The organism is Qipengyuania soli, assembly GCF_015529805.1.
GTDB lineage: Bacteria > Pseudomonadota > Alphaproteobacteria > Sphingomonadales > Sphingomonadaceae > Qipengyuania > Qipengyuania soli.
This window is the reverse complement of the sequence record NZ_CP064654.1, coordinates 452,918-563,083: the sequence shown is the minus strand read 5'-3', so window position 1 is coordinate 563,083 and position 110,166 is coordinate 452,918. Positions and strand designations below refer to the sequence as shown.

Genomic DNA, 110,166 nt, shown 5'->3' with positions numbered 1-110,166 from the left:
AAAGGCAAAGGTCTTGATGAGCGCACTTCCGACAGGCAGGTCGAGCAGGTTCTCGCCATTCGCCCGCGCCATTGAACCTGTCGGCACGTAGACGAAGCGCAGCTTTTCAGCTCCGTCCGAAAACAGCGGCGTATTTAGACGATAGGGCGTGACGCCCTTGCCCGGCAACTGCGCCGGCGCGTCGGTAAAGAAACCGTACTCGGACAGCAGCCTCGGCATCGCAGCATCGGTTATCGCGACTTCGTTGACCGAGCGGGGCGGGGTCGCGCGCGCCACCATCGCGCCGGAAAATGCCAGCGCGGCGCAAGCGACCCAGGCGAAATGCTTCATCCACCCAGCCTTTCAAGCAGCGCGGGTGGAGCTCCAATGCCTTCGCGGTAGAATATTTCGACCGGTGCCGGAACATTGGTAAGCGGCGCAGGCTGAGCACCTGTCAGTCCCTTGCCCTGCTCTGTCAGACCGAGCGTCCATCCCTTGGTACCCGGCGCAACGTAGAGCGCAGAGGTCGGGTTTCCGAGCCCGTCCCACAGCAGCGGAGGCAATTCGCCACCGAAGGCTGCGAGCAGTTGCTCCGCACTTTCGAGCTGGGGATCGTAACCCCCGTTGGCGATCAAATTGGCGCCGACCGTCACATTGCGCGGAAACGGATCGTACCGCGGATCGGTGAACGCCTGCGTGTACGAAATTATCATGATGGGCGCGGTCGGGTTGCCCGAGAGGATATTGTCCTCGACCAGCACGCGGTCGTTGGCCATGACCATGATGCCTGTCCCGCGGCGCACTCCTGCGACGATGTTGCCCGGGGGTGCAAAGTTGGGGGTGTCGTTCGCGACAACAAGGTTGTTCGCGACGATGACGTTTCCGCCACCCATGACCGGCAGCCCGGGCAGGTCGAAGATCAGGATCCCACCCGTGTTGCGCGTGGCGACATTGTGCTCGACCAGAGCATTGCGGCTGTTCTCGATCTCGATGCCGGCAACATTGGCCTCGGCAATCGAGTTGCGCACGGTGATGTGGTTCGACTGCCCCACATAAATGCCCGCATCGGACGCGCCCGAAACCTTTGCCCCGTCGACAAGCACGCCGTCGCTTTCGACCGGGTAGATGCCATAGGCGCCGTTGGTGGGCGCAGGACCATTGGTCCAAGTTACCCGGATGCGATGGTAGATGATGTTGTCGGCACCCTTGGACTTGATCCCGTCACCCTTCGGATTCTCCAGTGCGAAATCACGCAGCGTGACGTTATCGCTGGTCACCAGCAGGCCTTCACCCGCTCCCTTCTGGGTGGTGAAATCGAGTACCGTGCCGTCCATGCCCGCCCCGCGGATGGTCACACCGTCGACGTCGAGACTTAGGCCGTCAGTAAGGGAGTAGCGTCCCGCAGCGAGGACGATTTCGTCTCCGGGCTTGGCCATGATGAGCGCTTCCTGCAGGCGCTCCTGCGCTCCGTCTCCGGGCGTCACCGAGTGGGTTTCGGCAAGCACCGGCGCGGCACTTGCCAGCATGGCTGCGGCAATCGTCAGACGGATCATGAGTCTCTCCCTTGCAACCCATACTGCCGCAAGGGAGCGCGATTGCAAGCGGAGGCGCTAGCCGCCGGAACCTTCCGCTACGGCAAGCCCGTCGAGCGAAGGCTTGCGGCCCGGCGAGAAGGCCAGCGCCATCCGGAATGCCGCCGCTGCCTCCTCCTTGCGCCCGAGTACCAGGAGTTGCTGGCCAAGCATTTCGTAACTGGGGATGGCGATTGCAGGCGGTCCGAATTCCTCGGGCAAGGCGTCTTCGGCTTCGGCTGCTGCGCGGAGCATGGCGAGGCCGTCTTCAGTCTTGCCCGAAGCCAGTGCCACCAGTGCCTCTCCTTGAGCAAGCTGGCGGGAAATCCACGGCATGGTGTAGGTGTTGAGCGGATCCTCGGTCGGCAATACGCTCGCGATCTCGCTGCCGAGGCTACGCATCTCCTCAAGCGTCGAGCGCATCTCCGCAACGTCGTCACGATGGGCGAGAAGGCGCGAAGTCGCGAGGTCGAAGCGCATCAGTAGATAGCCATCGCCCGCGCCCTCGACCGGATCCGGCCAGTTTCCGGTCAATACCCCGTTCCAGAGCGAAATCGCACCATAGCTCGACGGTGCCCCGAACCCGAGGCGCCCCTTCCGCTCTCCCGCAATCGCGGCGATAGCCTGGGCCCGGCAGCCGTCGACGATCGCGCTGGCATCCTTGCCCTGATGGATCAGCGCATAGACCAGCCACTCGTTGTAGTGCCCACAAAATGCGGGATCGCGACCTTGTGCAGCCCGCTGGCGATCCACCACCGAGTCCGCGTTGATGTTGGCCAGTTCGGACGCCTGCCAGTCGCCCAGCGCGTGGAAGATGTGGCTCACCATATGCTGGGCATGGCCCGCATCGGGCGCGACCTTGGCATAGCGCTCAGCTGCGCGTGCCCCGAGCGGCGCATGGACCGGATCGTCGTAGGAATGGATCAGGTAATGCAGGATACCCGGATGGTGATCGTTGGTGATGAAGCCCGGCTCCAGCAGACCGGCTGCGCGCATATAGATGGGGATCTGGCGCCCGCCATGTGACGAACCGAGGATCGCAAGCCCGGTAAAGGCGCGCGCATCGATGTCGGACGGGTCCGCATCGAAAAGACGCTGCATGGCGGCGAGGTAGGCCATGTCCCGTTCCTGCTTGGTGCCTTCGCCATACAGTGCCTCGACCGCGGCCAGCCAGCCGGCCTCGCGAGGATTGCGCGCCTTCGCCGCGCGGGCTGCGGGTGTCGGTCCCAGCTTCGCGAGAGCCGCGAGCGCCTTGTCGCGATCCTGCTCTTCCCAAAGCGAGTGGTTGTAGCTCATCGCCTCGCCCCAATAGGCCATGACGAAGCCCGGATCGGCGGCCTGGGCGCGCTGGAATTCCTCCGCGGCGTAGTTGTATTCGAAGTTGTGGAGCAGCGCGAGGCCGCGAAGGAAGGGTTCCCGTGCCTCAGGCTTCGCGCTGGTCTGCATGACCATGTATTCGGTGCCCACCCGCTCGAGCGTGGCATCGGCATGTTCGTGTCCGTCATGAGCCAGCGCAGTGGATGCCATCAGCAGTGCAGCGGCAGCAGCGAAATATCGCGTCATCGGCTTTCTCCCCTGCCCGGCATCATGCCGCAAGGGGGCGCGATTGCAAGCTGGTGTAGGTCAGATACCGCCGAAGGCGCAGATCGCGGCCGAGGTGGCGGTGACCTCGACGACTTCGGGATCGCCGACCCGACGGACCCGCTCGAGCACGCCCGCGACGGTCATCGGCACATCGGCCTCACCCGCCTCGGGCTTCAGCGCCTCGAGCTTGCGGAGCTGCGCAATCGACAATTGCTCGGACATGCGGGTCGCCATGCACTCGGCCATCGGTTGCGGAAGCCCCCGTGCGACCAGCTCGCTCTCGATCCGCTGGCGTGCAACACGCTCTGGCCCGCCGGTAAAGAACCAGACGGCACCGCCGGCAATAAGCAGCACGACTATGACGAGCAGGACGCGCTTCAAAACACGACCTCAGTCCAGCGCCTTGACGATATCCTCGACCATCTTCTTCGCATCGGCGAGCAGCATCATGGTCTGGTCCATGTAGAATACGTCGTTGTCGACGCCCGCGTAACCCACGCCGCCCATGCTGCGCTTGATGAAGAAGACCTGCTTGGCCTTGTCGACGTCGAACACCGGCATGCCATAGATGGGGCTGGTCTTGTCGGTCTTGGCCGCCGGATTGACCACGTCATTCGCGCCGATAATGAAGGCGACGTCGGCCTGGGCGAATTCGGAGTTGATGTCCTCCAGCTCATAGACGTTCTCGTAGGGAACACTGGCTTCGGCGAGGAGCACGTTCATGTGCCCGGGCATGCGGCCTGCAACAGGGTGGATGGCGTATTTCACCTCGACACCCTTCTCCTCGAGAATGTCGGCCATCTCGCGCAGAGCGTGCTGTGCCTGCGCCACCGCCATGCCGTAGCCGGGGATGATGATGACCTTTTCCGCCTGTTCGAGCATGAAGGCCGCATCGGCCGCGCTGCCCTGCTTGTAGGGACGCTGTTCCTTGGCTTCGCCACCACCTGCGCCCGCATCGGCACCGAAGCCGCCGGCAATGACGCTGATGAAGCTGCGGTTCATAGCGCGACACATGATGTAACTGAGGATCGCGCCCGAGCTGCCGACCAGTGCGCCGGTGATGATCATGGCCGTATTGCCAAGCGTGAAGCCCATCGCTGCCGCGGCCCAGCCAGAATAGCTGTTCAGCATCGAGACGACGACCGGCATGTCCGCCCCGCCGATGGGGATGATCAGCAGGAAACCGATCACGAAGCTCAGCACCGTTAATGCTACGATCAGCGGCATGGTCTCGGCAGGACCGGCCATGGCGAACATCGCGGTCAGCACGATAATGGCGGCCAGCGTGCCGAGGTTGATGACGTGGCGCGCAGGCAGGAGGATCGGCGCACCGCTCATCTTGCCCGAAAGCTTGAGGAAGGCGATGACCGAGCCCGAAAAGGTGATCGCACCGATGGCGATACCCAAACCCATCTCGATCTTGCTGACGGACTCGATCCCGCCGTCGGCGGCCAGCAGTCCGAAGGCACTGGGACTGAGATAGGCCGCCCAGCCGACCAGCACAGCGGCAAGGCCGACCAGCGAGTGGAACGCCGCGACCAGTTCGGGCATCTGCGTCATCGCGATGCGCCGCGCGACGGTGACGCCGATGATCCCGCCGAGGAAGATCGCAATCCCGATCTCGACGATGTTGACCACCGAGTGCGTCAGCAGCGTGGTCACCACGGCAATCAGCATACCGATCATGCCGAAGCGGTTGCCCGTGCGGCTCGTCGAAGGTGACGACAGGCCACGCAGGGCAAGGATGAAGAAGATTCCCGCCACGAGATAGGCGAGTGCGACCCACGGGTTCACAGGACCATGCGCGGCCGCGGTTTCGGAGGCACTCGCAGCGATCGCCTTCATGTAGCTGCAATCCATCGTCACCGGATCTGCACAGGCAGTCGTCTGGCCAAGAACGGAGAACATCACTTCTTCTCCTTCTTCTTGTACATCGCCAGCATGCGCTCGGTTACGGCAAATCCGCCGAAGATATTTACGCTCGCCAGGACCACGCCAAGCAAGCCGAGCCATTTCGCGACGTCATTCCCGGCCTCCGCGGCTGAGATCAGCGCGCCGACAATGATCACCGATGAAATCGCATTGGTCACCGCCATCAGCGGCGTGTGCAGCGCGGGCGTGACCGACCAGACCACGTAATAGCCGACGAAACACGCCAGCACGAAGATCGACAGGATCGAAATGAAGTCCACTGTGGCCCTCCCCGGGTCCGGATTACTGTGCTGCCAGCCTCTCGTTCACGACCTTGCCGCCCTGCGTCAGGCGCACGGCATTGCCGATTTCCTCGTCGAGGACAGGCTTGCCCGCTTCCTTGTCCCAGAAGGCCGAGAGGAAGTTGAACAGATTGCGCGCGAACAGGGCCGAGGCGTCGGCGGCGAGATGGCCTGCGGTGTTGGAATAGCCGACGATCTTCACGCCGTGCTTTTCGACTATCTGGTCGGCGACCGAGCCTTCGACATTGCCGCCCTGCGCGACTGGGAGGTCGAAGATCACGCTGCCGGGCTTCATACTGGCAATCTGCGCGTCGCTGATCAGCCGGGGAGCAGCGCGCCCTGGAATCAAAGCAGTCGTGATGACGATGTCCTGCTTGGCGATATGGCTGGACACCAGTTCGGCCTGCGCCTTCCGGTATTCCTCGCTCATTTCGGTGGCATAGCCGCCCGAACCCTCGCCCTCGATCCCGGCGACATTCTCGACGAAGATCGGCTTGGCACCGAGCGACTGGATCTGCTCCTTGGTCGCCGAACGGACGTCGGTCGCGGAGACCTGCGCGCCGAGGCGCTTGGCGGTCGCAATCGCCTGGAGCCCCGCAACGCCCACCCCCATGACGAAGCACTTCGCCGCCTGCACGGTACCGGCAGCGGTCATCATCATCGGGAAAGCGCGACCATATTCGTTCGCCGCGGCGAGAACGGCCTTGTAGCCCGCGAGGTTGGACTGGCTGGAGAGCACATCCATGCTCTGCGCACGCGTGATGCGCGGCATGAATTCCATACTCAGCGCTTCGAAGCCGGCCTTGGCATAGGCGTCGACCAGCGCCGCGTTGCGGAATGGATCGAAAGTCGCCGCCACCCACGCACCGGGCTTTGCTCCGGCCAGCGAAGCGATATCCGGGGCCTGCACGCCAAGCACGATGTCGGCGTCCTTTATCGTCGCGGCTGCAGAACCGAGTTCTGCACCCGCTTCTCGCAGGGCGTCGTCGGTGATTGCAGCGCCGAGACCTGCCCCTCCCTCGACCGCAACGCTGGCACCCAAGCCGATGAATTTCTTCACCGTTTCAGGCGTGATCGCAACACGGCTCTCGCCGGCCGCGCGCTCCTTCAGCACCGCGATCCGCATCGGAGGTGCGTTAGTTCGAAATCAGTATGACGACGAGCGCCGTAATCGCGGCAATCACCGGGATCGCCCACTTGAGCATGCCGATGAACGAGGAATAGGTCTTGCTGTGCGCCTTCATGTCGTTGGCGGAATTCATGCGATACCCCTGAGGTTGCGGATTGTCGTTGGCGGCGGTCTATCGCGCTAGGCGCGGTGGCTCAAGTCCCACCTTCGTCCCATTCCCCAAAGCCGGCAGCCTTAATCGGGTCTTTACTCCTTTCCCGTAAGTCATTCGCGAAGGCGACCTGCGTGGCCGCCAAATGGGAGCCCGGGACAACCATGGCGAGCGACGACACCCGCCTGCTTATGCTGATCGACGACGAACCGGCGCAGAGCCGATTCGTCAGCGCACTTGCATCGCGCGAGGGTTGGCGCACGCTCGTTGTCGGTTCTGGCGAAGAAGCGATCCAGAAGCTGGCCGCCGACGAAAGCGGTGAAATCCGCGCTGTCCTGCTCGACCAGTGGGTTCCGGGCGAAGACGCCTGCGAACTCATACGCCAGATCCGCCAACTCCGCCCCGATGTGCCGCTGCTTATGCTGACCGCGAGCACTTCGCCGTTGCTGGCGGTGGAAGCCATGCGCTCGGGAGCAACAGACTACCTCATAAAGCCGGTCGGTCCCGATCGCCTGCTCGCTGCACTGCGCAGCGCGACCCGCGACGAGGCTCCGCGCGACGAACTACAGCCGATGACAGAGAAGTTCGCAGCAGCGCTCGACTTCGATGCCATGGTCGGCTCCGCCCCACCGTTCCGCACTGCCCTGGCAAAGGCCGCGACCGCAGCGCGTGGCCACGGGCATGCGCTGGTCGAAGGCGAAAGTGGCACGGGCAAGGAAATGCTGATGCGGGCCATGCACGGCTCCTCGACCCGCGCCAAGAACGCGATGAAGCTGGTGAACTGCGGCTCCATGCCGTCGATGTCGCTGGAATCGCTCGTCTTCGGTCACGAGAAGGGCGCCTTCGCCGGTGCCTTCGATCGCCAGACCGGCCTGCTCGAATCCTGCGACGGCGGGACGCTGCTGTTTGACGACATCGACCGGATGGACCTTGTCCTCCAGGACCGTCTCGCCGACGTTCTCGAAAGCGGCATCGTGCGCCCCACCGGCGCATCGCATGGTTTCAAGATCGACGTGCGAATCTTTGCAGCGAGCGATTTCGACATCGACGAGCTGGTCGCCGCAGGCGACTTCTCGAAGAAGCTGTTCGACATCCTCTCGGCTACCCGCGTCCGCCTGCCGGCGCTGCGCGAGCGCATGGGCGATATCCCTGCCCTTACCCGCTACTTCCTTTCGCAGATCGGCGAGCAACCGGGCCTGCAGCATCACTCCATCGCCGACAGCGCGCTGACCCTGCTCGAGGCATACGATTGGCCGGGCAACGTCCGCCAGCTCCAGGCCGTTCTTTTCCGGGCCGCCGTGTTCTGCGACGGCGAGGCACTGACCGCGTCGAGCTTCCCCCAGCTTTCGCAGCTGCTCGGCGACAGCCCGGACCGCGGCGAGAGCCGCCATCGCGGGCTCGGCGTCCTGCTCTACACCGAGGACGGCAATCTGCGCGCGCTCGAGGACATCGAGGCCGACGTCATCCGCCTTGCCATCGGCCACTACCGTGGGCGAATGACCGAAGTCGCCCGCCGTCTCGGCATCGGGCGCTCGACGCTTTACCGGAAGCTTTCCGAGCTCGGCATCGACAACGCAGCCTGACCGGCCTAGCCGGTCCCCATGCAAAGACTGAACGACATGCTGTGCGTCGTCACCGGCGGCGCGCGCGGTATCGGCAAGGCGATCTGCAAGGCCTTTGTCGACGAAGGTGCGCGCGTGGTGCTGACCGATATCGATCCCGAAACGGGTAGGAAAGCTGCATCGGAACTCGGCTGCGAGTGGCACCGGCTCGACGTGGCCAGCGAAGCCGAATGGGACCGGCTGGCCAAGGCGTTCCCCGAAGTCGACGTGCTGGTCAACAACGCCGGGATCACCGGCTTCGAGGATGGCCCCGCCGCCCATGACCCCGAGAACGCCACGCTCGCCGAATGGCACCGGGTTCACGCGGTCAACACCGACGGCTGCTTCCTCGGCTGCCGCTATGCCCTGCGCTCCATGCGAGCCAAGGCAACGGGGTCGATCATCAACATCTCCTCCCGCTCCGGCCTCGTCGGCATTCCCGGCGCGGCGGCCTATGCGGCGAGCAAGGCCGCGATCCGCAACCACACCAAGTCGGTCGCGCTCTACGCCGCGCAGCAGGGGCTGAGCATCCGCTGCAACTCGGTCCACCCTGCCGCCGTGCTCACCCCGATGTGGGAAGCGCTGATCGGCGACGGTCCCGACCGCGAGGAACGGATGGCGGCGATGGTCGCCGACACCCCACTCAAGCGCTTCGGCACGGTCGAGGAGGTCGCCGCGCTGTGCGTCTACCTCGCTTCGCCCGAGAGCGGCTACATGACCGGCGCCGAGCTTACCCTAGATGGCGGCCTGCTGGCGGGTAGCGCCGTCTCGCCCGGGAGCTAGCCCGGCAGGTCCGCGAAGTCGGTCAGCGCCGCATCGCGCAGGCCGCGCCAGACGTTGCGCGCCTGGACGGTTTCGGGGACGTCGTGGACTCGCAGCAACTGCACGCTAGCATCCATGCCCTTCATGGCGAGCGCAATGCTGCCGCCGAGCCGCGCATCGGCCTCCGCCTCGTTCGAGAGCGCGCCGATCATGCGCTTGCGGCTCGCGCCGAGCATCAGCGGATGGCCGAGCGCGTGGAACAGCGGCAGCGCGTTGATCAACGCAAGGTTCTCGGCAAGCGACTTGCCGAAGCCGATGCCCGGATCGAGGAGGATGTTCTTCGCCTCGATCCCCGCGCTGAGCGCCGCATCGCGCCTCGCACGCAGCGCATCGAAGACCTCGAACACCACGTTCTCGTATTCACCGCCCTCGTGGAGATCCTCGCCCGCCGCGCCCGGTGCGTGCATCAGCACCACCGGCACGCCGGCGCGCGCGACCACTTCGGCGCTGCGCGGATCGTGCGCGAGGCCGGAGACGTCGTTGACCATGTGCGCCCCCGCTTCGAGCGCGGCCTCCATCACCGCCGCCTTTCGCGTGTCGATACTGACCGCCGCGCCCATGGCGACGCAGGCTTCGATCGCAGGAACGACGCGGGCGATCTCGTCGCCTTCCCACAGGGGCTTGGCGCCGGGCCGCGTGCTCTCGCCGCCGACGTCGATGATGCCCGCCCCCGCCTCGACCATGGCCGCGGCGTGCTCGCGCGCGGCATCGGGGCTGTCATGCGCGCCGCCATCGCTGAAGCTGTCGGGCGTGACGTTGAGGATGCCCATGACCTGCGGCTGGTCGAGCCGGATGGTCCGCGCACCCAGCGCCAGCGGCGGATGTGCGAGCGTGAGGTTGCTCCACTGCGCCTCGGCCTCGGCCCCGCAACCATCGGGCAGGTTCCCGATCACCTCGGCAATCGTGTCGGGTGAGGCGAGCCAGCGTTCGACCACCTTGCCGTCACGCCGCAGAACCACTGCAAAGCGGCTCGCATAGATCATCCCGCCCGCCAACCGGACGGCATTGCCGTGCTCTGATTGCGGACCGGGGACGAGGCCGATGGGGCGGATGGTGGCGTGCTGGATCATAGGAGGACCTGCCTAGCGCAAACCCCACAGGATGGAACACATGGAACAGGGTTATGAGGGGAAATCGGCAGAGTGTGACCTTGCGGGCGGAAGTGTTGCCTTTGAGGGGTGTAATGTGACGTCGTGGAAGACGTGGACGCTTGAGCAACGAGACAACTTGGCATGTTTCGAACGCTAGCGATTGCGCATAGTGTAGGACAGACAGCAACTCATAGGATTCCCGCGTATTGGACAATCCTAGGCAACCCTCGCAAATACTCACTGGATGAATGCCCGCGGGAGGATGACGATCATGCTGGCATGAGATTGCTCCATTGCGCCTCGGCCTCCAGGATGACCAGGTCAGCCCTCGAACTTATCCAGAATGAAAATACGGCCCCCACCCTAATGAGGACAGGGGCCGCAAAGGCGGGGAAGCGATGCAACTTGCATCACTGCCCTTCGGTCGCCTTGGTTCCGCAGATTCCTGCGGCTAATTCACGTGCCTGAAAGCGAAATGACGCTCAGGTGAGCGCGAACTACTCTTCGTCCGCGCTCGCTCGCCATTACGAGATCGATGGGACGTCCGCCCAGCACTGCGTTTGCGCTGTTCATGAAAGCAAGGGCCTCATCGGCGCTCATAACCGACATGGCGAAAGCGATAGTGTCGTCACGGCGCTCTCTTGCGGCATTGCCTAAAAGTAGCGAGGCATGCGCTGCCTTCATGCAGCGCGTGAAATCGATGGAACCTTGGCCGCTCGCTCTCGCAAAACTTCCGCGCTGCCGAGCGCAGTCCAAGCCGCAGAAGCGGCCGCACCGAGCGAACGCTGGATCTTGCCGATCTTTATCGCCAGTTCCGCCGCATCTTCCCTGTGCGCCTCACGGCAGTCAGCAGAACCGGCCACCTCCGCTCGCGAGGTCGCAATCTGATGATCGAAATATAGCTTGTTCAGGTCCACGTGGGCTTCCTTTGCATAAGCGGGAGCACAGCGTGTCTCTCAGGCGCGGCTGCTTGGTTCAGGTGCCGCGATGTCCCCTCGTAACAGAAATAAAATTGCAGGTATATAAAAATATTCCGATATCGTTATGTGATGTTCGGTTATTCTGCTAACAGTGGCTCGCTGACGTCGAAATTTGCGACGGACTTCGGCATTTGATTGCCGCCCGTTTCTCGTATGAGGTATTGGCGTAAAGCAGACGACGACTTCCTTTCATCGGACGATTTTAAGCACGACTTGCCACAATTTTGGTGGTTATAGACTAGTTGTTCATGAAAGGAACAAGTAATGAGTAAGGCCGGAACAGTTAAATTCTTCAATTCCGATAAGGGTTATGGCTTCATTCAGCCTGACGATGGCTCGGCTGACAGCTTCGTGCATATCTCTGCTGTCCAGGCGGCGGGCATGGACACACTCGACAAGGACCAGCGGGTCAACTTCGAAGTCGAGCAGGGACGCAACGGCAAGGATAGCGCCATCAACCTCTCCGCGGCAGACTGATTGAATTGACGCGCCCCGGAAGCATTCCGGGGCGCATTTCCGCGCATTCGAAGGAAAAGAAGATATGAGCCAGACCTACGACTTCTATGCCGCCCGCGCGAGCGATGCCGCCAAGGAGGCCAAGGAGGCCTTGCTCGATAACGTGCGCGAACGCGCCCTGCGATCGGAAGCTACCTTCCGCGGATTGGCTGAACAGGCGCGCAAAGTTGCCGCTGATCGCGAAAAGCTTCAACGCGAACGGCGAGAGAAGGCCGAACGCGAGGAAATTTCGTCGCTTACCCTCTAGTTAGTCCTCGACCGCCAGCAGGTAAAGCTGCCGCGCGGCGTCGATAGGCTTGATCTCGCCGCCATTCTCGTAGTGCCAGAAGGTCCAGCCGTTGCAGCTGGGTGCGCCTTGGAGGTCCTTGCCGAGCGAGTGGATGCTGCCTGCCTGCTTGCCATGAGCGAGCGAGCCGTCCGCACGCACAGTGGCGACCCAGCGACGTTTCTTGTCGAACACTTCGGTACCGGGCTTGAGGAAGCCGCCCTCGACCAGTGCGCCGAAGGCCACCTTGGGTGCGGCGCGGCCGGCCTGCATGGTGGTGAGCGCGCTTTCATCGAGCGGGAGTTCCTTCTCGATCCGCTTCAGCGCCGCATCGCGATAGACGCTTTCGCGCTCGCAGCCGATCCATTCGCGGCCGAGCCGCTTGGCCACAGCGCCGGTAGTGCCGGTGCCGAAGAACGGGTCGAGCACGACGTCGCCCTTCTCGGTGGTCGAGAGGAGCACGCGATAGAGCAGGCTTTCGGGCTTCTGCGTCGGGTGGACCTTGGTGCCGCCCTCCTTCAGCCGCTCGCCGCCCGAACAGATCGGCAGGACCCAGTCGCTGCGCATCTGGAGCTCGTCGTTGAGCGTCTTCATCGCGCGATAGTTGAAGTGGTACTTGGCCTTCTCGCCCTGGCTCGCCCAGATCAGCGTCTCGTGCGCATTGGTGAAGCGAGTGCCCTTGAAATTGGGCATGGGGTTCGACTTGCGCCAGACGATGTCGTTGAGAATCCAGAAGCCCAGGTCCTGCAGGATGGCACCGACGCGGAAGATGTTGTGGTAGCTGCCGATGACCCACAGCGCGCCGTCGGGCTTGAGGATGCGCTTCGCCTCGGTCAGCCAGTCGCGGGTGAACTCGTCATAGGCGGCGAAGGTATCGAACTTATCCCAGTCGTCGGTGACGGCATCGACATGGCTGCCATCGGGGCGCGCAAGGTCTCCGCCGAGCTGGAGGTTGTAGGGCGGATCGGCGAACACGAGATCGACCGACGCGGTCGGGATGGACCGCATCGCTTCCACGCAATCGCCCGGGATAATCTGTCCCAGCGGGAGCAGCTCCTTCGGCGTCGCAGCAGCTTTTACAACCGCTTGGGCGCGGTTCTTCGTGGTCTCTATGACCCCCATCATATTCCCCTGTCCGTAGTTATCCACAGGGTGAGTCCAAGCGGACTCCGCGTCAAGAGCCTTGCGATAGCCGGTTATGGTTAACGGGCCGTTATCCAAGAGAGAACGAAAGGAGTCCGGCACAAGATATTGAGTCCATACAGATTCGCCGGACTCAAGATGATGCGGGTGTGGCGCGAAGGACTCAATCCGCAACAGGTTTAATCGTTAGGTCGAATGCCCCCGTCGTGCTACTGAGCCACCGCTGACGTCGAAATTTGCGACGGACTTCGGCCTTTGACGACCGCCACCTGCCCGCATGCACTGCATCGGGACCACGGCGAAAACCAGACGACGACTTCCTTTCATCGGACGATTTGACGCACGACCCCGGGGGCAAGTTGCGCCTCGGGCAACCACGTTCTGGAAAGGAACACATCATGTCGAAGACCGGCACCGTAAAATTCTTCAACACCGACAAGGGCTACGGCTTCATCCAGCCCGACGATGGTTCGGGCGACAGCTTCGTTCACATCAGTGCCGTGCAGGCCGCAGGCATGCACACGCTCGATAAGGAACAGCGCCTGAACTACGAGATCGAGACCGGCCGCAACGGCAAGGCAAGCGCCGTCAATCTGTCGGCTGCCGACTGACCGATCACGGGAGCGCGCTGCCTGGCCTCGTTGCTGGCAGCGCGCTTCCACTCACGACCCGACAAGGGGAGGCTGCATGAGCCAGACTTACGAATTCTATTCCGCCCGCGCCAGGGAAGCTGCTGCAGACGCCAAAGCGGCCATGCTCGACAACGTCCGCGAAAGGGCGCTCCGTTCCGAAGCGACATGGACTGCGCTCGCCACACAGGCTCGCGCCGTGGCCAAGCAGCGCGAAAAGATCGAGACCGAGAAGGCTGCCGAACGGGAAGCTGCCTCAACAAATTGATCCGGGTTGGCGATTACCGGGCGGCTGCCTCGCGTGCTTCGGCGCGCAGTTCGGGAGTCAGGGCTGTGCTGCGCGCCGGGATCGGCGTACCCTCGCCCAATTCCCCATTCGCCTCGATATCGGCGATGAGCAGCTTCATCTCCTCGATTTCCTTGACCTGAGCCTTGATGATGTCGTCGGCGAGCTTGCGCACGCGCGGGTCCGAGATCTCGGCACGGGCACTGGTCAGCACGGCAATCGAATGGTGCGGGATCATCGCCTTCATCCAGGCGGTGTCGTCCACCGTCTCCTGGCTGCGCACGAGGGCGAGGAAGCCTGCGCCGAAGACAAATGCCCCGCCAAGAACCAGCAGCTTGGTGGTGCGCGATTTGTACATGCCCCACATGAATCCGAGCATGACCACGATCATCGCGCAGCCCATCATCAGCGCCATCCACATGCGCGTCTGGCTGAAAAACACGTGGTCGACCTGCCAGCTGTTGAAATAGGTCAGCACGAACATGGTCACGACCGACGTGGCGATCATGGCGAAGAAGGTCGTCCACTTGCCGTGACCCGATTGTCCGGAATGGGAATTATCCATCAAATCCTCCTGTTGCAGAGGAAAGCGAGTGGCGGGTGGTCAGGTTCCGAGGGCGAACAGATCGGCTTGCGCCACCGGAGCGAAGCTGCGCCGGTGAAGCGGTGTCGGACCGTGGATGCGCAATGCCTCCATGTGCTCGGCCGAGCCGTAACCCTTGTTGCGCTCCCACCCGTAATGGGGGTGCTCCTTCGCAGCCTCCAGCATCAGGCGGTCGCGGTACTCCTTGGCGATGATCGAGGCGGCGCCAATGCACTGCTCCTTGCCGTCGCCGCCGACGATCGGACGGGCATCGGCCCAGCGCCAGTCGGCATGGCGACCATGCGGGGTCAAATTGCCGTCGATCAGCACCGCGTCGGGCTCACACCCAAGCGCCTCGACCAGTCGCGACACCGCAAGCGTCATCGCCAACATGGTCGCGCCGAAGATGTTGAGCCGGTCGATCTCCTCCGGCTCCACCACGGCAAGCCCCCATGCGCAACGCGCAAGGATTTGCGGCTCCAGTTCGGAACGCCGCTTGGGCGAAAGCTTTTTGGAATCATCAAGACCGGTCGGTGAGGGGTTGCACAGCACCACTGCTGCTGCGACCACCGGCCCGGCCAGCGGTCCGCGCCCCGCTTCGTCCACTCCGACGACCAGCGGCGCGTCGCCTAGACCGCAAGAGGGAGAGGATGAGAAGATGAGCCGCGTTTCCATGATTGCCGCCACCCTAGCCCCGCTACTGATGGCGGCAAGCTGCAGCATCGGGTCATCCACCGACGGGCCCACATCGACACCCTCGCCATCCCCTACCGGATCAGAGGTAGGGTTCACCTTCGCAAAGACTGCGCATGGCAGCTTTTCCCAGCCTTGGGCCGAGGCGTTCCTGCCAGGCACGAAACTCCTCTTCATCACCGAGAAGGCCGGAACGATGAAGTTCGTCGATACGGCCAATGGCAGGCTGGGCACGGTCACGGGACTGCCGAACGTCGATTACGGAGGCCAGGGCGGCCTTGGCGACGTCGCATTCCTGCCGGGCGAGGAGGCCAAGGGGACCACCGCGCGGACAATCTACCTCAGCTGGGTCGAGGCGGGTCCGAGCGACACCCGCGGCGCCGTAGTCGGTCGGGGCACGCTGGACTGCCAGCAGGCCGACGAATGCGCAATTTCCAAACTGGCGGTCATCTGGCGCCAGACACCCAAGGTGAGCGGTCGCGGGCACTACTCCCACCGCATCGCCTTCAGTCCCGATGGGAAATACCTCTTCGTGACCAGCGGCGACCGCCAGAAGTTCGATCCAGCGCAAGACACGACGAACACGTTGGGCAGCGTCGTTCGCCTCAACCTCGACGGTACGGCGGCCGCCGGCAATCCGCTGGAGGCCCAGGGCAGTCCTTCGAACCAGATCTGGTCGTGGGGCCACCGCAACCTGCTTGGCGTGGACTTCGACGCGCAGGGACGCCTGTGGGAAGTCGAGCACGGCCCGGCGGGTGGCGATGAACTCAACCTCGTCAAGAAGGGCCAGAACTATGGCTGGCCGGTCCGCTCGAACGGCGACAACTACGACGGATCAGACATCCCTGACCACACTGCCGACGACGGCTTCGCCAAGCCGGCGGTCAGCTGGACCCCGGTCATCGCCCCGGGCAACATGACCTTCTATTCGGGCGACCTCTTCCCCGGTCTCAAGGGCGACTTGCTGATTGCGGGCCTGTCTTCCGAAGCCATCGTCCGGGTTCGCATCGACGGCGAGTCCGCAAGAGAGGTGACGCGCTATCCCATGGACAATCGCGTTCGTTCGGTGATCGAAGGACCCGATGGCGCGCTGTGGGTGCTGGAGGACGGCAGCGATGGACGCCTGCTCGAACTACGTCCGCAATAGCTTCACCGGGGCCTAGGCGAAATCTATCGACTTGGGCGTTCGCCGGTCCTAAGCGCCGCGCCCTTATGGCGACGCTTGTCCCCCTGTCCGCGATAGACCCGGCAATGGTCGAAGAATTGCTCGACGCCGCTTTCGGCGAGGGACGCCATGCACGCACTGCCTATCGCATCCGTGAAGGGACCGACTGGCTCGAAGGGCTGAGCTTCGCCGCGCTCGACGAGGACGACTATCTCGTCGGCACGATCCAGCTGTGGCCTGTGGCGCTGACCGATCCCGAAGGGCGCCCTCACCCCATGATCATGGTCGGCCCGGTTGCCGTCATGCCCGGGCGACAGGGCGAAGGCTTCGGCAAGGCCCTGATGGCAGCCAGCCTCGGCGCGATCGACGCCGGCTTCGAAGATGGTGCAGCACCTCTGCCGCAGGTGATGATCGGCGATCCGGACTATTACGACCGCTGGGATTTCACCGCCGCGCACACCGGAGGGTGGCATTGCCCGGGGCCCTTCGAGAAGCACCGCCTGCTCGCCCGCAGCGGCAATCCGGCCATCCTTCCACGCGAGGGAATGTTGGGGCCGTGGAAACCGGTCTTGGCCTGACGTGTTCCATCTGGCATCGCAAACCCGACCGATGCCCTACGATCCCCCACCCGAACTTGCAGGAATGTCGCTCGCCCAGATCGCCGAGGCGGTCGAGGCGCGCAAGCTGCCGCCGGTGGAGCGCTGGACGCCAGCCGAAAGCGGCGAGAGCCACATGCGCATCCTTGCCGACGGCACCTGGCTGCACGAGGGATCGCCGATCACCCGCACCGCGATGGTGCGCGCCTTCGCCGGACTGCTGCTGCGCGATGACGAGGGGCAGCACTGGCTGGTCACTCCGCACCAGAAACTCGCCATCGAGGTGGAAGACGCAGCCTTCATCGCCACCGACGTCAGCCTTGCCGAGGGCAATCTGGCATTCCGCCTCAACACCGACGAGCTGGTAATTGCCGACCGCGACCATCCCCTTCGCGCGGCAGGCGATGCCGAATCCCCGGCACTGTACCTCGGGGTGAGGCGTGGTTGCGAAGCGCGGCTCAATCGCTCGACCTACGAACAGCTGGCGCAGATCGCGCTCGAGAGCGGCGACGACTGGACCGTCGAGAGCGGCGGCGAAACCTTCTCGTTGTTGCCTGCATGAGCGATCTCTTCGACCGCCTTGCCGCAATGCTTGAGCACGGCCACGCGCAAGATGTCGGCGAACTCATGAACGACAGCAGGTTTGCGGACGTCGGCAGGACTGCCGATGCTGCCGTCCTGATAGCCGTTACCGAACAGGAACGACCGACCGTAATCCTGACCCAGCGACCGCGTACCATGCGCGACCATCCGGGACAGGTCGCCTTCCCCGGCGGCAAGCTCGACCATGGCGAGGACGCGGTGGAGGCCGCCCTGCGCGAAGCATGGGAGGAACTCCATATCGAGCCCGGGAAAGTGCGCGTTATCGGTACCACCGACCGCTACCAGACCGGCACCGGCTTCGACATCACCCCGGTCCTCGCCACCATACCTGCCAACCTGCCGATCCGCGCCGAGCCGCGCGAGGTTGAAAGCTGGTTCGAATGCCCGCTGGACCTTCTGATGGATGCGTCGCAATGGAGCCGCAACGAGGTCTTCTGGAAGGGCGCAATGCGCGGCTATCTCGAAATGGATTACGATGGCTACCGGATCTGGGGCGTCACGGCCGCAATCTGCTGGAACCTGTCGCGCCGTATCGCCTGGCACGGACGTAACGATGGCTGAGCGCATGCCCGACTGCCCGTGGACGAAGCGCGAGGATTACCTGCGCCTTGTCGAAGCTCTTGGGGCAGATGACGTGCGCTGGGTCGGTGGCTGCGTGCGTGATGCCGTTACCGGGCACGACAGCCACGATATCGATGCGGCGACGCGCCATTTGCCAGCGGCGGTCATCGACCGGTGTGGCGAAGCGGGTATCAGGACCATCCCGACCGGGATCGACCACGGTACGGTCACTGCGATCTTCGAGGACGGCAATGTCGAAATCACGACGCTACGCCACGACGTCGCGACCGATGGCAGGCGCGCAACCATCTCCTTCAGCGAGGAATGGAAGGACGACGCCGCGCGGCGCGACTTCACCATCAACGCACTCTACGCCCACCCGCTGACGCTGGAGATTTCGGACTATTTCGGCGGGCTCGACGACCTGGCGGCGAACCGCGTGCGCTTCATCGGCAACCCGGTCACGCGGATCCAGGAAGACCACCTGCGGATCCTCCGGTATTTCCGCTTCGCCACCCGTTTCGCCGATGGCTGGGATGATGAGGCGACGGCGGCGTGCAGCGAGCTGGCGCCGACGCTGAAGGGCCTCAGCCGCGAGCGCGTGGGCTGGGAGTTGCAGAACCTTCTCGCCCTGCCCGACCCGGTGGCGACCGTGGCCAAGATGCGTGAACTCGGCGTGCTCCAGGTGGTGCTCCCCGAATGCGGCAAGCACGAGGTGGGCAAGCTCGGCGAGCTGGTTGCCAGCGAGCGCGCTGCGGGGATCGAGCCGGACGCCATGCGCCGCATCGCGGCAATGCTTCCTGCCGTGCCGCCGGTCGCAGAAACGGTCTCGGCCCGCCTGCGCTTCTCGCGCAGCCAGCGCGACCGGCTGACCTGCATTGCAAGGCGCGACACCCGCGACGTGGAGAACCCGCAGGCACTCGCCTATGACGTCGGCGTCGAATGCGCAGTTGACCGGCTGCTCATCGCGGGCGAAAATCCCTCAAATTTGCTCGACTGGGAGGTCCCGAAATTGCCCCTCAAGGGCGGCGAGATCGTCGCCCGCGGGGTGGGCAAAGGGCCGGAGGTCGCGCGCATCTTGCAGGCGGTCGAGAAGCGCTGGGTCGAGGAAGGTTTCCCCCCGCGTGAGCGTGTCGAAACCCTGCTCGACGAGGCGCTCGCGGAGCGCTGATCTTCAGCGCAGCTTAAGCTCGCTATCCGTAAAACGGCCCCTGAGGTTGCCTTTTGGGCCTCAAGCTGAAATAGAGCGCCCGCTCCCTTGGGGATCACAGCGGGATTTGTCGGGCCTTGCTCTCGCCCCGCTCAAAGCCAGTCCTGTCGGCTTTTCTGCGCTTTCGCGTGTGGGAAAGCCGCGTCACGTTGAAACAGTCTTGGAGTAGAAGAATGAAGTTTGCGAAGCTGGCGGTTGCCGCCATTGCTCTTGCTGCCACCCCCGCCCTTGCCAACGACCAGGTCGTTGCCGGCGCCACGGTCACCGGCCCCGAAGGCCAGGCTGTCGGCACCATCGTTTCGGTCGAGAACGGCCAGGCCGTGCTCGACACCGGCAAGCACAAGGTTCCGCTGGGCGTCGAAATGTACGGCCAGGGTGAAGCCGGTCCGACCATCACCGTCACCAAGGCCCAGCTCGACGGCATGATCGACGCGCAGCTGGCCGAAGCCGCGGCGAAGCGCGACGCAGCGTTGGTCGTCGGCGCCGAAGCCATGGCTGCAGATCACGCCGCGCTCGGCACCGTCCTCGAAATCAACGGCAACAATGTCGTGATCGCGCGCGGCGGCGACGAGGCCAACAAGGTCACGCTGCTGCGCTCGCACTTCGACGCAACCGATCACGGCCTCATGGCTCGCCTGACCAACGCCCAGATCGACGCCGCCATGGCGGCGCAGGGCGGTCAGTAAGGAACATTAGCCCAGTCCTTCGGGTCGCATGGGTTTATTGGGGGCCGGGAGCGCATGTCGCTTCCGGCCCTTATTTCGATCAGCCGAAACGATTGTCGCGCGGGAAACCTTGCGGCGGCATCCGCCCTGCCCCGCCGCGCGCGACCTTCCACTGCCACATGTCGCCCTCGGTCCTTGTGCGGCCTTCCTTGCCGCCCATGGTCCAGCTGAGGCCCTCGTCGAGCTTGAAGGTCGTCGCGTCGCTGAGGCCACCATCGCGGTAGCGCTGCAGCGTCACGCCCTGCCCGCGCGCAAGGTCGGGCAGCTCCTCGAGATTGAAGACCACCAGCTTTCGGTTGTCGCCGACCACCGCGACGTGGTCGTGGGTCGCCTCGATCGGCCTCACGACGACCAGCTTCGCCTTGTCCTTGAGGTTAACCACCTGCCGCCCTTTTCGGGTTTCGGCGAGGAGTTCATCGGTAGTCGCGGCAAAACCCTTGCCAGTGGTCGCCGCCAGCAGCAGGCGCTGGCCGGGCCGGTGGACGATGACAGCGACGATGTTCGCCTCGGCCTCAATGTCGAGCGTGTTCCGCACCGGCTCGCCAAAACCGCGCGCGCCGGGCAGCTTGTCCGCGCCAAGTGTGTAGAACCGCCCGTTGTCGGCGGCGAGTAGCAGCTTGTCGGTGGTCTGCGCGTGAAGCACGAAGGCGGGACCATCGCCCTCCTTGAACTTCCATTCCTGGTCGAGCGGCAGGTGCCCCGTCGCCCCGCGCACCCAGCCGCGCTGGGACAGGATGACCGTGATCGGCGCCTTCTCGATCATCGCGTCCATGCTGAATTCGACCGCGGGCGCGGCCTCGGCAATAGTCGTGCGGCGCGCGCCCAGCGGCGTATCCTCGGCGTATTCCTTGCGAAGGGCGTTGAGGTCGCGCTTCAACCGGGTGCGCTGGCGGGCGGGCGAGGACAGCAGTTTTTCGAGCTCGTCCTGTTCCTTCAGCAGCTCGTCGCGCTCCTGCCGCAGCTGCATTTCCTCAAGCTTGCGCAAGGACCGCAGGCGCATGTTGAGGATCGCCTCGGCCTGGCGGTCGGTGAGCTTGAACTCCGCCATCATGACTGCCTTGGGATCGTCCTCGTAACGGATGATCTCGATCACCCGGTCGAGGTTGAGGAAGGCGGTGATGTAGCCTTCGACCAGTTCCAGCCGCCGCGCGATCTGGTCGAGCCGGTGCTGGCTGCGGCGCTGGAGGATGTCGATCTGGCTGACGATCCAGTTGTCGAGCAACTCCTTCAGGCCCATCACCATCGGCGTGCGCGTGTGGTCGAGCACGTTGAGGTTAAGACCGAAGCGCGTCTCCATGTCGGTGAGCTTGTAGATGCTCTCCTTGAGCAGCTCCGGATCGACATTGCGGCTGCGGGGCACGAGGACGATGCGGATCTTCTCGTCGCTCTCGTCGCGCACGTCCTCCAGGATCGGCAGCTTCTTGTCGGCGATCGCCTGGGCGATCTGCTCGATCAGCTTGCCCTTCTGCACCTGGTAGGGGATTTCGGAGATAACCAGCTGCCACTGCCCCCCGCCAAGGCGCTCGATACCCGCCTCGCGGTCCTCCGCCTTGTCCGCCTCAGCCGCGTGGAAGCGGCCGCGCACGCGGAAACTGCCGCGTCCGGTTTCGTAGGCCGCGGCGATGGTGTCTGCACTCTCGGCCACCACACCGCCGGTGGCGAAGTCCGGACCCTTGAACAGTTCCATCAGCCGCGCGTGTTCGACATGCGGGTTGTCGATCACTTCCAGCGTCGCATCGACGATCTCGGCGACGTTGTGGCTAGGGATGTTGGTTGCCATGCCGACCGCGATGCCGCTGGCCCCGTTTGCCAGCAGGTTGGGGAAGAGGCCGGGGAAGATCTCGGGCTCTTCCTCCTCGCCATTGTAGGTCGGGACGAAGTCGACTGTGCCTTCGTCGAGCCCTTCCATCAGGCGCAGCGCGGTCCTGGTCAGGCGCGCTTCGGTGTAGCGGTATGCGGCCGCGTTATCGCCGTCGATATTACCAAAGTTCCCCTGCCCCTCGACCAGCGGATAACGCAGTGCGAAATCCTGCGCGAGGCGGACCATCGCGTCATAGACCGAGGCATCGCCATGCGGATGGTACTTGCCGATGACGTCGCCCACCACGCGGGCAGACTTCTTGAAGGCGGAATTGGGATCGAGCTTCAGCTGCCGCATCGCCCACAAGAGGCGGCGGTGGACCGGCTTCAGACCATCCCGCAAATCGGGCAGCGAGCGGGCGGTAATCGTGCTCAGCGCATAGACGAGGTAGCGCTCGGACAGCGCGGAATCAAAGGGTGCATCGACGATGGCGTCGAAGGGATCGGCGCCGGAATCGTCCAGTTCGGTAGTCGACATGGGCTTCGCCCTACCAGAGCCACGGCTCGCCTGTCAGCACGGAACGCGCCGCTGTCCCCACACGTTGAATGGGTAACAGCAAATCAAGGAGATACACCCCATGAAACATGTCATGATCCTCGCCACCGATGGCTTCGAACAGTCGGAGCTGATGGAGCCCAAGGCCAACCTCGAGAAGGCCGGTTTCGAAACCACTGTCGTGAGCCTCGAAAGCGGCAAGATCCGCGGTTGGGACCAGAAGGACTGGGGCGATGCGGTCAAAGTCGACAAGACGGTGGACGAGATTGATAGCTGCAAGGGCTACGATGCCCTTCTTCTCCCGGGCGGCCAGATGAACCCCGATATCCTGCGCATGAACAAGAAAGCAGTCGAGATCGTGAAGATGTTCGACCACACCAAGAAGCCCATCGCAGCGATCTGCCATGCGCCGTGGATGCTGATCGAAGCAGGCCTGGTCGAGGGCAAGAGTGTCACCAGCTGGCCTTCGGTTCGTACCGACCTGAAGAACGCAGGCGCCAAGGTGGTCGACAAGGAAGTCGTGGTCGACGGAAACCTCATCACCAGTCGCAAGCCAGACGATATTCCGGCCTTCAGCAAGGCGCTGATCGAAATGCTCGGCGTGAAGGTGGACAAGCGCGAACTTGAGACGGCCTGACCTCTCCGAAGCGTCGTAAAATTAGAGGCCCCGCCACCAAGGTGTGGCGGGGCCTTTGCGCGTTTACGCCCTTGCCAAAATACCCCAACGCATCTTATGTTACGTTGTAACATGTACATTGTGGTTGAATTATGTCTTAAATAGGGCGAAAATGTGTCGACGGGAATCGAGGAGAGAGTGATGATCAACAAGCTGCCGCTCATCCTGCTGGCGACTTGCTCGCTTGCTGCATGTGGCCAACAGTCCGACGAGACGACCACCGAGCGCATGACGACGATGGATATCGCCGAAGCGCCACCAGCTAACTATGAATTGGCCGCGCCAGTACCCGACGCCGCTCCGGCACCGCCTCCTGCCCCACCTCCCATGACCGATGCTTCCGTCGAGCAGACCACATCGGTGCCCAGTGCCGACATTCCAGTCGGCGTCCCGCAAGTCGCCTACCGCTACGCCTACGGGTTCCGGCTTCCCTCCAACGCCATTCGTTCCCTGCAGGAACGCCATGCCGACATGTGCGAGGGGAAGGGTCCCGACGTGTGTCGGATTATCTCGATGAACCAGGCCGAGAATGAGGGTGACTACGCCTATGGCAGCCTGACCCTTGCGGTGCGCAGCCGCGATGCGCGGGACTTCGGCAAGGACCTCGCCAATGCCTCGGGCAAGGTCGATGGCGAACTGGTCTCGTCCTCGATCGAAGGCGAGGATCTGTCCAAGAACATCGTCGACACCGAAGCACGGCTGCGCGCCCGCACGGCCTTGCGCGACCGGCTGATGGAAGTGCTGCAGAACCGCAAGGGCACTGTCTCCGAACTCGTTGCCGCCGAGCGCGGCGTGGCGCAGGTCAACGAGGAGATCGACCAGGCGCGCAGCTGGCTGACCGAGATGCGCGGCCGGGTCGCCTATTCGACGATGACAGTCAGCTACGAAAGCGGAAAGCCGAGTGCCGGCGGGTTCGTCGATCCCATCCGCAGCGCCTTCAATTCGCTCGGCGCGCTCTTCGGCAACCTTATCGGCGTGCTGATCGTGCTGCTGGCGGTTCTTGTCCCGCTCGGCGCGATCGTGTGGATCGGAGTGCGCACGTGGCGCCGCCTGGGCTTATCGGCCGGGATCGGCAGCTCGGGCTGGTTGCCCGAGAAGTCCGCTGCGGAAGCGGCGGACTAGATCCGGCGCATGTCGTGACTGTCGGCGGGGATGCTGACGGAAAGCCCGTCAAGCTCCTCGCCGAGCACGATCTGGCAGGACAGGCGGCTGGTGCGGGCGACGCCTGCCGCAAGGTCGAGCATGTCCTCTTCCTCCTCGCAGGCAGCATCAAGCCGGTCGAACCATTCGGGTGCAACGATCACATGGCAGGTAGAACAGGCCATCTGTCCCTCGCATGTCCCCTCGAGCGGCAGGCCGGCCGCCTGCGCCACGCGAAGGAGGTTGTCGCCCGCCGCGGCTTCGGCGGTAACCTGTTCGCCCCGCGACGTGGTGAAATGCACCTTCAAAGTCCCTGCGCCTCCGCTGCTGCATTGATGAGGCGCGCCGCCTCTTCGATTTCCTGCAGAGTAGTATAGCGTCCGAAGCCGAGGCGTATGGAACTTTTGGCTTGGGCATCGGAAAGCCCGATTGCCTTGAGCACGTGGCTTGGCCGGCCCGAACCACTGGCACAGGCGCTGCCGGCGGAAAACATGACCGTGCGGCAGTCGCTCATCAGTCGGGCCACGTCGAGCCCGTCGCGGCGGATGTTGAGATTGCCGTGCCAGCGCGCAGCGGCGCTGCCGTTGAGGGTCCAGTCGGCAAAAAGCTCGCGCGCCCTGTTCCAGAGTGTCTCGACGTGTTCGGCGTCCCGATCGAGCGCTTCATTCGCAAGTTTTGCCGCCGCGCCCATGCCCGCGATCAGTGCCGGGGAAAGGGTGCCGGAACGCAGGCCGAACTCCTGCCCCCCACCGGTCTGCACTTCGGCCAGCTCGACCCCGTCGCGCACCCAGAGCGCACCGACACCCTTGGGCCCGTAGAACTTGTGCGCCGAAATCGCGATCATGTCGGCGGTCGTCACCGGTATCTTGCCGTAGGCCTGCACCGCATCGCAGAGGAACAAGGCATTGTTCTCCTTGGCCTTGCGATGGCAGTCGAGTGTCGGTTGGATCGTCCCGATCTCGTTGTTGACCTGCATCACGCAAACGAGCCGCGTGTCGGCAGGCAGGTCCTGTCGGGCACTGCAAATACCTTCGCTGTCGACCGCGAGGACATGGCTCTTTCCCATTGCCTGCGCAGTATCGCCCACCGCAGAATGTTCGATCGCGGAAAAGGCGACCGTGCCCCCAAGACCCGAGCCGCGGATGGCAAGGTTGAGCGCCTCGGTCGCGCCGGAGGTGAAGATGACGCGGCCCCCCGGCGGAAACAGCGCGGCGACCTGCTCGCGCGCTACCTCGATCGCGGCCTTCGCTTCACGGCCCATGCGGTGTGCGCTGTGGGGATTGCCGAAGCCGGTTCCTCCCGGCCCGTCGAGCCAGCGGATCATCGCATTGCGCGCCTCGGGTGCGAGCGGAGTGGTCGCCTGATAGTCGAGGTAGATCATGCTTTTGCCATCTCAAGCCAGACCTCGCAGAACCGTTCCACCTCCGCGCGGGTGGTGTTCCAGCCGACCGAGACGCGTATCGTGTTGGCCGCGACCTCCGGCTCGACCTGCATCGCTTCCAGCACGCGACTGGTCTTCATCGTGCCGCTGGAACAGGCCGAGCCCTGGCTGACCGCAATTCCCGCCATATCGAAACGCATGACCTGCGCGGTTGCGCTCATGTTCGGCATCGCGACAGCGCGGATATAGGGCGTCGGGTCGGAGAGACGATCGGAAAGCCAGCTCCCGCCAATCTTGCGGCATTTGTCGGCGAGCTCTTCCAGAGGCTCGAGAACCTCGGAGGCGACATACGGATCCGCACAAGCCTCTAGCGCAGCTGCCATGCCGAGCACGCCGGGCAGGTTCTCGGTCCCGCGCCGGTAACCGCGCTCCTGACCGCCGGAAGGGCGGAGCATGGCGAAGTCCTTGACCAGCAGTGCGCCGACACCGATTGGCCCCCCAAACTTGTGCGCCGAAACAATGGCCAGATCGCAACGCGGCAAGTGAAACTTGCCTGCGCTCTGGGCACAGTCCACGAGTAAGAGCCCTTGGCGTTCCCCACAGAGGCTGCGTGCTGACTCAATGTCCTGTCTATTCCCCGTCTCAGAGTTTACCTGCTGGAGGGCCAGGAGCGACCGGCGTGTATTGCCAGCACCCGACCCGGCGACAGGCATCTTCGCCTCGGTCAACCATTCAAATTCGACCGCTCCATCCCGCCCAACGGGCACGCTCTCGCATTCCATATAGTTGGCGCGATGTGAGATAGCGTCGTGCTCAACGGCAGAAGCGAACTGGAACAACACATCTGTGTAATCGAATGCTATGTCGGTCGCCTCGCTCGCTCCGCTCGTAAAGATCACCTCGCCGTCCCACTTGAGCGCCGTCTTCACCCGCTCGCGCGCGTCTTCGAGCATCGCCCGTGCCTTGCGCCCTTCCGCATGCGGCGAGGACGAATTTGCCCAATGGTCGAAGCCCACTTCCATCGCGCGCCGCGCTTCGGGGCGCAGCGGCGTCGTGGCGGCGTGATCGAGGTAGATGCGTTCCGGGATGATACGGGCTCGAAATGATTGCGATTTTGCTTGCGGACCCTATATAGCCCGCGACCTCCCGCGCGCCACCCGTGGCCTGCGACCAAGCACAATTCGACAGGTATCCCGCCCATGCCGACCGTCATCTTCCCCGGCCCCGAAGGCCGCCTCGAAGGCCGTTTCTCTCCCGCCCCGCGCCCGCGCGCGCCCGTGGCGATGATTCTCCACCCGCACCCGCAGGGCGGCGGCACCATGAACGAGCAGATCACGCAGCGTCTCTACAAGACCTTCGTGAACCGCGGTTTCGCGACCCTGCGCTTCAATTTCCGCGGCGTCGGCCGCAGCCAGGGCAGCTTCGACAATGGCGTTGGCGAACTTAGTGATGCGGCAAGTGCACTCGACTGGGTGCAGCAGATCCATCCCGAAGCGCAGACGACCTGGATCGCCGGGGTCAGCTTCGGCGCGCTCATCGGCATGCAGCTGCTCATGCGCCGCCCGGAGATTCGCGGCTGGATCTCCATCGGTGCTCCGGCGAGCATGTATGACTTCTCCTTCCTCGCCCCCTGCCCTGCCAGCGGCATCTTCATCCATGGCGCACAGGATACTGTGGTGCAGCCCAACTCGGTCACCAAGCTGGTCGAGAAACTGCGCACGCAGAAGCACATCACGGTGCATCACGAGGAAATCCCGCGCGCCAACCATTTCTTCGAGAACGAGCAGGAAGACCTGATGAAGTCGGTCGACAACTACCTCGACTTCCGCCTCGATCCGAGCTGCCCGATCAAGTGATCCGATAGACGAAGTACCGCTTCGCACTCCGAGCGTGCTTGACTCTGCAATGTTATGTTGTAACATTGCTAGAACGAGGAAGCGGTCAGCGCTTCCCGCTTTGGAAGAGGAGCACGCTCATGTCCTTTGTCGACCAATCCCGCAGGCCGTCACCCGCCAGCATGGCGGCGGTGGTGGGCATCCATGCGGCCATCGGTTTCGCGCTGGTCGCCGGTCTCACGATCAGCGGCGGACTACCGGAAATTATCAACAAGATGGACGTGCGGGACATTCCGGAAGCCCCTCCGCCGCCACCGCCTCCCCCAGTCGACGAGGTAGTACCGCAGGAAAGCGTGACCCCACCCGTCTTCGTCCCCCAGCCGAAGTTCGAACTCAAACCGATCAACCCGCCGGTCGAAACCACGGAACTCATCCCCCCGCCCGTCCCCCTGCCGCAGCCGGGCACCGGTCCGGTCATCGAAACGCCGCGGCCCTCACCCAAGCCGAGCTTCGACGCGGTTGCTGCAAAGCCGCGCAATGATCCCTCGCGGTGGCTGACCAATGCCGACTACAAGCCCAGCTGGGCGCGGCGCGAACTGACCGGGCTTGCCAAGTTCCGGCTCGAGATTTCAGCCAACGGCAAGGTCACCAATTGCAGCGTTACCGGTTCTACCGGACATAGCGAACTCGATGAAGCGACCTGCAGTCTCGTCACTCGCAGAGCGCGTTTCGAACCTGCACGTGGCGGCAGCGGCGAGCCGGTCGCTGGCAGCTACACCGGTTCCGTCATCTGGGAATTGCCCGAGTAGCTCCTATTCCCCCGCGCCCCGGTCGACCTTTTCGATCGGGGCGCTCCCGCTCGCATCGGGCAAGGTCCAGATGGCAACATTGACCAGCGCGACTGCGGCCAGAAGCACCATCAGCACGGCGTTCTTCAGGTTGCCGGTCCGGCGCCACATGAAGAAGGCACCGATAATCAGCAATATCGCGGCAAGGACAGTGAGCGAGAGTACGGCATCGAGCATGCGTAAGCCATAGCCTCACGAACGCGACCTTCAAGCCCTGCGACGGAACACCCGCGACACTGCCTCGTTACTCAATCAGGCGCAGCCCATCCGGGACGCTGGCACATGGAGGACGCAGCATGAGCATTTTCGGCAAGATCAAGGACGCAATCTTCGGCAAAAAGGCTCAGGCGCAAGAAGCTCCGACGCCGCAGCCCACCGGCAACGCATGGGCCGATGCCCCGGTTGTTGAGCAAAAGGCCGTCCCCGTAATAGATATTGAAAGCAATCTCGACGCCATGCCGGGCGCGGACAAGCTCAACTGGCGCACATCGATCGTCGACCTGATGAAGCTGATCGGCGTCGATTCCGACTACGCTCACCGCAAGGAACTGGCGACCGAATTTGGCCGTGAGGATTATTCGGGCAGCGCCGAGGACAACATCTGGCTCCATCGCCGAGTGATGAACGAACTTGCGGCCAATGGCGGCAAGGTCCCGGCCGAATTCCTCGATTGATTTGACAGTATCTGGCGGGCGGGTCACACCGCCCGCCATGACCCAGACCAGCTTCGACATCACCCGTCGCCAGGCCCTCGCAGGACTTGGCGCCACGACCGCGCTCACCCTCAGCGGCTGCGCCAGCCTCCCGCGCGACGAAATGGTTGGGAAGGCGGCCCAGATCGGCGCAGACCGGCTGCTCGAAGTGGTTGCCTACAACCTGCTGGAGCACGAACCGGGCCGTGCTACCTCGCTCGGCGTCGATACGGGTCGCTATGCGTATTTGCGCGGCAAGCTGGAGGACCAGACGCAGGCCGGGCAGCAGGCCTTTGCAGCGACTTTGCGTCAGGACCTTGCACGCGTTGCGGCCTATCCGCGTGACGGGCTCGACAGCGACACCGTCACCAACCTCGATGTCGTTCAAAGCGCCTACGAAGTCGCGCTGGATGGCTTCGCCCTCCCCTATGGCGACACACCCGTCGGCAATTGGCGAACCGCCCCCTACGTCGTTATCCAGAACGTCGGCGAGTACCTCGCCATGCCGCGCTTCATGCAGTCCGACCAGAAGGTCGAGAATGGCGACGATGCCGATGCCTACATCCAGCGCGTCGAGGCCTTCCCCGCCACACTCGATGGCGAACTTGAGCGGATCAAGGCGGCCCGCGCGATGGGCGTTGTGCCGCCCGCATTCCTGATCGACAAGACCATCCGCCAGATGGAACAGACCATCGAAAGCGCCAGCAAGGGCGAGCTCTTCGCCGACGATCTGCGTGCCAAGCTGAAATCAACCGGCATGCCGGAGAGCCATGCCAATCGTGCGCTTACGCTGGAAACCGGGCCGATCGCCGATGCGCTGTTGCGACAGCTGGCAGAGCTCAAGGCCGAACGTGCCGTAGCCACCGATGCTCCGGGCATTTCCGTCCGGCCGCATGGCGAGGAGTTCTATGCCTGGGCCCTGCGGTCGAGCACGACGACCACCATGAGTGCCGACGAGATACATCGCCAGGGCCTCGACGAACTCGAGGCGTTGCACGGCCGGATGGACCCGATCCTGCGCGAGATCGGCTACACCACGGGATCGGTCGGGGAACGGATGCAGGCGCTGGGCCAGGATGCGCGCTACAAGTTTTCGCCGGGCGATGCAGGGCGCGAAGAGATCATGGCGTTCATCTGGGAACGGGTGAACTGGGTGAAGTCGCAAATGCCGCGCGCTTTCAACACGCTGGTCAATCCGAACATGGAGGTGAAACGCATCCCGCCGGCGGAGGAAGTCGGCGCGCCGGGCGCCTATGGCGGCGCAGGGAGCAAGGACGGCACGATCCCGGGCCGCTTCTGGATCAACCTGCGCAGCACAGACCTGCATCGCAAATACGACCTCGCCGATCTGGCTTTCCACGAATCCATCCCCGGTCACATCTGGGAAGGCGAGTTCTCCAACCGCCTGTCGCTCATCCGCTCGATCCTTGCCTTCAACCCGTTCAGCGAAGGCTGGGCGCTCTATGCGGAGCAACTGGCGGACGAGCTTGGGGCTTACGACGACTTCGCGGTCGGCCGCCTGGGCTACCTGCAGAGCCTCGCCTTCCGCGCCTGCCGCATGGTCGTCGACACCGGTCTCCACTCGAAAGGCTGGAGCCGCGAGCAGGCCGTGCGTTTCTTCGTCGAGCGCAACGGCAGCAAGCGCGAGGAAGTCGAAAGCGAGGTCGATCGCTATTGCAGCTGGCCCGGTCAGGCTACCGGCTACAAGCTCGGTCACAGCCGCATCGTCGACCAGCGCAAGCGCGCTCAGGCCGAGCTCGGCGGCGCCTACGATCTCAAGGCTTTCAACGACGCCGTCATTCTCGGCGGAAATGTGCCGATGGACGTGCTGGAAAAGAACGTCGGCCGTTACATCGCGCGGGTGAAGGGCTGATACTTCGCTGAGCGGTTAGCGCCGCATCATGCCAGTCACCACCTGACCAAGAATGCCGCCGAGCGCACCGCCGAGCGGGCTTCCCCCGCTCGCGCCACTGCCGCCCTGGTTCTGGTTCATCATGTATCCCACCACTGCCATCGCCAGGATCGGGAGCATTTTCTTCAGTATCCCGGCATCGATGCCGGTCGATCCGGCAACTTCCTCTGCAACGCCCCGGCTCACGTCTTTGCTGCCGAATATCTGACCAAGGATGTCGTTGCCCGGTTGGGTGGGCGTAGGTTCCTTCTTGAGGACGGCATCCAGGAGAACGCCACCCAGTCCGCCGCCAAGCGCTCCGCCGATGCCACCGCCAGCGCCGCTGCCGCCCAAAGCCGCGCCCAGGATGTCGCCCAGACCGCCGGTCGGTGCTGCCGTTGCAGTGGTCTGCCTCCCCATGCCCGCCACAATTGCCGGCAGGAGAGCACCCGCACCGATGCGGGCCGTCTGTTCGTCGATACCCAGTTCGCTGGCCATGCTCTCGATAACCCCGCTTTGCTGCAGGGCTTGGGACAGGTTCATAGCTTTCTCCTCTGCGATGGAAGTGGGCGCAGACACACCCGGGTCGTTACTTCTTGCCGAGCAATCCGCTCGCCAGTCCGGCTATGTCGTCGAGCGGATTACCGTCGCCGTCCTGGTCGAGCATGCCGAGAATATTTTTCGCCTGCGGATTGGCGCCGACCATTCGAGCATACTCGGCGAGGGATCCTTCGCCGCCGATCTGTTCGACCAGCCTGGCGAGAGTACCTGTGTCGAGGCCGGTAAGGGCTGCCGCCGACTGCACCGTATCAACGGGCTCAGCATGGGCCTTGCCCAAAGCGGCAATGGCCTTTTCCGCGATGCCCGGGTCGATGCCGACCTTTGCCGCGACGTTGACGACATCGTCGGGGGCATTGGCCATGTTCTTCAGGATCGAATCGAAGACGCTCATCATCCTTCTCCCACTGCGGAAACAGCGAGAGTGTACCGCCGGGGCTGCAAAGAAACAGCCCCCGGTCCGCTTCCCCTCAGGGCAGCGGCCGGGGGCCTCCTCTCCAACTCGTGCGGCGTCAGGCGGCGGCGGGGGCCGCGTCGCGGACGCCCTGGTCGACATGCGCAGCGAAGGGCTGGAAGTTGTCGACGAAGAGCTGCACCAGCTTGTGCGCGGTGCGGTCGTATTCCTCCTTGTCCGCCCAGGTCGAACGCGGATCGAGAATGGTGCTGTCGACGCCTTCGACGATGACAGGCACTTCGAAACCGAAATTGGGGTCCTTGCGGAACGGAGCGTTGTTGAGGCTGCCGTCGAGCGCAGCGTTGAGCAGCGCACGGGTAGCCTTGATCGGCATGCGGTTGCCGGTGCCGTACTTGCCGCCGGTCCAGCCGGTGTTGACGAGCCAGCACTGCACTTCGCCCTTGGCGATACGCTCCTTGAGGAGGTTGCCGTAGACGCTCGGGTGGCGCGGCATGAAGGGTGCACCAAAGCAGGTGCTGAAGGTGGCTTCGGGTTCGGTCACGCCGATCTCCGTCCCGGCGACCTTGGCGGTATAACCCGAGAGGAAATAGTACATCGCCTGGTCCGGCGTGAGGCGTGCGATCGGGGGCAGGACGCCGAAGGCATCGGCGGTCAGCATGATCACGTTCGACGGCGGCGGGCCCATGTTCTCGGCCGAGGTGTTCGGGATCGAGGACAGCGGATAAGCACCGCGAGTATTCTCGGCGAGGGTGTTGTCGTCGAGGTCGATCTCTCCCGCATCGTTCATCACGACGTTCTCGAGCACGGTGCCTTCCATTTTGGTGGTGGCATAGATTTCCGGCTCGGCCTCGGGGTTGAGCCGGATCATCTTTGCGTAGCAGCCGCCTTCGAAATTGAAGACTGCCGTGTCCGACCAGCCATGCTCGTCGTCACCGATCAGCGTGCGGCTGGCGTCGGCCGAAAGCGTGGTCTTGCCGGTGCCCGAAAGGCCGAAGAAGACGGCGGTCTTGCCGTCGGGGCCGACGTTGGCCGAACAGTGCATGGGCATGACGCCCTTGGCGGGCAGCAGGTAGTTGAGGATGCCGAAGACGCTCTTCTTCATCTCGCCCGCGTACTTGGTACCGCCGATGAGGATCAGCTTCTCGCTGAGGTTCACTGCGATCACGGTTTCGCTGCGCGTGCCGTGGCGGTCAGGGTCAGCCTGGAAGCTCGGCAGGTCGATGATCGTGTATTCGGGCACGAAGCCTTCAAGTTCGGCCTCGGTCGGGCGCACCAGCAGAGTGCGGATGAACTGGTTGTGCCAGGCAAGCTCGTTGATAACGCGTACGTTCACCCGGTATTCGGGCTGCGAACCGCCGAACAGGTCTGCGACGAAGAGTTCCTTCTTGTCGGCGACTGCGGCCATGAAATCGGCCTTGAGCGCAGCGAAGTTCTCCGGCGTCATCGAGGCATTGTTGTCCCACCACACGGTGTTCTCGGTCTCGCTATCGCGGACGATGAACTTGTCCTTGGCGCTGCGGCCGGTGTGGCGGCCCGTCTCCACGACCAGCGGTCCGTCCTTGGCGCGGCGGCCCTCGCCACGTTCGAGCGCGGCGGCGGTAAGTTCACCGGAATCGAGGTTGGGGTGGATGGTGGCGGCAGTTTCGATGCCCTGATCGGACAGCGAGTGGGAAAGCGGGAAAGTCACCAGGAATATCTCCAGCGCGCGCATGCGTTACTGTGATGGAATCATCTGCGCATACGAATGCGCAGCACTCGATTTTTCGCATAGTAGCGCAGTGCCGCTGCGTCAAACCGGGCGCGACGAATTGTGCTTAATGCAGGTAAGGCTCGCGTTGTTTTGCACCGATAAAAGCGATAGGCACCCGATCATGAGCAGCGATGCGATCCTGGGGGCGAACCCCGACGACCCGGACCAGACGGTAATCGCGCTGGTCGACGACGACCGCAATATCCTCACAACGGTGTCCATCGCCCTGCAGGCTGAAGGTTTCGCCACGCGCGTCTATTCGGATGGCGAGGCGGCGCTCGGAGCGCTCCTGACCAACCCGCCTGACCTCGCCATCTTCGACATCAAGATGCCCAAGATGGACGGAATGGAACTGCTGCGCCGGCTACGCGAAAAATCGCCGCTTCCGGTGATCTTCCTCACCAGCAAGGATGACGAGGCGGACGAGGAAGCCGGCCTGCAGATGGGTGCCGACGACTATATCGCCAAACCCTTCAGCTTGCGCCTGCTGCTGGCGCGCATCCGCACGATCTTGCGCCGCAGCGATGCAAGACGACCGCTGACGATGACCGATGCGCTTGACGATCCGCCGGGCGAAATCATCGAGCGCGGCCGACTCCACATGGATCCGGCACGTCACCATGTCACCTGGGACGGCAAGCCGGTTTCGCTGACCGTGACCGAGTTCCTTCTGCTCGAAGCGCTGGCTTCGCGACCCGGAGTCATCAAGAGCCGCAACCAGCTGATGGATGCTGCCTACCCCGACGACGTCTTCGTCGACGACCGGACGGTCGACAGCCACATCAAGCGCATGCGGCGCAAGTTCCGCAGCATCGACAATACCTTCTCCGCCATCGAAACGCTCTACGGCGCTGGCTACAGCTTCAGCGACGGCTGAAGTGGGTCCGGGACAGGCCATGTCGGAGATCGGCAGCGTCCTGAAGGGCGATCCGCGCCTCGAGAAACTGCGCTGGTCGCGCAGGCTGTCGCTGACCAGCCGCATACTCTTCGTGAACATCTTGCCGCTGGTGCTGCTGGGTGGCGGTGTCATCTACGTCGATGCCTACCGCAAGCAGCTTCTCGACGAACGCTTCAAGCTGGCGCTGGTCGAAGCGCAGATCACTGCCGAGGCGCTCGCCGGCGCGACGCGCCAGAGGCAGGATGCCCTGCTCATCCAGATCGGCAAGGAACAGCGCCTGCGCCTCAGGGTGTACAATCCCAAGGGCGAACTCGAATCCGACAGCTTTGCCCTCGCTCCGCCGAGTTTCGACCTGCCCGAGCCTTCAGAAGTCGACCAGACCGACTTCGCACTGCGCATGGACCGCTGGTTCGACCGGGTTGTCGGCGCACCCGCCCTACCCGATTATCGCGAGCCTGAAAGCGACGACGTGGCCGATTGGCCGGAGCTTACGCGCGCCCGCGAGGAAAGCCTCACGCAGATCGTCCTGCGCGATGCACCCGATGGCACCCACGTCATCAATGCGGCCGCACCTGTCGGCCTCGATGGCGAGACGCTGCTGCTCACGCGCAATCCGGTCGACATTACCGAAAGCGTTCGCGAGGCGCGCTCGACCGTTGCGGTAGTCGTCCTGCTTGCTTTGCTGGTTTCGACCCTGCTCTCTTTCTTCCTCGCGCAAACCATTGTCCGACCCTTGCGTGAACTGGTGCAGGCGGCTGTCCGCGTGCGGCAGGGTCGCGACCGCGAAGTCGTCGTTCCACGCCTCCCGCAACGGCGTGACGAAATCGGCATGCTCGCTCGTGCATTGTCCGACATGACCGGTGCCCTGCGCCAGAGGATCGACGCGGTCGAGAGCTTTGCCGCCGATGTCGCCCATGAAATCAAGAACCCGCTGGCGAGCCTGCGCAGTGCCACGGAATCACTCGCCAAGGTGCAGGATCCAGCGCTCAAGGAGCAGCTGCTCGACATAGCCACCCACGACGTCCAGCGCATCGATCGCTTGGTCACGGAAATCTCCGACGCCAGCCGCATCGATGCCGAACTCTCTCGCGCCGAGTTCGAACCGGTCGATCTCGAAATGCTGTTGTCCAATATCGTCTCCGCCCGCGAGGAGCGTGAGGAGAATGAAGGGCGAAAGCTCGTCGTCGAGATCAACGGTGGTCCCATGTCCGTCCTCGGCGTCCCGATCCGGCTCGAGCGCGTGATCGACAACCTTCTCGACAATGCGGTGTCGTTCTCCCCGACTGGCGGTGAGATCCGCGCCAACCTGACCCGGAAGGACGGCTGGATTACCCTCGCGATTTCCGATGAAGGCCCGGGCATTCCCGTCGAAAAGCGCGAGAAGGTGTTCCAGCGCTTCCATTCCGACCGGCCGGATGGCGAAGACTTCGGCAAACATTCGGGCCTTGGCCTCGCCATCGCGCGTACCATTGCCGAAGCGCATGACGGAACGCTGGTCGCCACGTCCCGTGCCGACGGCAAGGAAGGCGCCTGCCTTGTCTTCGGAATTCCCGCCAAGCGATGACGTCCACGGTCTTGCCCAACGTAACCGCGGTTGCGATCGACGGACGCGCCCTGTTGATCGAAGGGCCATCGGGAAGCGGCAAGACCTCGCTGGCATTGGCGCTGATCGACAGGGGAGCAATGCTCATCGGTGACGATGCGGTAACGCTCGTGAATGACGGTGGCCAGCTTGTCGCCGCTCCACCACCGAACACTCGCGGAAAGATCGAGGTCCGTAATGTCGGCATCGTCGAAATGCCTGCGATGGAAGCGCCCGTCGCGATCATACTCACGCTCGACCATGATGCGGAACGATATCCGCTGGAACTCGGATTCCGCGAGCTTGAAGGCGTTGCAATCCCGCTCCTGCGTTTCGCACCGGGAGATGCGGTCCAGGCGATCAGGGCGGAATATGCTCTGCTGAAGCACGGGCTTGGCTTCCCTAGCCCCACGCAAACCGCATAATTGACCGCGATGCCCGGCGATTCGGAAACTTCCTCAATCCAGCGGATCCTGCTGGTGACCGGCCTCTCGGGCGCGGGAAAGACCACTGCGCTGCAAGTGCTCGAGGATCTGGGGTGGGAGGCGATCGACAATTTTCCAGTGCGCCTGCTGGCCGGCCTGGTGGGTGGTGACAAGAACCCCACCCCCCTCGCGATCGGCTTCGATTCGAGGACCCGCGGCTTTGCTCCGACCGAGATCATTGCCCTGTGCAAGCAGCTGGACGCGCGTGCCGACATCGAATTGACGACACTCTTCATCGATTGCGCCAGCGGCGAACTGGAGCGACGCTACAACGAAACACGTCGCCCGCATCCAATGGCTCGCGGCCGACCGGCGCTCGATGGCATCAAGGCCGAACGCGAACTGCTCGAACCCCTCCGCCGCTGGGCCGAGATCGTCGTCGACACGTCGGACTTCTCGTCCAACCAGTTGCAGCAGGTCATCCGTGAAAGTTTTTCCGACACGGCCGAGCGCAGCATGACGGTGACTGTATCCAGCTTCGGCTTCGCACGGGGAATGCCGCCATTGGCCGACCTGCTGTTCGACATGCGCTTTCTCGACAACCCCCACTGGGTTCCGGAACTGCGCGAGAAGACGGGATTGGACAACGCCGTGGGCTCACACATCGCCGCCGATCCCTCGTTCGAGCCGGCTTTCGAACGGATCGTCGCCCTTATCACCGAGCTGCTGCCGCGGTACGCGGCGCAGGGACGCAGCTACCTGAACATCGCTTTCGGCTGTACCGGCGGGAGACACCGCTCGGTTTACAGTGCGGAACGCGCGGCCGAGGTCTTGCGCAAGGCGGGGTTTTCGCCCACGGTCATTCATCGCAACCTGGGAAGCAGGCCGGCAGATCCACTCGAACGGCGTTGATTCCCGAGCCGCATGATGCTTGAGAGCGCGGCACGAGTCCTTCCAAGGGAACAGTTCGGAACAAGTCGCGCATGATTGGCATGATCCTCGTCACCCACGGCAAGCTTGCCGAGCACTTCATCGACGCGATGGAGCATGTGGTGGGCAAACAGGAAGGGGTTGCAACAATCTGCATCGGCCCCAACGACGACATGGAGCAGCGGCGCCAGGATATTTCCGACGCCATTGCCAAGGTCGACACGGGCGACGGCGCCATCATCCTCACCGACCTGTTCGGTGGCACGCCCTCCAATCTCGCGATTTCGCTGCTGGACACTGGCCGCATCGAGGTGATTGCAGGCATCAACCTGCCCATGCTCATCCGCCTCGCCGGTGCGCGCAAGTCGATGAATGTCGTCGACGCCGTCCATGCCGCGCAGACTGCCGGACGCAACTACATCACCGTCGCTTCCGAATTCCTCGGCCAGGATATCTCCAGCGCACGGAAGGCGTCTTGAGCGAACTGCGCCGCACCCTTACCGTGGTCAACCAGCGCGGCCTGCATGCTCGCGCCAGTGCGAAGTTCGTCAACGCGGTTTCGGAATTGCCCGACGGTTGCAGCGTCCGCGTGACCAAAGGCGACAACGAAGCGGCTGGCGGCTCCATCCTTGGCCTGATGATGCTCGGCGCGGCGAAGGGCGATGTCATCGAGATCATCGTCACCGGCAGTGGCAGCGAGGATGCCATGGCCGGGCTCGCCGCCATGGTCGAGGACGGTTTCGGAGAACCCTGACATGACCCTCGAACGCGCGGAATCGCGGCGGGTCATCACCGGCTTTTCCAACCCCACGGTAAAGGCACTTCGCGCACTTCGCGAGAAGAAGCACCGCAAGGCTTCGGGCAAGTTCCTGGCCGAAGGCCTTCGCCTTCTGACGGATGCACGCGAATGCGGCCACGTCCCCGAAGTCCTGGTTCTGTCGACGAGCCGCGATCCCCATCCGCTGCTGGCAGAACTGGAGAAGTCGGTCGAAGCTGCGGGCGGCGAAGTGATCGAAACCAGCCCGGACATCCTTTCCAAGATCACCGGCAAGGACAATGCTCAGGCGGTTGCGGGCGTTTTTGCCGAGTTCGACACGAGTCTGGATGCACTGGACCGCAATGTTGCCGACATCTGGCTGGTCGCACAGGCGCTGCGCGATCCGGGCAATTTGGGCACGATGCTTCGCACAGGCGATGCGATCGGGGCGGGTGGCCTCATCCTGATCGACGATTGCGCCGATCCGTTCAGTGTCGAGGCGGTCCGCGCGAGCATGGGGGCGGTGTTCACCCAGAAGATTGCGCAGGCGCGTTGGGAGGAGTTCGAGTCCTGGCTTCGCTCGGGTGACGGGCAGTTGGTCGCCGCGTCACTGCGCGACGCGCAACCCTATCGCGGGGCACCCTATGCAGCGCCATGCTTCGTGATGGTCGGCAACGAGAGCCGTGGCCTGCCCGAAGACTACGAAATGGCCTGCGACCTGCGCGTCACCATGCCGATGAAGGGACGCGCCGACAGCCTCAACGCCGCAGTCGCGGCGGCAGTGCTCGGGTATGAAGTGCTCGCCAGCCTCGAAGGCTGATCAGTCACCGGCAACGAAGCTGACGATCTGCCAGCCGTCTCCCGCCGGCGCAGCGGTGATGCGATAATCCAAGGGGGAGCGCAGCTTGTCGGTGGCGATGTAACCCTCCTTGCCCGAGCGGGTGGTAACTTTCGCGAAGGGTGCCTTGGGATCGAAGCCGTCAGCGAGTTGCACGGTGTCCCAGGGAATCGTTTCGACAACAGCGCCGGTGGATGCGGGCTTGTCGCGCATGACGACATCGGGTCCCATCGTGACCATCGTCGAAAACGGATCATCGACCCCGAGATCCTGTGAGAACAGCCACGGGAGGACCATGTTGCCGGCTTCATCACGCCCGCAGCCGAGCATCAGAATCTCGTCGAGTTCCTTCCACAGCTGGCCTTCCTCTGCCTCGAGGCGCTCGCGGAACGTGGTCAGGCCGCCACCGCCGCCGAAGTCGAGCTTCACGTCCTTGCTTGTCAGCTTCAACAGCGCATTTGCATCGCGGTCACGCACGGCCTTGCCCAGATCGACGAAGAAGAGTTTCGCATTCGGCAGCTCGACACAATCGTTCTGCGGAGCAAAACGGCCGACGGCGGCCGGCTCTGGCTGATCGGGAAACGCGTCGGCGCCCGATTCCCTAGCGACCGGTTCGTCCGCGCCACCACTGCAGGCTGCAAGCGCTAGCAGGGCCGTCGCCAGCATGAAATTGCGCATGTGATACTCCCGTAAGGTCTAATGATTCCGAGTAGAATCAACCCCCGGGAGCGAGCCGTGTTCCGACAGGTCGTCGTTATTGTAGCGCGGCGTGGCTTCGACCTTGGGCACTTCCTCGATCTCGCGCTTTCCGATTTCGATGCCCTTTTCGGCAAGACGCCGGCCGGAGGAGAGCACATTGCGCTCGAAGCTGCCGACAAACTTGTTGTAGTTGTTGACCGCCGTCTCCAGACCGCCGCCCACGCGCTTCATATGTTCGGCAGCAACAGCAAGTCGATCGTAGAGTTCCGCGCCCGCCTTGCCGATCTCCATCGCTTCCTTGGCGATCGTGTCCTGACGCCAGACCTGTGCCACGGTGCGCGCGATGGCGACGAGGTTGGTCGGGGTCGCCAGCAGCACCTTGTTGCGGAAGGCGAAGTCCCACAATTCGGGATCGGTTTCGAGCGCGGCAGCGACGAAATGTTCTCCGGGCACGAACATTACGACATAGTCGGGCGCCTCGTCGAACTGGCTCTGGTAGCTCTTTGCGCCGAGCGTCTGGACGTGGTTCTTCATCGCCCGCGCGTGAAGCTCAAGATGTCGGGCCTTCTCGCTATCGTCCTCGGCTTCGAATGCGGCCTGGTAGGCGTTGAGCGAGACCTTTGCGTCGATCACCAGTTTCTTCTGGCCGGGCACATGGACGATGGCATCGGGGCGCAGACGGCCCTCTTCGGTTTCCATCGAGTGCTCGAGTTCGAAATCGGTGTGCTCGGACAGGCCGCACTGTTCGAGGACATTCTGCAGCGCGCGTTCGCCCCAGCGCCCGCGCGCCTTGGGGGCGTTGGTGAGCGAGTTGCCCAGGCGCTGCGCCTCGCGCCGGACTTCTTCCTGCCCGGTCTTGATCGACTCGATCAGACCCGTGAGCTGCCCGAAGGCATCGACGCGCTTTGCCTCCAGCGCGCCAACCTGCTCCTCATAGGCCTTGAGCCGCGCACCGACGGGTTCGAGCAACGCCTTGATCTTCTCCTCGCTCGCCTTTTCTGAATGCCCCAGCCGCTCGGCGGCGGCGACCACCAACCGCTCCTGCGCAGCCGACAGCACCTTTGCGCCCGTGTTCTCGAATTCCTTGAGCAGGTTCGTCCGGCTTTCCTCGAGCAGTCGCTTCTGCTCCTCGAAACCGGCACGCTCGGCACGGAAGGCCGCATTCTCCTCGCGAGCCTTGTCGAGCGCCTCGGCAAGATTGTCGGCCCGCGCCGCCCGCTCGGACATGGTGGCAAGCTCGGGCGCCATGCGCGAAAGCTTCTCTTCCGCTGCCTTGGCCTCCGCCTCTGCCGCGCCATGACGAGCCTTCCAGTCGGCCACCGGGCGTGAACCAAAGAAATATCCGGCGAAACCGCCGGTCAGCAGTCCGCCAAACAGGGCGAGAAGATTGAAAAGCATCGGGTCCATCCCGCCACCTTATGCGGAACGGAGAGGGAACGCCAGTGGCGTTCGCGCTGTTTCAACCGAATTGGAGGCTTACGCGGCCTCGCGCATCTTCTTCAGCTTCTTCAGCGCCATGTTGCGCTTCAGCCGGCTCAGGTGGTCGATGAAGAGGATGCCCTCGAGGTGGTCCATCTCGTGCTGGATGCAGGTGGCCATGAGGCCTTCCATGTCCTCCTCGTGGGTCTCGCCCTCGAGATCCTGGTAGCGCACGCGGCAGGTGGCCGGACGGTCCACGTCGGCGAAAATCTCGGGGACCGAGAGGCAGCCTTCCTGGTAGGTCGCAAGCTCCTCCGCCGGGTCGAGGATAACCGGGTTCACGAAGACGCGCGGTTCCTTCTTGAGCGGATAGTGGTGGTGATAGTGGCCGTCGTGATTGCACTCTTCGGGCTCGGCATCGAGGTCCTCGGGCTGGAGGTCGATCACCAGCACGCGCTTGGGCACGCCGACCTGGATGGCGGCGAGACCGATGCCGGGCGCGGCATACATGGTTTCGAACATGTCCGAGACGAGCTCGTTCAGCTCGTCGTCGAATTCGGTGACGGGTTCGGACACGACCTTGAGCCGGGGATCCGGCACTTCGAGGATTTCACGGATAGCCATGCGGGCCAGATAGTCGCGGTTCGCGCTTTATTCAATCCGCGAACGGTCAGGCCTTGCGGGCGAACAGCTTCTTCGCGGTGGGCCCCCAGTTGAGCCAGAGTTCGGTGACGAAGATGGGCAGGAACAGGGTCAACCATTCCTTGGTCGTCTCCTGCAAATCCTCGGTCGGCATCCAGGAAAATACGTCGCCCTGCACCTTGTTGATGATCCGCACCCAAACGAATGCGCCACCCAGCGCAAAGGCGCGGATGGCGAACCTGCGGTGATTGACGAAGTCCCGCCGGCGTGCCGCCTGCCATGCGATGGCGGCGAAAAAGACCCAGGTGCTTGCCAGCAAGGTCAGCGGGATGCGAGAGCCAGGGAGGTAGAGCGTCGAGCCGAGGAAGATGCCGAGCAATCCGGCCACGATACAACCACCGAGAAAGACCCTGCCGAGCCACCTGTGCACCTCTGGTCGCGATTGGCGCAGGCCCGGCATGAACTGGAGCGGTGCGATCAGCAGGATCGGCGAGGCGATTACAGCGTGGCCGACATACCAGACGATGCGGTTCCAGGTCGTCGAACCGTCCTGCAGTTCGGGTGACATCACGTCGCCGACGGAATCGAGCAGGAAATAGATACTGGCGGAAAGAAATGCCGCCCAGAACACGAACCAAGCAGGATGAATTGCCCCCGCCCGCTGCGCCGAAGTCGCCAATCCCGTCACTCCCCCCACGAGGTGCGACCCTCGCAATATGCTTTTATCCTACGGGCCTCCGTGCGCGCAATGCCTGCGCGAGGGTACCTTCGTCGAGGTAGTCGAGTTCGCCGCCGACGGGCAGTCCGTGGGCGAGCTGGGTGATGCGGACCGGGAAAGCCTCCAGCCGCTCGGCGAGGTAGTGGGCGGTGGTTTGCCCCTCCAGCGTCGCGTTCATGGCGAGGACGACTTCGTCGACCCCGCCCTCTTCCACCCGCGCGAGGAGTTTGGCGATGTTGAGGTCCTCGGGCCGCACGCCGTCGAGTGCGGACAGGCGACCCCCGAGGACCTGGTACTTGCCGGTGAACAGCTTCGCCCGGTCGAGCGCCCAGAGGTCGGCCACATCCTCGACCACGCAGAGCGACTTCGCGTCGCGGCGCGGGTCGGCGCAGATGGCGCAGGGGTTGCGCGTGTCGACATTGCCGCAAACGTCGCACTCGACCAGCGCCTCACCCACCGTCGCCAACGCGTCGAGCAATGCGGGCAGCGCCGTCTCGCGCCGCTTGACCAGCCACAGCACTGCCCGCCGCGCGCTACGCGGGCCGAGGCCGGGAAGCTTTGCCAGCGCGGCGGCCAGCGTCTCGATCTCTTGCGATGCCATGCCCCGACAGATAGGGGCCACGGCGGAACAGAGAAAGACCACAAGGCCCTTCATGCGCATAATCTTCATGGGAACGCCGGAATTCGCGGTGCCGACGCTGCAGGCGCTGGTCGATACGGCGCATGAGGTGGTCTGCGTATACACCCAGCCGCCCCGTCCCGGTGGCAGGCGTGGTCGCGAATTGACGCCGACCCCGGTGCATCAGCGTGCCGCTGACCTCGGCATCGAGGTGCGGCATCCCAAGTCGCTCAAGTCGGCAGAAGAGCAAGAGGCATTTGCCGCGCTCGACGCCGATGTCGCAGTTGTGGCTGCCTATGGGCTGATCCTGCCACAGGCGGTGCTCGATGCGCCGAAGTTCGGTTGCCTCAACGTCCATGCCTCGATCCTGCCGCACTGGCGCGGTGCGGCCCCGATCCACCGCGCGGTGATGGCGGGCGATCCGGTGACCGGCGTCACGATCATGCAGATGGAAGCCGGGCTCGACACCGGACCGATGCTCGCCACCGCACGCACGCCAATCGAGGACAAGACGACCGGCGAACTGACCGAGGAACTGGCGGAGATCGGCGCCCAGCTGATGGTTGGAACGCTGATCGACCTTACGATGCTCCACCCGCTCAGGCAGGACGACGCGCAGGCGACCTATGCCGCGAAGATCGACAAGGCAGAGGCCCGGATCGACTGGTCGAAGCCCGCCGACGAAATCGAGCGGCAGGTGCGCGGCCTCGCCCCCTTCCCCGGCGCATGGTTCGAACTGGGCGGCGACCGCGTCAAGCTTTTGCGTGCCGAAATGGCCGAAGGCACTGGCAATGCGGGCGAGGTCATCGATGAACGCATGGCAATCGCCTGCGGCACCGGCGCCATCCGTCCCGTCCGCCTGCAACGCGCGGGCAGGCCGGCGATGGACCTCGACACCTTCCTGCGCGGCAATGCGGTGGCGAAGGGCACGATCCTGACGTGACCCGCTTCGCGCTGACCCTCGAATTCGACGGGACGCCCTTCTTCGGCCTCCAGCGACAGGCCGACGGACCGAGCGTCCAGCAGGCGGTGGAGGAAGCCGCCTTTCGCGTCACCGGCGAGGAGGTGCGGCTCCACAGCGCGGGGAGGACCGATACCGGCGTCCACGCACTCGCGATGCGCAGCCACCTCGACATCGGGAAGGACATCGACCCATTCCGGCTGATGGAGGCGCTGAATGCGCACCTGCGCCCCGATCCCATCGCTGTCACCGCATGCGAGGTGGTACCGGACGACTGGCATGCGCGCTTTTCCTGTATCGGCCGCGCCTATGTCTATCGCATCGCCAATCGCCGCGCGCCACTGACGCTCGACCGCGACCGGGCATGGCAATTGGGCACTCCGCTCGACCACGAAGCCATGCATCGCGCGGCACAGTCGCTGGTCGGACTTCATGACTTCACCACCTTCCGTTCGGCCCATTGCCAGGCGGATAGCCCGATCAAGACCCTCGATCGGCTCGACGTGGAGAGGGACGGAGAGGAAGTTCGCATCCATGCCGAAGCGCGCAGCTTCCTCCACCACCAGGTCCGCAGCATGGTCGGCTGCCTTGCGCTTGTCGGCATGGGCCGCTGGCGCGAGGAGCAGGTGGCCGAGGCGCTGGAAGCGCGCGATCGGCAGGCGCTGGGCCTCAATGCCCCGTCCTGTGGCCTCTATTTCGTGCGCGCGGTCTATCCGTCAAACAGTTGACCTAACGTCAGCCTAGCCAATCGTCCGGCGGAAGCGTAGCGAGGCCTCCATACCAGATTCGAATTGGGAGAATGGATATGCCGACTACCGGAAAGCAGCTTTTCACCACTCTTGAAAGCGACGGTACGCTAACGGTCGAAATCGCCAGCCGCGAGTTTCCCGATCCCACCGGCAACCAGGTCCTGGTCAAGATGGAAGCGGCGCCGATCAACCCTTCCGACCTCGCCATCCTGACCGGCGCAGCCGATTTCGAGAACGCCACCTATTCGCCGGGCAAGGTCGTCGCCAAGATGCCCGAGCCATTCAATTCCGGCCAGAAGGCCCGCCACGGCCAGCGCCTCCCCGCTGGCAACGAAGGTGCGGGCACTGTCGTCGCGACCGGCGACAGCGACATGGCCAAGGCGCTGATGGGCCAGCGCGTCGCCTGCGTGCCCGGCAATGCCTATTCCGAATACGCCATTGCCGATGCTGCGATGTGCCTGCCGCTGGGTGACCACAGCGCCGAGGACGGTGCGTCGAGCTTCGTCAACCCGATGACCGCTCTGGGCTTTGCCGAGAACGCCAAGATGGATGGCCAGAAAGCCATCCTCCACACTGTCGGAGCGTCGAACCTCGGCCAGATGCTGGTCAAGATCTGCCAGGAAGACGGCCTCGGCCTCGTCAACATCGTCCGCAAGCCCGACCAGGCAGAACTGCTCAAGGGTCTCGGCGCAACGCACGTGGTCGATTCATCCGATGCCGACTTCATGGCCAAGCTCAAGGCCGCCATCGACCAGACCGACGCCTTCTACGGCTTCGACCCGATCGGTGGCGGGACCATGGTCGACACCTGCTTCAAGGCAATGGAGCAGGTCGCAGTGTCGAAGATGACCGAATATTCGCGTTATGGCTCGAACCAGCAGAAGCGCATGTTCATCTATGGACGCCTCGACTTCGGGCCGACCACGCTGACCCCGTCTTATGGCTTCGGCTGGACCCTGTCGGGCTGGCTGCTGACTCCGTTCCTCGCGACCGCAGGGATGGAAACGGTGATGCGCATGCGCAAGCGCGTGCTCGACAACCTGACCACCACCTTCGCCAGCAGCTACAAGACCAAGGTCGACCTCGAGGGCATGCTGACCAAGGATGCGATCCTCGACTATCGCCAGATGAAGACCGGCGAGAAGTACCTCGTCCTGCCCAACGGCTGACGACTAACGGCCGTCGAAGGCGCGCTGGATGGCGGCGGGATTCGTCTCGCCGCCGGCAAGCAGTAATTGCAGCAGGATGCGCGCCTTTTGCGGATTGAGCGCACGCGCAGCGACGAAGCGATTCGCCTCGTCCTCGGGCTCGCGGTCGACCAGTCCCTCGTCTGCCCGGCTCGCCCGCACTACGGGAGTTCCGTTTGCCGCCAGCCGGACGATCTCCCGACGCACGCGTTCAGGCATGTTGCCCTCACCCACTCCTGCCACGACGATGCCCCTCGTGTCTGCATCGACCTGCCGCGCGACGTCATCGGCACAGATCGCCGCATGGATGTAGATGATGGCGACCTGCGGAAGGTCGTCGCTCCACGGGAATGCGGCATCGGTGTTGCCCCGCCACGGCGCGCCGAACCATTCGAGCGTCGACGGGGTGACCAGACCGATGGATTCGCGCGGGAAACCGCGGAATGCCTCGGTCCCGCGGGTTCTCACCTTGCGCACGTCGCGTGCGGCGAAGACACGATCGCCCATCACCACCATCACGCCGCGCCCGCTTGCTTGCGGGTCGCCGGCGACGCGCACGGCATTGGCGAAATTGCGCAAGCCGTCATAGCCGACCGCATCGGCCGGGCGCATCGCGCCGACAACGACGACCGGCTTGGTCGCAGGCAGCGTCAGGTCGAGCAGGAAAGCGGTTTCCTCGAGCGTGTCGGTCCCGTGGGTGACGATAACTCCGTCGCAGTCAGCATCAGCCAATGCCTCGGCGATTGCGGGGTGGAGCAGGTTCCACACCTCCGGTCCCATGTCGGCGGAATCGATATTGGCGATCTGGCGCCCCGACAGTTCCGCGCCGAGGCCGAGGACACCGACCTTTTCGAGATACTCGTCGATGGAAATCTCGCCCGCCGTGTAGTCGTTGGCGATTGCCGACCCGGCGATGCCGGCGATCGTGCCACCCGTGGCGAGAACTGTGAGCCTTGTGGTCATGACCCGCGCCGATAGCGCGCTTGGCGGCGCGGGTCACGCGTACTTGTCGGTCAGAAGCGGTAGGCGACGCCCGCACTCAGGACCCAGGGGTCGAGCTTGTGATCGGTCTCGATGGCCAGCGTGTTGCCGACGTACCATTGCGCCGTCGTATCGACGAAGTAGCGCTTCGCATCGAGGGTGATGCCGAAACCGCTGTCACCGACCGGAACGTCGACGCCCGCCTGCAGGACGAAGCCGAATTCGTCGGAAAACTTCGTCTTGGTGACGTTGAGGGGCGCCGGAACCGTGGCTGCGCCCGGCTTTACGTCGACCCACAGGAAGTAGGTCACGCCAGCGCCGACATAGGGCGAGATGCCGCCTGCGTTGAGGTGATATTTCGCCGTGAAGGTGGCCGGAATGACCTTGGCGTTCGAGACGAGTTCGGCGCCGGGCAACCCGGCAACTGCATCGACGTCGTGCTGGGTCATGCAGCAGATAGTCTCGATCGAGACCTCGGGAGTGAAGAAGTATTCGATCGCCACCGTCGGCACGACATTGTCGTTTGCCTTGGTCTGGGTCGCAGCCGGGAGAGGTACGAGATCGACGGGCTTGTCGGTAATCTTTCCGTCCGGAAGCACCGCAGTGCCCAGCAGCTTGACCTGCACCTTGCCGGTATTGTCCTGAGCCTGGGCCGGAGCGGCAAGGAATGCCGTGCCGACCATTGCTGCGACGAGCAGCTTCTTCATCTTCATTTCCTCTGGCGGTGCAGTGGCCGCCCTTTGCGGCCCAGGTTCTTGCAGCGCTCGCCGGATGGCTAGGCGACCGAAATTCTGCCTTCATTGACTTCGATCAAAGATTTGTCGGCAGCCTTGCGCGACTGGCGGATCGATGACGACATTCGAACAGTCCTTCGAGGAATTCTCTTCCCGCTACCTGACGGATGGCGCGGAGCCCGAGTTCCGGCGCAAGGTTGCGTGCCTTGCGCGGCTTGCAGAGGTGTCGCGCGACCAGAATCTCCTCGTCGACGACCACATCGAGCAGTTCGTCTATATTTGCGATGGCTCGACCAAGCTCGTCGCTCACGCATCGCACTCGCGCGACCAGATCGTGGCGTTCCACTTTGCTGGCGACGTCGTCTCCATCCCGGCGCGGCTGCACCACTCCTATTCGATCTGCGCATTGCGCGACGCCACGCTGCTTTCGTTCCCCGGCGAGAGATTCCTAGACATCGCGCGGGAGAATGCCGGAGTGATAGGCAGGTTGTTCGCCGCATCGAGCACTTCGCTGCTACGCTGCAGGGAAAAGACGGTCACGCTCGGCCGGAAATCGGCATCCGAGCGGATCGCCAGCTTCTTGCTGGCGATGGCCGAACGGATCGGGACGCCGGTGGAGCGCGGTATCAGTCTCGACCTGCCCATGTCCCGGCGCGACATCGCCGACAGCCTTGGCCTGACGATCGAGACCGTCAGCCGCCAGCTCACGCTGCTGCGCGAACAGTCGCTGATCGAAACGGTCGGACGCTCCGGCATCCTGCTGCTCGATCCAAATCGCCTCGAGGACTGCGCCGGATACCTGAGCGCGGCCGCGTGAAAACTTTTCAAAAATTGACGCAGATCAATGCGGGCACAGGGGCTCCGTCATACGCGTCGGAAAAATCACGGAGATTTCCATGCAAGCGGAAGCCGCACTCGGCCGGATAGGCCTCTGGTTCCTGATCATGCTGGCGGCAATGGCCGCTGCCGTCGCCGCCGCCGACGGAGGCTTTGCCGCCCACGCCTCGATCGTGGCGGTGCTGGCCTTCGTGATGATCTGGATGAGCGCATCGCGCTTCGATCCGGCGGGCAAGGCCAAGGGCTTCTTCCACATGCCCGACGGGCCGTCGCGCTATGACGACGATCCGATCCGCTGGGGCGTCATCGCGACGATGTTCTGGGGCCTCGCGGGCCTCCTCGCAGGCGTGTTCATCGCCAGCCAGCTCGCGTTCCCGCAGCTCAATTTCGAACCCTATCTCAACTTCGGCCGCGTTCGCCCGCTGCATACCAGTGCGGTGATCTTCGCTTTCGGTGGCAATGCGCTGCTGGCAACGAGTTTCTACGTCGTGCAGCGAACCTGCCGCACGCAGCTGGCCTTCCCGGCCCTCGCCCGTTTCGTGTTCTGGGGATACCAGCTGTTCATTGTCCTGGCCGCCACCGGCTACCTTCTCGGCGTCACCCAGTCGAAGGAGTATGCAGAACCCGAGTGGTACGTCGACCTGTGGCTGACGATCGTCTGGGTGGCCTACCTGATCGTCTTCGTCGGCACGCTGGCCAAGCGCCGCGAGCCACACATCTACGTCGCCAACTGGTTCTACCTCGCCTTCATCGTCACGGTGGCGATGCTGCACGTGGTCAACAACCTGGCGATGCCGGTCAGCCTGCTGGGCGCCAAGAGCTACAGTGCCTTCGCGGGCGTGCAGGATGCGCTGACCCAGTGGTGGTACGGCCATAACGCGGTCGGCTTCTTCCTGACCGCGGGCTTTCTGGCGATGATGTATTACTTCGTCCCGAAGCAGGCCGAACGCCCGGTCTATTCCTACCGCCTGTCGATCATCCACTTCTGGTCGCTGATCTTTCTCTACATCTGGGCGGGACCGCACCACCTCCACTACACGGCATTGCCCGACTGGGCGCAGACGCTGGGAATGGTGTTCTCGGTGATGCTGTGGATGCCCAGCTGGGGCGGCATGATCAACGGCCTGATGACGCTGAACGGCGCCTGGGACAAGGTCCGCACCGACCCGATCATCCGCATGATGGTGATGGCACTGGCGTTCTACGGCATGAGCACCTTCGAAGGGCCGATGCTGTCGATCAAGAGCGTCAACAGCCTCAGCCACTACACCGACTGGACCATCGGCCACGTGCATTCGGGCGCGCTGGGATGGAACGGCATGATCACCTTTGCCTGCGTCTATTTCCTCGTGCCCAGGCTGTGGAAGCGCAAGCGCCTCTATTCGCTGCGCATGATCAACTGGCACTTCTGGCTCGCGACCGTCGGTATCGTCTTCTACGCCGCGAGCATGTGGGTTGCCGGCGTGATGCAGGGCCTCATGTGGCGCGAATACGGCCCGGACGGCTACCTCGTCTGGTCTTTCGCCGACACCGTCGCCGCCATGTTCCCGATGTACGTCATGCGTGCCGTGGGCGGGCTCATGTACCTGAGCGGCGCCATCCTGATGACCTACAACATCTGGATGACCATCGCCGGCAAGCTGCGCGAGGAAGCCCCCATGCGCGACGCCGCCTACGATCCGGAGGCAGACCGCCCCATCGTCGCCACCCAGCCCAGCGCCGTCCCGGCCGAGTGAGAGACCAGCAATGAGCGATACACCCAAGGAACCTTTCGCCGGGCACAAGCGGCTCGAGAAGAACATTACCCTGCTCGCCGTCGCCACCTTCGCGACCGTGGCCATCGGCGGCATCGTTGAAATCGCCCCGCTGTTCTGGATCGATAACACGATCGAGAAGGTCGAAGGCATGCGCCCCTACACTCCGCTGGAGCAGGCCGGACGCGACATCTACATCCGCGAAGGCTGCTATACCTGCCACAGCCAGATGATCCGTCCGTTCCGTGACGAGGTCGAACGCTATGGCCACTACAGTCTCGCGGCCGAGAGCATGTACGACCACCCCTTCCAGTGGGGATCTAAGCGCACCGGACCCGATCTTGCCCGCGTGGGCGGTCGCTATTCGGATGAATGGCACGTCCAGCACCTGACCAACCCGCAGAGCGTCGTCCCCGAAAGCGTGATGCCGCAATACGGCTTCCTCGCGGAGAATGAGCTTCAGATCGGCGATCCCAAGGCCACGCTGACGGCGCTCAGCCGCGTGGGTGTTCCCTACAGCAAGGACGATATCGCCAAGGCCAAGGACGACATGCTCGCCCAAGCCAATCCGGAAGCCGATGCCGGCGATCTCGCCACGCGCTATCCCAAGGCGCAGATCCGCGATTTCGACGGTAACCCGACCCGCCTGACCGAGATGGATGCGCTCATCGCGTACCTCCAGATGCTCGGCACGCTGGTCGACGTCGACAGTGCCGGCCCGATGGAGGAACTCGCCAAGGAGAAGGGCCGGTGAGCACTTACGATACCTTGCGCCACTTTGCCGACGGCATTGGCCTCGCGATCATGTTCTTCATCTTCTTGACGCTCTGCGCATGGCCTTTCCGCCCCGGTTCGAAGGACAAGAACCGCACCGCCGCGACCATGATTTTCGAGGGACAAGACGATGGTGAATAAGCGCGTCGACCAGCCTACGGGCACCGAAACCGTCGGCCATGAATGGGACGGCATCGAGGAACTCAACACCCCGCTGCCGCGGTGGTGGCTGTGGACCTTCTACCTGACGATCGTGTTTGCCATCGGCTATGTGATTGCCTTCCCCGCCTGGCCGATGATCGATCGGGCCACGACGGGCTATCTGGGTTGGTCAAGCCGTGGCCAGTTGGCCGAGGAAATGAGCGTTGCCGACCAGGCGCGCGCATCGGTGCGCGAGCAGCTGGCGCAGGTTCCGATCGAGCGCCTGTCCGACAACAGCGAACTGCTCCAGAAGGCCGTCGCCGGTGGTGCTGCCGCATTCAAGGTCAACTGCGTACAATGCCACGGCTCCGGGGCAGCAGGCAGCCATGAACTGGGCTACCCCAATCTCAACGACGATGACTGGCTGTGGGGCGGTGACCTCAAGACGATCGAATACACGCTGACTCACGGCATCCGCCAGCCGGGTGACGAAGGTACGCGGACGAGCGCGATGCCGCCGTTTGCGGGGGCGTTCAACCCGCAGCAGCTTGACGCATTGGTCAGCCACGTCCTGTCGCTGAGCGGCAAGGAGAAGCCCAATGCCGCAGGTGCGTCGCTGTTCGCGGACAATTGCGCGGCCTGCCATGGCGCTGGCGGCGAAGGAAACCGCTCGCTCGGCGCACCGCGTCTCAACGATGCGATCTGGCTGCGCGGAAGCAGCCGCGAGGCGCTGAAGCAGCAAATCCTGCAGCCGCGCATGGGCGTGATGCCGCACTGGCAGGGCCGTCTCGATCCGGTGACGATCAAGATGCTCGCCGCATATGTTCATTCGCTCGGGGGAGGCGAAGACTTCGTGGAGGTCGCAGCCGATCCCGAGGTGAAGGTTGATGAGCAACCCTGAAGGCCGTGACTGGTCGGCCGTCGTCGACGACGGCGTGACCAAATCCAACGAACCCGTGTCGAGCGCGGTCGCCGATGCCGAGGCGGCGACCCGCCGACACGAACCGCATGAACCGCCGCGCACGACGCTGCCCGAGAAGCTCTACGAGAAGCGCGCTTTCGTGCACAACAAGCGCATCGACGGGCCCTTCCGTCGGTTCAAGTGGTTCGTAATGCTCGTCACTCTCGCGATCTACTACGGCACGCCGTGGATCCGCTGGGACCGCGGACCCTACTCGCCGGACCAGGCGGTCCTGGTCGACCTTGCCAACCGCCGCTTCTACATGTTCGGCATCGAGATCTGGCCGCACGAATTCTACTTCGTCGCAGGCCTGCTGATCATGGCGGGCATCGGCCTCTTCCTGGTGACGAGCGCAGTCGGACGTGCGTGGTGCGGCTATGCCTGTCCGCAGACGGTCTGGACCGACGTCTTCCAGCATGTCGACCGCTTCGTCGATGGCGATCGCAATGCCCGCATGCGCCTCGACGCCGCGCCGTGGACCTGGGGCAAGGTGCTGCGCCGCGCCTTCAAGTGGTCGATCTATCTCGTCATCGGCTTCTGGACCGGCGGCGCATGGATCATGTATTTTGCCGATGCGCCGACGCTGGTGCACGACTTCTGGCGCGGAGAGGCGGCGCCGGTCGCCTACATCACAGTCGCCGTGCTCACCTTGACCACGGTCACGCTCGGCGGTTTCATGCGCGAACAGGTGTGCATCTACATGTGCCCCTGGCCGCGCATCCAGACCGCCATGCTCGACGAGAAGTCGCTCATCGTCACCTACAAGGACTGGCGCGGGGAACCGCGCGGTAGCGTGAAGAAGGCAGCAAAGAACCCGGACCAGTTCGGCGACTGCATCGATTGTACCCAGTGTGTGCAGGTCTGTCCGACGGGGATCGACATTCGCGAAGGACCGCAGATCGGCTGCATAACCTGCGCCCTGTGCATCGACGCCTGCGACCGCGTGATGAAGGACATCGGTCGCCCTCGTGGCCTGATCGATTACGCCACGCTGGAGGATTGCGAGCGCGAGGCGGCAGGCGGCGAACCGCGCCCCGCGTGGAAAGCACTGCTCCGCCCGCGCACGATGGTCTACTTCGGCATCTGGGCAGGCATCGGACTTGCGCTTCTCTTCGCGCTCGGCGTGCGCAGCCACACCGACCTGACCGTGGCTCCCGACCGCAATCCGCCCTTCATGCTGATGAGCGACGGTTCGGTGCGCAATTCCTACACGCTCAAGCTGCGCAACATGGAAAGTCGCCCGCGCCGCATGGAAATTGCCGTTGTTGGTCTTCCCGGCGCCGTGATGTGGACCGACACCGTTGGCCGCGATCAAGCGGCGGAAACCCAGACCGTGACCGTCGCTGCCGACCAGGTCCGCTCGGTCCGTGCCTACGTCGCAGTGCCGACCGGAGCCTCGTCGCAGGAGTTCAGCTTCCGCTTGCGCTCTCTCGACGAGAAGGGCGAGATTGACACCGTCACCACGCGCTTCGATGCGCCGGGAGAAGAATGATGCGCAAGGAATTCACCGGGCGGCACATGACCGCGATCCTGGTGGTAGGTTTCGGTATCGTCTTTGCCGTGAACTTCACCATGGCAGCGCTGGCCACGGAAGGGTTCGGCGGCGTGGTGGTCGAAAACTCCTATGTCGCCAGCCAGAAATACAACGGCTGGCTCGAGGAAGCGCGCGAACAGGACAAGCTCGGCTACAACGCCGAGATTGCTCGCGATAACGACGGGCATTTGGTCGTCAGCACCACCGACGTCCCTAATTTTGCGACCGCTTCTGCCGAGATCCGCCGCCCGCTCGGCACACCCGATGCGCGGACGGTGAAATTCGAGCGTTCGGGTCCTGACGAGTTCCGTTCCAGCGATCCGATACCGGCCGGGCGCTGGACCGTCCGCCTCACGCTTCGCAACTCGGGCAAGGTCTGGGCTCGGGAGGCCCACATCTCGTGAGTGTCCATGCGACCATTGAAGGCACAGCACCGCACCTGGTCGACACGCGCTTCACCGTGCCCGGCATCCGTTGTGCCGGTTGCATAGCGACGATCGAACGCGGGCTAGCCAAGGTCGAGGGTGTGGATTCGGTTCGCGTCAACTTCTCGGCCAAGCGCGTTGCCGTGCGACACGTCGATTCCTTGAGCGACGATGCCCTCATCGGCGCGCTGGAAGATTTGGGTTACGAGGCCCAGCCGGTTGCCGCAAATCCCCTGGCCACGGACGACGCGGAAGCAAAGTCGCTCCTGCGCGCACTAGCAGTTGCCGGCTTCGGGATGATGAACATCATGCTGCTCTCGGTCAGCGTCTGGTCGGGTGCGGGTGGAGTGACGCGCGAGCTCTTCCACTGGCTTTCGGCGCTGATCGCGCTGCCCGTGATAGCCTATTCCGGGCGCCCCTTCTTCTCGAGTGCGCTCATGGCCTTGCGTCATCGCCGCACCAATATGGACGTTCCGATTTCCATCGGAGTGATCCTCGCATCCGGGCTCAGCCTTTACGAGACCGTCATCGGCGGTGAAGACGCCTATTTCGACGGCGCGGTCATGCTGCTGTTCTTCCTCCTTGCAGGACGTGCGCTCGATGCATCGATGCGCAATCGCACGCGGGCGGGGATCGGCGCCCTGCTGTCACGCATGGGCAAGCGCGCGCACATCCTCGGCGCGGACGGTTCGACGAGGGTACTCGACGCCGACGACCTCGAGCCCGGGATGCTGATGCAGGTCGCAGTCGGCGAGGCTCTCGCAGCCGACGGCATCATCGAGAAGGGCGATACGGCGATCGACAATGCCATGCTGACGGGCGAAAGTGCGCCGCAGCCCGCCGCGACGGGAGACGTGGTGCACGCTGGTGCCATCAATCTCGGCAATCCGGTTGACGTCCGCATCACCGCAGTCGCTTCCGACACCGTTCTTGCCGAGATCGCCCGCCTGATGGACGAAGCGGGCCAGTCGCGCAGCCAGTACGTCCGCATCGCCGACCGCGCGTCGCGGCTGTATGCTCCCGCCGTCCATTCGCTCGCACTGCTCGCATTCATCGGCTGGATGGTGGCGGGCGCAGGCTGGCATTTCTCTCTGACAGTCGCGATCGCGGTGCTCATCATCACCTGTCCCTGCGCCATGGGCCTTGCAGTGCCGGCCGCGCAGGTTGTCGCGTCGGGCGCGCTCGCCAAGAAGGGCCTGCTGGTCAAGGACGGGAGCGCGCTAGAGCGGCTGGCCGAGGTCGATACGGCACTATTCGACAAGACCGGCACCTTGACCCTCGGGGAGCCTGTGCCCAACATCACCGCGCTGAGCGACGAACAGAAAGCGATAGCCATGGGCCTCGCACAGGCAAGTCGCCACCCGCTGAGCCTAGGCCTGTCCCGTGCCCTCGCGGCGGAAGGGGTTGTCCCCGCGGAGATCGAGTCGGTCGTCGAAGAGAGCGGTTCAGGGGTCACCGGCCGGATCGGCGGAAGAAAAGTCGCTCTTGCGCGCTCGTTCGTCGCTACCGAGGGTCCCTCTACTGCGCTCCAGATCGACGGGGCGTCCACGACCATTGCATTCACCGACCAGCTCCGCCCCGACGCGAGGGAGGCACTCGCCCAGCTCTCGCTGATGGGTGTCGAGAGCCGCGTGATTTCCGGCGACCGATCTTCCGCGGTCGACGCGCTCGCCGCGAAGCTCGGCATTGCCGGTCAGGGTGAAATACGCCCGGAGGGCAAGCTCGCCTTGCTGGAGGAACTGCGATCCCGCGGTCTTCACCCGTTGATGGTCGGTGACGGGATCAATGACGGCCCTGCCCTCGCCGCCGCCCATGCTTCCATCGCTCCCGGCACGGCGAGCGATGTCAGCCAGCAGGCCGCCGACGCAGTGTTCCTGGGCCGCGGGCTCATGCCTGTCGCCCATGCCGTGCGTGTGGCTCGGCGGACAATGAGCATCGTGCGGCAGAATTTCGGTTTCGCTATCGGCTACAATATCCTCGCCGTTCCACTCGCCCTGCTGGGCATGGTCACGCCGCTGATCGCCGCCATCGCCATGTCGCTGAGTTCGCTCGTGGTCGTCGGAAACTCCCTCCGCTTGGCGAAGGAAGGACGATGAACGGTCTCACCTTCCTGATCCCCATCGCGCTCGGCATGGGCGCTCTGGGCTTGGCAGCCTTCTTCTGGGCCATGCGCGATTCCCAGTTCGAGGATCTCGATGGCGCAGCGCAACGCATTCTGATCGACGATCCCGAGGACCAGCAATGAACGCGGTCGTGCTCGGCCTCGCATCGTTGCTGCCGTTGATAGTCGGTCCGCTCCCGCCGGCTCAGCGGTCGATTACCGCCGCCTTATGCAACGGCGGGCAGATCGAGATTCCCGTTAAGCAGCAAAAGCCGGAACCGGCGCTCCCATGCGCCGAAAAGGCTTGTCATGCAGGTTGCAACCGCAGGAAGTTTGATCTGTCGCAATGACCGGTGCCGGGAATGCGGCGCAGATGGCCGCATGTGGCCCTATCATCCCGACCTGCTCGCTACGCCCGTCCCGCGCTATACGAGCTATCCCACCGCCGCCGACTTTGGCGAAATCGCAACCGCCGACTACCGCGCAGCCCTCAAAGGAGCGGCAGGCGAGGTCTCGCTCTATTTGCATATCCCGTTTTGCGAACAGATCTGCTTCTACTGCGGCTGCAACACCGGGCGCGCCAATCGTCGCCAGCGCCTCGAATCCTACCTCGCGGCCCTGCACACGGAGATTGAGACCGTGGCTTCGTTGCTTCCACGGGGCGTGCGGGTTGGCCGCATAGCTTTCGGGGGCGGCAGTCCAAACGCAATTTCACCCGGCGAATTCGCTATTCTCACCGACCGCCTCGCCGATCATTTCGACCTTTCCGACCCGATCATTTCGGTGGAACTCGACCCAAGGACCATGAGCCGCGACTGGGCTGCCGCACTCGGGGCGGCGGGCGTCACTCGCGCAAGTCTCGGTGTGCAGACCTTCGCACCGCATTGCCAGACCGCCATCGGCCGGGAGCAATCGGAGGATACGATCCTGCGCACCGTCGACTGGCTGCGCGAGGCGGGTGTGACGTCGCTCAACTTCGATCTGATGTACGGTCTGCCAGGGCAGGACATGCACGATCTTGAAGACACCTTGCACCGCACACGCGTGCTCGGTGCCGACCGGATAGCACTCTTCGGTTATGCCCATGTGCCGCACATCGTGCCGCGCCAGAAGGCGATCGATGCGACCAAGCTTCCCGGCCAGAGGGAACGCTTCGACATGGCGGCCTTCGGCTTTTCCTACCTCGTCACCCACGGGTACGCACCGGTTGGCTTCGATCATTTCGCAAGGCCGGGCAGCGATCCGCTGGCGCACGCGGCCATGTCCGGCAAATTGCGTCGCAACTTCCAGGGATTCACCGACGACCCGAGCGATGTGCTCATCGGCTTGGGCGCATCGGCCATCAGCAGCTTCCCGCAGATGCTCGCACAAAACGAGAAGAACGGCGGTCGCTACCGCATGATCGCATCGCAAGGCCAGCTGGCGGCCAATCGTGGCATATTGCGGACCGCGGATGACCAGCGTCGCGGCGCGATCATCGAGCAGCTCCTGTGCCACGGCCGCGCAAGACTGGACACGAGCCACCTTCCTGCAGCCAGAGAGAGGCTGGCACCATTTATGGAGCGCGGCCTCGCATCGATCGACGATGAATGCCTGACCATTATGGCAGACGGACTCCCCTACGCTCGAACAATCGCTGCTACTTTCGACCGGTATCGCGGCGAAACGCCAGGCAGGTTCAGCACCGCAGTCTAGGAACCGCCCCGCGAACGGACTGGAATACGCGCGCATCGTTTGGCATGGAGCAAGGCACCGATTGCTCTGGGGGGGCCAGAGCACCCTGTTGTCGCCGGAGCTCAGACTTGCGAACTACTGGTCATGTTGAGTGGTGGCACACTGAGCGTTCGCAGAATGCCTTCAGCGCATGAGCAACAACTGGCCCCTATATGGCGCGATCGAGGCCGGTGGCACGAAGTTCGTCCTGGGCACGGGCACCTCGCCGATCAATCTAACCGCAAGGCACACGATACCGACCCGAACGCCCGGCGAAACGCTTCCCGAAGCTGCAGCGTGGTTCCACAACCAGGGCAGACTTTCGGCAATCGGAATTGCGACTTTCGGTCCTGCCGTAGTCGATCCGAAAGACGGACGGTGGGGCAGGATCACCAACACCCCCAAGCCCGGCTGGGCCGATTGCGACCTTGCAGGGTTCTTCGGCCGTGAATTCGGCGTTCCGATCGGTTTCGACACCGACGTCAATGGAGCGGCGCTGGCAGAGAGCCGGTTCGGTGCCGGCGAAGACGCCAATTCGCTTGCCTATGTGACCGTCGGCACGGGGATCGGCGGGGGCCTCGTTCTCGATGGCAAAGCGGTCCATGGCGCAGCACACCCCGAAATGGGCCACATTTTCCCGCGCCGGCACGAAAGCGACGCGGCATTTGAAGGCGTTTGTCCCACACATGGCGACTGCCTCGAGGGCCTCGCTTCGGGACCAGCCATCATGAGGCGCTGGGGGAAATCTCTCTCCGAGCTCCCCGAAGATCACGCGGCACATGCGGTCATAGCGCACTATCTCGCTCACCTCTGTCACACGATCTTCGCGATGTCTTCGGCAGAGGTCATCGTGTTGGGAGGGGGCGTCATGAACACGCCAGGACTGCTCGATCGCATAAGGGCCACGGAAAGGGAGTTGGATCGCGGCTACCTTCCCGCCGCCGCCATTCACAGAATAGTCAAACCGTCGCTTGGCGATGATGCCGGCATTATCGGAGCGCTTTGCCTGGCAATGGAGGCAGATAAGGGTCGGTAAACTTCGAGACCGTCTCGGTTTGTCGGCGGCCTCAGAGCATTTTGTTGCCCTCGCCGCTCCGTCTTTGGCTTGACGCAACGCCAATCCCGGCTAAATCCGCGCCTCTCCACGAAGTGGGGCGCTTAGCTCAGTTGGTAGAGCATCTCGTTTACACCGAGAGGGTCGGCGGTTCGAGCCCGTCAGCGCCCACCATTTGCGGTTTTCCCTTCCAGAACTGAATGATAGCTCGTGGAACCAGAGCAAGGCCTGCGAGATAGGCCGGCAAAACAAGAAAGCCCCAATAAAAATTGTCTTCGCGCCCGACAAAGCAAAACAGGATGGCGAAGGTCGTAAATACGATCAGCGGGCGCTTGTCGCTCAGGATCGCCCAGCCGAGGAACGGCAGGATTGCCAGTGGCCCAGACACCCAGTTGGGCAAGAGGCGCAGGAGGGTCAGGGCGAGAATGTCGTTCAGGAAAGCCTTAGGTCCGAGCAACCACAGCCATCCGTCGGAGGCCTTGTCGGTGTCCGTGGTTAATTGTGCGACGGCGTGATAGTGGGCAACAGTTCCAGCAAGGAAGGCCGCCCCCAAGATAGTCCAGGCAATCGTTTCGGGCCAACGTTGCCGGTAAAGCGACAAGGCTCCGAAAAGAGCGGCAAAAACGATGGCATGCTCGCGGATTGCGAGTGCCAAGGCCGCAAAGAGCCAAGTCGGCCACCATCTTTCTTCGGAATAGGAGACAAGTGCAAGCGACAGCAACAGGCCTGCCCAAAGGTCATGCAGGTAGGCCATGCTCTGATCGAAAGCTAAAAAGCCTCCGACCGCCAGCAGAACCCCCGCCACCGCTCGTTCGGCCGGGGTTCCGGGCATTCGTCCCACCCAGGCAAGGATATTCGCGAAGAGGAGTAATACCGTCACGTAGTGCGGCGGAACCAGGGTTGTCAGATAAGCAAGCGTCGGCATGCGGACAGTGCTCGCCGGCTGCAATGGGAACTCTGCCTGCCTCTGGTGCCTGATGGCAGCCTCATAATAACCCTCGCCGGAACGGACGCTCTCCGAAATCTGCTGATAGAGTTCGAGATCCGTTACCGGGACATCGACTTTGCCTGTCCTTTCGATCGGAGCACCAGTGGCCCCTGCCCATGCCAGCGCAAGCAGAACGACCAAGGTCGTCAGCAATTTGCGAGTGAAGCCAAGCCGCAGGTCGCCCATGAACAATAGCTACGTGCCCGTGCCGGTCCGATCAATCGGGTTTCCGGGATCATGCCCCGTCGATGGATCAGTCGGCCAGCAGTTCCTGCTCAATCGCCGCCCTCGCCTCCTCGCTCGACCAGTCGAAATCGCCGGTCACGCGCCAGACCTCTTGGCCAGACGCGTCGTAGAGCACGGTCATGGGAAGCGAGCCACCGCCCAGCGCAAAGCCTAGGTTCGCTTCCGGATCCATCCAGGATTCAAGGTAGCGATACCCACCCTTTGCAAAGAACGGTCCGACCACTTCTGCTCCCTTGGCGTCTTGGCTCACCGTGATGACGTGCAAGCGATCGTCGTAGTCGGATGCCAGTGCATCGATCAGCGGGAGCTCCTTGACGCAAGGCGCGCACCAGGTCGCCCATAGGTTTACAAGCACGGGTGTGCCCTGGAGTGCTCCGAGGTTTAGCTCGCGCCCTTCGAGATTCCTTAAAGTCGTCGCAGGCATCAGCGCTCCTGCCTGGTTTCGGTCGATCTCGCCCATTGGCGCGGGTTTAGCGCTGCTTTCTTGCGCCTTGTCCGGTGCGTCCCTATCGCAGGCGGCAACTGACAGGCCAAGGACGACAGCAAGCGTGAGCGACAAGCGGGACAATTCGGGCTCCAATGCCATGTGGGGCGGCAGGTTCGCCGAGGGACCTAGCGCGATCATGCGCGAAATCAACGCCTCGATCCCTTTCGACAAGGCGCTCTGGCGTCAGGATATCGCTGCATCCAAGGCGCATGTGGCAATGCTCGGCGCACAAGGCATCGTCAGTGCCGAGGACGCGACAACCATTTCCGCCGGTCTGGACACAGTCGCCGCAGAGTATGAGCGCGACGGGGTACCCGAGAACTGGGACCTTGAAGATATCCATATGACGACCGAGAGCCGGCTTGCCGAACTTATCGGCCCGGTGGCAGGACGTCTCCACACGGCGCGCAGTCGCAACGACCAGGTCGCCACCGATTTCCGCCTGTGGGTGCGCGACGCAATGGACCAGGCCGATGCCGGGCTGGAGGCCTTGCAGCGCGCGCTCGTGATGCGCGCTGGAGAGCACGCCGACAGCATCATGCCCGGCTTCACCCATTTGCAGACTGCGCAGCCCGTGACCCTCGGTCACCACCTGATGGCCTATTACGAGATGATTGCACGTGACCGCAGCCGCTTCGCCGATGCGCGGCGGCGCATGAACGAGAGCCCGCTGGGAAGCGCAGCGCTGGCCGGAACGGGCTTTCCCATCGACCGCGATGCTACGGCCGCAGCGCTCGGCTTCGACAGGCCCACGCGCAACAGCCTCGACGCAGTGTCCGACCGCGATTTCGCGCTCGACTACCTGATGGCAGCAAGCGCCTGCGCGCTGCATCTCAGCCGCCTGGCGGAGGAGTTCATCATCTGGGCCAGCCAGCCCTTCGGCTTCGTCAAACTGCCCGACACCTTGTCGACCGGCAGCTCGATCATGCCGCAGAAGAAGAACCCCGACGCCGCCGAGCTGGTGCGCGGCCACGCGGGACGCGTCATCGGCTGCGCGACCGCACTGATGATCACGATGAAAGGCCTTCCCCTCGCCTATTCGAAGGATATGCAGGACGACAAGCCGCCGGTTTTCGAGGCAGCGGGCCTGCTCGCGCTCAGCATTGCCGCGATGACCGGCATGGTGGCCGACACGACTTTCGTGACGTCGCGCATGCGGCACGCCGCCGAACTCGGATATGCGACTGCGACCGATCTGGCCGACTGGCTGGTACGCGAGGCGGATATTCCTTTCCGCGAGGCGCATCACATCACAGGGGCAGCAGTGAAACGCGCCGAGGCCGATGGCGTCGCGCTCGATCAATTACCCCTCGATGTGCTGAAGGCAATCGACGCGCGGATCGACGAACGAGTGTACAAGGCACTCTCGGTCGATGCTTCGGTCGCATCGCGATCCTCATATGGCGGGACCGCACCCGTTCAGGTAGAAGCGCGTGTGGCTGAAGCCCGCAAGGCTCTGGGAATGGACGACTGAATGAAGAATCTGGCTCTCCTCGCTCTTGCCTGCGTGCTGGCCGCCTGTGGCCAGAAGGCCGACCTTACCCCGGCCAAGGGTGCATCACTGCCGCCGGCACCCTACGGGACCGAGGTCCAACCCAGTTCGGCCGATCTGCTGGCTGTCGATCCGCAGGCGGCGCCCGACCGCAGTGTCGAGCTGCGCACGCGGTCCGAGGAACGCCAAGACGACCCATTCGACCTGCCGCCCGAGTAACTACTTGCCCGTCAAGCAAGCCTTGCTCGACGTGGCGCGTTCCTTTGGGCAGGGGCGCTGACCATGGACCATTTCCAGATACGTGATGGCGTCATGCATGCCGAAGACGTGCCCCTGCCGCGGATAGCGGAAGAGGTTGGCACGCCGGTCTACGTCTACTCGCGCGCCACGCTGGAGCGCCACGCGCGCGTTTTCCGTGATGCGCTTTCGGCCCTCGATCACCCGCACATCGCCTTTGCCGTGAAGTCGAATCCCAATCTGGCCGTGCTCAAGGTCCTTGCGAACGAGGGTTATGGTGCAGACGTCGTTTCGGGGGGCGAACTGAACCGTGCGCTAGCCGCCGGCATGAAGCCGGAGGACATAGTCTTCTCTGGCGTCGGCAAGACCCATGCCGAACTGCTTCAGGGTCTCGATAAAGGCATCGGCCAGTTCAATATCGAGAGCGAGGAAGAAGGGTACGAGCTCGCGGCAATTGCGCGGAGGCATGGTCGGACGGCCGCATGTGCCCTCAGGGTCAACCCTGATGTCGATGCCCGTACGCACGAGAAGATCTCCACCGGAAAGCGCGAGAACAAGTTCGGTGTCCCGCTGGACCGAGCGGCAGAGATCTATGCGCGCCTCGCAAGCGAAGAGGGCATCGAGATGCGCGGCATTGCCGTGCACATCGGGAGCCAGCTGGCGGATCTCGAACCGTTGGAGACCGCATTCGGCAAGGTCGGTGCTTTGATCGGCGAAATCAGGGCCGCCGGCTTTTCCGTTACCCACGCCGATCTGGGCGGTGGGTTGGGCGTCCCCTACAAGGCGGGCGAGGTGCTGCCATCTCCGGCGGACTACGGGGCCATGGTCGCGCGCGTCACCAAAGGCTGGGACGTCCGCCTGATGTTCGAACCCGGACGCGTGATCGCGGGCAATGCGGGTATCCTGCTGACCCGCGTCATCCGCTCCAAGCGGAGTGGTAACGGGCCGCCCTTCGTCGTGGTCGATGCGGCCATGAACGACCTGGCTCGCCCTGCGATGTACGGCGCGTGGCATGATTTCGAGGCTGTCGAACCCACGGGCGAGCGCATGACCGCGCATATCGTCGGACCGATCTGCGAGACAGGTGACACCTTTGCCATGGACCGGGAGTGTGACGCACTCGGCGCAGGCGACCTCGCCGTCTTCCGCACAGCGGGTGCCTATGGTGCGACCATGGCATCGTCGTACAACTCGCGCGGCTTTATTGCCGAGGTTCTGGTCGACGGCGACAAGTTTGCCGTGGTCGCGGACAGGATTGCGGCAAGCGCCATCATGGACGCCGAGCGCGTGCCGGAGTGGCTGCTCTGATGCATTCACTGCCGCTCTTCCACCGCATCGCGGGCAGCCGCGTGGTTGTGGTCGGCGAAGGAGACATGGTAGAGGCTAAGGCACGACTGGTCGAACGTGCCGGCGGCATACCCTGCGGCGAGACCGAAGCGCATCACGCAAGGCTGGCATTTGTCGCGCTGGACGATCCTAAGGCTGCGGAAGCGACCGCCCTGCGCCTCAAGCGCGCTGGCCTGCTGGTCAACGTCGCAGACAGGCCGGAGTTCTGCGACTTCACCCTGCCGAGCGTGCTTGACCGCGACCCCGTGCTGGTGGCTGTGAGTACCGGCGGGGCATCCGCGGGCCTGGCCAAGCACCTGCGGCTGCGGCTGGAACGCTTCTTGCCACAGACACTGGGCGAGCTTGCGAATGCGCTCAACTCGGCGAGATCGGCGCTTCGCAGCCGTTTTCCCGACGCTGCGCATCGCCGCCAGGCGCTTGACGAGGCCTTGGGTGAGAATGGTGCGCTCGACCCTCTGGCTGCGGGAGGAGCCGAGCGTGTCGCCGAGTGGCTCGCTGGCAACGCTAGCGTAGGGAGCGACCGCATCGTCGATCTGACCCTCACCAGCGACGACCCGGAAGACCTGACGCTGCGGCAAGCGCGGCTCCTCGGCATGGCCGACACGGTCATCCATGACGAAGGGGTTCCCGTCACGATCCTGCAGCGGGCGCGAGCCGATGCCCTTCGGCGCAAGCTGCCCTGCGACCCGCCGGAAGAGGGCCTCACCGTCATCCTGCGCACCTGAAAGCGAGGCACCATGGACTACATCGTCAAACCCATTGGCCATGTTCGGGGTGGTCGCTCGATGGCAGTTGACGATGATTGGGCGAAGGAACGCGCGACGATCGAACTCGACGACACGCAATTCGGCCCCGAAGCCCTCGCCGGCCTGGACGATTTCAGCCATGCCGAAATCATCTTCCTCTTTGACCAGGTTGCTCCGCAAAAGATTGAGAAGGGCGCACGCCATCCGCGTAATCGCAGCGATTGGCCACTGGTGGGCATCTTCGCGCAGCGCGGGAAGAACCGCCCCAACAGGATCGGACTCACCACCTGCCAGATACTCGCGATCCATGGTACCCAGCTCGAAGTCGCCGGGCTCGATGCCATCGATGGAACACCTGTCCTCGATATCAAGCCGGCAATGCGGGAATTCCAGCCTCGCGGCGAGCATCGCCAACCTGACTGGGCAAGCGAACTAATGCAGGATTACTGGCACGCCAGCTGATACCTCGGTTACCTGGTCGAGGAACTAGGCGAGGACCGGTACGCTTCCATCCGCGCCGACTTCCGCAAAGTATCGCGCCATCGCGTCTGCGCTGGCATCGGCAAGGGCGATATAGGCCCGACGACGGTCATGTGGATCGGACACTCTCATCAGTAATCCCGCATCGACCATCTGGCTGATCCAGCGCAACGCGGTGGTCGCCGGGACGCCTGCAGCAATGCAAAGTGAGGTCACCGACACCTGGCAGCGTTCCGCTCGAGCAGCCGAAAGATCAAGCAAAATGTCCCATGCGGGATCGGCGAACAGCTCGCCATCGAAGAACCGTGCCCTTGCCTGTCGTTGACGGATAATGCGCCGGATAAACGATGCTTCGGGAAGTCGCGGGCGCTGCGACTGCGCGGGCGCGATCGTGTACTCATCGCCTTCGGCATGCCAGCCCTGCGAGGGAGACTCGAACCTGAACGCACCGCCCCCGGCGCGCTGGCCGGCCGGCAGTTTCTCAAGCCGTTCCGCGATCCTGCCGACCTGTTCGGTCAGACGCAGCAGCATCAGCCGGTCTTCTTCTCCCAATTCGCGCAGCCGCAGGTTCGGAACATGGGCGAGCACGCGCCCGATCGCGATCACACGTTCCGAACGGCACGGATCGACAAGTATCTGCGGAGCGGAAAAGGAAAAGCAGCCGAACACGGCATCAAGAGCGCCCATCGTGGTCGACACGACCATCTGTGCCCCCGCCTTGCCCGCGCGCATGTCCAGTCGCGCCAGCATTGCCATCGACTGGGCCGAATCCTCCGCGCAATCGATGAGGACGACATCACCAAGTGCAGTGATCGCACCGCGCGCGTATTCCTCCAGAGAGCAAGAATGGAGGATGCGGAAGCCTGCGGCTTCGGCGTCGTCACGCAACTCGCCACGGATATGCGCACGATCCGCCAGGACCGTGACTCCAAGCTGGCAACCAGCCCCGTCCTCAGCCGCATCATACAGAAAATCGGCCTGCATCGATTCGCGCTCCTCACCAGAAAGTTGCGAACAGGATGAGAACAAATACGGATCGTGTCAAGAAATCGTGCAAAATCTGCTGACACGATTGAACCTTCGGCCGGGTCCCTGCGACTATTTGCGCATGATCGGTCAAGGTCGCCATGCCAATGATGCTGCGAGGCTATTCGATGAGCTTCTGGTGACGCTCGTACAAGCCGGCGACAGATCTGCCGCGGAGCGTTTGGCGGCGCGATGGCAGCCCCGCCTCGCCCGGACTGCGCGAAGGCTTCTCGCCGACGATGAACTTGCCCGCGTTGCCGTGCAGGAATGCTGGCTCGCAATCCTGCGCGGAATTGGCACGCTGCGCGACCCGGCACGGTTCGCCCCGTGGGCTTTCGGCATCCTCCACCGGAAGTGCGTCGATCGCATCCGTGCCCGGCAGGCAATTCGATCCTCGTCCGGCGAGATGACGACCGAACCCGGGTCAGTTTCACAGACCGACGACGGCATCGCGATCCGCCAGGCATTCGCACTTCTGCCGGCGAACCAGCGCCTGGCGGCACAACTATTCTTCGTCGAGGGGCTGACTCTCGCCGAGATCGCAGAGGTCCAACAGGTGCCGCTCGGCACTGCCAAGACCCGATTGTTCCACGCCCGGCGCCGACTGAAGCAGGTGTTGGCCGAAAATCCCCAAGGAGACGTCACATGACGACCATAGACGAACGCATCCACGCGGCCCTCGACGAGGACGACAAGGCATTCCTCGCCAGCCTCGACAATTCGCGCGGCCTCTTCACGCAGCTGGGCGACAGCCTCGGTGGCCCTCTGGGCGGCTGGGCAAAGTTCGTCTTCGCCATGACCTTCGTGATGGCAGGGCTGATGTTCTATTGCATCTGGCAGATGTTCGAAGCGACCGACACGCGCGAGACGATCCTCTGGGCGACAGGAACAGTGGTGCTGGTGATGTCGACCGGCTTCCTCAAGGACTGGCTGTTCAGCCGGATGAATATGTTAACCGTCCTGCGCGAGGTTAAGCGCCTCCAGCTTCAGGTCGCGATGCTAGAAGAAGGGCGCGACTAGGGCCTAATCTCGATCGGCGTGCCGTCGGGCACCAAGCTCCAGAGCTCCGCGATCTGGGCATTGGAGAGAGCAATGCAACCGTCGGTCCAGTCGCCCGGTATGCGAACGCCATCCGGGACGCCGTTGGGCTGCCCGTGGATGAAGATCAGTCCCCCGGGCGAGCGCCCTCTCCGCTGCGCAAAGGCACGGTCCGCCGCATTGGGGTAGTCTATGTGGAGCGACAGGTAATAGCTCGATTGCGGATTACCGTAGTCGATCGTGTAGCGTCCCTCCGGCGTGCGCTCGTCACCGTGGAACTGCTTGTGACCCACCGGCGCATCGCCGAACTGGAGCGAACGGTACGTGCGGATGGGCTTTCCGTCTTGATAGACCCACAGCGTCCGCTCCGACTTGTCGACCAGCAACAGCTCAGCCTGTTCCCCGGCTTGCGCCTGCTGGGCACGCGCCTGCGGCAAAGGCTGCGAACAGCCGATGATTGCACAGAGGAGGATTGCGACGAGATGCCTCACCCCGCCATCCTATCGCGAAATTCGCCTCAGTCCATGAACGGATCGCGCACGAGGATGGTGTCCTCGCGCTCGGGGCTGGTCGAAACCAGCGCCACGGGCGTTTCGATCAGTTCCTGCACGCGCTGGATATACTTGATCGCCTGCGCCGGGAGATCGGCCCACGAACGCGCACCGGCAGTGGTTTCCTGCCAGCCGTCCATTTCCTCGTAGATCGGCTCCACATTCGCCTGATCGGCGGCGTGCGAAGGGAAATAGTCCATGATCTTGCCATTGAGGCGATAGCCGGTGCAGATCTTCACCTTCTCGAACCCGTCGAGCACGTCGAGCTTGGTCAGCGCGATGCCGGTCACGCCGCTGATGGCGCAGCTCTGGCGCACCAGCACGGCGTCGAACCAGCCGCAGCGACGTTTGCGCCCAGTGACGGTGCCGAATTCGTGGCCGCGCTCACCGAGGCGCTGGCCAGTGTCGTCGTCGAGTTCGGTCGGGAACGGACCGCTGCCGACGCGGGTGGTATAGGCCTTCACGATGCCGAGCACGAAGCCGGTCGAATTCGGCCCCAGGCCCGACCCGCTAGCTGCGGTGCCACTCACCGTGTTCGAACTGGTCACAAAGGGATAGGTGCCGTGATCGACGTCGAGCAGCACGCCCTGTGCCCCCTCGAACAGGACCTTGGCGCCGGCCTTGCGGACCTTCTTGAGGCGCTTCCAAACCGGCTGCGCGTATTGCAGCACGAAGGGCGCGATTTCGCGCAGTTCGGCGAGCAGCGCCTCGCGGTCGACCGGCGGCTGGTCGAAACCGGCGCGCAGCGCATCGTGGTGGGCGCAAAGGCGGTTGAGCTGCGGTTCCAGCTGGTCGAGATGGGCCAGGTCGCACACCCGGATCGCGCGGCGGCCGACCTTGTCCTCGTAAGCCGGGCCGATCCCGCGACCGGTGGTGCCGATCTTGCCCGATCCTGCTGCCGTCTCACGCAAACCATCGAGATCGCGGTGGATCGGGAGGATCAGCGGGCAATTGTCCGCGATGGCGAAATTGTCGGCGTTGATTTCGACGCCCTGCCCTTCGAGCTTTTCGATTTCGCTCTTGAGGTGCCAAGGATCAAGCACGACGCCGTTGCCGATGATGCTGAGCGTGCCGGTGACGATGCCTGAGGGCAGCAGGGACAGCTTGTAGGTGGTGTTGCCGACCACCAGCGTGTGGCCCGCGTTATGGCCGCCCTGGAAGCGGACCACGGCATCGGCGCGGCTGGCGAGCCAGTCTACGATCTTGCCCTTGCCCTCATCGCCCCACTGGGCGCCGATCACGGTAACATTGGCCATATGCGGGAAACCTGCCTGTCAGACTGACACAAACGCGTGCGCGCCTAGGCTTTCAGGCCCGCGAGGGCAAGCGAACTGTCGCGACAAACCGGGACAATCCGCGACTGGAATTCCTATACCCGAAAATGGCATGGCTGTATCGAGCCGCTTGCGTGAGTATTTCGCCATGAAAAGACCCGTGATTGCTTCCCTGTTGGTCCTGGGCCTCATCGGCGGCAGTGTAGTCGCATCTGCCGCAGACAAGCGCTCGCCCGCGCCCGCCGAACTCGCTTACGGAACTGACAGGTTGCAGAAGGTAGATGTCTGGCCCGGCACGGTCAGGGGCGCGCCCTTGGTAGTCTTCGTCCACGGCGGCGGGTGGAAGCGCGGCGACAAGTCGATGATGAAGGGATCGGCCAAGCTCTCGCACTGGCAGGGGCTCGGATATGCGGTCGCCTCGGTCAACTACCGTCTCGTGCCCGATGCAACGGTCGAACAGCAGGCGCAGGACGTGGCCGATGCGGTTGCGCTGCTCAAGCGCGACGCGAAGCGGCTGGGCTATGATGCCGAAAGGCTCGTCCTAGTCGGCCACAGCGCAGGCGCACATCTCGTGGCGCTGGTGGGGACCGACCCCACCTACCTGCGCAAGGCCGGCCTTTCGTATCGCGATATCGACGGTGTCCTGCCGCTCGACGGGGCGGCCTATGATGTGCCCGCGCAGATGGACGAGAATGCGCGCCTGATGGGCGAGACATATAAGCAGGCCTTCGGCACCGATCCCGAGCGGCAGAAGGCGCTTTCCCCGACCGTGCACTCAGCCGCGCCCAATGCCCCCGACTTTCTCATCCTCCACGTCCAGCGTCGCGACGGCACAGAGCAGTCGCGACAGCTGGGGGCCGCCTTGCGCAAGGCGGGCACCAGCGCGAAGGTGCAGGGTTTCGACGGCCGCGGGCTCAAGGGCCATGCAGAGATCAACCGCAGGCTGGGCGAAGCAGATTATCCTGCGACGCCGGTGGTCGATGCCTGGCTGGCAGCGCGGTTCGCAAACTAGCGGAAGGGCGACGGCGGTGCTAACGGCGCCGCCGTGTCCGACAATGCTCCCTTCCGGATAGCCGCGCTATACCAGTTCACGCGGTTCGACGATCCCGCCGCGCTGAGGCCGGCACTGCTCGCGCTGTGCGAGGAAAACGGCGTGCGCGGCACGCTGCTGCTTGCGCGCGAAGGGATCAACGGGACCATAGCCGGTGTAGACCATGGCATAGAGCTTGCACTGGCTCACATACGCCAATTGCCCGGTTGCGCAGCGATCGAGGTCAAGGAATCGCGCGCCGGGCACCAGCCCTTCCACCGCATGAAGGTGCGGCTGAAGAAGGAGATCGTCACCATGGGTGAACCGGACCTCGATCCGCTGGCGGGGGTCGGGACCTATGTCGCGCCGGAGGACTGGAACGCGCTGATCTCGGACCCGGACACCATCGTGATCGACACGCGCAATGACTACGAGGTCGCGATCGGCACTTTCCGCGGAGCCGAGGACCCGAAGACCAAGAGCTTCCGCGAATTTCCCGAGTGGTTCCGCGCCCGCCGTGCGGAGCTGGAGGCGGAAGGGAAGTCGCCCAAGGTCGCGATGTTCTGCACCGGCGGCATTCGCTGCGAGAAATCGACCGCTTTTGCCAGGGCGGAGGGGCTGGACGAGGTCTACCACCTCAAGGGCGGAATCCTGAATTACCTCGAACACGTCCCCGCCGAAGAAAGTATGTGGGAAGGCGAGTGCTTCGTCTTCGACGAGCGCGTCAGCGTGGGCCATGGCCTCGCCGTGGGCGACCATTCGCTGTGCCGCGCCTGTCGCATGCCGCTGTCGCCCGAGGACATGGCGCAGGAGAGCTTTGTCGAGGGGGTCAGCTGCCCCCACTGCATAGACAGCCGCACCGACGAACAGCGCGCCCGCTATGCCGAGCGCCAGCGGCAGGAGGCCCTCGCCGCAGCGCGTGGCGAGGAGCATGTCGGGGCGCGGCACGACAAGAAGGCCGATGGCTGAGGCGATACTCTACAGTTTCCGCCGCTGCCCCTATGCGATGCGGGCACGGATGGCGCTGCATGCGAGCGGCATCGGATACGAACACCGCGAGGTCGTCCTGCGCGACAAACCTGCGCAGATGCTCGAAGCATCGCCCAAGGGCACCGTTCCGGTCCTGGTCAGCGCCGATGGCAAGGTACTCGAAGAAAGTATCGACATCATGCGCTGGGCGCTCGGGCAGAACGACCCAGAAGGCTGGCTGGAACGCGACGATCCGGACCTGCTCGCGGCCAATGACGGGTCCTTCAAGCACCACCTGGATCGCTACAAGTACCACACGCGGTACGAAGATGCGGACCCGCTCGGCCATCGTGCGGCATGCCTCGCGCACCTCGTCGAGATCGATGAAAGGCTCGGACACCAAGCCTACCTTTGTGGCGACACCCGTGGCCTCGCCGACATCGCCACCTTCCCCTTCGTCCGCCAGTTCGCGCATCACGACAAGGGCTGGTTCGCGACGCAGGATATTCCCCGTGTCCGCTCATGGCTCGACCGGCTGAACGGGTCGGAGCTGTTTGCCGCGATCATGGAAAAGCACCCGAAGTGGGTTGCCGCTCCCGCCTAGCGCACTCCATCGCCACAAGCTTTCGATCCCCGCCCACCGACGAGGCCAGCACCACTTATTTGGCCTTTTCTCGGGATCGGCAAAGGCCTGCGCTGTTGACAGGGACCGGCAGTGGCGTCTTATTCGCGCAATACAGTCACGGAGTTCCCCGATGTCCCATTTCCGCCTGACCTTTCAAGCCGTTGCGATCGTCGCGTCCCTGTTTTCGCAAGCTTGCCTCGCGGCTCCGGACCCTTCGCCCGTCGAAATTGCCGATAAGGCAGCCAGGGAACGCGGCGACCGCAGCGAGGTGCTGGTTCTCGGCACCGCCCATCTTTCGTACCTGCCCGCGGATTTCAACCGCACACGCTTCGACCCCCTGCTGGCGCGGCTCGCTGCCTGGGCTCCGCAGGCAATAGCGGTGGAGGCAATGTCGGGCGCCCAATGCGATTACCTGCGGACCTACGAATTTGCATATCCCGAGGTCGCCGCGAACTATTGCTTCGACCCGGCACCGGCGCGCGAGGCGCTGGGGCTGACCGGGCCGGAGGCTGAAAAGGCCTATTCCGAGATACTCGCGCAACCGGCACAGGATCGCGCGCCCGAGGTCCGCAGGCGCCTCGCCGGCCTGTTCCTCGCCGCGGGCGAAGCGGATTCGGCGCTGGTCCAGTGGCTGCGGCTGCCCCCGGTCGAACGTCACGAGGATGCCTCCCTGCCGCAAGTCTTGGTGGACCTGCTGAGCAAACGCATGGCTTCGCGCAACGAGAACGCCACCATCGCGGCCCCGCTCGCCGTCCGGCTCGGGCTGGAGCGGGTGTTTCCGGTCGACGACCACACCGGCGAAGCTGCATCGGGCCCGGTCGACAACCAGGTCTATGGCGAGGAAATGGGCAAGATCTGGGACAATCCGGCGGTCAAGGAGCGCGCCGCGGAACATGAGCATTGGGAGAAGTCGATCGCGGACGGCGGCCCGCTGATCGACTGGTACCGTGCGCTCAATTCGCTGGAGAGCCAACGGGCCGCTGTGACGAGCGATTTCGCCGCGGCAGCGGGCTCGAAATTGCCGGGCAACTCTGGCCGCGCCTATCTCGCCTACTGGGAGACGCGCAATTTGCGCATGGCAGCCAACATCCGCGAGGTCGTCGGGCTAGGGCGAAGGGTCCTCGCCCTCGTCGGTGCGTCACACAAGCCGTATTACGAGCGCTACCTGGGCATGACGAGCGACATCGAGATCGGCGATGTCGGGGCGGTCCTGGGCGACTGAACGGTTGGCTCACCCGAGCGCGATAGTTTCACCGTCTTCAAGTCGATGCGTGCAGCCTAGCGCTTTCGCGTCTTCACTGCCCGAGATCGCCGCTACCGTGCGCCAGCCGATGGCGCGCAGGCGGGCAGCGGCATCGCGGTCATGTCCGAGCGGAAGGAAAAGCGTCTTGCGTGCTTCATCCGCCCGCGTGCCGAGTGCTTCGAGAAGCGGGTCCATGTAGATGGTGAAGCCCGTCGCCGCCTCTTCGCTGCCGCGGATCGTGTAGGTTCCGCCGCGCCCCAGCGTGCCGCGTGCTCCCTCAGCATAGAGCGTGAAGCCGAACCAGCTCTGATATTCGAAACCGTGGCGTTCGGTCGGGTCGAGCGTGATGCGGGCACGCTTGCCGATGCTCGCGGCAATATCGCGCAGGCCGGCGATGCGGCTGGCGAGCGCCCCGCCCGCGTCGATTTCGGCTAGCTTGGCGATAGCCTCGTCGAAGGGTCCGGTCGCGTAGAGCAGCGGGAGATAGGCCTCGCCGCCCGCTGCAGTCAGCCCGCCTGCATCCTTGGTGTCCAGTTCGCGGCGCACCGCCTCGCGCTTGTCGACGTCGAGCGGGAGTGCCTTTTCCGCCAGTGTGTCGACGAGGTCGGGGAGCGTGAAGTCGACCGAGATGTTGCCCAGGCCCGCGCCCTTCAGCGCGTCGATGGCCACACCAACGATCTCGCTTGCCGCCGCGACGCTGTCGCTGCCGATGAGCTCCGCGCCAAGCTGCAGCCGCTGCCTTGCCGGGTCGAGCTGGTCGGCCTTGAGCATGGCGACATCGCCTGCGTAGCACAGGCGCAGCGGACGCGGCGCCGATGCCATGACGGTCGCCGCGATGCGCCCGACCTGCACCGTCATGTCGCTGCGCAGCGCAAGGGTGCGCAGGGACTCAGGGTCGGTGAAGCGGATCATGCGCCGCGTCGCGACGCCTTCCATGCGCCCGGCAAGCGACTTCTCGAATTCCACCAGCGGAGGACGCACGCGGTCGTACCCGTGGCCGTCCATCGCATCGAGTACGGCACGCATGGCTTCGGTAATGGCTCGCGCCCGCGCAGGCAGCGCGTCTTCGAGCCCGACGGGCAGGAGGTCGTCTTGGTCAGTCACAGCAGCCGCCCCCTGCCCCAATGCCGGTCAGAATGCCAGCGGCATGACCACCTTCACGCCCTCGAGCGCGCAAGCGGCCTTGACCACGTCTTGCGGGATGGGCTGGTCGACGCTCAGCAGCAGCACCGCCTCGCCGCCCGCCTGGCGACGGCCGAGGTGGAAGGTGCCGATGTTGATGCCGTTTTCGCCCAGCAGGGTACCGATGCGACCGATGAAGCCCGGCGCGTCTTCGTTGACGATGTAGAGCATATCGCCCGCGAGTTCCGCTTCGATGCCGACGCCGAAGATCTCGACGAGGCGCGGCGCGTCCGCTCCGAACAGCGTTCCGGCGACCGAGCGGTCGCCCGCTTCGGTGCCGACGGTCACGCGAATGAGGGTGTTGTAGGCACCTTCCTTCTCATGGCGCACCGAACGCACATCGAGCCCGCGTTCCTTGGCAAGGAAGGGTGCGTTGACCATGTTCACCGTGTCAGAATACTGGCGCATCAGGCCGGCGAGGACCGCACCTTCGATCGGCTTGCCCGACAGTTCGGCCGCAGCACCTTCGCGCTCGATCGAAATCTTGGTCAGGTTCCCGTGGGCCAGCTGGCCGACGAGGCTGCCGAGGTTTTCGGCCAGCTTCATGTAGGGCTTGAGCTTGGGGGCTTCCTCGGCGCTCAGCGAGGGCATGTTGAGCGCATTGGTGACGCCGCCGTTGACGAGGTAGTCGGCCATCTGCTCGGCCACCTGCAGCGCGACATTGACCTGCGCTTCATTGGTGCTCGCCCCCAGGTGCGGGGTGCAGATGAAATTGGGCTTGCCGAACAACGGCGATTCCTTGGCCGGCTCGGTCTGGAACACGTCGAGTGCCGCGCCCGCGACCTGGCCGCTGTCGAGTGCATCGGCCAGCGCCGCCTCGTCGATCAGCCCGCCACGCGCGCAGTTGATGATGCGCACGCCCTTCTTGGTCTTGGCGAGGTTTTCGCGGCTGAGGATGTTGCGCGTCTCGTCGGTCAGCGGGGTGTGCAGCGTGATGAAATCCGCCTTGGCCAGCAGCGTTTCGAGGTCGGCCTTCTCGACCCCCATTTCGATCGCGCGTTCCTCGGTCAGGAAGGGATCGTAGGCGACGACCTTCATCTTGAGGCCGAGCGCGCGGCTGGCGACGATCGAACCGATGTTACCCGCGCCGATCAGGCCGAGCGTCTTGCCGGTGACTTCGACGCCCATGAAGTCGTTCTTGGGCCACTTGCCTTCCTGCGTCTGCGCGTTCGCTTCCGGAATCTGGCGGGCAAGTGCAAACATCAGCGCGATGGCGTGCTCGGCAGTGGTGATCGAGTTGCCGAATGGGGTGTTCATCACCACGACGCCTTGCGCGCTGGCGGCGGGGATATCGACGTTGTCGACCCCGATACCTGCGCGCCCGATGACCTTGAGATTGGTCGCGGCGTCGAGCACCGCCTTGGTCACCTTGGTCGACGAACGGATCGCAAGGCCGTCGTATTCGCCGATGCGGGCGATCAGCTGTTCGGGGGTTTCGCCGGTGATCACATCGACGTCGCAGCCGCGCTCTTCGAATATCTTGGCGGCGTTGGGGTCCATCTTGTCCGAAATGAGGACTTTGGGCTTGGTCATGTCAGTTTCCTTGCGGAGAAATTGGGGAAGCGGCCCCGGCACTCGGCCGGGGCGCAGAAAGGTTACGCGGTGGCGGCGTAGGCCCAGTCGAGCCAGGGACCGAGTGCCTCGATATCGGCAGTCTCGACCGTGGCGCCGCACCAGATGCGCAGGCCTGCCGGGGCGTCGCGGTAACCCGCCACGTCGTAGGCGGCGTCCTCGTCCTCGAGGAGCTTGGCCATGGCCTTGATGCGCGCTTCGTCGGCACCCTCTACCGTCAGGCAGACGCTGGTGTTGGATCGGCTTGCCGGGTCGGAGGCGAGGTGGCCGAGCCACTCGCGCTCCTGCACGATGGCATCGAGCGCCGCGGCATTGGCATTGGCGCGCGCCTTCATCGCGGAGAGGCCACCAAGCGACTTGCCCCATTCGAGCGCGAAGATCGCATCCTCGACCGCGAGCATCGACGGGGTGTTGATCGTCTCGCCCTTGAACACGCCCTCTGCCAGCGCGCCCTTGCTCATCAGGCGGAAGACCTTGGGCAGCGGCCATGCGGGGGTGTAGGTTTCGAGCCTTTCGACGGCGCGGGGGCCGAGGATCAGCACGCCATGCGCGCCCTCCCCGCCGAGCACCTTCTGCCAGCTGAAGGTCAGCACATCGACCTTGTCCCAGGCGATGTCCTGCGCGAACACTGCACTGGTCGCATCGGCGATGGTCAGGCCCTCGCGGTCGGCGGCAATCCAGTCGCCGTTGGGCACGCGCACGCCCGAAGTGGTGCCGTTCCAGGTGAAGATCACGTCGTTCGACCAGTCGACCTGAGTGAGGTCGGGCAGCTCGCCGTAGTCGGCGCGGATAACCGTGGGATCGATCTTGAGCTGCTTGACCGCGTCGGTGACCCAGCCCTCGCCGAAGCTCTCCCATGCCAGCGTCGTTACGGGGCGGGCGCCGAGCATGGTCCACATCGCCATCTCGACCGCGCCGGTATCCGAACCTGGAACGATGCCGATGCGGTGCGTATCCGGCACCTCCAGCACTTCGCGGATCAGGTCGATGCAGTACTGCAGCCGCGCCTTGCCCAACTTGGAGCGATGCGAACGGCCGAGCGAATCGGTGGCGAGTTTTTCGGGAGCCCAGCCCGGCGCCTTGGCGCAGGGACCGGAGGAAAAGTACGGACGCGCGGGCTTGCTGCCCGGGCGGATCAAGTCAGTCATGTAAGTCTCTCCTTGCAGAGAGCACGCGCGGCGTTGGGACCGCGTGGCCCGTCGGCGGCAATAATGTTGCGGCGCAACAAGTCAATCGGAAATAGCCATGCGTCTGCAAAGCGTGGGTTGTTCGGGACAAGCGCGCTCTCGCCAAATTGGTTCCGCCCGACTATGGCCCGCGCGATGGAAGCCAAGGACCTCCGGATCGCGCTGTTCAGCGGGAACTACAATTACACGCGTGACGGCGCCAACCAGGCGCTCAACCGGCTCGCCGAATACCTGCTGCGCCAGGGTGCGGCGCTGCGCGTCTACGCGCCCGTGGTCGACCGGCCCGATTTCGAGCCGACAGGCGATCTCGTCGGCGTTCCCAACATCCGTATGCCGGTGAAGAACCGTGGCGAATATCGCCTGCCGCTGGGGCTTTCCGCGGCCAATCGCGAGGACCTCGAGACATTCGCGCCGAACATCGTCCACCTGTCCTCGCCCGACCCGACCGGGCACGCGGCGCTGAAGTGGGCCGAGCAGCACAAGCTTCCCATCCTCGCCAGCGTCCACACGCGCTTCGAGACCTATCCGCGCTACTACGGCCTCGGTTTCCTGGAGCCAGCGGTAGAAGGCATCCTGCGCCGCTTCTACAACCGCTGCGACGCCCTCGTCGCGCCCTCGCAGAGCCAGATCGAGGAGCTCAAGGCGCAGGGGATGCACGAGGATATCACCATCTGGTCGCGCGGGGTCGACCGGACGGTGTTCGATCCTTCGAAGCGCGACCTCGAATGGCGCCGCGCGCACGGGCTGGCGGATGACGACGTGGCCATCGTCTTCCTCGGCCGGCTGGTGATGGAAAAGGGCCTCGACGTCTTCGCCGACACGGTGGTCGAACTGCGCAAGCGGCAGGTCCCGCACAAGGTTCTGGTGATCGGCGACGGCCCTGCGCGCGGGTGGTTCGAGAAGGCCCTTCCGGGCGGCAGCTTTGTCGGTTTCCAGACGGGTGCAGACCTCGGCCGTGCGCTGGCGAGCGGGGATATATTCTTCAATCCCTCGATCACCGAGACTTTCGGCAATGTCACGCTCGAGGCGCTGGCGTCGGGCCTGCCCGTCGTAGCCGCCGGAGCCACCGGCGCGGCCAGCATCGTCACCGAAGGCGAGACCGGTTTCCTCATCTCCCCGAGCAAGGACGAAGCTTTCGCCAAGGGCTGTGCCGATGCGCTGGCCCGGTACTGCACCGACGATGCGCTGCGCCGCGCGCATGGCGCGGCAGGCGAGAAGGCCGCCCGTGCTTACAGCTGGGACGCCATCAACCAGGCGGTGCTCGACACCTACCTCAGGCTGATGGCGCAGCGCGGCAAGTAGGTCAGCGCAGCACGCCTTCGCGGCGCATCTTCATCGCGTACCACAGCGTGCCGAGGGTGATGACCCAGATGGCGATGTCGAGCCCGGGGTTCTCCATGTCGGCCGGCAGGTCGGTCACCACGCGCTGGAAGATCGTCGTTCCGACCAGCCCGACGACCGAGACGATCAGCGAAGTCACCGCATGGCGCGAGCGGAACAGCAACAGCAGCGATCCGAAGAAGGCACCCCAGACGCCGAGCGCCCAGACGGCGATGGCCCAGGCCGGGAACGTGTCGAAATAGGCAATCTGCTCCGGCGTCATGCCAAGGGCTTCGAGCTTGCCCAGTTCGGTCATCAGGTAGCTGGTGATCCCCACTGCGTTCCACAGCAGGGTGATGATGCCGACGGCCCACAGATGCCACGGCGATTTCACGGCGGTGCTCATGTTGCAACCTCCCCCAAATGCGTCCCTCGACGCGAGAGCCTAGACCATCGCGTCGAGGGTGCAAGTGAGAGAGGTTTCAGAGACGCTCGATCTTTTTCGCCAGTTCATCGACCAGGTCGACGATCTCGTTGATCGTTTCCTCGTCGAGCTTGCCTGACCGGGCGCGGTGCTTGAGCACGTTGGCGAGGTTGCCGACCGCGCGGAACATCTCCGGCGTCGCATAGGCGCGGCGGCGTTCGCCATGGCCTTCGAGCCGTTCGAGCAGCGCCTCGACCTCGCCGGCGCGCTCCTCGAGCTCGCGGCGTCCAGCTTCGGTCGCTTCGTAGGCTTTGCGCGTCTCGTCGCCTTGCGCCTGTGCGATCGCGCCTTCGTCCTCGAGCAGCGAGAGCGTCGGATAGACCGTACCCGGGCTCGGCGAATAGCTACCCTCGGTAAGCTCCTCGACCGCCTTGATCAGCTCGTAACCGTGGCGCGGCTCCTGCGCGAGCAGGTGCAGCAGCACCAGCCGCAATTCGCCCGAGCCGAACATGCGACGGCGACGGCCCCCGCGCGGTCCGAATTCGAACGAGAAGTTCTCGGGCGAAAAACCGCGACCGAAGCCGCTGCCGAAATCGGCGCCCGACATCATCGCGGCGGCGAAGGGCCAACCGCCCATCCGCGCCATCTTGTGCCACTTGTGTGCCCTGTGCATGGGAATCATCCTTGAGTTATCTTCGATAGCTCTAAGATATATCTTAATGAGGCGATGACAAGATGGGCCTGCAAATCCTCTGCGAACGTCCTATGTCAGCCGAACAATGTCCGATCTCTTCCCCGACAGCCTACCTGCGGCACCCGATCCCGATGCCTTGCGCGAAGATGCCCCGCTCGCCGACCGGCTGCGCCCGCGCGACCTGTCGGAAGTCGTCGGGCAGGACCACCTGACCGGGCCCGAGGGCGCAATCGGGCGGATGGTCGCGGCGGGACGCCTCTCGAGCATGATCCTCTGGGGACCGCCCGGTACCGGCAAGACGACCATCGCGCGCCTGCTGGCCGACAGCGTGGGGATGCGTTTCGCCAGCGTTTCGGCGGTTTTCAGCGGGGTAGCCGATCTCAAGAAAGCCTTTGCCGAGGCCGACAAGGCCGCGGAAGCCGGGCAGCGCACGCTGCTCTTCGTGGACGAGATCCACCGGTTCAACCGCGCGCAGCAGGACGGCTTCTTGCCTTTCGTCGAACGCGGAACGGTGACCCTGGTCGGCGCGACGACGGAGAACCCGAGCTTCGCGCTCAACGCCGCGCTGCTCAGCCGCGCGCAGGTACTGATCCTGCAGAGACTTGCGAACGAAGCGCTCGACCAGCTGCTCGAACGCGCCGAACACCTTGAAGGTGCGCTGCCCCTCACTCCTGCCGCGCGCGAGGCACTGGTGGCGACAGCCGATGGCGATGGCCGCTTCCTGCTCAACCAGGCCGAAACGCTCTACAATGCGAAGATCGAAGAACCGCTCGACCCGGCGGCGCTCGGCGCCTTCCTCCAGCGTCGCGTCGCGGTCTACGACAAGGATCGCGAGGGTCACTACAACCTCATTTCCGCGCTCCACAAGGCTGTGCGCGGGTCCGACGTGCAGGCCAGCCTCTACTACCTCGCCCGGATGCTCACCGCAGGCGAGGAACCACGCTTCCTCGCCCGTCGCCTGATCCGCATGGCGGTGGAGGATATCGGCATGGCTGACCCGCAGGCGCTGGTGCAGTGCATGGCAGCCAAGGACGCCTATGAGTTCCTCGGCAGCCCGGAAGGCGAGCTGGCGCTGGTGCAAGCCTGCATCTACCTCGCCACCGCACCCAAATCGAATGCCGCCTACATGGCGATGAAATCGAGCTTCAAGTCGGCGCGCGAGACCGGCAGCCTGATGCCGCCGCAGAACATCCTCAACGCCCCGACCAAGCTGATGAAGGACATCGGTTACGGCTCGGGCTACAGCTACGACCACGACGCCGAGGACGGCTTTTCGGGCGACAATTACTGGCCCGAGGAGATGGAGCCGCAAGCCTATTACCAGCCGGTCGAACGCGGTTTCGAGCGCGAGGTAAGGAAGCGGCTCGACTACTGGGACAAGTTGCGGCGTGAACGCCAATAGGTTCACTCATTTCCTCGCCATCGACTGGTCGGGCGCGAAGGGCGAGAGGCAGAAGGGCATCGCGCTGGCGCTGGCACATGGCGACGGCGGGGCGCCGGTCCTGATCGAGCATCGCTGGGGCCGCGCAGACGTGCTGGCGATCCTGCGCGACGAATTACCCGCGGATACGCTGGTCGGGCTCGACCTCGGCATCGGACTGCCCTTCGCCGATTGCGGAGCCTACTTTCCCGGCCTTCCCGACACGCCGCCCGACGCGCCCGCGCTATGGGACCTGATCGACAGGATCGCTGCGGACGAGGACCATCTCGGGGCCAACAGCTTCGTTGCCCATCCAGACCTGCGTCCGTTCTTTCGCGACGGAATGGATACCGGCGCGCATTTCGGCTGCGACGGGGCAGCGCACGGCCGGGGGCGATTCCGCGTCACCGAGCACGCGCAGGCGGCGATGGGGTGCAAGCCCTACTCAAACTTCAACCTCGTCGGCGCGGCCCAGGTCGGCAAGTCGAGCCTTACAGGAATGCGGATGCTCCACCATCTGCGCGGCCACCTGCCTGTCTGGCCTGTCGATCCTCTGCCGCCACGCGGCTCGGTGGTGGTGGAAATCTACACCAGCCTCGCCGCGCGCGAGGCCGGTCGCAGCGCGGCCAAGGCCAAGATGCGCAATTACGAGGACCTCAATGCCGCACTTGCCACCCTGGGCTCTCCGGGCGTCGCAGGAGAGGGACCGATCGACGATCATTCTTCCGACGCGCTCCTCACCGCGGCATGGCTGCGCGCCGTCGCCCACGATGACGCGCGTTGGACGCCCGCAGGCCTCACTCCCGAAATCGCGGCAACGGAGGGCTGGACTTTCGGGGCGCTTTGAACGAAAGGCCCCGCCTCTGGAGCGCCGGTTTAGCTCAGTTGGTAGAGCAGTTGATTTGTAATCATCAGGCCAGGGGTTCGAATCCTCTAACCGGCACCAGTTCCCGTCACGACGAAGCCCACCCGCGGGAAGTGTAGGTTGCACGTTCCCAGGTCGCTATCGCTGCGGCTGATGACGATACGATCGACGCTGGCCGAGACCAGCTTTCCTGATATCGGATCGCGGCCATAGTCGTCGGCCGCGACCACGACATCGCTGCCGACCTGCAACCCGCCGGTTGCAGCCGTGTCATGGACGAAAGGTGCAACGGCCGGGTCGGCCTCGCTCGCGATGTGCAGCGCCTCCACCCCCGCGATTTCCGCGCGCGAGCCCTGACCGAGTGCCTCGATGCGCGGGTACCAGGATTTCACCCTGTCGAACCCGTCGAGCAATTCATCCGCGAGATCGGGGAAGGCAGACTTCAGGAACCAGATGTTCATATGCGCGGCGAGGTCGCCGATGGCGGGCAGCGACCCGAACAGGAAGTCCTCGCCACCCGTCCCGAGCGCACGCTCGATCCAGCCTGCCTGCGCACGCCACTGGCCCCTTGCCGGACCGGCGAAGGCGGCCATCGCCTTCACGTCGAACGGGCGCCCCGACAGTTTCTCGCGGTCGGCGATGAAGGCCGGATCCACTTTGTCGCCCAGAAGGCCGAAAATGATTGCGACTGAATGCTGGAACCACTGCCGATCCGCCCACAGGTTGATCGGCCAGCCCGCCCCGAAATCCGCCTTCGGCTCCGGGAACCGCCGCTCGATCTCCGCCATGATGACCTGGCTGTCGCAATAGATGTCCGCGCCGATCTGCATCACCGGCGCGCGGCGATAGCCCCCGGTGAGCGGGACGAGGTCCGGCTTGGGCATCATGTTGGGCGTGACCACCGATTTCCACGCCAGCCCTTTCAGGCCAAGCAGCAGCCGCACCTTGTTGGAGAAAGGCGACGCATCGTAGTGGTGGAGGATAATGTCCGGCACGTGGGCTTTCTCCTGTGGCCTCGCCGATCAGGCAGGCGGTGGTGTGAAGCAGATGTTGTCGCTTGGCAGCCCGTCCGCGACGATCTCCAGCCCGCCTTCGACCGTGCCGGCGACCTGTTCCATGTCAGGCGCGTCCCTCAGCTCGCCATTCGGGCAAGACGATCGGTGATGATCGCGTCTGCCTCGTCGACGATCCGCTCGACCAGCTCGCGCACGGTCGGGACGTCGTGGATCAGGCCCTGGATCATGCCCGCGCTCCAGATGCCGCGTTCGGTGTCACCTGTCTCGTAGCCTTCGCGCCCGCGCTGCCCCTTCACGAGATGCGCCACTTCCTCGAACGGCTTGCCCTCGCGCTCCAGCCTGACGACCTCCTCCGAAATCGCGTTGGCGGCGACACGGGCGGAGTTCCTGTAGGTGCGGAAGATCAGCTTGGTCTGGCGCTCGTCTGCCTCGACCATGGCCTGCTTGAAGTTTTCGTGGATCGGCGCTTCCTTGGTCGCGCAGAAGCGGGTGCCCATGTTGATGCCGTCGGCCCCCAGGGCGAGCGCGGCGGCAAGGCCCCGGCCGTCACCGAACCCGCCCGAAGCGAGCATCGGGATCGAGATCTTGTCAGCGGCTGCCGGAATCAGGATCAGGCCCGGAATATCGTCCTCACCCGGGTGCCCGGCACATTCGAAGCCGTCGATCGAGATCGCATCGACGCCCATCTTTTCGGCCGAAACCGCATGACGCACGGCGGTACACTTGTGGATCACCTTCACGCCGTGCTGCTTGAAGTGGTCGACGTGCTCCTGCGGCTTGTACCCGGCGGTTTCGACGATCTTCACCCCGCTCTCGATGATTGCAGCGCGATACTCGGCGTAGGGCGGCGGGTTAATGCTCGGCAGGATGGTGAGGTTCACGCCGAAGGGCTTGTCGGTCATGTCGCGACAGCGGGCGATTTCCTTCGTCAGTTCCTCGGGCGTCGGCTGTGTCAGCGCGGTGAGGAAGCCGAGTGCCCCGGCGTTGGCGACGGCAGAGACCAGTTCTGCCTTGCCGACCCACATCATCCCGCCCTGCGCGATGGGATGCTCCACACCGAACATCTCGGTGAAACGCGTCTTCATGCCCTGCTCTCCCGATTAGGTTCGCCGGTGTCACCGGCTGCTTCGTTGCGCCTTATTTCCTCCACGCCGTATCCCCCGGCAGGCCGAGCCGCAGCGCGGCCTGGTAGGCGGGCGACTCCGGATCGATTTTGCGGTCGGCCACCCTGCCGAAGAACCTGACCAGCATCTTCTCGGGCAGGGAGATATCCCATTCGCGCCCGAGTTCCAGTTTCTGCCTCACGATAGGCGGAAGAATGCTGACCGCAGCACGCGCCATGGCGCGGTGGATGAAGCTGGGAATTTCCGGACGCGCCTTGCCCGAGGCGACGATCTCGAGGAAGTCGATGTTGATCTGGTGGGCCTCGAAACGCGGCACCAGCCGTTCCATCATGGTCAGGAACTCGGCTTCGGAGTGGGGGATTTCGGTCACGCCGTAGAGCCGCGCCACCTCGTCGCCATTGTTCCAGAAGGCATGCTTTTCGGCATCGCTCAGCCGGTGGACATAGCGATCATAGGCCGTGCTGAAGCCGTATTGCGCGGTGGCCGATACCCAGTCCAGCAATTCGGGATCGAGCGCCCTGTATGCCTCGCCCTTCGGAGTCGTACCGGACACCTTGGCATGCATGCGGCCCACGCCCGCGATGACCTGCCTTGCCACGCTGCGCGGCCCATAGACGCCCAGCATGGCGGCCATGCCGGTGCGCTGCGAACGGCCGATCGGATCGACGGGATAGATGGAATGATCCCACACCCCCGAACGAATGCGTGCGTCGGCAAATTCGAGGAGCACTGCGGCAACGCCGCCGATCGCAAGCGCGACGTTGTTCTTGAAGATCCGCCACTGGATCGAATCGGGTGCGTAGAACGCCTCCTCACCCGCCGGCTTGGTGAAATCGACCTGGTTCGGGGTCGAACTCTTCTGGTAGGTTTTGGCGGGCGCGGGTTCGACGGCGGCGTGCTGGTTCATGGCGTATGGGCATCCAAGACGATTGACCGGGAATGCAAATGAGTTATCAGAACTGATAATCTACGGCAAACGGATATGGCATGAACCTCGACTGGTCTCCTGACGAAAAGGCGTTCGCCGCCGAGATCGCGGAATTCTGTGCCCGCGAACTGACCGATGACATCCGCGATGCCGGTATGCACGCGACCAGCGTTTATCCCGATCACGATGCGTCGATGGCGTGGCAGCTGAAGCTGCATGCAGCAGGTCTTGCCGCCCCGCACTGGCCGGAAGAACATGGCGGCAAGGACTGGACCGTCGCCCAGCATTATCTCTTCGCCAACGAGAAGGCGAAGGCATCCGCACCCTCGCTCTCGCCGATGGGCATCCACATGGTTGCCCATGTCATCGCCGCATTCGGGACGCCCGAGCAGAAGGCCTTCTTCCTGCCGCGGATCCTGACCGGGGAGGTTTTCTTCTGCCAGGGCTATTCGGAACCCAATGCGGGCTCCGACCTTGCCGCCCTGCAGATGAGCGCGGTTCCCGATGGCGACGATTTCATCCTCAACGGATCGAAAATCTGGACCACGCATGCGCAGGAGGCAAACTGGATCTTCTGCCTCGTCAGGACGCACGCGGAAGGCCGCAAGCAGGAAGGCATCACCTTCATCCTCGTGCCCATGGATCAGGGCGGCGTGAGCGTCAGGCCGATCGTCATGCTGTCGGGCGAGACCGTGCAGAACCAGGTGTTCTTCGATGATGTCCGCGTCTCGCGCGCGAACGTCATCGGCGAAGTGGACCGGGGCTGGCAGGTCGCCAAGTTCCTGCTCGAGTTCGAGCGCGGCGGCTCGGCCTATTCGGCAGGCCTGAAGATTCGCGCCCGCAATATCGAGGCGCGCGCCGCGAAGGTGCGCGTGGGCGGCAAGAGCCTGCTCGAACACGGCGACTTCGCGCACCGCCTCGCCCGCGCGATGATCCGCATTGACGTGCTCGAGGTGCTCGAACTGAAGCTGCTTTCTTCAGCCGGGCGCGGAGAAAGCGTCGGCGCAATGTCCTCGCTGATGAAGATCATGGGCACCGAACTGGCGCAGCACCTGACCGAACTGGCGCTGGAGGCTGCGGGGACGAGCGGGACGGTGTTCCAGCCGCACGCAGCCCGTCCGGGCGCCGATGTCCCTGAATACGAGGCACCCGAAGACGGGTATGTTTCGGGCGAGAAGTGGCAGGCGATCGCGCCGCTCAAGTATCTCAACGAAAGGGCGGGTTCGATCTACGCCGGTTCGAACGAGATCCAGCGCAATATCCTCGCGCGGCACGTCCTCGGCCTGTAGCCTGCCCTAGGCGTGGGACCGTAGCGCCCGATAGCGTTCGACGTGGTCGGCCGCGCTGCCGAGGCGATGTTCGAGAACGGTTGCGCGCTTGAAGTAGTGGCCGACGCGCAATTCCTCCGTCAGCCCCATCGCGCCGTGCAATTGCACCGCCTCCTGCCCGATCAGCCGAAGCCCGTCCGAAACCGTGGCCTTGGCAGCGGAGACGGCGTCCGGACGATCCGATTTGAGCGTCGCGAGCAATGAAGCTGCCTCGATCTCGCGAGCCTTGGCCCACATGTCGACCATGCGGTGCTGCAGCGCCTGGAAAGAGGCGATAGCGACGCCGAACTGCTGTCGCTCCTTGGTGTAGGCGACAGTGTCCTCGACCATGACCGAGGCGATCCCTGCCGCTTCCCCGCAGTATGCGGCAATGGCGGCATCGACTGCGAGGCTCAGCGCCGCCAGGACCGCTTCACCTTTCGCGAGGCAGGCACTCCCGGGCAGGACCAGGCCATCGAGAAGGATGTCGGCGGCCGGAGTCCCGTCGACGAGATGGTAAGGCTTCAGTGCCGCGCCGAGCTCGGCGGGTGTGGAAGCGAAGAGAGCCAGATTGCCGTCGGCAAGACGCGCAGGCACCAGCACCACGTCTGCCACCGATGCGAAGTCGACTGCCAGCTTCTTGCCGGTCAATCGCCAGCCCTTCTCTACCGGCTCTGCCCGCGCTTCGATCAGGGCCACGTCGCCACGCGTCTGGGCTTCCTCCACGGCTGTCGTGACGATCGCGTTGCCCGAACCGATCGCACCAGCAAGCTCGTTCTGGCCCACTGCCGAGAGCAGCGTCGACGACAGGACATTCGATGCCACATAGGGCGTCACGGCCAGCGCACTGCCCAGTGCGGTCGCGACGATCATCTCTGCCTCGCGTCCGCCGCCAAAACCTCCGAGATCCTCACCGATACCCGCTGCACCCACGCCCAGTTCGCTATCGAGTGCGCGCCAGAATTCGAGGAAGTCCGACGCGCTGCGCTGCCGCTGGCGGACGTCGAACGGCAGCCGCTTTTCGAGGAAGCGGGCGAGCGATTGCTGGAGCAGCTTCTGCTGGTCGTCGAGTTGCAGATCCATAGATGCCCTTATGCATCCGTGGCGTCGATTATCAAGCCTGATAACTACGCCAGCAGACCGGCCATCAGCGTTTCCACCGTCTGCTTCTTGTACCGTTCGTGCAGCGCATCATCGGCTGCGGGAATCCCGCCGAACACCGCCGACAGGGTGAACCGGTTGGCGTAGAGTCCGTCCGCCGAACCGATCGTGTTGAAATAGAACAGCTTGGGATCGACCTTGCGGAATTCCCCGCTCTCGATCCCCGCTTCGATGATCCGGTGCTGCGCCCGCGCGATGGGCTTGAGCAGTTCCTCGGCAATATGATGCACCCGCTCGGGCGAGGCATCGCGGACCATCGCGTGGATCAGGCGGTTGAGGTAGGGGATCTGGTAATAAGTATCGAGAATGCCCTCGAGGTGGATGCGCATGCGCTCGGTCGGCGTCACGTCGAGGCGGAACAGAGCGGCGAGCTGGCGGATGCGCATCTGGACGTCGCGGTCCAGCAGGGCGAGCATCATCCCTTCCTTGCTGCCGAAATAGTACCGGATCATCCCGTGATTGACCTCGGCCCGCGAGGCGATGTCGAGAATTCCGATCTCGACCGTGTCCTGCTCGCGCATCAAGGCGCTGGCCGCTTCGAGAAGGGAGTCGCGGATGCTGGCTTTGCCCTGGCTGCGCGCGACTGAGCTGGCGGTCCTTTTCCCCATCGCCCTCCAATGCCCGTGCAGAGGACGCATTGCAATTGCGCGGTCCCGTTTGCTGCCGGGACAGGAACTCCAGCGTTCGCATCAGCTGTGGAAATGGGATACCGCTTGGCATCGACGATTCCTTGGTCAGCGCCGGGAGAGACCCTGATATGGCAAGCAGCCCTCCACCGTTCACCCGCCTTCCGCAAAAGCCGCCTGCAGCTGTGGTGGAGAAGCGCGAGGACGGGACTGTGCTCATCAGCAGCTCGCATCCGCCAGCACAGGTGCCGGCGAACCTTGCGGAAATCTTCCGGGACCGGAGCGAAGCGCATCCCGATCGGTCCTTCATTCTCCAGCGCCAACCCGGACATGGCCCTTGGCGCGGCGTGACCTGGGGCGAGGCGCGCGCTGCAGCGGATTCGATCGCGCAATGGCTGATCGATCACGGGCACGGCCAGGATGATCCGGTCATGGTCATTTCCGGCAATTCGCTGGAGCACGCGCTGCTGATGCTCGGCTGCTATACTGCGGGCGTCCCGATTGCCCCGGTCAGCGCGGCCTATTCGCTGATGTCGCAGGACCATGCCAAGTTGCTGCACTGTTTCCGCAAGATCGGCGCCAAGGCGGTGTTCGCGAAGGAAGGCGCCCTGCATGCTGCCGCGCTCGCCCGCCTGCGCGAGGAATTGCCCGGACTTACCGTCATTACTTGCGACGGCTCACCCGAAGGTGCGGTCGATTTCGTGGAGCTTTGCCGGCAGGTCCCCACCCCTGCCGTCGAGAAACGGCGCGAGGCGATCACGGCCGATACGGTGGGCAAGTATCTCTTCACCTCCGGCTCGACCGGCATGCCCAAATGCGTCCCCCAGACGCATGACATGATGTCCACTGTCATCGCCGGGCAGGAGGGGCTTGCCGAACAGCCACGCGACAGCCGCGAACCGCCGGTGATCCTCGAATGGATGCCGTGGAGCCATATCAGCGCGGGGAACATCTCCTTCAACGGCGTCACCTGGTCGGGCGGCACACTCTATCTCGATGAGGGCAAGCCCATTCCCGGCATGTTCGAGACTACCATCCGCAACCTCTACGAGGTATCGCCGACGGGCTTCGGTTCTGCCCCGGTCGCCTTCGCCATGCTGGCCGACGCGATGGAGCAGGACGAGAAGCTCAGGTCCTCGTTCTTCGCGCGGGTCATTTCGCTCGGGTACGGCGGCGCCACGCTGTCGGACGATCTCTACGCCCGCATCCAGGCACTCGCCATTGCCGAGACGGGCAAGCGCATCCCGATCACCACCATGTACGGTGCCACTGAAACGCAGGGCATCACCATGGTCCACTGGGAGATCGACCGCGTCGGGCTGATCGGCCTGCCCATGCCCGGCGTGACCCTGAAGCTGGTCCCCAACGGCCAGAAGATGGAAGTGCGGGTCAAGGGCTCTTCGGTAACCAGCGGCTACAAGGACGATCCGGCCAAGAATGCGGAGGCTTTCGATGAAGAGGGCTTCTACAAGCTCGGCGATGCCGCGCGTTTCCTCGACGAGGACGATCCGCTGCAAGGCCTCGTCTTCGACGGACGCGTGACAGAGGACTTCAAGCTGTCGACCGGCACGTGGGTTTCCGTCGGGACCCTGAGGCCCGAAGTCGTCACCGCCTGCAGCCCGTTGATCCAAGATTGCGTGATCACCGGCCAGGACCGCGAGTTCATAGGCGTTCTTGCATGGCCCAGCCCCGCTGCGGTCCAGAAATATACCGCCAAGAACGGGAGCGCGGGCCTCGCCATCCTGGCAAGGGACATCGCGGCCAAGCTCGCGGAGTTCAACCGGACAGCGGGCGGAAGCTCGCGCCGGATCGGAAAGATGTTGCTGCTGACCGATCCCCCTTCGCTCGATGCGGGCGAAATCACCGACAAGGGATATGTGAACCAGGCGACCTCGCTGGCGCGCAGGGACGCCGATGTACGGGCGATCTACTCGGGCGAGAAACGCGCACTGTTGGAAGAAATTCCCTGATCCGACAGAGTCCCGATTTGAGACAAAATCCCCTGTCCACAGGATTTTAACTCGGGGGTAACCGAACTGACGCGGACCTGACCTAGCACAGCCCCCATTCGAATCGCGGCTACGGCGAGCGGTTCTGTCACGGCATTCAGGTTAAGGGGTCAGGTATGGTCGCCAATCCGGCATCGCGCATCTTCATCAACGAATTCCACTACGACAACGACGGGGCGGATACGGGCGAGTTCATTGAAATCGCCAACCTCGACGGTGCCGACCTGACCGGCTGGACGGTCGTTCTCTACAACGGTTCGAACGGTGCGCCGTATGGCACGATCGCGTTGAGTGGATCCGACACTTTCGTTTCGGTGGCTGCTACCGGCCTTCAGAACGGTGCACCCGATGGCATCGCCCTGGTCGACGCGGGCGGCTCGGTAGTCATGTTCCTGAGCTACGAGGGCAGCTTTACTGCCATCGGCGGCGCTGCCGACGGATTGACCAGCACCGACATCGGCGTCGCCGAACTCAGCGGCGTCCCTGCCGGACATTCGCTCCAGCTCACCGGCAGCGGATCGACTTACGGCGACTTCACCTGGTCTGCCGCCCAGGCGAACACTTCGGGGGCTGCCAACACCGGTCAGGAAATCGTCGAGGACGTGCTGTTCATCAACGAATTCCATTACGACAACGCTGGTGCCGATACCGGCGAGTTCATCGAAGTGGCAGGCACGGCAGGGCTCGACCTGACCAATTACTCGCTGGTGCTCTACAACGGCGGCAACGGTATGGTTTACAACACCATCTCCCTGACGGGCACGGTCGACGACGAGGGCAATGGGTACGGCGCGGTCGCGTTCAACCTGCCTGCGAACGGCCTCCAGAACGGTGCGCCCGATGCCATTGCGCTCGTGGCTCCCGATGGCACGGTGCTCCAGTTCCTCAGCTATGAAGGCGAATTCGTCGCTATCGACGGTCCTGCAGCCGGGATGACCAGTACCGACATCGGCATTGCCGAGGACGGGGTAACGCCGGTCGGATATTCACTGCAACTTACGGGCAACGGAACCGCTCCGGTTGACTTCACCTGGTCCGGACCCGCAGCCGAAACGCGCGGCTCCATCAATACCGGGCAGACCTTCGGCGATGCTCCTCCCCCGCCACCTCCGCCTCCGCCTCCGCCGCCCGCAGCCGCGAATGTGTTCTTCAACGAGTTCCACTATGACAACTCCGGCGCCGACGTGGGCGAACGGATCGAGATTGCCGGTGCAGCGGGAACCGACCTGACCGGCTGGAGCATCGTGCTCTACAACGGTAACGGCGGGGTGCCTTACCAGACCATCGCTTTGAGTGGCGTCATCGCCGATCAGGACGATGGCTTCGGCACGGTATCGGTCGATGCGACCAATATCCAGAACGGCGCGCCCGACGGTTTCGCACTGGTCGATGCGGGCGGCAACGTCATCCAGTTCCTTTCCTATGAAGGCACGATGCTGGCAACTTCCGGTCCGGCGGCGGGCATGACCAGCATTGACGTCGGCGTCGAAGAAACCGGCGGTCCGGCAGGGCTTTCCATCCAGCTGGTGGGTGCGGGCTCGAGCTACGAAGACTTCAGCTGGACCGGCCCCGTCGGCGACAGTTTCGGTGCGCCCAATGGCGGACAGGATTTCATACCCCCCAATCCCAACGGCAGCTTCTACATTGGCGACAGCAGTGTTGTCGAAGGTGACACCGGGACCACGGACATGACGTTCACCGTCCGTCGTACCGGGGGCAGCGAAGGCGCCGTATCGGTCGACTACCAGGTCATGCTCGGCAATGGCGCGCAATCTGCCGGCACCAGCGACTTGTCCGGGCCGCTCAGCGGAACGGTCACTTTCGCAGCCGGTCAGACAACGGCGACGATTACCGTCAGCGTAACCGGGGACATCCTTCCCGAACCGAGCGAGTTCTTCACCGTGGAACTCACCAATCCGACCGGCGGGTCCGACATCCGCGACGGTTCGGCCACTGGCACTATCGTCAACGACGAGGCGCTCAACCTCCAGATCGGCGAGATCCAGGGGGAAGGCCACCAGTCGATTTTCGTGGGCAATTCAGTCACCACGACCGGCATCGTAACCGCCGTTTCCGCGACCGGCTTCTACCTGCAGGACGCGGACGGTGACGGCAATTCCGCAACGTCGGACGCAATCTTTGTCTTCACCGGTTCCACCCCCACGGTGGTTGCGGGCGATGGCGTCACTGTCAGTGGCACGGTCACGGAATTCCTGCCCGGCGGGGATGAAAGCAACCTCACCATCACCGAACTGACCAGCCCGACAGTTACGGTCGACAGCACGGGCAATAGCCTGCCCACTGCAGTGTTGATAGGACCGGACGGCATCACGCCGCCGACCGAAATCATCGATGACGACCTGCTCGGCACCTACGACTCTGCCAATGACGGCATCGACTTCTGGGAAAGCCTCGAAGGCATGCTGGTCACGGTCCAGAACCCTGTCGCAGTCGACAGCACCAACAACTTCGGCGAATTGTGGACCGTAGCCAGCGATGGCGCAGGTAACCTGTCCGCGACGAGCGTGGCTGACAGCGGCCTGGTGGTCATCCAGGGCGGTGAAGGCGATCTGGGCTATTTCGACACCGGCGCGGGTTCCGACTTCAATCCAGAGCGTATCCAGATCGACGGCGGCTATACCCTCAACGGCGTGACCTTTGACACTCCGCAAGTGGGCCCGGGCACCGTATTGTCGAGCGTGACGGGGATCGTCGACTATGCCTTCGGCAATTTCGAGATCCGGCCGACGGAAGAAGTCAGCGTCGCTCTCGTCACCACCAACATCGGCGAAACTTCCGTTCTGACCGGCGCTGCAAACCAGCTGACGATTGCCACCTACAACGTCCTCAACCTCGACATAAACGATGCCGATGGCGACACCGACGTTGCCGACGGTCGTTTCGACGCGATTGCATTCGACATCGGCGTTGCCATGAACGCACCCGATATCGTCGTGCTCGAAGAGGTGCAGGACGACAGCGGCTCGGCCAATGACGGCACGGTGAGTGCAGCGCTGACCCTGCAGATGCTCGCAGACCTGATCTATGCCGAGACCGGAGTTCAGTACTACGTCCTCGACAATCCCTTCATCGAAGACGGGCAGACCGGCGGTCAGCCGGGCGGCAACATCCGCGTGGCGTTCCTTTATCGCGCCGACACTGTCGATCTCGACCCGGCGTCGGTCTTCACCATCGATGACGAAGCATTCGCGCGTGCTCCGCTTGGTGCAACGTTCAGCTTCAACGGGGAGGAAGTGACGGTCATCGGCAACCACTTCACTTCGATGATCGGCTCGGACACTAGCTACACCGCCGACCAACCGCCGATCCAGGCGGGCTCTCTAACCCGCGCGGCACAGGCGGCGGCGGTCAATGCCTATGTCGATGCCTTGCTGGCAGCCGACCCGCTCGCCAATGTGGTCGTCGCAGGGGACTTCAACGACTTCCAGTTCGAGGAGCCGCTGCAGATCCTTACCGGACAGCTGAACTACGCCGGTGGCACCATCAGCGACGGTTCGGACGTCATCCTCAACAACCTGTCGTTCCTGCTGGAAGCCGAGGAGCGCTATTCGACCATCTTCGAGGGCAATGCGCAGCAGATCGACCACATCTTCGCCACCGGCGGGATGATGGACGGGGCGATCCTCGATATCGTGCACCGCAATTCGACCACGGGCATGGCCGTGTCCGATCACGATCCTGTCCTCGGCCGTTTCAACATCGGCATCCAGGTGATTACCGGCGGTAACGGAGTGGATCACTTGTCCGGCAATGACGGCAACGATCGCATCGACGGCGGCAATGGTGCGGACGTCATCTTCGGCCTTGGCGGTAATGACCAGCTGTTCGGCGGCAACGGCGCAGACGAGCTGTTCGGTGGCGCGGGCAACGATATCCTCGACGGTGGCAAGGGCCCCGACGTCCTTGATGGCGGAGCGGGCAGTGACCTTCTTATCGGCGGTCTTGGACCCGATACCTTCGTCCTTCACGCCGATAGCGAGATCGGGGATGATGACATGATCGCAGACTTCGGCAACGGTCCGGATACCATCCTCATTGCCGGGATCGGCATGAGGACGATCTCCTACTTCCAGTCGGGTGCCGACACCGAAATCTATGCCGACGGGCAGCTGATCGGCACCGTGCTAGGCGCTACGACAACCGCAGTTGCTGCCGCGGTCCAGTTCGCACAGCCTGCAGCGAGCGTCGGGATGGAAGCACTTGCCTTCTCTGACGAGGCGCTCGTCGGTCCGGGTGCTGCCGATGTGGGAATTCACGTCCCGCATGCCAACTGGGACGCCCTATACCCGGTGAACGGCTTCGATTTCGCCTGACGGTGTCAGGGCGGTTGCGATTGACGCAGCCGCCCTAACCTCCTTCGCGAAGGTTGCTCTCGCCGGCTTCCAGCAGTTCCATGAAGTTCCGCGCGGCCTCGCGTTCTTCCTCGTTCTCGAACGCGACGTCGAGATCGGGTGCCGCCCCAAGCATGAAGAGCAACGACCACAGGGCGAAGCGCTTGCCGGGGTCCTTCTCCAGTCCGAGGTCGACGAGGCAGTGTTCGATCCCTGCCGATAGCGCCGCAGGTCCAATCGAGTGCGGGTCGTCGGTGGCGAAATAGCGGCGGAGCAGGTCGTCGAGTTGCATTCCGGCCAGATACGCCCGCCACCCGCACAAGAAAAGGGCGGCCGAGCCAAAGTCCGACCGCCCTTTCCTCGCGACGATTGCGCTTACTCGGCAGATTCCTCCGCCGGCTCTTCGGCGGGCTGCTCCGCGGTCAGCGTCCCCTCGCCCATCACCAGCGCGTTGGCCGAGCCGGTAAGATTGGCGGCAGGAAGCGTCATGGTACGATCGCGCGCCTCGACGAGAACCTCCTGCACCTGGCCGCGCTTGTCGGCGACAATCTGGCGCACTTCGCCCAGCTTCTCGCCGCTCGGCAGCATCACCGGCATGCCCGGAGCGACCGCGAAGGCACCCTCGCCCTCGGCGGCACCGCTACCGGCAACAGCCAGGAAATCATTGCCGAGCATGCCCGAGGCCGAACCTGCGGCGGAGCCTGCGCCCTGGGCCGCGCCGGTCAGCGAACCTGCCTGGCCGACTGCGCCAGTCGCACGGTCACGCGCCGCGCCAACGGCGGGAGTGGCAAGGTTGCGCACATTGCTGGCCGTGTCACGGCCGCGACCGACGACATCCTGCGCCGCGCCGCGCACCGCGTCGGTGCCGATCAACTGCGCATCCGCGCTGCCCGAACCCGAGGCGCTGCCGCTCCCCGAGGCCGAGCCGCCGGCCGAACCTGCAGGCGTATCGAGAAGCTGACTGGTGGTGGCCTCAAGACCGGTGTCGATGCTGCGGTCGACTGCAATCGAACCCGACTTGCGGTCGACCTTCTGGCTGCCGCGGGTCTTCGCATCGCCGCGCACGGCACCGCGCGTGGTCGAACGCAGCGTGTCAGTCGGCATGCGCGCCATGGGGCCGATGGCGCCGGCTGCGCTGCCGGTGATCGAGCCAAGGCCCGAGCCCGAAAGCAGCTGGGCGTGCGCCTGCGGGGCGGCGAAGAGAGTGAGAGCCGAAGCGGCAAGAAGAAGCTTTTTCATGTGTTTATCCTTTCTTGTCCGCGAGCGCCGGAAGGGGGTTTGTCGCTCGCTTCGAAAGGAAAACGGATGCCGCCTAACGCTTAATCCATGACCGGCGAAATTTTTCTAGCGACCCTTGCAGGGGGCGCAGACGAGGCCGCGCCCATAGGTGTCGTCCACCCCCTTGCGGCCGAGGTCGATCGCCTCCTTGTCCAGGGCATCTCGCCAGTTGCCTGTACCCGCACGGGCGATCCGCGCTGCCACGAGAGGGGTTGCAAAGGACGTTCCGCGCAAGGTGATGCGCTTGCCCTTTGCATTGAGCCCGGAGATATCCGCGCCCGGGGCGGCATAGTCCAGATGCAGCGCCTTGCCCGCCTCGATCAGCGCGCGGCGCTTGCCGTCGACCGCCGTGACCGCAACCACGCCGTCGTAGCTCGCCGGGTAGGCCGGAGGCGCTGCAGGGCCGTCATTGCCCACCGCAGCGACTACCACCACGCCCTTGCGCCGAGCGGCGGCAATGGCGCGTTCGAGCACCGGATTGCGCGGTCCGACCAGGCTGATGGTGACGACATCGCTGCCCTGCCCGACCAGCCAGCCGAGGCCGCGCGCGATAGCCAGTGCATTGCCGCCCGCCTTGTCGGTCCCGTAGACATCGGCCACGCGAACCCTTGCGACGCCTGCCGAGCGCAGCAGCGATGCGATCGCGCTGCCATGGTGGCTCGGATAAGGCGCACCGGATGCAAAACCCCTGGTCGCGATCACCGGGACAGATGCCCCGCTAGCCCCGTCGATCATCCCGACTTCGGCAGAGGAGGCGGTGCCGCCGGCGGCTGCCGCAAATTGCGTCGCCACGCCCGAGCCGCGACCCGACTGGAAGTGAAGATTGTCCGCGCTTATGATCGCATCGGGCAATGTTGCGGAGAGCAAGGCCTGCGCCTTGGCGAGCGACATGCCCCGCGGCGTCCGCATACGCGTTACACTGATCCCAAGATCGTCGATGTCGTCGCGCTCGATCACGATAAAACCAAGCTTCTCCGCCTCGACCAGTCGATCCGCTGCGGCATCCATCACCAGCAATTCGCCCTTGCGTGCGGGTTCGCCCGCCGCGTCGCGTTCGATAATGTCGCGATTGGCGCGCACCAGCCGGTCGATCATCCGCAGGCGGTCGCGTGCGAGGTCGGTTGCAACGCGCGTCGTGTCCTCGAGCGTATCGGTAACGGGACGCAGCACATCCCCCACGCGCGGCAGCGACACTCCGGGCAGCGCGACCTGTGCGGCCAGCGGCGCGGCGAGGCTCGCGGCCAGCGCGGGGATGAGGATAATGCGGTTCATCGCTTCGACCTTTCACCTAACTGCGATTAAGCATGGATGAAACGGGCGGGGTCATCCGTTTAATCCCTCGGAAGGCAAAGACGCTGAGCACATCGTTCGAGCAGGACCTGCTGGCACTCTTGCCCCGGCTGCGACGTTTCGCGGTCGGGCTGTGCGGCAATCCTGCCGACGGTGACGATCTTTGCCAGATGAGCCTCGAGCGCGCGCTCGCCAACCGGTCCAAGTGGCAGGAAGGCACGCGGCTCGACAGTTGGATGTACCGCGTGATGCGCAATATCTGGATCGACGAAGGCCGGGCGACGACCCGCCGCCGCGAGACCTTCGTGCACGAGGACGCAGGCCTCTCGGTTGGAGGTGACGGTGCGCAGGAGCATGCCGTGGAGCTTTCGATGGTCGATCGGGCGATGCAGAAGCTGCCCGATGACCAGCGCGAGGCCGTGCTGCTCGTCATGGTCGAAGGCTATGCCTACAAGGAAGCGGCGGAAATCGTCGGCTGCCCGGTGGGCACGCTCAACTCGCGCCTGGTGCGCGGACGCGATGCCCTGCTCGAATTGCTGGGAGAGGCCCAATGACTATTTCCCGCGAAGAGATTGCCGCCTTCGCCGATGGCGAGCTTTCGCCCGAGCGGCAGGCAGTGGTGGCGGCTGCGGTGGCAGCCGATCCGGACCTCGCCGCACAGGTCGAGGCGCATCGTGCGCTGAAGGCGCAGCTAGCGGCGCATTTCGCGCCTATTGCCGAGCAGCCGGTGCCCGATCATCTCGCCGCAATGCTCAGGCCGAAAGAGGCGGAGGTCGTCGATTTCGCGGCTGCACGCGAACGGGTGGAGGCCAGGCGCCGCCTGCCGCGCTGGGCGATCTATGCGGGGCCCGCGCTTGCCGCATCGCTGGCCTTGGCCCTGTTCCTGCCGCGCGGTGGGTCGGACGAGCTCGATCCGCAGCTCCTGGCCGCGCTCGACGACCAGCTGGTTTCGGAACAGCCGAGCGATGCCGAGACACGCATCCTTCTTTCCTTCCGCAATCGGGAGGACGAGTTCTGCCGCGCCTACAGCGTCCCGGGCCGCTCAGCGATCGCATGCCGGACGACCGATGGATGGCAGGATCGCGCCGAGGTCGAATATTCCCCCGGCAGCTCCACGGACTACCGCCAGGCCAGCACTAATCCGATCTTCGAGCAGGTGCAGGAAATGGCGACAGGACCCGCTCTCGACGCAGAACAGGAAGCCTCCGCGCGCAGTTCAGGCTGGCGCTAACGTCGCACTCGAAGCGCAGCAAAAAAGGAAGGGCCGGAGGGGAGTTCTCCGGCCCTTCTGGCAGTGTCGGCCGCCCGATGAGGGACGCTGGGCGGCATCGAGGTCGGGATCGTCAGTCGATGATGGTGACACTGCCCTGGCGGAAGCCGCGCTTCGCCATGTCGTGAATGTAGTCTTCACGTTCATTCTTGAGTTCGACGGCGTATTCTTCCCACGCGTCGCGCTTGTCCTCGATGTCGCTCGCGCGGCGCAGGTCGCTCGACAGCTCCTTCTGCGCTTCGATCACGTCGACGCGATAATCGAACCACAGGCTGTTCTCGATCCCCGCGATGGGATGGTCGAGGATCAGCTTTTCCTCCTCGCGCGCAACACGCTCTTCAAGCAGCATAGGGACGGCAGCACTTGCGGCACCTGCCGAGACGAGTGCGAGAACGATACAGATTGCATTGGATTTCATGTGTTCCTCCTTGCGCCAGGCCCCTTGGCGACCGGCTTGGGAAGAGAACGGAAGGCGCTGCGCATTTAATCCATGCGAGGCGGATTTTTTCTCGCGCTCGCCTTTGCGGGCAAAAACGACTAGGGGCGCGCGATGCATTTTCTCGACCAGGCCAAGATCTATCTCAAATCGGGCGCAGGCGGCCCGGGCGCCGTCAGTTTCCGGCGCGAAAAGTATGTCGAATACGGCGGACCCGACGGCGGCAACGGCGGCAAGGGCGGCGATATCGTGTTCGAAGCTGTCCAGGGCCTCAACACGCTCATCGACTTTCGCTATTCACAGCATTTCAAGGCGCAGCGCGGCGGCCATGGCATGGGCAAGGACCGCTATGGCGCAGGCGCCCCCGACCTGGTGATCCCGGTCCCGGTCGGCACGCAAATCCTGTCCGAAGACAAGGAAGAGGTGCTGGCGGACTTCACCGAGGTAGGCCAGCGCATCGTCTTCCTCGAAGGGGGCATGGGCGGTCGCGGCAATGCCAGCTACAAGACCAGCACCAACCGCGCACCGCGCCAGCACCAGCCGGGCATGCCGGGCGAGGAGATGTGGGTCTGGCTGCGACTGAAGCTGCTTGCCGACGTGGGCCTGCTGGGCCTGCCCAATGCGGGCAAGTCGACCTTCATAAACCAGGTTTCGAACGCCAAGGCCAAGGTCGGCGCTTACGCCTTTACCACCCTCGTGCCCAAGCTGGGCGTGGTGACGCACAAGGGACGCGAGTTCGTCCTCGCCGACATTCCCGGCCTGATCGAAGGCGCTGCCGAGGGCGCAGGCATCGGTGACCGGTTCCTCGGCCATATCGAACGCTGCCGCGTGCTGATCCACCTCATCGACATTTCGGGCGTCGATCCGGTCGAGGCTATGCAGATCGTCGAAGGCGAGCTCGAGGCCTACGGCGCAGGCCTCGACGACAAGCCGCGGCTCGTCGCGCTCAACAAGATGGACCTCGCCGACAAGGAACTGGGCGAAGGCTTCGCCGAGGAACTGATCGCGGCAGGCGCGACCAAGGTGTTCCGCGTTTCCGGCGCCACCGGTGAGGGGATCGAGGACCTTCTCGATGCCGTGCTCGGCTACCTCCCCGACCGCACCGCGACCGAAACGCAGGAAGCCGAGGTCGAGGACGAGGGCGAGGCGCCCGACTGGTCGCCGATCTGAGCCGATACCGGCGCTTGGCGTTCCCCAAGCGAAGGCGACTTTCGCCAAGCCACTGCTTTGGTTAGGGCTGGCAGCGTGAAAGCCATTGCCGCCCTGCCCGACCTGCGCCACGCGCGCCGCCTTGTCGTCAAGGTCGGCTCGGCACTGCTTGTCGAACAGGGAAAGCCGCGCACGGAATGGCTGGCGACGCTGGCTGCGGAAATCGCGGAATTGCGCAAGACATCCGAAGTGATTGTCGTATCCTCGGGCGCGATTGCGCTCGGCGCGGCGAAGCTGAAGCTGCCCAAGGGCGGGCGCGGGAGCCTTGCCGACGCGCAGGCGGCAGCATCGGTCGGACAGGTCGAACTGGCGCGCCTGTGGTCCGATGCGCTGGGACATCATGACATCACCGCCGCGCAGATGCTGGTGACCATCGGCGACCTCGAGGACCGCCGCCGCTATCTCAACGCCTCGGCCACGCTGGCGCGACTGATCGAGGCGGGTGCGATACCCGTGGTCAACGAAAACGACAGCGTCGCGACCGAGGAGATCCGTTTCGGCGACAACGACCGTCTTGCCGCCCGCGTTGCGCAGGCGGCAGGCGCCGATGCGGTCATGCTGCTTAGCGACGTCGATGGCCTCTACGATCGCGATCCACGCCAGCCCGGAGCCGAACTGATCGAGCGGGTCGAGGGCGTCACACCCGAAGTCATCGCGATGGCCAGCGAGGAATCCTCGTCCGGCCTCGGATCGGGCGGGATGCTGGCCAAGCTGCAGGCCGCGCGCATTGCCGAGCGCGCCGGGATCGCTCTCGCCATAGTCAACGGCACCTACCCCTCACCGGTTTCGCGGGCGCTAGACACGCCCGTCGGCACGCTGTTCGTGCCGCAGGCCGATGCCAGCGCACGCAAGGCATGGTTGGGCGGCCGCCTTGCCCCTTCCGGTGTCGTGACCGTCGACGCAGGCTGTGTCGCTGCGCTCGAAAAGGGCGCAAGCCTGCTCGCCGCCGGCATGACTGAAATCGAGGGCGAGTTCGCACGCGGGGATCTCGTCGCGATCCATGGTCCCAAGGGCGAAAGGCTGGGCCAGGGCCTGGTCGAATATACCTCTGCCGAGTGCCGCAGCATCCTCGGCCTCAAGCAGGACCAGCAGGCTCAGAAGCTCGGTTACGCCCCCCGCGCCGCGGTCGTCCATCGCGACCACATGGTGCATACGTGACCATCGCGATGACCGGCGCGACCGGCTTCGTCGGGCAGGCCGTACTCGATGCTGCCGGGCAGCGTGAAGCCGCGCTCCGTGCGCTGACCCGCCGTGCCCAACCCGCTCGCGAGAATGTCGCATGGGTCGAAGGCGGCCTCGGCGACGCCGATGCGCTCGCCGGATTGTGCGAAGGCGCCGATGCGGTGATTCACGTTGCCGGCCTCACCAATACCCCCGATCCCGCCGAGTTCGAGGAAGCCAATGTTGCCGGGACCGCGCGCATGATCGAGGCTGCGAAGGCCACGAAGACCCGCCGGTTCGTTTTCGTTTCCTCGCTTTCAGCACGCGAGCCCGGCCTGTCGGCCTATGGCGCATCAAAGGCCAGGGCCGAGGAACTGGTGGAGGCGAGCGGTCTCGACTGGACGATCGTCCGCCCTCCGGGCGTCTACGGCCCGCGAGACGTCGACTATCTCGAGATGTTCCGCACCGCGAAACTGGGCATCGTTCCCCTGCCGCCGCGCGGAGCGAGTTCGATCATCCATGTCGAGGATCTGGCGCGCCTGCTGCTCGACCTCGTCGATGCCACCCCTGCCCTTGTCCGCCGCCACATGTTCGAGCCCGACGACGGGCGCGAGGGAGGCTGGTCGCACAAGGAACTGGCCGACGCGATCGGCAGGGCCGTCGGCCGCAATGTGTTCGCGCCGCACCTGCCCAAGGGGTTGATGATGGCCGGAGCACGGATCGACCGCCTGTTGCGCGGAGACAAGGCCCGGCTGACGCCCGACCGCGTGGGCTACATGGCGCACCCCAACTGGGTCGCGCGATCCTCGAAAAAGGTCCCCGCAGCGGTTTGGGAACCGCACATAGAGGGTGAAGAGGGACTGGCCCGCACGGCCCAGTGGTACCGTTCGCAAGGCCTGCTCTGAGTCCCCCGATTTGGTGATCTGGCGAACGGGCGTATTGTCCCCGCCGGGATCGCGAGTCGCAATGGCGGTAACAGCCGCCCGTTCGTTCACGATCGAGGGGATAAACCATGAAGAAAATTGTACTCGTAGCTGCACTTGCGGCCATTTCCGCCTGCTCGCAGCCGGCCGAAGCGCCCGACGAGGCGGCAACCGCCGAACCGGCAGCTGAAGCGACGCCTGCGGAGGCGATGGCTGCAGATGGCGGCCCGGGTTACGGCAAGTTCAAGATCACGCAGGAGGACGGGACAGTCCTCACCGACGACGTGAAGGCCGATGGTACCTATTCGACCACCGATGCCGACGGAAAGGTCGTCGAGACAGGTACCTGGGTGCAGAAGCCGGGCGAATACTGCGCGACCAAGAGCGAAGAAGGCGCTGTCGAGGAGTGCTATCCGGAGAAGATCGACGAGAACGGGGTCTGGGTGTCCAGCAATCCGAAGACCGGCAAATCGGTCACCGTGGAACGCTTGCCCGAATAGGGCTTGCATGGCGGGAGGGCGCACATCGCGTCCTCCTAGCTAACCTAGAGGAACGGTTCCTCGCCCGGCTTGTGAATGCCGCATTCGACCTTGTCCCAGCCGGCCCAGCGTCCGGCACGCGGGTCTTCGCCCTCGGCCACGGGACGCGTGCAGGGCGAGCAGCCGATCGAGGGGAAGCCCTGTTCGACCAGCGGGTGGCGCGGCAGGTCATGGGCCGAGAAATAGGCGGCAATATCGTCGGCCGACCAGTCGATCAACGGATTGATCTTGAGCCTTCCCTGCGCGTCGGAAGTATCGATCTCGAAGCGGGGCAGGTTCGCGCGGGTAGATGACTGGAAGGCCTTGCGACCCGTAAAGCTAGCATCGAAGCGCGCCAGCGCCTTTTCGAGCGGCTTCACCTTGCGCAATTCGCAGCAGCCGTCGGGATCGTAGGACCAGCGCAGCCCGCTTTCGTCGCGCGCCTGCAGGTCGGCGATCTCGGGGTAGAGGTTGACGATGTTCAGCCCCAGCCGCTCGGCCAGTTCGTCACGATAGGCGAGCGTTTCTGGGAAGTGCTTGCCGGTCTCGAGGAAGAGCACCGGGATGTTCGGATCGATCTCGGAGAGGAGATGCAACAGCACGGCGCTTTCCGCGCCGAAACTCGAAACGATCGCCATGTCTCCGACGAGCGACCCTTCGATAACCGCACGCAGCCAGTCTTCCGTTTCCGTGCCACGAAACATGCGGTTCAGGCGCACGGCGTCGTGCTCGCTGAAGCGCGGTCCCGTGTCGATCCGGTCGATGGCGCGGATTTCGTTCATGCGTGGCGTTTCGCCCAGATCGGCGTCCGGCCGTCGACCGTCGGCTGATAGACTTCCGGCCAGCGCGCGAAGGCAGCCTCGACATCGCCCATGTCCAGCTGCTTGTCGGGCTCGAAGGCATCGAAGCCGCAGCGGCGCATATAGGCGATCTGGTCGACCAGCACGTCACCCACGGCGCGCAGTTCGCCCGTGAAGCCGGCCTCGCGCAGGATCCGGGCCGAAGAATAGCCGCGTCCGTCTCCGAAGGCGGGGAAATTGACCTCGACCAGTGCCAGCCTGTCGAGATGCGGGAGAAGATCGCGGGCATCGTCGCCCGGTTCGATCCGCACCGCATTGGCATTGGTCTGCTCGAGGAAGGAATCGACGGTAACCGCCGGGTGGTCGACGGGCTCGTCGTCGCGATAACGCAGCGGCTCAGCCATAGAGCGCCTCCTTGAAGGGATCCATTCCGATCCGGCGATAGGTGTCGAGGAAGCGCTCGCCATCATGACGCTCGCGTTCGTAGACGGTGGTGACGGTTTCGACCGCATCGACGATGCCGTTCTCGTCGAAACCGGGTCCGGTGATCTTGGCGAGACTGGTATCTTCCGCCTCGCTGCCGCCGAGGAGGAGCTGGTAGTTCTCCACCCCCTTGCGGTCGACGCCGAGGATGCCGATGTGGCCCGCGTGATGGTGCCCGCAGGCATTGATGCAGCCGGAAATCTTCAGCTTGAGTTCGCCCAGGGTCCGGGTCTTGCCGTTCGCGGCAAAGCGCTCCGATATTTTCTGCGCCACGGGGATCGAGCGGGCGTTGGCGAGACTGCAATAATCGAGACCCGGGCAGGCGATAATGTCTTCGACCGTGTCGAGGTTTGGACTGCCCAGCCCCGCTTCGTCGAGCGCGGTCCACAGCGCGTGGAGATCGGCCTTGCGGACGTGCGGGAGGACGATGTTCTGCGTATGCATGACGCGCATTTCGTCGAAGCTGTAGTCGCGGGCGAGGTCGGCCATCAGGTGCATCTGCTGGGCGCTCGCATCGCCCGGAATGCCGCCCACCGGCTTCAGGCTGATTACGGCGGAGACGTATCCGGCGGCCTTGTGCGGCACGGTGTTGCGATCCACCCAGAGGGCGAAATCGGGGTCAGAACGGTCGATCGCGTCGCCGCTCGCATCGGCAAACAACGGGTCCTCGAAATAGCCCCTGATGCGTTCGAGTTCAGCCAGAGGCGGCTCGACACCCTGCGTCAGCAGGTGCGCGAATTCTTCCTCGACCTGGCGGGTATATTCCTCCGCGCCCAGTTCGTGGACGAGGATCTTGATGCGCGCCTTGTACTTGTTGTCGCGCCTGCCGTAGCGGTTGTAGACCCTGAGGCACGCCTCGGCATAGGTCACGAGCTGGTCGAGCGGAACGAAGGGGTTGATGCACGGCGCCACCATCGGCGTGCGGCCCATGCCACCCCCGACATAGAAGGCCGCACCCAGTTCCTCCGCGTCATTCCTGACGATGTTGATGCCGATATCGTGCAGCCGCATGGCTGCACGGTCGCGCTCGCTGGCGATGACCGCGATCTTGAACTTGCGCGGCAGGTAGCTGAATTCCGGATGGAAGCTCGACCACTGGCGCAGAAGTTCGGCATAGGGGCGCGGATCGACGACCTCGTCGGCGGCGGCTCCGGCGAAATGGTCCGAAGAGATGTTGCGGATGCAGTTGCCGCTGGTCTGGATGGCGTGCATCTCGACCTTGGCGAGATCGGCGAGGATGTCGCCAGCGTCCTCCAGCTTGATCCAGTTGTACTGAATGTTCTGGCGCGTGGTGAAGTGGCCATATCCGCGGTCGTACTTGTCCGCGATGTCCGCCAGGGCATGCATCTGGCGGCTGTCGAGGGTGCCATAGGGAATGGCGACGCGCAGCATGTAGGCGTGGAGCTGGAGGTAAAGCCCGTTCATGAGCCGCAGCGGCTTGAACTGGTCCTCGGTTATCTTGCCATCGAGGCGGCGACGCACCTGGTCGCGGAATTCCTCCACGCGCGCATCGACCATCGCCTGGTCGTATTGGTCGTACTTGTACATCAGATCACCCAGTTGCCGATATCGGGTTCGGCGGGCTTGAGGGTCAGGTCGGGCCGCACTGTCGGGCCCAATGCCCGGACGCGGTCCTTGATATGAAGCGGGCGCGGGTGGCCGTTGCGCATCTCGGCATCGATCGCATAGGGTGCATTGACGCGGCGCGTCGCTTCCTCGCGCCGGGCGATCTCGTCCTCGTTCGCGGCGACATTCACCGCGTCCTCGACGTGGATCGACCAGTCGACGCCGGTCCACCAGACCACCGCGCCGGTCTTGAGGTCGTTTCCGGTCAGAAGCCTCATCGGGCCACCTCCTGTGCTGTCATTGCGAGGGTCATGTCGTCGCGCGCGGTCACTTCGCCGATCACGATCAACGCCGGGCTGACGACCTTTTCATTCTCCACCAGTTCGGGAAGACCGGCGAGCAGGCCGCGCAGGACGCGCATTTCGGGCCGCGTGCCGTTCTCGATCACCGCCACCGGCATGTCGGGCGCAAGCCCGTCCTCCATCAGCTTCTCGGCGATCTGCGGTGCGGTCTTGACGCCCATGTAGATCACCAGCGTCCGGCCCTTGCCGGCAAGGCCGGCCCAATCCTGGTCCTTGAGGCCCTTGCACTGGCCGGCGACGAAGCTGACGATGCTCGAGGCATCGCGGTGGGTCAGCGCGATCTGGGCGGCCGCTGCCGCGCCATTGGCAGCGCTGATGCCGGGGACGACCTCGACCGGGACGCCGGCCGCGCGGGCAGCTTCCGCTTCCTCGCCGCCGCGCCCGAAAACGAAGGGATCGCCGCCCTTCAACCGGACCACGTCTTCGCCCGAGCGCGCAATGCTGACGAGCAGGGCATTGATGTCCTCCTGCTGCATCGTGTGCTTCGACCGCTGCTTGGCAACCGAGATCAGTTCGGCGTCGGGGCGGGCCAGCGCAAGGATGGCCGGATCGACCAGCCCGTCATGCACGATAATGCCTGCGCGCTCGATCAGCCGCGCGGCGCGGATCGTCAGGAGCTCGGGATCGCCCGGGCCTGCGCCGACGAGATGAATTGTTCCGGTCTGTGCCATGTCCGCAAAGATGCGGATGGCAGCCATTTCACGCCAATCAGAATGCGTGCGAGACCGCGAAGCTTTGATTTTGAAATTGCAGATGTCCGGCGTGAAAGCCGAAATTTCAAAATCCCGCTGCTTGGACTGGAAGCGTTACTTGTTCGGCAAATCCTAATATGCCGGACGCGGTTACTTGGACTTGGCGGCGTCCTTGCGGTCCATGATTTCGAGCAATCGATCGAGCTGGTCGCTCGAGCGGATATGCAGGTCGCGCTGCGGAAACGGGATTTCGACGCCGTTTTCCTTGAACAGCCACCACAGCTTCTTGAGCACGGCGGAACGGACATTGCCGACCCCTTCCTCGGGGTCCTGGATCCAGCAGTGGATGATGAAATTGACCGAATTGTCACCGTAGTCGCTCATCCACACGGTCGGCGGTGGCGCACTGAGAACGCGGTCGCAGTCCTTGGCTGCCTGAAGCATCAGCTTCTCGGCAAGGTCGATATCCGCCTCGTAACTGATCCCGACCGGCACCTGGATGCGCACGTTCTTCGACGAATAGGACCAGTTCTCGACCTGGTTGATCATCAGGTTTTCGTTCGGGATCAGGTACTCGCGCTGGTCGCGCGTGGTGACCGAGACTGCGCGAATGCCGATCTTGCGGATCTGGCCGAAGGTCTCGTTGCCAGCCTGGTCGGCGATGGCGATGACATCGCCCGGCTTGATCGAGCGGTCCATCAGCAGGATGATCCCGGCAATGAGGTTGCCGAAGGTCTTCTGGAGGCCGAAACCTATGGCGAGGCCGAAAGCGCCCGAGAACACGGCCAGCGCGGTCAGGTCGATCCCGAGCAGGTCGATGCCGAGGAAGAAGGCTGCCGCCCAGACGACGATCGAGACGATCTTCTCGGCCAGCAGTTGCTGCGTCCCGTCGAGCCTTGTGACCCGCCTGACCAGCCGCCGCGCAAGCTTACTGGCGAACCAGGCGAAGGCAATGACCCCGACGATGATCGAGCCGACCACGAGGACGTCGAACAGCGATATGCGGAAGTCGCCGAGGCTCAGGGCGAGGCCGTCGAGCGTGTCGACGATCGACCCCACCGTCTCGCTCTTGGAACTGACCGCCTCCTTGATCCCCTCGGCTGCCGCGACCGGCCCCTGTTCGGGCGCGGTTTCGGCAAGGCTCCAGGCCTGCTCGACAGGAGTTGCGGTAGGAGTCGGGGTCGCTTCGGCTTGCACGTCTATCCTTCGTTCATCGCCGCAAAGCCGCGTTCGAGGTCGGCGATAAGGTCCTGCGGGTCTTCGAGACCGATCGATAGACGGATCGCGTAGCGGTCCTCAACCCCCCAGCCCGGTTTCGGCCAGGCCATGCGGCTGCGGATGGGTTCGACATGGAAGGGGAGCGCGAGACTTTCGAACCCGCCCCAGCTGTAGCCGATACCGAAGAGTTGCAGCGCATCGACGAGGCGACAGCGTGCGGCATCGTCGCGGCCCTTGAGGACGAAACTGAAAAGGCCGCAGCCGCCGGTGAAGTCGCGACGCCAGGTCTCGTGGCCGGGCGCGCCGGGCAGCATGGGACACAGGACATGGGCCACATCCTCGCGAGCCTCCAGCCACTGCGCCAGTGCCAATGCCGTCGCGCTCTCGCGCTCCAGCCGGATACCCATGGTCCTGAGACCGCGCAGAGCCAGTGCAGCATCGTCGGGCGAGACGACATGGCCCAATTGCTGGCTCGTCTGGCGCATGCGGCGATACCAGCGTTCGCCTGCGCTCGCGGCACCCATCATCAGGTCCGAATGCCCGCCGACATGCTTGGTCAGCGCGGTGACGACGATATCGCAGCCGTGCGACAGCCCGGCAAAGCCCAGCGCGGTTGCCCAGGTATTGTCGAGAATGCTCGTCGCACCCTTGTCGCGGGCAATTCTTGCCAGCGCTGGAATGTCGCATACCTCGAAGGTCAGGCTGCCCGGCACTTCCAGCATGATCGCCTTGGTACGCTCGCAGAATGCCGCTTCGTAGGCCGCATGGTCGAGCGGGTCGAAGAAGCGGTGTTCGACCCCGAAACGCTTCAGGATGCCCATCGCCGCGCTGCGCGTCGGGTCGTAGGCATTGTCGGTCACCAGCAGGACGTCGCCCGCCTTGAGCACCGCCATCAGCGAACCGACGATGGCCGCGACGCCACTGGGATAAAGGACGGTACCGTAGGCGCCGGGCTCGAGCTCGGTCAGCGCCTCGCACAGGGCCCACTGCGTCGGGGCGCCACGGCGGCCGTAGAAGAAACGGCCATCCTCATTCGTCTTAACTCCCTCGCGCAGCGCAGCGCAGTCGGCATAGAGATGAGTGCTCGCACGCCAGACGGGTGGGTTGACGACATGGTCGGCGAAATCGCCCGACCTGCCGCCGGTGACCAGCCTGGTGGCTGGAGAAAGCTTGTCGTCCTTGCCCGCCATAATCAGCGCGCGGCCCCCTTTTCCTTCGGCGTTTCGGGGTCTGCGCCCCATTCCATCCAGCTCCCGTCGTAGAGCGCCCCGCCCCTGCCCGCCAGTTCGCGGGCGAACAGCAGCACGCAGGCGGTCATCCCGCTGCCGCAACTGGCGACGAGCGGCTTGTCATCGGCGATACCGGCATCGCGGAACAGGCGGTCGATCTCCTGCGGAGTGCGGTAGGTCCCGTCGTCATTGAGCAAGTCGCGGAAATGGACGTTGCGCGCACCGGGAATGTGGCCACCGGCGAGGCCGTGGACGTGATCCTCGCTCGTGCCCTCGAACCGCTCCGCATCGCGGGCGTCGACAATCTGGCACGACTGCGATACCGCAATCCCCAGGACGGCGGCCTTGTCGAGCACTTCGCGGCGCGGCTGCGGGCCCGCCGGAAACTCGGTCGCAGACCAGCTTTCCTCACCGGAGGCGAGCGGGCTTCCTTCCGCCTTCCACTTGCCCAGTCCGCCATCGAGTACGGCGACGTTGTCGAAGTGGTGGAGGTCGAAGATGAACCACGCGCGGGCCGAACTGCGGATGGCGCTGTCGTCATAGAGGACCACGCGCGTGTCCGGCCGGATGCCCATGCGCCCCAGTCGTTCGGCGAATTGCGCGCTGTCGGGCACGGCCTTGGGCGTGGCGGAAGCAGGGTCCGTCCAGCTGGCGAGATCGAGGAAACGCGCACCGGGAATATGGCCTGCGAGATATTCCGCCGCAGCATCGCGATCGGACCCGCCCAGGTGCTGCGTCGCGTCGAGCACGACGAGATCGTCGGCACCCAGTTCGCCGGCAAGCCATTCGGTGGAAACGAGTCTGTCCATCGCCCCTTCGGTTAGCGGGCGGCGCTGGCCAAGTCGACTCAGGCGAGTTCGCGCTGCGCGATGGGCGAATAGCTGCGCGGCGCCTCGTCGAGGCGGAAGGGCTGGACACGTCCGCCATCGGGTTCGCCCTGGCCGACCACGAAGGTCTTGAGCAGCACGCCTTCGCCTGCGCCGTCGATACGCACGCGCATCAGCGGGACGAGCAGCGGGTGCTGGCCCTGGAAGATCACCTGCGCGCTCGCCAGCGGCAGCTGGACCTGACCCTCGACGCTGACGTTCTGCCGCGGTGCGATGCGCGGCAGGGTGTGACGCGTCTCGAGCGGAGTGGCCAGCGTCGCAACCTGCTCTTCCATCGGCGCGGCCGCATGGGCTGAGACAAGGTCGATGCCGATCGCGACATCGGTCATCGCCGCATCGGTGCGATTGACCAGCGTGAGGCGGTACTTGAGCGTCGCATAGACCGCACTGCGGGTCAGCTTTTCGGCCTCGCACCGAATGGTCAGCGCCTGGGCCGCCGGGACCGCGGCACGCGGCGCGGCGGATGCGACCACCGGACGTTCGATCTCGGGCGGGACCTCGGCGGCCTTGCGGCGGCGCCAGAAGAGGAAGCCGCCAAGCAGCAGGACCAGCGCGCCACCGACTCCAGCCAGAAGCCGCCAGTCGAACGGCAATGCTTCACTCGCATCCTGCGTGACGGGAGCCGGGGCTATGCCGGTATCGATTCTAGGCGACGGTGCGGTCGACGGCTGGGTCGGACCGGCCGAGGGCGCGGCGGGAAATTCCTGCGGGACCACCGGCTGGCGTTCGATCGGCGTAGGTTGCGGGTTCGCCGGAGCCTGGCGGGATTGCTGCGGTGCAGTCTGGAGTGGTGCCGCCGTGGTCGGA

General features: G+C 64.2%; 118 protein-coding genes and 2 tRNA genes (2 of these 120 only partly in view). 65 read left to right on the top strand and 55 right to left on the bottom strand.

Going from position 1 to position 110,166, the window contains the following annotated elements; genetic code table 11:
• From IRL76_RS02795 to IRL76_RS02760, 8 genes are all read right to left on the bottom strand, one after another.
• Nucleotides 1–330: the 5' portion of an SO2930 family diheme c-type cytochrome gene (locus IRL76_RS02795; protein WP_200982953.1), read on the bottom strand. Its footprint begins 681 nt before the window's first position; 330 of the gene's 1,011 nt are visible here — the first part of the coding sequence; the start codon lies at nt 328–330; the stop codon falls past the left edge of the window.
• Nucleotides 327–1,532 (bottom strand): parallel beta-helix domain-containing protein, encoded by a 1,206-nt coding sequence (locus IRL76_RS02790; protein ID WP_200982951.1) that lies wholly within the window; start codon nt 1,530–1,532, stop codon nt 327–329. Before IRL76_RS02790 ends, IRL76_RS02795 begins: the two co-directional genes overlap by 4 nt.
• A 57-nt stretch (nt 1,533–1,589) precedes the next feature.
• Complete coding sequence (locus tag IRL76_RS02785; protein ID WP_200982950.1) at nt 1,590–3,113, bottom strand: tetratricopeptide repeat protein; 1,524 nt, start codon at nt 3,111–3,113, stop codon at nt 1,590–1,592.
• A 60-nt stretch (nt 3,114–3,173) separates the two neighbouring features.
• Nucleotides 3,174–3,515, bottom strand: a complete 342-nt coding sequence (locus IRL76_RS02780; RefSeq protein WP_200982948.1) for a hypothetical protein — start codon at nt 3,513–3,515, stop codon at nt 3,174–3,176.
• A gap of 9 nt (nt 3,516–3,524) precedes the next feature.
• Nucleotides 3,525–4,979 carry an NAD(P)(+) transhydrogenase (Re/Si-specific) subunit beta gene (locus IRL76_RS02775; protein WP_200984148.1) on the bottom strand — a complete coding sequence of 485 codons (1,455 nt, stop codon included), beginning with the start codon at nt 4,977–4,979 and terminating at the stop codon, nt 3,525–3,527.
• A 62-nt stretch (nt 4,980–5,041) separates the two neighbouring features.
• Nucleotides 5,042–5,326, bottom strand: a complete 285-nt coding sequence (locus IRL76_RS02770) for an NAD(P) transhydrogenase subunit alpha part 2 (protein ID WP_200982946.1) — start codon at nt 5,324–5,326, stop codon at nt 5,042–5,044.
• 22 nt (nt 5,327–5,348) lie between these two features.
• Nucleotides 5,349–6,473 (bottom strand): NAD(P) transhydrogenase subunit alpha, encoded by a 1,125-nt coding sequence (locus IRL76_RS02765; protein ID WP_200982944.1) that lies wholly within the window; start codon nt 6,471–6,473, stop codon nt 5,349–5,351.
• 10 nt (nt 6,474–6,483) lie between these two features.
• Nucleotides 6,484–6,609, bottom strand: a complete 126-nt coding sequence (locus IRL76_RS02760) for an aa3-type cytochrome c oxidase subunit IV (protein ID WP_200982942.1) — start codon at nt 6,607–6,609, stop codon at nt 6,484–6,486.
• Between the two features lie 182 nt (nt 6,610–6,791).
• Here IRL76_RS02760 and IRL76_RS02755 point away from each other — a divergent pair, with 182 nt between their 5' ends.
• Both IRL76_RS02755 and IRL76_RS02750 read left to right on the top strand, forming a co-directional pair.
• A complete protein-coding gene (locus IRL76_RS02755) occupies nt 6,792–8,210 on the top strand; it encodes a sigma-54-dependent transcriptional regulator (RefSeq protein ID WP_200984147.1) in 1,419 nt (472 codons plus the stop codon).
• 18 nt (nt 8,211–8,228) lie between these two features.
• Nucleotides 8,229–9,011, top strand: a complete 783-nt coding sequence (locus IRL76_RS02750) for an SDR family NAD(P)-dependent oxidoreductase (RefSeq protein ID WP_200982940.1) — start codon at nt 8,229–8,231, stop codon at nt 9,009–9,011.
• On the opposite strand, the gene folP is transcribed toward IRL76_RS02750, so the two are convergent.
• Both folP and IRL76_RS02735 read right to left on the bottom strand, forming a co-directional pair.
• Entirely contained in the window at nt 9,008–10,120 is a 1,113-nt protein-coding gene (gene folP / locus IRL76_RS02745; protein ID WP_200982938.1) for a dihydropteroate synthase, read from the bottom strand. The genes IRL76_RS02750 and folP overlap by 4 nt on opposite strands.
• Nucleotides 10,121–10,821: 701 nt before the next feature.
• Nucleotides 10,822–11,004 (bottom strand): hypothetical protein, encoded by a 183-nt coding sequence (locus IRL76_RS02735; RefSeq protein ID WP_200982935.1) that lies wholly within the window; start codon nt 11,002–11,004, stop codon nt 10,822–10,824.
• A gap of 381 nt (nt 11,005–11,385) precedes the next feature.
• Here IRL76_RS02735 and IRL76_RS02730 point away from each other — a divergent pair, with 381 nt between their 5' ends.
• Both IRL76_RS02730 and IRL76_RS02725 read left to right on the top strand, forming a co-directional pair.
• A complete protein-coding gene (locus tag IRL76_RS02730) occupies nt 11,386–11,598 on the top strand; it encodes a cold-shock protein (protein WP_200982933.1) in 213 nt (70 codons plus the stop codon).
• A 64-nt stretch (nt 11,599–11,662) separates the two neighbouring features.
• Nucleotides 11,663–11,884, top strand: a complete 222-nt coding sequence (locus IRL76_RS02725) for a hypothetical protein (protein ID WP_200982931.1) — start codon at nt 11,663–11,665, stop codon at nt 11,882–11,884.
• Here the strand turns inward: IRL76_RS02725 and IRL76_RS02720 are convergent, their stop codons facing one another.
• Nucleotides 11,885–13,024: a site-specific DNA-methyltransferase gene (locus tag IRL76_RS02720; RefSeq protein ID WP_200984146.1), complete on the bottom strand. Its 1,140-nt coding sequence runs from the start codon at nt 13,022–13,024 to the stop codon at nt 11,885–11,887.
• Nucleotides 13,025–13,443: 419 nt separating this feature from the next.
• Here IRL76_RS02720 and IRL76_RS02715 point away from each other — a divergent pair, with 419 nt between their 5' ends.
• Together IRL76_RS02715 and IRL76_RS02710 are read left to right on the top strand one after the other, a co-directional pair.
• Nucleotides 13,444–13,656, top strand: coding sequence for a cold-shock protein (locus IRL76_RS02715; protein WP_200982929.1), 213 nt, complete (start codon nt 13,444–13,446; stop codon nt 13,654–13,656).
• A gap of 76 nt (nt 13,657–13,732) precedes the next feature.
• Nucleotides 13,733–13,942 (top strand): hypothetical protein, encoded by a 210-nt coding sequence (locus tag IRL76_RS02710; RefSeq protein ID WP_200982927.1) that lies wholly within the window; start codon nt 13,733–13,735, stop codon nt 13,940–13,942.
• A 13-nt stretch (nt 13,943–13,955) separates the two neighbouring features.
• Here IRL76_RS02710 and IRL76_RS02705 read toward each other — a convergent pair whose 3' ends face one another.
• Together IRL76_RS02705 and IRL76_RS02700 are read right to left on the bottom strand one after the other, a co-directional pair.
• Nucleotides 13,956–14,525, bottom strand: a complete 570-nt coding sequence (locus IRL76_RS02705) for a DUF305 domain-containing protein (RefSeq protein WP_200982925.1) — start codon at nt 14,523–14,525, stop codon at nt 13,956–13,958.
• Nucleotides 14,526–14,564: 39 nt separating this feature from the next.
• Entirely contained in the window at nt 14,565–15,218 is a 654-nt protein-coding gene (locus tag IRL76_RS02700; RefSeq protein WP_200982923.1) for a ribonuclease HII, read from the bottom strand.
• Here IRL76_RS02700 and IRL76_RS02695 point away from each other — a divergent pair.
• The 6 genes from IRL76_RS02695 (at nt 15,202) to IRL76_RS02670 (ending at nt 20,057) form a co-directional block, all read left to right on the top strand.
• Complete coding sequence (locus IRL76_RS02695) at nt 15,202–16,383, top strand: PQQ-dependent sugar dehydrogenase (protein ID WP_200982921.1); 1,182 nt, start codon at nt 15,202–15,204, stop codon at nt 16,381–16,383. The two genes, IRL76_RS02700 and IRL76_RS02695, sit on opposite strands and share 17 nt — an antisense overlap.
• Before the next feature lie 65 nt (nt 16,384–16,448).
• Complete coding sequence (locus IRL76_RS02690) at nt 16,449–16,979, top strand: GNAT family N-acetyltransferase (protein ID WP_200982919.1); 531 nt, start codon at nt 16,449–16,451, stop codon at nt 16,977–16,979.
• 31 nt (nt 16,980–17,010) lie between these two features.
• Nucleotides 17,011–17,559 (top strand): DUF1285 domain-containing protein, encoded by a 549-nt coding sequence (locus IRL76_RS02685; RefSeq protein ID WP_200982917.1) that lies wholly within the window; start codon nt 17,011–17,013, stop codon nt 17,557–17,559.
• Entirely contained in the window at nt 17,556–18,161 is a 606-nt protein-coding gene (locus IRL76_RS02680; RefSeq protein ID WP_200982914.1) for a CoA pyrophosphatase, read from the top strand. Before IRL76_RS02685 ends, IRL76_RS02680 begins: the two co-directional genes overlap by 4 nt.
• The gene (locus tag IRL76_RS02675; RefSeq protein WP_200982913.1) at nt 18,154–19,332 is read left to right on the top strand and encodes a CCA tRNA nucleotidyltransferase; all 1,179 of its coding nucleotides are present in this window, start codon (nt 18,154–18,156) and stop codon (nt 19,330–19,332) included. The genes IRL76_RS02680 and IRL76_RS02675 overlap by 8 nt, the downstream gene beginning before the upstream one ends.
• A gap of 212 nt (nt 19,333–19,544) precedes the next feature.
• Complete coding sequence (locus IRL76_RS02670) at nt 19,545–20,057, top strand: hypothetical protein (RefSeq protein ID WP_200982911.1); 513 nt, start codon at nt 19,545–19,547, stop codon at nt 20,055–20,057.
• Between the two features lie 79 nt (nt 20,058–20,136).
• Here IRL76_RS02670 and parC read toward each other — a convergent pair whose 3' ends face one another.
• Complete coding sequence (gene parC / locus IRL76_RS02665) at nt 20,137–22,434, bottom strand: DNA topoisomerase IV subunit A (RefSeq protein WP_200982909.1); 2,298 nt, start codon at nt 22,432–22,434, stop codon at nt 20,137–20,139.
• 100 nt (nt 22,435–22,534) lie between these two features.
• Here parC and IRL76_RS02660 point away from each other — a divergent pair, with 100 nt between their 5' ends.
• Both IRL76_RS02660 and IRL76_RS02655 read left to right on the top strand, forming a co-directional pair.
• Nucleotides 22,535–23,089 carry a type 1 glutamine amidotransferase domain-containing protein gene (locus IRL76_RS02660; protein ID WP_200982907.1) on the top strand — a complete coding sequence of 185 codons (555 nt, stop codon included), beginning with the start codon at nt 22,535–22,537 and terminating at the stop codon, nt 23,087–23,089.
• Between the two features lie 180 nt (nt 23,090–23,269).
• On the top strand, nt 23,270–24,250 hold the full coding sequence (locus IRL76_RS02655; RefSeq protein WP_200982905.1) for a DUF4349 domain-containing protein: 981 nt from the start codon (nt 23,270–23,272) through the stop codon (nt 24,248–24,250).
• Here IRL76_RS02655 and IRL76_RS02650 read toward each other — a convergent pair.
• The 3 genes from IRL76_RS02650 to IRL76_RS02640 are packed head-to-tail and all read right to left on the bottom strand — an operon-like array spanning nt 24,247 to nt 26,671.
• Complete coding sequence (locus tag IRL76_RS02650) at nt 24,247–24,576, bottom strand: 2Fe-2S iron-sulfur cluster-binding protein (RefSeq protein WP_200982903.1); 330 nt, start codon at nt 24,574–24,576, stop codon at nt 24,247–24,249. The two genes, IRL76_RS02655 and IRL76_RS02650, sit on opposite strands and share 4 nt — an antisense overlap.
• Nucleotides 24,573–25,649 carry a cysteine desulfurase family protein gene (locus IRL76_RS02645; RefSeq protein WP_200982901.1) on the bottom strand — a complete coding sequence of 359 codons (1,077 nt, stop codon included), beginning with the start codon at nt 25,647–25,649 and terminating at the stop codon, nt 24,573–24,575. The genes IRL76_RS02650 and IRL76_RS02645 overlap by 4 nt, the downstream gene beginning before the upstream one ends.
• Nucleotides 25,646–26,671, bottom strand: a complete 1,026-nt coding sequence (locus IRL76_RS02640) for a cysteine desulfurase family protein (RefSeq protein ID WP_246449935.1) — start codon at nt 26,669–26,671, stop codon at nt 25,646–25,648. The genes IRL76_RS02645 and IRL76_RS02640 overlap by 4 nt, the downstream gene beginning before the upstream one ends.
• 177 nt (nt 26,672–26,848) lie before the next feature.
• On the opposite strand from IRL76_RS02640, the gene IRL76_RS02635 reads away from it, so the two are divergent.
• Both IRL76_RS02635 and IRL76_RS02630 read left to right on the top strand, forming a co-directional pair.
• Entirely contained in the window at nt 26,849–27,505 is a 657-nt protein-coding gene (locus tag IRL76_RS02635; RefSeq protein WP_200982899.1) for an alpha/beta hydrolase, read from the top strand.
• A gap of 119 nt (nt 27,506–27,624) precedes the next feature.
• Nucleotides 27,625–28,293, top strand: a complete 669-nt coding sequence (locus IRL76_RS02630) for an energy transducer TonB (RefSeq protein WP_200982897.1) — start codon at nt 27,625–27,627, stop codon at nt 28,291–28,293.
• Between the two features lie 3 nt (nt 28,294–28,296).
• Here the strand turns inward: IRL76_RS02630 and IRL76_RS02625 are convergent, their stop codons facing one another.
• Complete coding sequence (locus IRL76_RS02625; RefSeq protein WP_200982895.1) at nt 28,297–28,509, bottom strand: hypothetical protein; 213 nt, start codon at nt 28,507–28,509, stop codon at nt 28,297–28,299.
• A gap of 119 nt (nt 28,510–28,628) precedes the next feature.
• Here IRL76_RS02625 and IRL76_RS02620 point away from each other — a divergent pair, with 119 nt between their 5' ends.
• Both IRL76_RS02620 and IRL76_RS02615 read left to right on the top strand, forming a co-directional pair.
• Nucleotides 28,629–29,006, top strand: coding sequence for a DUF3597 domain-containing protein (locus IRL76_RS02620; RefSeq protein WP_200982893.1), 378 nt, complete (start codon nt 28,629–28,631; stop codon nt 29,004–29,006).
• Nucleotides 29,007–29,043: 37 nt separating this feature from the next.
• Complete coding sequence (locus IRL76_RS02615; RefSeq protein WP_200982891.1) at nt 29,044–30,897, top strand: DUF885 domain-containing protein; 1,854 nt, start codon at nt 29,044–29,046, stop codon at nt 30,895–30,897.
• Nucleotides 30,898–30,912: 15 nt separating this feature from the next.
• Here IRL76_RS02615 and IRL76_RS02610 read toward each other — a convergent pair whose 3' ends face one another.
• The 3 genes from IRL76_RS02610 to IRL76_RS02600 all read right to left on the bottom strand — a co-directional run bounded on the left by IRL76_RS02610 (nt 30,913) and on the right by IRL76_RS02600 (nt 33,599).
• Entirely contained in the window at nt 30,913–31,458 is a 546-nt protein-coding gene (locus tag IRL76_RS02610) for a DUF937 domain-containing protein (RefSeq protein ID WP_200982889.1), read from the bottom strand.
• 46 nt (nt 31,459–31,504) lie between these two features.
• Nucleotides 31,505–31,867 (bottom strand): hypothetical protein, encoded by a 363-nt coding sequence (locus tag IRL76_RS02605; RefSeq protein WP_200982887.1) that lies wholly within the window; start codon nt 31,865–31,867, stop codon nt 31,505–31,507.
• Nucleotides 31,868–31,985: 118 nt separating this feature from the next.
• Nucleotides 31,986–33,599, bottom strand: a complete 1,614-nt coding sequence (locus IRL76_RS02600) for a phosphoenolpyruvate carboxykinase (protein ID WP_200982885.1) — start codon at nt 33,597–33,599, stop codon at nt 31,986–31,988.
• A gap of 160 nt (nt 33,600–33,759) precedes the next feature.
• Here IRL76_RS02600 and IRL76_RS02595 point away from each other — a divergent pair, with 160 nt between their 5' ends.
• The 7 genes from IRL76_RS02595 (at nt 33,760) to IRL76_RS02565 (ending at nt 39,050) form a co-directional block, all read left to right on the top strand.
• On the top strand, nt 33,760–34,515 hold the full coding sequence (locus IRL76_RS02595; RefSeq protein WP_200982884.1) for a response regulator transcription factor: 756 nt from the start codon (nt 33,760–33,762) through the stop codon (nt 34,513–34,515).
• A gap of 19 nt (nt 34,516–34,534) precedes the next feature.
• Nucleotides 34,535–36,100 (top strand): ATP-binding protein, encoded by a 1,566-nt coding sequence (locus tag IRL76_RS02590; RefSeq protein ID WP_200982882.1) that lies wholly within the window; start codon nt 34,535–34,537, stop codon nt 36,098–36,100.
• Entirely contained in the window at nt 36,097–36,543 is a 447-nt protein-coding gene (locus tag IRL76_RS02585; RefSeq protein ID WP_200982879.1) for an HPr kinase/phosphorylase, read from the top strand. Before IRL76_RS02590 ends, IRL76_RS02585 begins: the two co-directional genes overlap by 4 nt.
• A gap of 9 nt (nt 36,544–36,552) precedes the next feature.
• Nucleotides 36,553–37,455: an RNase adapter RapZ gene (gene rapZ / locus IRL76_RS02580; RefSeq protein ID WP_200982877.1), complete on the top strand. Its 903-nt coding sequence runs from the start codon at nt 36,553–36,555 to the stop codon at nt 37,453–37,455.
• Between the two features lie 71 nt (nt 37,456–37,526).
• Nucleotides 37,527–37,952 carry a PTS sugar transporter subunit IIA gene (locus IRL76_RS02575; protein WP_200982875.1) on the top strand — a complete coding sequence of 142 codons (426 nt, stop codon included), beginning with the start codon at nt 37,527–37,529 and terminating at the stop codon, nt 37,950–37,952.
• Nucleotides 37,949–38,227, top strand: coding sequence for an HPr family phosphocarrier protein (locus IRL76_RS02570; RefSeq protein ID WP_200982873.1), 279 nt, complete (start codon nt 37,949–37,951; stop codon nt 38,225–38,227). The genes IRL76_RS02575 and IRL76_RS02570 overlap by 4 nt, the downstream gene beginning before the upstream one ends.
• Nucleotide 38,228: 1 nt before the next feature.
• The gene (locus IRL76_RS02565) at nt 38,229–39,050 is read left to right on the top strand and encodes a TrmH family RNA methyltransferase (RefSeq protein WP_200982871.1); all 822 of its coding nucleotides are present in this window, start codon (nt 38,229–38,231) and stop codon (nt 39,048–39,050) included.
• On the opposite strand, the gene IRL76_RS02560 is transcribed toward IRL76_RS02565, so the two are convergent.
• The 5 genes from IRL76_RS02560 to recR form a co-directional block, all read right to left on the bottom strand.
• The gene (locus IRL76_RS02560; protein WP_200982869.1) at nt 39,051–39,746 is read right to left on the bottom strand and encodes a hypothetical protein; all 696 of its coding nucleotides are present in this window, start codon (nt 39,744–39,746) and stop codon (nt 39,051–39,053) included. It abuts the gene before it with no gap.
• 18 nt (nt 39,747–39,764) lie between these two features.
• The gene (locus IRL76_RS02555) at nt 39,765–41,174 is read right to left on the bottom strand and encodes a DNA recombination protein RmuC (protein WP_200982867.1); all 1,410 of its coding nucleotides are present in this window, start codon (nt 41,172–41,174) and stop codon (nt 39,765–39,767) included.
• Nucleotides 41,175–41,243: 69 nt separating this feature from the next.
• Nucleotides 41,244–41,810, bottom strand: coding sequence for a peptide deformylase (locus IRL76_RS02550; RefSeq protein WP_200982865.1), 567 nt, complete (start codon nt 41,808–41,810; stop codon nt 41,244–41,246).
• A 46-nt stretch (nt 41,811–41,856) separates the two neighbouring features.
• Nucleotides 41,857–42,507, bottom strand: coding sequence for a DUF2306 domain-containing protein (locus tag IRL76_RS02545; protein WP_200982863.1), 651 nt, complete (start codon nt 42,505–42,507; stop codon nt 41,857–41,859).
• 43 nt (nt 42,508–42,550) lie between these two features.
• The gene (recR, locus tag IRL76_RS02540) at nt 42,551–43,147 is read right to left on the bottom strand and encodes a recombination mediator RecR (RefSeq protein WP_200982862.1); all 597 of its coding nucleotides are present in this window, start codon (nt 43,145–43,147) and stop codon (nt 42,551–42,553) included.
• 52 nt (nt 43,148–43,199) lie between these two features.
• On the opposite strand from recR, the gene fmt reads away from it, so the two are divergent.
• The 3 genes from fmt to IRL76_RS02525 all read left to right on the top strand — a co-directional run bounded on the left by fmt (nt 43,200) and on the right by IRL76_RS02525 (nt 46,044).
• Nucleotides 43,200–44,108, top strand: coding sequence for a methionyl-tRNA formyltransferase (gene fmt, locus IRL76_RS02535; RefSeq protein ID WP_200982860.1), 909 nt, complete (start codon nt 43,200–43,202; stop codon nt 44,106–44,108).
• Nucleotides 44,105–44,854 (top strand): tRNA pseudouridine(38-40) synthase TruA, encoded by a 750-nt coding sequence (truA, locus tag IRL76_RS02530; protein ID WP_200982858.1) that lies wholly within the window; start codon nt 44,105–44,107, stop codon nt 44,852–44,854. Before fmt ends, truA begins: the two co-directional genes overlap by 4 nt.
• Nucleotides 44,855–44,931: 77 nt before the next feature.
• Nucleotides 44,932–46,044, top strand: a complete 1,113-nt coding sequence (locus IRL76_RS02525) for a zinc-binding dehydrogenase (protein WP_200982856.1) — start codon at nt 44,932–44,934, stop codon at nt 46,042–46,044.
• A gap of 3 nt (nt 46,045–46,047) precedes the next feature.
• Here the strand turns inward: IRL76_RS02525 and IRL76_RS02520 are convergent, their stop codons facing one another.
• Nucleotides 46,048–47,025: an asparaginase gene (locus tag IRL76_RS02520; protein ID WP_200982854.1), complete on the bottom strand. Its 978-nt coding sequence runs from the start codon at nt 47,023–47,025 to the stop codon at nt 46,048–46,050.
• Between the two features lie 50 nt (nt 47,026–47,075).
• On the bottom strand, nt 47,076–47,750 hold the full coding sequence (locus IRL76_RS02515; protein ID WP_200982852.1) for an OmpW/AlkL family protein: 675 nt from the start codon (nt 47,748–47,750) through the stop codon (nt 47,076–47,078).
• A 142-nt stretch (nt 47,751–47,892) separates the two neighbouring features.
• Between IRL76_RS02515 and IRL76_RS02510 the strand changes: the two genes are divergently transcribed.
• From IRL76_RS02510 to IRL76_RS02450, 13 genes are all read left to right on the top strand, one after another.
• Nucleotides 47,893–48,594, top strand: coding sequence for a helix-turn-helix domain-containing protein (locus IRL76_RS02510; protein WP_200982850.1), 702 nt, complete (start codon nt 47,893–47,895; stop codon nt 48,592–48,594).
• Nucleotides 48,595–48,673: 79 nt separating this feature from the next.
• Complete coding sequence (gene ccoN, locus IRL76_RS02505) at nt 48,674–50,350, top strand: cytochrome-c oxidase, cbb3-type subunit I (protein ID WP_200982848.1); 1,677 nt, start codon at nt 48,674–48,676, stop codon at nt 50,348–50,350.
• A 10-nt stretch (nt 50,351–50,360) separates the two neighbouring features.
• Complete coding sequence (gene ccoO / locus IRL76_RS02500; protein WP_200982846.1) at nt 50,361–51,122, top strand: cytochrome-c oxidase, cbb3-type subunit II; 762 nt, start codon at nt 50,361–50,363, stop codon at nt 51,120–51,122.
• Complete coding sequence (locus IRL76_RS02495; RefSeq protein WP_200982843.1) at nt 51,119–51,283, top strand: cbb3-type cytochrome oxidase subunit 3; 165 nt, start codon at nt 51,119–51,121, stop codon at nt 51,281–51,283. The genes ccoO and IRL76_RS02495 overlap by 4 nt, the downstream gene beginning before the upstream one ends.
• A complete protein-coding gene (gene ccoP, locus IRL76_RS02490; protein WP_200982842.1) occupies nt 51,273–52,184 on the top strand; it encodes a cytochrome-c oxidase, cbb3-type subunit III in 912 nt (303 codons plus the stop codon). Before IRL76_RS02495 ends, ccoP begins: the two co-directional genes overlap by 11 nt.
• On the top strand, nt 52,171–53,736 hold the full coding sequence (gene ccoG / locus IRL76_RS02485) for a cytochrome c oxidase accessory protein CcoG (protein WP_200982840.1): 1,566 nt from the start codon (nt 52,171–52,173) through the stop codon (nt 53,734–53,736). The genes ccoP and ccoG overlap by 14 nt, the downstream gene beginning before the upstream one ends.
• Nucleotides 53,733–54,182: a FixH family protein gene (locus IRL76_RS02480; protein ID WP_246449933.1), complete on the top strand. Its 450-nt coding sequence runs from the start codon at nt 53,733–53,735 to the stop codon at nt 54,180–54,182. The genes ccoG and IRL76_RS02480 overlap by 4 nt, the downstream gene beginning before the upstream one ends.
• Complete coding sequence (locus tag IRL76_RS02475) at nt 54,179–56,299, top strand: heavy metal translocating P-type ATPase (protein WP_246449931.1); 2,121 nt, start codon at nt 54,179–54,181, stop codon at nt 56,297–56,299. Before IRL76_RS02480 ends, IRL76_RS02475 begins: the two co-directional genes overlap by 4 nt.
• Nucleotides 56,296–56,448, top strand: a complete 153-nt coding sequence (gene ccoS, locus IRL76_RS02470; RefSeq protein ID WP_200982838.1) for a cbb3-type cytochrome oxidase assembly protein CcoS — start codon at nt 56,296–56,298, stop codon at nt 56,446–56,448. Before IRL76_RS02475 ends, ccoS begins: the two co-directional genes overlap by 4 nt.
• Nucleotides 56,445–56,654, top strand: coding sequence for a hypothetical protein (locus IRL76_RS02465; protein ID WP_200982836.1), 210 nt, complete (start codon nt 56,445–56,447; stop codon nt 56,652–56,654). Before ccoS ends, IRL76_RS02465 begins: the two co-directional genes overlap by 4 nt.
• A 31-nt stretch (nt 56,655–56,685) precedes the next feature.
• Nucleotides 56,686–57,999, top strand: coding sequence for an oxygen-independent coproporphyrinogen III oxidase (gene hemN, locus IRL76_RS02460; protein ID WP_200982834.1), 1,314 nt, complete (start codon nt 56,686–56,688; stop codon nt 57,997–57,999).
• Nucleotides 58,000–58,168: 169 nt separating this feature from the next.
• The gene (locus IRL76_RS02455; RefSeq protein WP_200982832.1) at nt 58,169–59,053 is read left to right on the top strand and encodes an ROK family protein; all 885 of its coding nucleotides are present in this window, start codon (nt 58,169–58,171) and stop codon (nt 59,051–59,053) included.
• 116 nt (nt 59,054–59,169) lie between these two features.
• A tRNA-Val gene (locus IRL76_RS02450) sits at nt 59,170–59,245 on the top strand.
• A 1,067-nt stretch (nt 59,246–60,312) separates the two neighbouring features.
• On the opposite strand, the gene IRL76_RS02445 is transcribed toward IRL76_RS02450, so the two are convergent.
• Complete coding sequence (locus tag IRL76_RS02445) at nt 60,313–60,765, bottom strand: TlpA family protein disulfide reductase (RefSeq protein ID WP_246449930.1); 453 nt, start codon at nt 60,763–60,765, stop codon at nt 60,313–60,315.
• Between the two features lie 124 nt (nt 60,766–60,889).
• Here IRL76_RS02445 and argH point away from each other — a divergent pair, with 124 nt between their 5' ends.
• The 5 genes from argH to IRL76_RS02420 all read left to right on the top strand — a co-directional run bounded on the left by argH (nt 60,890) and on the right by IRL76_RS02420 (nt 65,076).
• On the top strand, nt 60,890–62,266 hold the full coding sequence (argH, locus tag IRL76_RS02440; RefSeq protein ID WP_200984142.1) for an argininosuccinate lyase: 1,377 nt from the start codon (nt 60,890–60,892) through the stop codon (nt 62,264–62,266).
• Nucleotides 62,267–62,503, top strand: a complete 237-nt coding sequence (gene lptM, locus IRL76_RS02435; RefSeq protein WP_200982828.1) for an LPS translocon maturation chaperone LptM — start codon at nt 62,267–62,269, stop codon at nt 62,501–62,503.
• Between the two features lie 63 nt (nt 62,504–62,566).
• Entirely contained in the window at nt 62,567–63,829 is a 1,263-nt protein-coding gene (gene lysA / locus IRL76_RS02430; RefSeq protein ID WP_200982826.1) for a diaminopimelate decarboxylase, read from the top strand.
• The gene (locus IRL76_RS02425) at nt 63,829–64,593 is read left to right on the top strand and encodes a precorrin-2 dehydrogenase/sirohydrochlorin ferrochelatase family protein (RefSeq protein WP_200982825.1); all 765 of its coding nucleotides are present in this window, start codon (nt 63,829–63,831) and stop codon (nt 64,591–64,593) included. The genes lysA and IRL76_RS02425 overlap by 1 nt, the downstream gene beginning before the upstream one ends.
• Before the next feature lie 12 nt (nt 64,594–64,605).
• Nucleotides 64,606–65,076, top strand: a complete 471-nt coding sequence (locus tag IRL76_RS02420; RefSeq protein WP_200982823.1) for an SAM-dependent methyltransferase — start codon at nt 64,606–64,608, stop codon at nt 65,074–65,076.
• 24 nt (nt 65,077–65,100) lie between these two features.
• On the opposite strand, the gene IRL76_RS02415 is transcribed toward IRL76_RS02420, so the two are convergent.
• Nucleotides 65,101–66,078: a helix-turn-helix domain-containing protein gene (locus IRL76_RS02415; RefSeq protein WP_200982821.1), complete on the bottom strand. Its 978-nt coding sequence runs from the start codon at nt 66,076–66,078 to the stop codon at nt 65,101–65,103.
• Nucleotides 66,079–66,202: 124 nt separating this feature from the next.
• Between IRL76_RS02415 and IRL76_RS02410 the strand changes: the two genes are divergently transcribed.
• Together IRL76_RS02410 and IRL76_RS02405 are read left to right on the top strand one after the other, a co-directional pair.
• Nucleotides 66,203–66,769 (top strand): RNA polymerase sigma factor, encoded by a 567-nt coding sequence (locus tag IRL76_RS02410; RefSeq protein ID WP_200982819.1) that lies wholly within the window; start codon nt 66,203–66,205, stop codon nt 66,767–66,769.
• Nucleotides 66,766–67,140 (top strand): DUF6768 family protein, encoded by a 375-nt coding sequence (locus IRL76_RS02405; RefSeq protein WP_200982817.1) that lies wholly within the window; start codon nt 66,766–66,768, stop codon nt 67,138–67,140. Before IRL76_RS02410 ends, IRL76_RS02405 begins: the two co-directional genes overlap by 4 nt.
• Here IRL76_RS02405 and IRL76_RS02400 read toward each other — a convergent pair.
• Together IRL76_RS02400 and IRL76_RS02395 are read right to left on the bottom strand one after the other, a co-directional pair.
• Entirely contained in the window at nt 67,137–67,649 is a 513-nt protein-coding gene (locus tag IRL76_RS02400) for a L,D-transpeptidase family protein (RefSeq protein WP_343072318.1), read from the bottom strand. The genes IRL76_RS02405 and IRL76_RS02400 overlap by 4 nt on opposite strands.
• A gap of 26 nt (nt 67,650–67,675) precedes the next feature.
• On the bottom strand, nt 67,676–68,965 hold the full coding sequence (locus IRL76_RS02395) for an adenylosuccinate synthase (RefSeq protein WP_200982815.1): 1,290 nt from the start codon (nt 68,963–68,965) through the stop codon (nt 67,676–67,678).
• A 166-nt stretch (nt 68,966–69,131) separates the two neighbouring features.
• Between IRL76_RS02395 and IRL76_RS02390 the strand changes: the two genes are divergently transcribed.
• The 4 genes from IRL76_RS02390 to IRL76_RS02375 all read left to right on the top strand — a co-directional run bounded on the left by IRL76_RS02390 (nt 69,132) and on the right by IRL76_RS02375 (nt 72,829).
• Nucleotides 69,132–69,995, top strand: a complete 864-nt coding sequence (locus tag IRL76_RS02390) for an alpha/beta hydrolase (RefSeq protein WP_200982814.1) — start codon at nt 69,132–69,134, stop codon at nt 69,993–69,995.
• 33 nt (nt 69,996–70,028) lie between these two features.
• On the top strand, nt 70,029–70,982 hold the full coding sequence (gene trhO / locus IRL76_RS02385; protein WP_200982812.1) for an oxygen-dependent tRNA uridine(34) hydroxylase TrhO: 954 nt from the start codon (nt 70,029–70,031) through the stop codon (nt 70,980–70,982).
• Complete coding sequence (locus tag IRL76_RS02380; RefSeq protein WP_200982810.1) at nt 70,975–71,586, top strand: glutathione S-transferase; 612 nt, start codon at nt 70,975–70,977, stop codon at nt 71,584–71,586. Before trhO ends, IRL76_RS02380 begins: the two co-directional genes overlap by 8 nt.
• A 151-nt stretch (nt 71,587–71,737) precedes the next feature.
• Nucleotides 71,738–72,829: a DUF5694 domain-containing protein gene (locus IRL76_RS02375; protein WP_200982808.1), complete on the top strand. Its 1,092-nt coding sequence runs from the start codon at nt 71,738–71,740 to the stop codon at nt 72,827–72,829.
• Between the two features lie 9 nt (nt 72,830–72,838).
• Here IRL76_RS02375 and IRL76_RS02370 read toward each other — a convergent pair whose 3' ends face one another.
• The 3 genes from IRL76_RS02370 to IRL76_RS02360 all read right to left on the bottom strand — a co-directional run bounded on the left by IRL76_RS02370 (nt 72,839) and on the right by IRL76_RS02360 (nt 76,752).
• On the bottom strand, nt 72,839–73,954 hold the full coding sequence (locus IRL76_RS02370) for an ATP phosphoribosyltransferase regulatory subunit (RefSeq protein WP_200982806.1): 1,116 nt from the start codon (nt 73,952–73,954) through the stop codon (nt 72,839–72,841).
• Between the two features lie 27 nt (nt 73,955–73,981).
• Nucleotides 73,982–75,565: a phosphoglycerate dehydrogenase gene (gene serA, locus IRL76_RS02365; RefSeq protein ID WP_200982804.1), complete on the bottom strand. Its 1,584-nt coding sequence runs from the start codon at nt 75,563–75,565 to the stop codon at nt 73,982–73,984.
• A gap of 62 nt (nt 75,566–75,627) precedes the next feature.
• Nucleotides 75,628–76,752, bottom strand: coding sequence for a phosphoserine transaminase (locus tag IRL76_RS02360; RefSeq protein WP_200982801.1), 1,125 nt, complete (start codon nt 76,750–76,752; stop codon nt 75,628–75,630).
• Between the two features lie 174 nt (nt 76,753–76,926).
• On the opposite strand from IRL76_RS02360, the gene IRL76_RS02355 reads away from it, so the two are divergent.
• A complete protein-coding gene (locus IRL76_RS02355; protein ID WP_200982800.1) occupies nt 76,927–78,093 on the top strand; it encodes a glycosyltransferase family 4 protein in 1,167 nt (388 codons plus the stop codon).
• A gap of 1 nt (nt 78,094) precedes the next feature.
• On the opposite strand, the gene IRL76_RS02350 is transcribed toward IRL76_RS02355, so the two are convergent.
• Together IRL76_RS02350 and IRL76_RS02345 are read right to left on the bottom strand one after the other, a co-directional pair.
• Nucleotides 78,095–78,517, bottom strand: coding sequence for a hypothetical protein (locus tag IRL76_RS02350; RefSeq protein WP_200982799.1), 423 nt, complete (start codon nt 78,515–78,517; stop codon nt 78,095–78,097).
• 76 nt (nt 78,518–78,593) lie between these two features.
• Entirely contained in the window at nt 78,594–79,208 is a 615-nt protein-coding gene (locus tag IRL76_RS02345; protein WP_246449928.1) for a PadR family transcriptional regulator, read from the bottom strand.
• Between the two features lie 106 nt (nt 79,209–79,314).
• Here IRL76_RS02345 and IRL76_RS02340 point away from each other — a divergent pair, with 106 nt between their 5' ends.
• The 3 genes from IRL76_RS02340 (at nt 79,315) to IRL76_RS02330 (ending at nt 81,595) form a co-directional block, all read left to right on the top strand.
• Nucleotides 79,315–80,631, top strand: a complete 1,317-nt coding sequence (locus IRL76_RS02340) for a replication-associated recombination protein A (protein ID WP_200982797.1) — start codon at nt 79,315–79,317, stop codon at nt 80,629–80,631.
• A complete protein-coding gene (locus tag IRL76_RS02335; RefSeq protein ID WP_200982795.1) occupies nt 80,618–81,496 on the top strand; it encodes a hypothetical protein in 879 nt (292 codons plus the stop codon). Before IRL76_RS02340 ends, IRL76_RS02335 begins: the two co-directional genes overlap by 14 nt.
• Nucleotides 81,497–81,519: 23 nt before the next feature.
• Nucleotides 81,520–81,595: transfer RNA gene (locus IRL76_RS02330), tRNA-Thr, on the top strand.
• Here the strand turns inward: IRL76_RS02330 and IRL76_RS02325 are convergent.
• The 3 genes from IRL76_RS02325 to IRL76_RS02315 all read right to left on the bottom strand — a co-directional run bounded on the left by IRL76_RS02325 (nt 81,583) and on the right by IRL76_RS02315 (nt 84,561).
• A complete protein-coding gene (locus tag IRL76_RS02325) occupies nt 81,583–82,509 on the bottom strand; it encodes a glutathione S-transferase family protein (RefSeq protein WP_200982793.1) in 927 nt (308 codons plus the stop codon). The genes IRL76_RS02330 and IRL76_RS02325 overlap by 13 nt on opposite strands.
• Before the next feature lie 137 nt (nt 82,510–82,646).
• Nucleotides 82,647–83,615: an NAD(P)H-dependent flavin oxidoreductase gene (locus IRL76_RS02320; RefSeq protein WP_200982791.1), complete on the bottom strand. Its 969-nt coding sequence runs from the start codon at nt 83,613–83,615 to the stop codon at nt 82,647–82,649.
• Nucleotides 83,616–83,667: 52 nt separating this feature from the next.
• Nucleotides 83,668–84,561: an oxygenase MpaB family protein gene (locus IRL76_RS02315; protein WP_200982789.1), complete on the bottom strand. Its 894-nt coding sequence runs from the start codon at nt 84,559–84,561 to the stop codon at nt 83,668–83,670.
• Between the two features lie 80 nt (nt 84,562–84,641).
• Between IRL76_RS02315 and IRL76_RS02310 the strand changes: the two genes are divergently transcribed.
• Nucleotides 84,642–85,871, top strand: coding sequence for an acyl-CoA dehydrogenase family protein (locus IRL76_RS02310; RefSeq protein WP_200982787.1), 1,230 nt, complete (start codon nt 84,642–84,644; stop codon nt 85,869–85,871).
• A gap of 6 nt (nt 85,872–85,877) precedes the next feature.
• Here IRL76_RS02310 and IRL76_RS02305 read toward each other — a convergent pair whose 3' ends face one another.
• Nucleotides 85,878–86,972 carry an acyl-CoA dehydrogenase family protein gene (locus IRL76_RS02305; RefSeq protein ID WP_200982785.1) on the bottom strand — a complete coding sequence of 365 codons (1,095 nt, stop codon included), beginning with the start codon at nt 86,970–86,972 and terminating at the stop codon, nt 85,878–85,880.
• Between the two features lie 44 nt (nt 86,973–87,016).
• Nucleotides 87,017–87,658, bottom strand: a complete 642-nt coding sequence (locus IRL76_RS02300) for a TetR family transcriptional regulator (RefSeq protein WP_200982783.1) — start codon at nt 87,656–87,658, stop codon at nt 87,017–87,019.
• Nucleotides 87,659–87,807: 149 nt separating this feature from the next.
• On the opposite strand from IRL76_RS02300, the gene IRL76_RS02295 reads away from it, so the two are divergent.
• Nucleotides 87,808–89,646 (top strand): AMP-binding protein, encoded by a 1,839-nt coding sequence (locus IRL76_RS02295; protein ID WP_200982781.1) that lies wholly within the window; start codon nt 87,808–87,810, stop codon nt 89,644–89,646.
• Between the two features lie 155 nt (nt 89,647–89,801).
• The gene (locus IRL76_RS02290) at nt 89,802–94,019 is read left to right on the top strand and encodes an endonuclease/exonuclease/phosphatase family protein (RefSeq protein WP_200982779.1); all 4,218 of its coding nucleotides are present in this window, start codon (nt 89,802–89,804) and stop codon (nt 94,017–94,019) included.
• Between the two features lie 34 nt (nt 94,020–94,053).
• Here IRL76_RS02290 and IRL76_RS02285 read toward each other — a convergent pair whose 3' ends face one another.
• From IRL76_RS02285 to IRL76_RS02275, 3 genes are all read right to left on the bottom strand, one after another.
• Entirely contained in the window at nt 94,054–94,329 is a 276-nt protein-coding gene (locus IRL76_RS02285; protein WP_200982777.1) for a hypothetical protein, read from the bottom strand.
• Nucleotides 94,330–94,412: 83 nt separating this feature from the next.
• Entirely contained in the window at nt 94,413–95,276 is an 864-nt protein-coding gene (locus IRL76_RS02280; protein ID WP_200982775.1) for a hypothetical protein, read from the bottom strand.
• 105 nt (nt 95,277–95,381) lie between these two features.
• Nucleotides 95,382–96,587, bottom strand: coding sequence for a S8 family serine peptidase (locus tag IRL76_RS02275; protein ID WP_200982774.1), 1,206 nt, complete (start codon nt 96,585–96,587; stop codon nt 95,382–95,384).
• Nucleotides 96,588–96,619: 32 nt separating this feature from the next.
• Between IRL76_RS02275 and IRL76_RS02270 the strand changes: the two genes are divergently transcribed.
• Both IRL76_RS02270 and IRL76_RS02265 read left to right on the top strand, forming a co-directional pair.
• A complete protein-coding gene (locus IRL76_RS02270; RefSeq protein ID WP_200982772.1) occupies nt 96,620–97,159 on the top strand; it encodes an RNA polymerase sigma factor in 540 nt (179 codons plus the stop codon).
• Complete coding sequence (locus IRL76_RS02265) at nt 97,156–97,836, top strand: anti-sigma factor family protein (protein ID WP_200982770.1); 681 nt, start codon at nt 97,156–97,158, stop codon at nt 97,834–97,836. Before IRL76_RS02270 ends, IRL76_RS02265 begins: the two co-directional genes overlap by 4 nt.
• A gap of 112 nt (nt 97,837–97,948) precedes the next feature.
• On the opposite strand, the gene IRL76_RS02260 is transcribed toward IRL76_RS02265, so the two are convergent.
• Complete coding sequence (locus IRL76_RS02260) at nt 97,949–98,293, bottom strand: hypothetical protein (RefSeq protein ID WP_200982768.1); 345 nt, start codon at nt 98,291–98,293, stop codon at nt 97,949–97,951.
• A 132-nt stretch (nt 98,294–98,425) separates the two neighbouring features.
• Between IRL76_RS02260 and obgE the strand changes: the two genes are divergently transcribed.
• From obgE to IRL76_RS02240, 4 genes are all read left to right on the top strand, one after another.
• Nucleotides 98,426–99,481: a GTPase ObgE gene (gene obgE / locus IRL76_RS02255; protein ID WP_200982766.1), complete on the top strand. Its 1,056-nt coding sequence runs from the start codon at nt 98,426–98,428 to the stop codon at nt 99,479–99,481.
• Nucleotides 99,482–99,556: 75 nt separating this feature from the next.
• Nucleotides 99,557–100,678 (top strand): glutamate 5-kinase, encoded by a 1,122-nt coding sequence (proB, locus tag IRL76_RS02250; protein ID WP_425504506.1) that lies wholly within the window; start codon nt 99,557–99,559, stop codon nt 100,676–100,678.
• Nucleotides 100,675–101,586, top strand: coding sequence for an NAD-dependent epimerase/dehydratase family protein (locus IRL76_RS02245; protein WP_246449925.1), 912 nt, complete (start codon nt 100,675–100,677; stop codon nt 101,584–101,586). The genes proB and IRL76_RS02245 overlap by 4 nt, the downstream gene beginning before the upstream one ends.
• Nucleotides 101,587–101,693: 107 nt before the next feature.
• Nucleotides 101,694–102,104, top strand: a complete 411-nt coding sequence (locus IRL76_RS02240) for a hypothetical protein (RefSeq protein WP_200982764.1) — start codon at nt 101,694–101,696, stop codon at nt 102,102–102,104.
• A gap of 44 nt (nt 102,105–102,148) precedes the next feature.
• On the opposite strand, the gene IRL76_RS02235 is transcribed toward IRL76_RS02240, so the two are convergent.
• The 9 genes from IRL76_RS02235 to IRL76_RS02195 form a co-directional block, all read right to left on the bottom strand.
• Nucleotides 102,149–102,904, bottom strand: a complete 756-nt coding sequence (locus IRL76_RS02235; protein WP_200982762.1) for a phosphoadenylyl-sulfate reductase — start codon at nt 102,902–102,904, stop codon at nt 102,149–102,151.
• Nucleotides 102,901–103,326, bottom strand: coding sequence for a DUF934 domain-containing protein (locus IRL76_RS02230; RefSeq protein ID WP_200982761.1), 426 nt, complete (start codon nt 103,324–103,326; stop codon nt 102,901–102,903). The genes IRL76_RS02235 and IRL76_RS02230 overlap by 4 nt, the downstream gene beginning before the upstream one ends.
• Nucleotides 103,319–104,953: a nitrite/sulfite reductase gene (locus IRL76_RS02225; protein ID WP_200982760.1), complete on the bottom strand. Its 1,635-nt coding sequence runs from the start codon at nt 104,951–104,953 to the stop codon at nt 103,319–103,321. The genes IRL76_RS02230 and IRL76_RS02225 overlap by 8 nt, the downstream gene beginning before the upstream one ends.
• Nucleotides 104,953–105,249 (bottom strand): DUF2849 domain-containing protein, encoded by a 297-nt coding sequence (locus tag IRL76_RS02220; RefSeq protein WP_200982759.1) that lies wholly within the window; start codon nt 105,247–105,249, stop codon nt 104,953–104,955. Before IRL76_RS02220 ends, IRL76_RS02225 begins: the two co-directional genes overlap by 1 nt.
• Nucleotides 105,246–106,004 carry a uroporphyrinogen-III C-methyltransferase gene (cobA, locus tag IRL76_RS02215; RefSeq protein WP_200984137.1) on the bottom strand — a complete coding sequence of 253 codons (759 nt, stop codon included), beginning with the start codon at nt 106,002–106,004 and terminating at the stop codon, nt 105,246–105,248. Before cobA ends, IRL76_RS02220 begins: the two co-directional genes overlap by 4 nt.
• A gap of 171 nt (nt 106,005–106,175) precedes the next feature.
• Entirely contained in the window at nt 106,176–107,222 is a 1,047-nt protein-coding gene (locus IRL76_RS02210) for a mechanosensitive ion channel family protein (protein WP_200982758.1), read from the bottom strand.
• A gap of 2 nt (nt 107,223–107,224) precedes the next feature.
• On the bottom strand, nt 107,225–108,433 hold the full coding sequence (gene metC, locus IRL76_RS02205; RefSeq protein ID WP_425504517.1) for a cystathionine beta-lyase: 1,209 nt from the start codon (nt 108,431–108,433) through the stop codon (nt 107,225–107,227).
• 2 nt (nt 108,434–108,435) lie between these two features.
• Complete coding sequence (locus IRL76_RS02200) at nt 108,436–109,281, bottom strand: sulfurtransferase (RefSeq protein WP_200982755.1); 846 nt, start codon at nt 109,279–109,281, stop codon at nt 108,436–108,438.
• Nucleotides 109,282–109,319: 38 nt separating this feature from the next.
• Nucleotides 109,320–110,166 carry the 3' portion of a hypothetical protein gene (locus IRL76_RS02195; RefSeq protein WP_200982753.1) on the bottom strand. The gene runs 260 nt beyond the window's last position, so 847 of the gene's 1,107 nt are visible here — the last part of the coding sequence; its start codon lies beyond the right edge, outside the window — the gene reads right to left on this strand; its stop codon occupies nt 109,320–109,322.

Excerpts from the sequence above, each read along its gene's own strand:
- IRL76_RS02790 (WP_200982951.1), bottom strand. The coding sequence starts at position 1,532 with ATGATCCGTCTGACGATTGCCGCAGCCATGCTGGCAAGTGCCGCGCCG.
- IRL76_RS02785 (WP_200982950.1), bottom strand. The coding sequence starts at position 3,113 with ATGACGCGATATTTCGCTGCTGCCGCTGCACTGCTGATGGCATCCACT.
- IRL76_RS02775 (WP_200984148.1), bottom strand. The coding sequence starts at position 4,979 with ATGAAGGCGATCGCTGCGAGTGCCTCCGAAACCGCGGCCGCGCATGGT.
- IRL76_RS02765 (WP_200982944.1), bottom strand. The coding sequence starts at position 6,473 with ATGCGGATCGCGGTGCTGAAGGAGCGCGCGGCCGGCGAGAGCCGTGTT.
- IRL76_RS02760 (WP_200982942.1), bottom strand. The coding sequence starts at position 6,609 with ATGAATTCCGCCAACGACATGAAGGCGCACAGCAAGACCTATTCCTCG.
- IRL76_RS02755 (WP_200984147.1), top strand. The coding sequence starts at position 6,792 with ATGGCGAGCGACGACACCCGCCTGCTTATGCTGATCGACGACGAACCG.
- IRL76_RS02750 (WP_200982940.1), top strand. The coding sequence starts at position 8,229 with ATGCAAAGACTGAACGACATGCTGTGCGTCGTCACCGGCGGCGCGCGC.
- folP (WP_200982938.1), bottom strand. The coding sequence starts at position 10,120 with ATGATCCAGCACGCCACCATCCGCCCCATCGGCCTCGTCCCCGGTCCG.
- IRL76_RS02730 (WP_200982933.1), top strand. The coding sequence starts at position 11,386 with ATGAGTAAGGCCGGAACAGTTAAATTCTTCAATTCCGATAAGGGTTAT.
- IRL76_RS02725 (WP_200982931.1), top strand. The coding sequence starts at position 11,663 with ATGAGCCAGACCTACGACTTCTATGCCGCCCGCGCGAGCGATGCCGCC.
- IRL76_RS02720 (WP_200984146.1), bottom strand. The coding sequence starts at position 13,024 with ATGGGGGTCATAGAGACCACGAAGAACCGCGCCCAAGCGGTTGTAAAA.
- IRL76_RS02715 (WP_200982929.1), top strand. The coding sequence starts at position 13,444 with ATGTCGAAGACCGGCACCGTAAAATTCTTCAACACCGACAAGGGCTAC.
- IRL76_RS02710 (WP_200982927.1), top strand. The coding sequence starts at position 13,733 with ATGAGCCAGACTTACGAATTCTATTCCGCCCGCGCCAGGGAAGCTGCT.
- IRL76_RS02705 (WP_200982925.1), bottom strand. The coding sequence starts at position 14,525 with ATGGATAATTCCCATTCCGGACAATCGGGTCACGGCAAGTGGACGACC.
- IRL76_RS02695 (WP_200982921.1), top strand. The coding sequence starts at position 15,202 with ATGAGCCGCGTTTCCATGATTGCCGCCACCCTAGCCCCGCTACTGATG.
- IRL76_RS02700 (WP_200982923.1), bottom strand. The coding sequence starts at position 15,218 with ATGGAAACGCGGCTCATCTTCTCATCCTCTCCCTCTTGCGGTCTAGGC.
- IRL76_RS02690 (WP_200982919.1), top strand. The coding sequence starts at position 16,449 with ATGGCGACGCTTGTCCCCCTGTCCGCGATAGACCCGGCAATGGTCGAA.
- IRL76_RS02685 (WP_200982917.1), top strand. The coding sequence starts at position 17,011 with ATGCCCTACGATCCCCCACCCGAACTTGCAGGAATGTCGCTCGCCCAG.
- IRL76_RS02680 (WP_200982914.1), top strand. The coding sequence starts at position 17,556 with ATGAGCGATCTCTTCGACCGCCTTGCCGCAATGCTTGAGCACGGCCAC.
- IRL76_RS02675 (WP_200982913.1), top strand. The coding sequence starts at position 18,154 with ATGGCTGAGCGCATGCCCGACTGCCCGTGGACGAAGCGCGAGGATTAC.
- IRL76_RS02670 (WP_200982911.1), top strand. The coding sequence starts at position 19,545 with ATGAAGTTTGCGAAGCTGGCGGTTGCCGCCATTGCTCTTGCTGCCACC.
- parC (WP_200982909.1), bottom strand. The coding sequence starts at position 22,434 with ATGTCGACTACCGAACTGGACGATTCCGGCGCCGATCCCTTCGACGCC.
- IRL76_RS02660 (WP_200982907.1), top strand. The coding sequence starts at position 22,535 with ATGAAACATGTCATGATCCTCGCCACCGATGGCTTCGAACAGTCGGAG.
- IRL76_RS02655 (WP_200982905.1), top strand. The coding sequence starts at position 23,270 with ATGATCAACAAGCTGCCGCTCATCCTGCTGGCGACTTGCTCGCTTGCT.
- IRL76_RS02645 (WP_200982901.1), bottom strand. The coding sequence starts at position 25,649 with ATGATCTACCTCGACTATCAGGCGACCACTCCGCTCGCACCCGAGGCG.
- IRL76_RS02640 (WP_246449935.1), bottom strand. The coding sequence starts at position 26,671 with ATGGAAGTGGGCTTCGACCATTGGGCAAATTCGTCCTCGCCGCATGCG.
- IRL76_RS02635 (WP_200982899.1), top strand. The coding sequence starts at position 26,849 with ATGCCGACCGTCATCTTCCCCGGCCCCGAAGGCCGCCTCGAAGGCCGT.
- IRL76_RS02630 (WP_200982897.1), top strand. The coding sequence starts at position 27,625 with ATGTCCTTTGTCGACCAATCCCGCAGGCCGTCACCCGCCAGCATGGCG.
- IRL76_RS02625 (WP_200982895.1), bottom strand. The coding sequence starts at position 28,509 with ATGCTCGATGCCGTACTCTCGCTCACTGTCCTTGCCGCGATATTGCTG.
- IRL76_RS02620 (WP_200982893.1), top strand. The coding sequence starts at position 28,629 with ATGAGCATTTTCGGCAAGATCAAGGACGCAATCTTCGGCAAAAAGGCT.
- IRL76_RS02615 (WP_200982891.1), top strand. The coding sequence starts at position 29,044 with ATGACCCAGACCAGCTTCGACATCACCCGTCGCCAGGCCCTCGCAGGA.
- IRL76_RS02610 (WP_200982889.1), bottom strand. The coding sequence starts at position 31,458 with ATGAACCTGTCCCAAGCCCTGCAGCAAAGCGGGGTTATCGAGAGCATG.
- IRL76_RS02605 (WP_200982887.1), bottom strand. The coding sequence starts at position 31,867 with ATGAGCGTCTTCGATTCGATCCTGAAGAACATGGCCAATGCCCCCGAC.
- IRL76_RS02600 (WP_200982885.1), bottom strand. The coding sequence starts at position 33,599 with ATGCGCGCGCTGGAGATATTCCTGGTGACTTTCCCGCTTTCCCACTCG.
- IRL76_RS02595 (WP_200982884.1), top strand. The coding sequence starts at position 33,760 with ATGAGCAGCGATGCGATCCTGGGGGCGAACCCCGACGACCCGGACCAG.
- IRL76_RS02590 (WP_200982882.1), top strand. The coding sequence starts at position 34,535 with ATGTCGGAGATCGGCAGCGTCCTGAAGGGCGATCCGCGCCTCGAGAAA.
- IRL76_RS02585 (WP_200982879.1), top strand. The coding sequence starts at position 36,097 with ATGACGTCCACGGTCTTGCCCAACGTAACCGCGGTTGCGATCGACGGA.
- rapZ (WP_200982877.1), top strand. The coding sequence starts at position 36,553 with ATGCCCGGCGATTCGGAAACTTCCTCAATCCAGCGGATCCTGCTGGTG.
- IRL76_RS02575 (WP_200982875.1), top strand. The coding sequence starts at position 37,527 with ATGATTGGCATGATCCTCGTCACCCACGGCAAGCTTGCCGAGCACTTC.
- IRL76_RS02565 (WP_200982871.1), top strand. The coding sequence starts at position 38,229 with ATGACCCTCGAACGCGCGGAATCGCGGCGGGTCATCACCGGCTTTTCC.
- IRL76_RS02560 (WP_200982869.1), bottom strand. The coding sequence starts at position 39,746 with ATGCGCAATTTCATGCTGGCGACGGCCCTGCTAGCGCTTGCAGCCTGC.
- IRL76_RS02555 (WP_200982867.1), bottom strand. The coding sequence starts at position 41,174 with ATGGACCCGATGCTTTTCAATCTTCTCGCCCTGTTTGGCGGACTGCTG.
- IRL76_RS02550 (WP_200982865.1), bottom strand. The coding sequence starts at position 41,810 with ATGGCTATCCGTGAAATCCTCGAAGTGCCGGATCCCCGGCTCAAGGTC.
- recR (WP_200982862.1), bottom strand. The coding sequence starts at position 43,147 with ATGGCATCGCAAGAGATCGAGACGCTGGCCGCCGCGCTGGCAAAGCTT.
- fmt (WP_200982860.1), top strand. The coding sequence starts at position 43,200 with ATGCGCATAATCTTCATGGGAACGCCGGAATTCGCGGTGCCGACGCTG.
- IRL76_RS02525 (WP_200982856.1), top strand. The coding sequence starts at position 44,932 with ATGCCGACTACCGGAAAGCAGCTTTTCACCACTCTTGAAAGCGACGGT.
- IRL76_RS02520 (WP_200982854.1), bottom strand. The coding sequence starts at position 47,025 with ATGACCACAAGGCTCACAGTTCTCGCCACGGGTGGCACGATCGCCGGC.
- IRL76_RS02515 (WP_200982852.1), bottom strand. The coding sequence starts at position 47,750 with ATGAAGAAGCTGCTCGTCGCAGCAATGGTCGGCACGGCATTCCTTGCC.
- IRL76_RS02510 (WP_200982850.1), top strand. The coding sequence starts at position 47,893 with ATGACGACATTCGAACAGTCCTTCGAGGAATTCTCTTCCCGCTACCTG.
- ccoN (WP_200982848.1), top strand. The coding sequence starts at position 48,674 with ATGCAAGCGGAAGCCGCACTCGGCCGGATAGGCCTCTGGTTCCTGATC.
- ccoO (WP_200982846.1), top strand. The coding sequence starts at position 50,361 with ATGAGCGATACACCCAAGGAACCTTTCGCCGGGCACAAGCGGCTCGAG.
- ccoP (WP_200982842.1), top strand. The coding sequence starts at position 51,273 with ATGGTGAATAAGCGCGTCGACCAGCCTACGGGCACCGAAACCGTCGGC.
- ccoG (WP_200982840.1), top strand. The coding sequence starts at position 52,171 with ATGAGCAACCCTGAAGGCCGTGACTGGTCGGCCGTCGTCGACGACGGC.
- IRL76_RS02480 (WP_246449933.1), top strand. The coding sequence starts at position 53,733 with ATGATGCGCAAGGAATTCACCGGGCGGCACATGACCGCGATCCTGGTG.
- ccoS (WP_200982838.1), top strand. The coding sequence starts at position 56,296 with ATGAACGGTCTCACCTTCCTGATCCCCATCGCGCTCGGCATGGGCGCT.
- IRL76_RS02465 (WP_200982836.1), top strand. The coding sequence starts at position 56,445 with ATGAACGCGGTCGTGCTCGGCCTCGCATCGTTGCTGCCGTTGATAGTC.
- hemN (WP_200982834.1), top strand. The coding sequence starts at position 56,686 with ATGTGGCCCTATCATCCCGACCTGCTCGCTACGCCCGTCCCGCGCTAT.
- IRL76_RS02455 (WP_200982832.1), top strand. The coding sequence starts at position 58,169 with ATGAGCAACAACTGGCCCCTATATGGCGCGATCGAGGCCGGTGGCACG.
- IRL76_RS02445 (WP_246449930.1), bottom strand. The coding sequence starts at position 60,765 with ATGGGCGAGATCGACCGAAACCAGGCAGGAGCGCTGATGCCTGCGACG.
- argH (WP_200984142.1), top strand. The coding sequence starts at position 60,890 with ATGTGGGGCGGCAGGTTCGCCGAGGGACCTAGCGCGATCATGCGCGAA.
- lptM (WP_200982828.1), top strand. The coding sequence starts at position 62,267 with ATGAAGAATCTGGCTCTCCTCGCTCTTGCCTGCGTGCTGGCCGCCTGT.
- lysA (WP_200982826.1), top strand. The coding sequence starts at position 62,567 with ATGGACCATTTCCAGATACGTGATGGCGTCATGCATGCCGAAGACGTG.
- IRL76_RS02425 (WP_200982825.1), top strand. The coding sequence starts at position 63,829 with ATGCATTCACTGCCGCTCTTCCACCGCATCGCGGGCAGCCGCGTGGTT.
- IRL76_RS02420 (WP_200982823.1), top strand. The coding sequence starts at position 64,606 with ATGGACTACATCGTCAAACCCATTGGCCATGTTCGGGGTGGTCGCTCG.
- IRL76_RS02415 (WP_200982821.1), bottom strand. The coding sequence starts at position 66,078 with ATGCAGGCCGATTTTCTGTATGATGCGGCTGAGGACGGGGCTGGTTGC.
- IRL76_RS02410 (WP_200982819.1), top strand. The coding sequence starts at position 66,203 with ATGATCGGTCAAGGTCGCCATGCCAATGATGCTGCGAGGCTATTCGAT.
- IRL76_RS02405 (WP_200982817.1), top strand. The coding sequence starts at position 66,766 with ATGACGACCATAGACGAACGCATCCACGCGGCCCTCGACGAGGACGAC.
- IRL76_RS02395 (WP_200982815.1), bottom strand. The coding sequence starts at position 68,965 with ATGGCCAATGTTACCGTGATCGGCGCCCAGTGGGGCGATGAGGGCAAG.
- IRL76_RS02390 (WP_200982814.1), top strand. The coding sequence starts at position 69,132 with ATGAAAAGACCCGTGATTGCTTCCCTGTTGGTCCTGGGCCTCATCGGC.
- IRL76_RS02380 (WP_200982810.1), top strand. The coding sequence starts at position 70,975 with ATGGCTGAGGCGATACTCTACAGTTTCCGCCGCTGCCCCTATGCGATG.
- IRL76_RS02375 (WP_200982808.1), top strand. The coding sequence starts at position 71,738 with ATGTCCCATTTCCGCCTGACCTTTCAAGCCGTTGCGATCGTCGCGTCC.
- serA (WP_200982804.1), bottom strand. The coding sequence starts at position 75,565 with ATGACCAAGCCCAAAGTCCTCATTTCGGACAAGATGGACCCCAACGCC.
- IRL76_RS02360 (WP_200982801.1), bottom strand. The coding sequence starts at position 76,752 with ATGACTGACTTGATCCGCCCGGGCAGCAAGCCCGCGCGTCCGTACTTT.
- IRL76_RS02355 (WP_200982800.1), top strand. The coding sequence starts at position 76,927 with ATGGAAGCCAAGGACCTCCGGATCGCGCTGTTCAGCGGGAACTACAAT.
- IRL76_RS02350 (WP_200982799.1), bottom strand. The coding sequence starts at position 78,517 with ATGAGCACCGCCGTGAAATCGCCGTGGCATCTGTGGGCCGTCGGCATC.
- IRL76_RS02345 (WP_246449928.1), bottom strand. The coding sequence starts at position 79,208 with ATGCACAGGGCACACAAGTGGCACAAGATGGCGCGGATGGGCGGTTGG.
- IRL76_RS02340 (WP_200982797.1), top strand. The coding sequence starts at position 79,315 with ATGTCCGATCTCTTCCCCGACAGCCTACCTGCGGCACCCGATCCCGAT.
- IRL76_RS02320 (WP_200982791.1), bottom strand. The coding sequence starts at position 83,615 with ATGAAGACGCGTTTCACCGAGATGTTCGGTGTGGAGCATCCCATCGCG.
- IRL76_RS02315 (WP_200982789.1), bottom strand. The coding sequence starts at position 84,561 with ATGAACCAGCACGCCGCCGTCGAACCCGCGCCCGCCAAAACCTACCAG.
- IRL76_RS02310 (WP_200982787.1), top strand. The coding sequence starts at position 84,642 with ATGAACCTCGACTGGTCTCCTGACGAAAAGGCGTTCGCCGCCGAGATC.
- IRL76_RS02305 (WP_200982785.1), bottom strand. The coding sequence starts at position 86,972 with ATGGATCTGCAACTCGACGACCAGCAGAAGCTGCTCCAGCAATCGCTC.
- IRL76_RS02300 (WP_200982783.1), bottom strand. The coding sequence starts at position 87,658 with ATGGGGAAAAGGACCGCCAGCTCAGTCGCGCGCAGCCAGGGCAAAGCC.
- IRL76_RS02295 (WP_200982781.1), top strand. The coding sequence starts at position 87,808 with ATGGCAAGCAGCCCTCCACCGTTCACCCGCCTTCCGCAAAAGCCGCCT.
- IRL76_RS02290 (WP_200982779.1), top strand. The coding sequence starts at position 89,802 with ATGGTCGCCAATCCGGCATCGCGCATCTTCATCAACGAATTCCACTAC.
- IRL76_RS02285 (WP_200982777.1), bottom strand. The coding sequence starts at position 94,329 with ATGCAACTCGACGACCTGCTCCGCCGCTATTTCGCCACCGACGACCCG.
- IRL76_RS02280 (WP_200982775.1), bottom strand. The coding sequence starts at position 95,276 with ATGAAAAAGCTTCTTCTTGCCGCTTCGGCTCTCACTCTCTTCGCCGCC.
- IRL76_RS02275 (WP_200982774.1), bottom strand. The coding sequence starts at position 96,587 with ATGAACCGCATTATCCTCATCCCCGCGCTGGCCGCGAGCCTCGCCGCG.
- IRL76_RS02270 (WP_200982772.1), top strand. The coding sequence starts at position 96,620 with ATGGATGAAACGGGCGGGGTCATCCGTTTAATCCCTCGGAAGGCAAAG.
- IRL76_RS02265 (WP_200982770.1), top strand. The coding sequence starts at position 97,156 with ATGACTATTTCCCGCGAAGAGATTGCCGCCTTCGCCGATGGCGAGCTT.
- IRL76_RS02260 (WP_200982768.1), bottom strand. The coding sequence starts at position 98,293 with ATGAAATCCAATGCAATCTGTATCGTTCTCGCACTCGTCTCGGCAGGT.
- obgE (WP_200982766.1), top strand. The coding sequence starts at position 98,426 with ATGCATTTTCTCGACCAGGCCAAGATCTATCTCAAATCGGGCGCAGGC.
- IRL76_RS02240 (WP_200982764.1), top strand. The coding sequence starts at position 101,694 with ATGAAGAAAATTGTACTCGTAGCTGCACTTGCGGCCATTTCCGCCTGC.
- IRL76_RS02235 (WP_200982762.1), bottom strand. The coding sequence starts at position 102,904 with ATGAACGAAATCCGCGCCATCGACCGGATCGACACGGGACCGCGCTTC.
- IRL76_RS02230 (WP_200982761.1), bottom strand. The coding sequence starts at position 103,326 with ATGGCTGAGCCGCTGCGTTATCGCGACGACGAGCCCGTCGACCACCCG.
- IRL76_RS02225 (WP_200982760.1), bottom strand. The coding sequence starts at position 104,953 with ATGTACAAGTACGACCAATACGACCAGGCGATGGTCGATGCGCGCGTG.
- IRL76_RS02220 (WP_200982759.1), bottom strand. The coding sequence starts at position 105,249 with ATGAGGCTTCTGACCGGAAACGACCTCAAGACCGGCGCGGTGGTCTGG.
- cobA (WP_200984137.1), bottom strand. The coding sequence starts at position 106,004 with ATGGCACAGACCGGAACAATTCATCTCGTCGGCGCAGGCCCGGGCGAT.
- metC (WP_425504517.1), bottom strand. The coding sequence starts at position 108,433 with ATGGCGGGCAAGGACGACAAGCTTTCTCCAGCCACCAGGCTGGTCACC.
- IRL76_RS02200 (WP_200982755.1), bottom strand. The coding sequence starts at position 109,281 with ATGGACAGACTCGTTTCCACCGAATGGCTTGCCGGCGAACTGGGTGCC.